This window comes from Paenibacillus hodogayensis, assembly GCF_039536325.1.
GTDB classification, from domain to species: domain Bacteria; phylum Bacillota; class Bacilli; order Paenibacillales; family NBRC-103111; genus Paenibacillus_AB; species Paenibacillus_AB hodogayensis.
This window is the reverse complement of the sequence record NZ_BAAAYO010000010.1, coordinates 1,193,054-1,291,532: the sequence shown is the minus strand read 5'-3', so window position 1 is coordinate 1,291,532 and position 98,479 is coordinate 1,193,054. Positions and strand designations below refer to the sequence as shown.

The 98,479-nt window shown below is 50.4% G+C and carries 91 protein-coding genes, 15 tRNA genes, 5 pseudogenes and 1 other annotated feature (1 of these 112 only partly in view); of the genes and pseudogenes, 89 read left to right on the top strand and 22 right to left on the bottom strand.

Translation table 11 applies throughout. The features are described 5' to 3' along the window. Positions 1-62: 62 nt before the first annotated feature. From ABD796_RS24635 to ABD796_RS24565, 15 genes are all read left to right on the top strand, one after another. Positions 63-150, top strand: a tRNA-Ser gene (locus ABD796_RS24635). 22 nt (positions 151-172) lie between these two features. Continuing rightward, positions 173-247 (top strand) — tRNA-Glu (locus ABD796_RS24630). Between the two features lie 79 nt (positions 248-326). After that, positions 327-402 (top strand) — tRNA-Val (locus ABD796_RS24625). A 17-nt stretch (positions 403-419) separates the two neighbouring features. Then, positions 420-493 (top strand) — tRNA-Met (locus ABD796_RS24620). 60 nt (positions 494-553) lie between these two features. Beyond that, positions 554-630 (top strand) — tRNA-Asp (locus ABD796_RS24615). Between the two features lie 37 nt (positions 631-667). After that, positions 668-740, top strand: a tRNA-Phe gene (locus ABD796_RS24610). A 37-nt stretch (positions 741-777) separates the two neighbouring features. Next, a tRNA-Thr gene (locus tag ABD796_RS24605) sits at positions 778-853 on the top strand. Positions 854-858: 5 nt separating this feature from the next. After that, positions 859-944, top strand: a tRNA-Tyr gene (locus ABD796_RS24600). Positions 945-956: 12 nt separating this feature from the next. After that, positions 957-1,030, top strand: a tRNA-Trp gene (locus ABD796_RS24595). A 26-nt stretch (positions 1,031-1,056) separates the two neighbouring features. After that, a tRNA-His gene (locus ABD796_RS24590) sits at positions 1,057-1,129 on the top strand. 7 nt (positions 1,130-1,136) lie between these two features. Continuing rightward, a tRNA-Gln gene (locus tag ABD796_RS24585) sits at positions 1,137-1,208 on the top strand. A 6-nt stretch (positions 1,209-1,214) separates the two neighbouring features. Next, positions 1,215-1,289 (top strand) — tRNA-Gly (locus ABD796_RS24580). 9 nt (positions 1,290-1,298) lie between these two features. After that, positions 1,299-1,372 (top strand) — tRNA-Cys (locus ABD796_RS24575). Between the two features lie 21 nt (positions 1,373-1,393). Further along, positions 1,394-1,467 (top strand) — tRNA-Arg (locus ABD796_RS24570). A 5-nt stretch (positions 1,468-1,472) separates the two neighbouring features. Next, positions 1,473-1,551: transfer RNA gene (locus ABD796_RS24565), tRNA-Leu, on the top strand. Positions 1,552-1,616: 65 nt separating this feature from the next. Here the strand turns inward: ABD796_RS24565 and ABD796_RS24560 are convergent. Further along, positions 1,617-2,495 (bottom strand): AraC family transcriptional regulator, encoded by an 879-nt coding sequence (locus ABD796_RS24560; RefSeq protein ID WP_344912885.1) that lies wholly within the window; start codon positions 2,493-2,495, stop codon positions 1,617-1,619. Positions 2,496-2,666: 171 nt separating this feature from the next. Between ABD796_RS24560 and ABD796_RS24555 the strand changes: the two genes are divergently transcribed. Then, on the top strand, positions 2,667-3,794 hold the full coding sequence (locus ABD796_RS24555; protein WP_344912883.1) for a Gfo/Idh/MocA family protein: 1,128 nt from the start codon (positions 2,667-2,669) through the stop codon (positions 3,792-3,794). Positions 3,795-3,931: 137 nt separating this feature from the next. Here the strand turns inward: ABD796_RS24555 and ABD796_RS24550 are convergent, their stop codons facing one another. After that, positions 3,932-4,021 carry a YjcZ family sporulation protein gene (locus ABD796_RS24550; RefSeq protein ID WP_344912881.1) on the bottom strand — a complete coding sequence of 30 codons (90 nt, stop codon included), beginning with the start codon at positions 4,019-4,021 and terminating at the stop codon, positions 3,932-3,934. A gap of 154 nt (positions 4,022-4,175) precedes the next feature. On the opposite strand from ABD796_RS24550, the gene ABD796_RS24545 reads away from it, so the two are divergent. Then, positions 4,176-5,372 (top strand): GNAT family N-acetyltransferase, encoded by a 1,197-nt coding sequence (locus tag ABD796_RS24545; protein ID WP_344912880.1) that lies wholly within the window; start codon positions 4,176-4,178, stop codon positions 5,370-5,372. Between the two features lie 107 nt (positions 5,373-5,479). On the opposite strand, the gene ABD796_RS24540 is transcribed toward ABD796_RS24545, so the two are convergent. Continuing rightward, positions 5,480-6,541: a Gfo/Idh/MocA family protein gene (locus ABD796_RS24540; protein WP_344912878.1), complete on the bottom strand. Its 1,062-nt coding sequence runs from the start codon at positions 6,539-6,541 to the stop codon at positions 5,480-5,482. A gap of 552 nt (positions 6,542-7,093) precedes the next feature. Here ABD796_RS24540 and ABD796_RS24535 point away from each other — a divergent pair. From ABD796_RS24535 to ABD796_RS24505, 7 genes are all read left to right on the top strand, one after another. Beyond that, complete coding sequence (locus tag ABD796_RS24535) at positions 7,094-7,399, top strand: LiaF transmembrane domain-containing protein (RefSeq protein ID WP_344912876.1); 306 nt, start codon at positions 7,094-7,096, stop codon at positions 7,397-7,399. Positions 7,400-7,453: 54 nt separating this feature from the next. Further along, positions 7,454-8,131, top strand: a complete 678-nt coding sequence (locus ABD796_RS24530; protein ID WP_344912874.1) for a PspA/IM30 family protein — start codon at positions 7,454-7,456, stop codon at positions 8,129-8,131. Beyond that, a complete protein-coding gene (locus ABD796_RS24525; RefSeq protein ID WP_344912872.1) occupies positions 8,119-8,553 on the top strand; it encodes a PspC domain-containing protein in 435 nt (144 codons plus the stop codon). The genes ABD796_RS24530 and ABD796_RS24525 overlap by 13 nt, the downstream gene beginning before the upstream one ends. 3 nt (positions 8,554-8,556) lie before the next feature. After that, entirely contained in the window at positions 8,557-9,258 is a 702-nt protein-coding gene (locus tag ABD796_RS24520; protein ID WP_344912870.1) for a PspA/IM30 family protein, read from the top strand. 131 nt (positions 9,259-9,389) lie between these two features. Continuing rightward, positions 9,390-10,034 (top strand): cell wall-active antibiotics response protein LiaF, encoded by a 645-nt coding sequence (gene liaF, locus ABD796_RS24515; RefSeq protein ID WP_344912868.1) that lies wholly within the window; start codon positions 9,390-9,392, stop codon positions 10,032-10,034. 59 nt (positions 10,035-10,093) lie between these two features. Next, positions 10,094-11,221, top strand: coding sequence for a HAMP domain-containing sensor histidine kinase (locus tag ABD796_RS24510; protein WP_344912957.1), 1,128 nt, complete (start codon positions 10,094-10,096; stop codon positions 11,219-11,221). Beyond that, complete coding sequence (locus tag ABD796_RS24505; protein WP_344912866.1) at positions 11,187-11,831, top strand: response regulator transcription factor; 645 nt, start codon at positions 11,187-11,189, stop codon at positions 11,829-11,831. The genes ABD796_RS24510 and ABD796_RS24505 overlap by 35 nt, the downstream gene beginning before the upstream one ends. A gap of 77 nt (positions 11,832-11,908) precedes the next feature. Here the strand turns inward: ABD796_RS24505 and ABD796_RS24500 are convergent, their stop codons facing one another. Continuing rightward, positions 11,909-13,243: an extracellular solute-binding protein gene (locus ABD796_RS24500; RefSeq protein ID WP_344912864.1), complete on the bottom strand. Its 1,335-nt coding sequence runs from the start codon at positions 13,241-13,243 to the stop codon at positions 11,909-11,911. 446 nt (positions 13,244-13,689) lie between these two features. On the opposite strand from ABD796_RS24500, the gene ABD796_RS24495 reads away from it, so the two are divergent. The 7 genes from ABD796_RS24495 (at position 13,690) to ABD796_RS24465 (ending at position 20,598) form a co-directional block, all read left to right on the top strand. Continuing rightward, positions 13,690-14,400, top strand: a complete 711-nt coding sequence (locus ABD796_RS24495) for a GntR family transcriptional regulator (protein WP_344912862.1) — start codon at positions 13,690-13,692, stop codon at positions 14,398-14,400. 163 nt (positions 14,401-14,563) lie between these two features. Beyond that, positions 14,564-15,730 carry a M20 family metallopeptidase gene (locus ABD796_RS24490; protein ID WP_344912860.1) on the top strand — a complete coding sequence of 389 codons (1,167 nt, stop codon included), beginning with the start codon at positions 14,564-14,566 and terminating at the stop codon, positions 15,728-15,730. A gap of 56 nt (positions 15,731-15,786) precedes the next feature. Then, complete coding sequence (locus ABD796_RS24485) at positions 15,787-16,524, top strand: MBL fold metallo-hydrolase (protein ID WP_344912858.1); 738 nt, start codon at positions 15,787-15,789, stop codon at positions 16,522-16,524. Between the two features lie 32 nt (positions 16,525-16,556). Next, positions 16,557-17,690, top strand: a complete 1,134-nt coding sequence (locus ABD796_RS24480) for an aminotransferase class V-fold PLP-dependent enzyme (protein ID WP_344912856.1) — start codon at positions 16,557-16,559, stop codon at positions 17,688-17,690. 120 nt (positions 17,691-17,810) lie between these two features. Beyond that, the gene (locus ABD796_RS24475) at positions 17,811-18,641 is read left to right on the top strand and encodes a sugar phosphate isomerase/epimerase family protein (protein ID WP_344912854.1); all 831 of its coding nucleotides are present in this window, start codon (positions 17,811-17,813) and stop codon (positions 18,639-18,641) included. A gap of 79 nt (positions 18,642-18,720) precedes the next feature. Next, positions 18,721-19,743: a zinc-dependent alcohol dehydrogenase gene (locus tag ABD796_RS24470; RefSeq protein WP_344912852.1), complete on the top strand. Its 1,023-nt coding sequence runs from the start codon at positions 18,721-18,723 to the stop codon at positions 19,741-19,743. 420 nt (positions 19,744-20,163) lie between these two features. Next, on the top strand, positions 20,164-20,598 hold the full coding sequence (locus ABD796_RS24465) for a GNAT family N-acetyltransferase (protein WP_344912850.1): 435 nt from the start codon (positions 20,164-20,166) through the stop codon (positions 20,596-20,598). Between the two features lie 101 nt (positions 20,599-20,699). Here ABD796_RS24465 and ABD796_RS24460 read toward each other — a convergent pair whose 3' ends face one another. After that, the gene (locus ABD796_RS24460) at positions 20,700-21,071 is read right to left on the bottom strand and encodes a hypothetical protein (RefSeq protein WP_344912848.1); all 372 of its coding nucleotides are present in this window, start codon (positions 21,069-21,071) and stop codon (positions 20,700-20,702) included. A 140-nt stretch (positions 21,072-21,211) separates the two neighbouring features. Here ABD796_RS24460 and ABD796_RS24455 point away from each other — a divergent pair, with 140 nt between their 5' ends. The 7 genes from ABD796_RS24455 to ABD796_RS24425 all read left to right on the top strand — a co-directional run bounded on the left by ABD796_RS24455 (position 21,212) and on the right by ABD796_RS24425 (position 30,143). Next, positions 21,212-21,970, top strand: a complete 759-nt coding sequence (locus tag ABD796_RS24455; protein WP_344912846.1) for a YwmB family TATA-box binding protein — start codon at positions 21,212-21,214, stop codon at positions 21,968-21,970. 151 nt (positions 21,971-22,121) lie between these two features. After that, on the top strand, positions 22,122-23,681 hold the full coding sequence (gene zwf, locus ABD796_RS24450; protein WP_344912843.1) for a glucose-6-phosphate dehydrogenase: 1,560 nt from the start codon (positions 22,122-22,124) through the stop codon (positions 23,679-23,681). Positions 23,682-23,954: 273 nt separating this feature from the next. Then, positions 23,955-25,010 carry a metallophosphoesterase family protein gene (locus ABD796_RS24445; protein WP_344912841.1) on the top strand — a complete coding sequence of 352 codons (1,056 nt, stop codon included), beginning with the start codon at positions 23,955-23,957 and terminating at the stop codon, positions 25,008-25,010. Positions 25,011-25,053: 43 nt separating this feature from the next. Continuing rightward, complete coding sequence (locus tag ABD796_RS24440; RefSeq protein ID WP_344912839.1) at positions 25,054-26,637, top strand: peptide chain release factor 3; 1,584 nt, start codon at positions 25,054-25,056, stop codon at positions 26,635-26,637. A gap of 586 nt (positions 26,638-27,223) precedes the next feature. Next, positions 27,224-27,991: a class I SAM-dependent methyltransferase gene (locus tag ABD796_RS24435; RefSeq protein ID WP_344912837.1), complete on the top strand. Its 768-nt coding sequence runs from the start codon at positions 27,224-27,226 to the stop codon at positions 27,989-27,991. A gap of 481 nt (positions 27,992-28,472) precedes the next feature. Continuing rightward, a complete protein-coding gene (mle, locus tag ABD796_RS24430) occupies positions 28,473-29,315 on the top strand; it encodes an alpha/beta fold macrolide esterase (protein ID WP_344912835.1) in 843 nt (280 codons plus the stop codon). Positions 29,316-29,546: 231 nt separating this feature from the next. Further along, the gene (locus ABD796_RS24425; RefSeq protein ID WP_344912833.1) at positions 29,547-30,143 is read left to right on the top strand and encodes a hypothetical protein; all 597 of its coding nucleotides are present in this window, start codon (positions 29,547-29,549) and stop codon (positions 30,141-30,143) included. 114 nt (positions 30,144-30,257) lie between these two features. Here ABD796_RS24425 and ABD796_RS35705 read toward each other — a convergent pair. Next, a pseudogene (locus ABD796_RS35705) lies at positions 30,258-30,552 on the bottom strand (DDE-type integrase/transposase/recombinase); the annotation flags it as partial. Positions 30,553-30,600: 48 nt separating this feature from the next. On the opposite strand from ABD796_RS35705, the gene ABD796_RS24420 reads away from it, so the two are divergent. The 3 genes from ABD796_RS24420 (at position 30,601) to ABD796_RS24410 (ending at position 33,480) form a co-directional block, all read left to right on the top strand. Next, positions 30,601-31,245, top strand: a complete 645-nt coding sequence (locus ABD796_RS24420) for a uridine kinase family protein (protein ID WP_344912956.1) — start codon at positions 30,601-30,603, stop codon at positions 31,243-31,245. A 214-nt stretch (positions 31,246-31,459) separates the two neighbouring features. After that, positions 31,460-32,020, top strand: coding sequence for a helix-turn-helix domain-containing protein (locus ABD796_RS24415; protein ID WP_344912831.1), 561 nt, complete (start codon positions 31,460-31,462; stop codon positions 32,018-32,020). A 215-nt stretch (positions 32,021-32,235) separates the two neighbouring features. Continuing rightward, complete coding sequence (locus ABD796_RS24410) at positions 32,236-33,480, top strand: CynX/NimT family MFS transporter (RefSeq protein ID WP_344912829.1); 1,245 nt, start codon at positions 32,236-32,238, stop codon at positions 33,478-33,480. A gap of 188 nt (positions 33,481-33,668) precedes the next feature. On the opposite strand, the gene pdxR (ABD796_RS24405) is transcribed toward ABD796_RS24410, so the two are convergent. Beyond that, on the bottom strand, positions 33,669-35,099 hold the full coding sequence (pdxR, locus tag ABD796_RS24405; RefSeq protein WP_344912827.1) for a MocR-like pyridoxine biosynthesis transcription factor PdxR: 1,431 nt from the start codon (positions 35,097-35,099) through the stop codon (positions 33,669-33,671). 152 nt (positions 35,100-35,251) lie between these two features. On the opposite strand from pdxR (ABD796_RS24405), the gene ABD796_RS24400 reads away from it, so the two are divergent. The 7 genes from ABD796_RS24400 to ABD796_RS24370 all read left to right on the top strand — a co-directional run bounded on the left by ABD796_RS24400 (position 35,252) and on the right by ABD796_RS24370 (position 44,131). Continuing rightward, a complete protein-coding gene (locus ABD796_RS24400) occupies positions 35,252-35,800 on the top strand; it encodes a pyridoxamine 5'-phosphate oxidase family protein (protein ID WP_344912825.1) in 549 nt (182 codons plus the stop codon). A gap of 384 nt (positions 35,801-36,184) precedes the next feature. Next, entirely contained in the window at positions 36,185-37,936 is a 1,752-nt protein-coding gene (locus ABD796_RS24395; RefSeq protein ID WP_344912823.1) for an ABC transporter ATP-binding protein, read from the top strand. Continuing rightward, positions 37,914-39,677, top strand: coding sequence for an ABC transporter ATP-binding protein (locus ABD796_RS24390; protein ID WP_344912821.1), 1,764 nt, complete (start codon positions 37,914-37,916; stop codon positions 39,675-39,677). The genes ABD796_RS24395 and ABD796_RS24390 overlap by 23 nt, the downstream gene beginning before the upstream one ends. Positions 39,678-39,764: 87 nt before the next feature. Continuing rightward, positions 39,765-40,039: a binding site (T-box leader), on the top strand. A gap of 93 nt (positions 40,040-40,132) precedes the next feature. Next, positions 40,133-41,596 carry a lysine--tRNA ligase gene (lysS, locus tag ABD796_RS24385; RefSeq protein WP_344912819.1) on the top strand — a complete coding sequence of 488 codons (1,464 nt, stop codon included), beginning with the start codon at positions 40,133-40,135 and terminating at the stop codon, positions 41,594-41,596. A 209-nt stretch (positions 41,597-41,805) separates the two neighbouring features. Next, entirely contained in the window at positions 41,806-42,003 is a 198-nt protein-coding gene (locus ABD796_RS24380) for a DUF6953 family protein (RefSeq protein ID WP_344912817.1), read from the top strand. Between the two features lie 633 nt (positions 42,004-42,636). After that, on the top strand, positions 42,637-43,185 hold the full coding sequence (locus tag ABD796_RS24375; protein ID WP_344912815.1) for a sigma-70 family RNA polymerase sigma factor: 549 nt from the start codon (positions 42,637-42,639) through the stop codon (positions 43,183-43,185). Next, positions 43,172-44,131 carry a DUF4179 domain-containing protein gene (locus ABD796_RS24370; RefSeq protein WP_344912813.1) on the top strand — a complete coding sequence of 320 codons (960 nt, stop codon included), beginning with the start codon at positions 43,172-43,174 and terminating at the stop codon, positions 44,129-44,131. Before ABD796_RS24375 ends, ABD796_RS24370 begins: the two co-directional genes overlap by 14 nt. A 227-nt stretch (positions 44,132-44,358) precedes the next feature. Here the strand turns inward: ABD796_RS24370 and ABD796_RS24365 are convergent, their stop codons facing one another. Continuing rightward, entirely contained in the window at positions 44,359-45,150 is a 792-nt protein-coding gene (locus ABD796_RS24365) for a phytanoyl-CoA dioxygenase family protein (RefSeq protein WP_344912811.1), read from the bottom strand. Positions 45,151-45,329: 179 nt separating this feature from the next. Here ABD796_RS24365 and ABD796_RS24360 point away from each other — a divergent pair, with 179 nt between their 5' ends. The 5 genes from ABD796_RS24360 (at position 45,330) to ABD796_RS24340 (ending at position 48,756) form a co-directional block, all read left to right on the top strand. Then, the gene (locus ABD796_RS24360) at positions 45,330-46,226 is read left to right on the top strand and encodes an AraC family transcriptional regulator (RefSeq protein WP_344912809.1); all 897 of its coding nucleotides are present in this window, start codon (positions 45,330-45,332) and stop codon (positions 46,224-46,226) included. A gap of 100 nt (positions 46,227-46,326) precedes the next feature. Further along, positions 46,327-46,701 carry a DoxX family protein gene (locus ABD796_RS24355; RefSeq protein ID WP_344912807.1) on the top strand — a complete coding sequence of 125 codons (375 nt, stop codon included), beginning with the start codon at positions 46,327-46,329 and terminating at the stop codon, positions 46,699-46,701. Positions 46,702-46,772: 71 nt separating this feature from the next. Next, positions 46,773-47,198 (top strand): GNAT family N-acetyltransferase, encoded by a 426-nt coding sequence (locus ABD796_RS24350; protein WP_344912806.1) that lies wholly within the window; start codon positions 46,773-46,775, stop codon positions 47,196-47,198. A gap of 23 nt (positions 47,199-47,221) precedes the next feature. Further along, entirely contained in the window at positions 47,222-47,953 is a 732-nt protein-coding gene (locus ABD796_RS24345) for a class I SAM-dependent methyltransferase (protein ID WP_344912804.1), read from the top strand. A gap of 272 nt (positions 47,954-48,225) precedes the next feature. Beyond that, the gene (locus ABD796_RS24340; protein ID WP_344912802.1) at positions 48,226-48,756 is read left to right on the top strand and encodes a dihydrofolate reductase family protein; all 531 of its coding nucleotides are present in this window, start codon (positions 48,226-48,228) and stop codon (positions 48,754-48,756) included. 63 nt (positions 48,757-48,819) lie between these two features. Here the strand turns inward: ABD796_RS24340 and ABD796_RS24335 are convergent. Next, positions 48,820-49,242 (bottom strand): annotated as a pseudogene (locus ABD796_RS24335) (IS110 family transposase); the annotation flags it as partial. Positions 49,243-49,506: 264 nt separating this feature from the next. On the opposite strand from ABD796_RS24335, the gene ABD796_RS24330 reads away from it, so the two are divergent. The 5 genes from ABD796_RS24330 (at position 49,507) to ABD796_RS24315 (ending at position 52,779) form a co-directional block, all read left to right on the top strand. Next, a complete protein-coding gene (locus ABD796_RS24330) occupies positions 49,507-50,700 on the top strand; it encodes a winged helix-turn-helix domain-containing protein (RefSeq protein WP_344912800.1) in 1,194 nt (397 codons plus the stop codon). A gap of 296 nt (positions 50,701-50,996) precedes the next feature. Then, entirely contained in the window at positions 50,997-51,566 is a 570-nt protein-coding gene (locus tag ABD796_RS24325; RefSeq protein WP_344912798.1) for a dihydrofolate reductase family protein, read from the top strand. Between the two features lie 40 nt (positions 51,567-51,606). After that, a complete protein-coding gene (locus ABD796_RS35700; RefSeq protein WP_379117174.1) occupies positions 51,607-51,870 on the top strand; it encodes a class I SAM-dependent methyltransferase in 264 nt (87 codons plus the stop codon). 120 nt (positions 51,871-51,990) lie between these two features. Beyond that, complete coding sequence (locus tag ABD796_RS24320) at positions 51,991-52,200, top strand: hypothetical protein (RefSeq protein WP_344912796.1); 210 nt, start codon at positions 51,991-51,993, stop codon at positions 52,198-52,200. 108 nt (positions 52,201-52,308) lie between these two features. After that, positions 52,309-52,779 carry an HAD family hydrolase gene (locus tag ABD796_RS24315; RefSeq protein ID WP_344912794.1) on the top strand — a complete coding sequence of 157 codons (471 nt, stop codon included), beginning with the start codon at positions 52,309-52,311 and terminating at the stop codon, positions 52,777-52,779. Between the two features lie 115 nt (positions 52,780-52,894). Here ABD796_RS24315 and ABD796_RS35810 read toward each other — a convergent pair whose 3' ends face one another. The 3 genes and pseudogenes from ABD796_RS35810 to ABD796_RS24305 form a co-directional block, all read right to left on the bottom strand. Continuing rightward, complete coding sequence (locus ABD796_RS35810) at positions 52,895-53,140, bottom strand: S-layer homology domain-containing protein (protein WP_446686430.1); 246 nt, start codon at positions 53,138-53,140, stop codon at positions 52,895-52,897. 30 nt (positions 53,141-53,170) lie between these two features. Beyond that, a pseudogene (locus ABD796_RS24310) lies at positions 53,171-57,634 on the bottom strand (RCC1 domain-containing protein); the annotation flags it as partial. Between the two features lie 12 nt (positions 57,635-57,646). Beyond that, positions 57,647-58,783: an RCC1 domain-containing protein gene (locus tag ABD796_RS24305; protein ID WP_344912790.1), complete on the bottom strand. Its 1,137-nt coding sequence runs from the start codon at positions 58,781-58,783 to the stop codon at positions 57,647-57,649. Between the two features lie 303 nt (positions 58,784-59,086). On the opposite strand from ABD796_RS24305, the gene ABD796_RS24300 reads away from it, so the two are divergent. The 6 genes from ABD796_RS24300 (at position 59,087) to ABD796_RS24275 (ending at position 66,051) form a co-directional block, all read left to right on the top strand. After that, positions 59,087-60,535, top strand: coding sequence for a serine hydrolase domain-containing protein (locus ABD796_RS24300; protein WP_344912788.1), 1,449 nt, complete (start codon positions 59,087-59,089; stop codon positions 60,533-60,535). A 443-nt stretch (positions 60,536-60,978) separates the two neighbouring features. Then, the gene (locus ABD796_RS24295) at positions 60,979-61,620 is read left to right on the top strand and encodes a class I SAM-dependent methyltransferase (RefSeq protein WP_344912786.1); all 642 of its coding nucleotides are present in this window, start codon (positions 60,979-60,981) and stop codon (positions 61,618-61,620) included. Positions 61,621-61,866: 246 nt separating this feature from the next. Beyond that, positions 61,867-63,531 carry an RNA polymerase sigma factor gene (locus ABD796_RS24290; protein ID WP_344912784.1) on the top strand — a complete coding sequence of 555 codons (1,665 nt, stop codon included), beginning with the start codon at positions 61,867-61,869 and terminating at the stop codon, positions 63,529-63,531. A 164-nt stretch (positions 63,532-63,695) separates the two neighbouring features. After that, the gene (locus ABD796_RS24285) at positions 63,696-64,625 is read left to right on the top strand and encodes a GNAT family N-acetyltransferase (RefSeq protein WP_344912782.1); all 930 of its coding nucleotides are present in this window, start codon (positions 63,696-63,698) and stop codon (positions 64,623-64,625) included. Between the two features lie 24 nt (positions 64,626-64,649). Beyond that, the gene (locus ABD796_RS24280) at positions 64,650-65,105 is read left to right on the top strand and encodes a GNAT family N-acetyltransferase (protein ID WP_344912780.1); all 456 of its coding nucleotides are present in this window, start codon (positions 64,650-64,652) and stop codon (positions 65,103-65,105) included. Between the two features lie 64 nt (positions 65,106-65,169). Then, a complete protein-coding gene (locus ABD796_RS24275) occupies positions 65,170-66,051 on the top strand; it encodes an aminoglycoside 6-adenylyltransferase (RefSeq protein WP_344912778.1) in 882 nt (293 codons plus the stop codon). A gap of 56 nt (positions 66,052-66,107) precedes the next feature. Here the strand turns inward: ABD796_RS24275 and ABD796_RS24270 are convergent, their stop codons facing one another. Next, positions 66,108-67,034, bottom strand: a complete 927-nt coding sequence (locus ABD796_RS24270; protein WP_344912776.1) for a hypothetical protein — start codon at positions 67,032-67,034, stop codon at positions 66,108-66,110. Between the two features lie 157 nt (positions 67,035-67,191). Then, positions 67,192-67,407, bottom strand: a complete 216-nt coding sequence (sspI, locus tag ABD796_RS24265) for a small acid-soluble spore protein SspI (RefSeq protein WP_344912774.1) — start codon at positions 67,405-67,407, stop codon at positions 67,192-67,194. Positions 67,408-67,552: 145 nt separating this feature from the next. On the opposite strand from sspI, the gene ABD796_RS24260 reads away from it, so the two are divergent. From ABD796_RS24260 to ABD796_RS24235, 6 genes are all read left to right on the top strand, one after another. Then, positions 67,553-68,224 (top strand): potassium channel family protein, encoded by a 672-nt coding sequence (locus tag ABD796_RS24260; protein ID WP_344912772.1) that lies wholly within the window; start codon positions 67,553-67,555, stop codon positions 68,222-68,224. 2 nt (positions 68,225-68,226) lie between these two features. Further along, a complete protein-coding gene (locus ABD796_RS24255) occupies positions 68,227-69,027 on the top strand; it encodes a TrmH family RNA methyltransferase (RefSeq protein ID WP_344912770.1) in 801 nt (266 codons plus the stop codon). 187 nt (positions 69,028-69,214) lie between these two features. Then, positions 69,215-69,868, top strand: a complete 654-nt coding sequence (locus ABD796_RS24250; protein ID WP_344912768.1) for a response regulator transcription factor — start codon at positions 69,215-69,217, stop codon at positions 69,866-69,868. Further along, on the top strand, positions 69,865-71,265 hold the full coding sequence (locus ABD796_RS24245) for a HAMP domain-containing sensor histidine kinase (RefSeq protein ID WP_344912766.1): 1,401 nt from the start codon (positions 69,865-69,867) through the stop codon (positions 71,263-71,265). The genes ABD796_RS24250 and ABD796_RS24245 overlap by 4 nt, the downstream gene beginning before the upstream one ends. A gap of 76 nt (positions 71,266-71,341) precedes the next feature. Beyond that, positions 71,342-72,232 carry a hypothetical protein gene (locus tag ABD796_RS24240; RefSeq protein WP_344912764.1) on the top strand — a complete coding sequence of 297 codons (891 nt, stop codon included), beginning with the start codon at positions 71,342-71,344 and terminating at the stop codon, positions 72,230-72,232. Between the two features lie 390 nt (positions 72,233-72,622). Beyond that, entirely contained in the window at positions 72,623-73,345 is a 723-nt protein-coding gene (locus ABD796_RS24235; protein ID WP_344912762.1) for an alpha/beta fold hydrolase, read from the top strand. A gap of 203 nt (positions 73,346-73,548) precedes the next feature. On the opposite strand, the gene ABD796_RS24230 is transcribed toward ABD796_RS24235, so the two are convergent. Further along, the gene (locus ABD796_RS24230) at positions 73,549-74,421 is read right to left on the bottom strand and encodes an AraC family transcriptional regulator (RefSeq protein ID WP_344912760.1); all 873 of its coding nucleotides are present in this window, start codon (positions 74,419-74,421) and stop codon (positions 73,549-73,551) included. A 173-nt stretch (positions 74,422-74,594) separates the two neighbouring features. Here ABD796_RS24230 and ABD796_RS24225 point away from each other — a divergent pair, with 173 nt between their 5' ends. Further along, the gene (locus ABD796_RS24225) at positions 74,595-75,392 is read left to right on the top strand and encodes a phytanoyl-CoA dioxygenase family protein (RefSeq protein ID WP_344912758.1); all 798 of its coding nucleotides are present in this window, start codon (positions 74,595-74,597) and stop codon (positions 75,390-75,392) included. Between the two features lie 278 nt (positions 75,393-75,670). On the opposite strand, the gene ABD796_RS24220 is transcribed toward ABD796_RS24225, so the two are convergent. Continuing rightward, entirely contained in the window at positions 75,671-75,904 is a 234-nt protein-coding gene (locus ABD796_RS24220) for an MBL fold metallo-hydrolase (RefSeq protein ID WP_344912756.1), read from the bottom strand. A gap of 749 nt (positions 75,905-76,653) precedes the next feature. Here ABD796_RS24220 and ABD796_RS24215 point away from each other — a divergent pair. From ABD796_RS24215 to ABD796_RS24205, 3 genes are all read left to right on the top strand, one after another. Further along, a complete protein-coding gene (locus ABD796_RS24215; RefSeq protein ID WP_344912754.1) occupies positions 76,654-77,049 on the top strand; it encodes a DUF4258 domain-containing protein in 396 nt (131 codons plus the stop codon). A gap of 152 nt (positions 77,050-77,201) precedes the next feature. Next, entirely contained in the window at positions 77,202-77,462 is a 261-nt protein-coding gene (locus tag ABD796_RS24210; protein ID WP_344912752.1) for a YgiT-type zinc finger protein, read from the top strand. Positions 77,463-77,474: 12 nt separating this feature from the next. Next, a complete protein-coding gene (locus tag ABD796_RS24205; protein WP_344912750.1) occupies positions 77,475-77,744 on the top strand; it encodes a helix-turn-helix domain-containing protein in 270 nt (89 codons plus the stop codon). A 247-nt stretch (positions 77,745-77,991) separates the two neighbouring features. On the opposite strand, the pseudogene ABD796_RS24200 reads toward ABD796_RS24205, so the two are convergent. Further along, a pseudogene (locus ABD796_RS24200) lies at positions 77,992-78,370 on the bottom strand (recombinase family protein); the annotation flags it as partial. Positions 78,371-79,095: 725 nt separating this feature from the next. On the opposite strand from ABD796_RS24200, the gene ABD796_RS24195 reads away from it, so the two are divergent. Together ABD796_RS24195 and ABD796_RS24190 are read left to right on the top strand one after the other, a co-directional pair. Further along, on the top strand, positions 79,096-79,641 hold the full coding sequence (locus tag ABD796_RS24195; protein WP_344912748.1) for an RNA polymerase sigma factor: 546 nt from the start codon (positions 79,096-79,098) through the stop codon (positions 79,639-79,641). Then, positions 79,628-80,350 (top strand): hypothetical protein, encoded by a 723-nt coding sequence (locus ABD796_RS24190; RefSeq protein WP_344912746.1) that lies wholly within the window; start codon positions 79,628-79,630, stop codon positions 80,348-80,350. The genes ABD796_RS24195 and ABD796_RS24190 overlap by 14 nt, the downstream gene beginning before the upstream one ends. A 74-nt stretch (positions 80,351-80,424) precedes the next feature. Here ABD796_RS24190 and ABD796_RS24185 read toward each other — a convergent pair whose 3' ends face one another. The 3 genes and pseudogenes from ABD796_RS24185 to ABD796_RS24175 all read right to left on the bottom strand — a co-directional run bounded on the left by ABD796_RS24185 (position 80,425) and on the right by ABD796_RS24175 (position 82,668). Beyond that, positions 80,425-81,249 (bottom strand): hypothetical protein, encoded by an 825-nt coding sequence (locus ABD796_RS24185; protein ID WP_344912744.1) that lies wholly within the window; start codon positions 81,247-81,249, stop codon positions 80,425-80,427. An 884-nt stretch (positions 81,250-82,133) separates the two neighbouring features. Next, positions 82,134-82,409: pseudogene (locus tag ABD796_RS24180) on the bottom strand (RNA-guided endonuclease TnpB family protein); the annotation flags it as partial. Next, positions 82,393-82,668: an MBL fold metallo-hydrolase gene (locus ABD796_RS24175; protein WP_344912954.1), complete on the bottom strand. Its 276-nt coding sequence runs from the start codon at positions 82,666-82,668 to the stop codon at positions 82,393-82,395. The gene ABD796_RS24175 and the pseudogene ABD796_RS24180, both read right to left, overlap by 17 nt. Positions 82,669-83,085: 417 nt before the next feature. On the opposite strand from ABD796_RS24175, the gene ABD796_RS24170 reads away from it, so the two are divergent. From ABD796_RS24170 to ABD796_RS24125, 10 genes are all read left to right on the top strand, one after another. Beyond that, on the top strand, positions 83,086-83,517 hold the full coding sequence (locus ABD796_RS24170) for an RrF2 family transcriptional regulator (protein ID WP_344912741.1): 432 nt from the start codon (positions 83,086-83,088) through the stop codon (positions 83,515-83,517). A gap of 101 nt (positions 83,518-83,618) precedes the next feature. Next, positions 83,619-84,617 (top strand): LLM class flavin-dependent oxidoreductase, encoded by a 999-nt coding sequence (locus tag ABD796_RS24165; RefSeq protein ID WP_344912739.1) that lies wholly within the window; start codon positions 83,619-83,621, stop codon positions 84,615-84,617. 34 nt (positions 84,618-84,651) lie between these two features. After that, positions 84,652-85,854 carry an MFS transporter gene (locus tag ABD796_RS24160; protein ID WP_344912737.1) on the top strand — a complete coding sequence of 401 codons (1,203 nt, stop codon included), beginning with the start codon at positions 84,652-84,654 and terminating at the stop codon, positions 85,852-85,854. Positions 85,855-86,274: 420 nt separating this feature from the next. Further along, positions 86,275-86,703 carry a hypothetical protein gene (locus tag ABD796_RS24155; protein WP_344912735.1) on the top strand — a complete coding sequence of 143 codons (429 nt, stop codon included), beginning with the start codon at positions 86,275-86,277 and terminating at the stop codon, positions 86,701-86,703. A gap of 359 nt (positions 86,704-87,062) precedes the next feature. Then, positions 87,063-87,770, top strand: a complete 708-nt coding sequence (locus tag ABD796_RS24150; protein ID WP_344912733.1) for a GntR family transcriptional regulator — start codon at positions 87,063-87,065, stop codon at positions 87,768-87,770. A 107-nt stretch (positions 87,771-87,877) separates the two neighbouring features. Next, the gene (locus ABD796_RS24145) at positions 87,878-88,993 is read left to right on the top strand and encodes an ABC transporter substrate-binding protein (protein ID WP_344912731.1); all 1,116 of its coding nucleotides are present in this window, start codon (positions 87,878-87,880) and stop codon (positions 88,991-88,993) included. 98 nt (positions 88,994-89,091) lie between these two features. Next, the gene (locus tag ABD796_RS24140; protein ID WP_344912729.1) at positions 89,092-90,735 is read left to right on the top strand and encodes an ABC transporter permease; all 1,644 of its coding nucleotides are present in this window, start codon (positions 89,092-89,094) and stop codon (positions 90,733-90,735) included. Between the two features lie 18 nt (positions 90,736-90,753). Then, a complete protein-coding gene (locus tag ABD796_RS24135) occupies positions 90,754-91,890 on the top strand; it encodes an ABC transporter ATP-binding protein (RefSeq protein ID WP_344912727.1) in 1,137 nt (378 codons plus the stop codon). After that, positions 91,862-92,797 carry a ComEC/Rec2 family competence protein gene (locus ABD796_RS24130; RefSeq protein ID WP_379117076.1) on the top strand — a complete coding sequence of 312 codons (936 nt, stop codon included), beginning with the start codon at positions 91,862-91,864 and terminating at the stop codon, positions 92,795-92,797. Before ABD796_RS24135 ends, ABD796_RS24130 begins: the two co-directional genes overlap by 29 nt. 44 nt (positions 92,798-92,841) lie before the next feature. Then, positions 92,842-93,645, top strand: a complete 804-nt coding sequence (locus ABD796_RS24125; protein WP_344912725.1) for an inositol monophosphatase family protein — start codon at positions 92,842-92,844, stop codon at positions 93,643-93,645. A 161-nt stretch (positions 93,646-93,806) separates the two neighbouring features. On the opposite strand, the gene ABD796_RS24120 is transcribed toward ABD796_RS24125, so the two are convergent. Together ABD796_RS24120 and pdxR (ABD796_RS24115) are read right to left on the bottom strand one after the other, a co-directional pair. Next, entirely contained in the window at positions 93,807-94,007 is a 201-nt protein-coding gene (locus ABD796_RS24120) for a hypothetical protein (RefSeq protein ID WP_344912723.1), read from the bottom strand. Between the two features lie 115 nt (positions 94,008-94,122). Beyond that, positions 94,123-95,553 (bottom strand): MocR-like pyridoxine biosynthesis transcription factor PdxR, encoded by a 1,431-nt coding sequence (gene pdxR, locus ABD796_RS24115; protein ID WP_344912720.1) that lies wholly within the window; start codon positions 95,551-95,553, stop codon positions 94,123-94,125. 145 nt (positions 95,554-95,698) lie between these two features. Here pdxR (ABD796_RS24115) and ABD796_RS24110 point away from each other — a divergent pair, with 145 nt between their 5' ends. From ABD796_RS24110 to ehuC, 3 genes are all read left to right on the top strand, one after another. Continuing rightward, positions 95,699-96,646 carry a carbon-nitrogen hydrolase family protein gene (locus ABD796_RS24110; protein WP_344912718.1) on the top strand — a complete coding sequence of 316 codons (948 nt, stop codon included), beginning with the start codon at positions 95,699-95,701 and terminating at the stop codon, positions 96,644-96,646. 377 nt (positions 96,647-97,023) lie between these two features. After that, the gene (gene ehuB / locus ABD796_RS24105) at positions 97,024-97,929 is read left to right on the top strand and encodes an ectoine/hydroxyectoine ABC transporter substrate-binding protein EhuB (protein ID WP_344912715.1); all 906 of its coding nucleotides are present in this window, start codon (positions 97,024-97,026) and stop codon (positions 97,927-97,929) included. Beyond that, positions 97,926-98,479 carry the 5' portion of an ectoine/hydroxyectoine ABC transporter permease subunit EhuC gene (gene ehuC, locus ABD796_RS24100; RefSeq protein WP_344912712.1) on the top strand. The gene runs 109 nt beyond the window's last position, so only the first 554 of its 663 coding nucleotides appear in the window; the start codon lies at positions 97,926-97,928; its stop codon lies beyond the right edge, outside the window. Before ehuB ends, ehuC begins: the two co-directional genes overlap by 4 nt.

Here is a 98,479-nt window from a genome sequence, read left to right as displayed (position 1 = left end):
GGTAGAGCACTCGGCTGTTAACCGAGTTGTCACAGGTTCGAGTCCTGTTCGGGGAGCCATATGGAGAGATGTCCGAGTGGTCGAAGGAGCACGATTGGAAATCGTGTAGGCGTCAAAAGCGTCTCGAGGGTTCAAATCCCTCTCTCTCCGTACTCCGTTTTTACACTTGCATGGCCCGTTGGTCAAGGGGTTAAGACACCTCCCTTTCACGGAGGTAACAGGGGTTCGAATCCCCTACGGGTCACCATTTTTTTAAAGAAAAAACGGAAAATGGTTGATTTTTGCAAGAAGATTTGTTATATTATAGCTTGTCGCTTTACTATTATGGACGCTTAGCTCAGCCGGGAGAGCATCTGCCTTACAAGCAGAGGGTCGGCGGTTCGATCCCGTCAGCGTCCACCATAATCTTTTTGTAATGACGCGGGGTGGAGCAGCCCGGTAGCTCGTCGGGCTCATAACCCGAAGGCCGCAGGTTCAAATCCTGCCCCCGCAACTTATTTCTTAGGTTAACGAATCGATCTTATCGATTGGGATGCCGAAAGAAAATGAACGCGGAGCTGTGGTGTAGTGGCCTAACATGCCTGCCTGTCACGCAGGAGACCGCGGGTTCGAATCCCGTCAGCTCCGCCATTTATGCAATAATCGTATACGTTTCAAAAGCTTTTGCGGCTTGGTAGCTCAGTCGGTAGAGCAGAGGACTGAAAATCCTCGTGTCGGCGGTTCGATTCCGTCCCAAGCCATCCTAATTGTACAGAAAGCCGGTACAAGCAGGGATATGCCGCTGTAGCTCAACTGGTAGAGCAACTGACTTGTAATCAGTAGGTTGGGGGTTCAAGTCCTCTCGGCGGCACCAGTTATGGAGGATTAGCGAAGTGGCCAAACGCAGCAGACTGTAAATCTGTTCTCTGACGAGTTCGGTGGTTCGAATCCATCATCCTCCACCACTTTTTATTTATAGGGGCATAGTTTAAAGGTAGAACAGCGGTCTCCAAAACCGTTAGTGTGGGTTCAATTCCTGCTGCCCCTGCCAGTCGAATATTAGCAAGTCTCATTATGGCGGTCGTGGCGAAGGGGTTAACGCACCGGTCTGTGGCTCCGGCATTCGTGGGTTCAAGTCCCATCGATCGCCCTTGTAATGGGGATTAGCCAAGCGGTAAGGCAACGGACTTTGACTCCGTCATTCCTAGGTTCGAATCCTAGATCCCCAGTTTTATGCGGACGTGGCTCAGTGGTAGAGCATCGCCTTGCCAAGGCGAGGGTCGCGAGTTCGAATCTCGTCGTCCGCTCCATTTTAGTTTGGCGCCATAGCCAAGTGGTAAGGCAGAGCTCTGCAAAAGCTTTACCCCCAGTTCGAATCTGGGTGGCGCCTCCAATTTTTTTTATAAAACAATATGTGCCCTTAGCTCAGCTGGATAGAGCGTTTGACTACGAATCAAAAGGCCAGGAGTTCGAATCTCTTAGGGCACGGATTAGCCGGTGTGGCGGAATGGCAGACGCGCGCGACTCAAAATCGTGAGGGAAACCGTGGGGGTTCGAGTCCCTTCACCGGCATAAAAGGAACAAGCTATCGAGATATTCTCGGTAGCTTGTTTGTTTATTATGGATTCCCTTGCCGATTATGGTTTGAAGCGACCTCTGACCGATTTGGCGTATTCGGAAGGGGTCATATCCACCAGGCGTTTAAACGCTTTGGAGAAAACATGGACGGAACTGAAGCCGAGCAAAGCGGCGATTTCCGTGAAATTGTAAGTCCCTTCGCGTATATGCAGCTTGGCCCGATCGATTTTGAGCAGAGCGAAGTGCTCCATGACGCTATGGCCCGTATGCTGCTTGAATACGTCCTTCAGCAGCGTCTTGGACACCCCCAGCGTCTCGCTCAGCCGCTCTAGCGTGAAATGACTATCCAGCGAGTCGTTTAGCAGCTCGATCGCTTTGCCGATCAGAGCATCGTATTCTTTCGACTTGGCGGGCAAGGTCAGGCGAGCGGACGGCTCGTTCCAATCTTTGCGGCGCAGCAGATGGATGAGCAGCATTTCCAAATACAGCTTGATCAGCTGCTCTGCCCCGACAGGCTTCTCCTCGCGCCGGGCCAACGGATAACGGAACGGAAAGTGGAAGGCGCTTACCGCTTCCTTCACAATTTTGGCCAGCAAGTCCCGTTCGTCGTCCTGCAGGCGAATCACCGCATTCTCAAAAAGCTTCATGGCTTCCGAGTCGCAGTCGAACGTAAGCACGATCACGTTGGGCGCTTTATCGTTCTGGACGCGGAACTTGTGAAATTCGTTCGGTTTATGAAAAACAAGCGCTCCTTGTCCGATCCGGTAGCATCGGTCGTCGCCCCATACTTCCAGCTCCCCTTTGTCCACGTACAGCATCTCCCAGAAGTCGTGCGTTTCCCCGCGAAATACAAAATGCTTGCCGAATTCGAAATAGTAGATCGTAATGACGTCATGAATGACGATATCCGTTTGGAGCCGCGTTCTTTGATGATCCATCGTGTAATCCCCTGATCAAGCTTGCCTTGTTTTCTTCATCATAGCGCAAGGACGCCCATACGGAAAGAACGAAACGCGCAGAAAAACCAAAAGTCCGGCTTCCGCGACAAAGATTTCCCATTCCGATGTCCTTACAATGAGGGAAGACAGAAATCGGGAGGGGACGTTTCAATGAATCTGGGCGTAATCGGGTATGGTACCCGAATCAAAAGTGTAATCCGAAGTTTACAAAAAGAAGAGCCGGCCTGCAAGGTAACGGCCGTAACCGACATCCGCGACTCTATCGTCGTCGAAGGCCGCAGCGAGGCCGACGAGCCTGTCCGGTTTTATCGGACGCCGGAAGCCATGATGGCGGAGGAGAAGCTCGACGGGATACTGATCGGCACCCGCTGCTCCTTGCATACGGAGATGGCGCTGAAGGTTCTGCCTACGGGGATACCGCTATTTTTGGAAAAGCCGGTAGCTACGACGATGGAGGATGCCCGCCGGCTGAAGACAGGGTTCGAGGCGGGAAAAAGCAAGGTGGTGGTTTCGTTCCCCTTGCGCGTCACCTCGATGGTGCAGCTCGTCAAGGAAATTATCGATTCCGGCAAAATCGGCACGGTCGAGCACGTTCAGGCTTTCAACAACGTGCCTTACGGCGGCGTTTATTTCCACAGCTGGTACCGCGACGAGAAGGAAACCGGCGGATTATTTTTACAGAAGGCTACGCACGATTTTGACTATATTAACCACATTCTTGGCTTGAGACCTACGCAGGTATGCGCCATGACGTCGAAGCAGGTGTTCCGGGGGACGAAACCGGCCGGTCTCGAGTGCGTCGACTGCGAGGAAAACCGCACTTGCGCAGACAGTTCGGTGTATGGTCCGCAAAAAACGTCGGGCTGGGGCAGCTGCTCGTTTGCCGTCGATACCGGCAATGAAGATTCCGGCAGCGCGATCATTCGCTATGAAACGGGCATGCATGCGTCGTATTCGCAAAACTTTTTTGTTCGCCGGTCGGCGGGCAAGCGGGGAGCAACATTTATCGGGTACAAGGGAACGGTGGAGTTCGACTTTATGACGAGGGAGGTCAAAGTGGTTATGCATCATACTCCCCGCGTCGAGACGCACCTCTTCGAATCGGCGGAGGATCATTTTGGCGGAGATCTGGTGCTGGCGAGAAGTTTCATTCAATTGATGAGGGAGGGCGGCGAGTCGGCCAGCTCGCTCGAATCCGGCTTGTCCAGCGCTCTGTTGTGCCTGAAAGCGAAGGAATCGGCTCAGACGGGAACGTTTCAGGACATTTCTTGGGAGTAACGTTGGGGCAACCGGAGAGCCGACAACCCACGAGGCGATCGAAAGGAAACCGCAGTCTCGGGAGCGACCGAGTGCCGAAAGTAAGACCTAGCCGGAGAATCGGGGGATCTCCGGCTTCATCGCCCGGTAATCGCTGCTTAAATCCACGCTAAGCTAATGATCACTAGCAAAATATACAGAACGAGAATTACCCCCGTCGAAGTGAAGGCTCCGCCCACATCACTCATACTCGCAACCTCCTTTTCCGAACTGATGCCTCATCTTATTCGGCAAACGCCCGCTCCGTGTGGACATTAGCCCGGTTGCAGCTTCCGTCTTTGCTAGCCCTGACCGAACTGATACAATACATACATGGACGGTGAAGGGAGGCGGACTAAGGAAATGGAGAACATACGGACGTTGAGGCGGGAAGAACTGGATGAGAGTATTACGCTGTCCTGCTTCGCTTTTCAATACGAGGTATCGCCGGAAGAGCGGGAAGAACGCAAAAAACGGATGAATCCGGACCGCATCTGGGGCTATTTCGTGGACGATAAGATGGCCGCGAAGATGCACATTCACGATATGCGGATGTATGTTCAAGGCAAGCCGCTGCGTATGGGCGGTGTGGCAAGCGTAGCGACGTGGCCCGAGCACCGGCGCGGGGGAATGGTGGCGAAGCTGCTGGAGCGGGGATTGCGGGAGATGAAGGAAGACGGGCAGACGCTCTCTTGCCTGCATCCATTCTCGATCCCCTTTTACCGCAAATACGGCTGGGAGCTGTACACGGATTATAAAACCTACGAGCTGAAGGCGGAGCAGCTTCCGCAGCCAGTCCATACGCAAGGGCGCATTCAGCGGGCTGACCGCGATTGGGCGCTTCTCGACAACGTATACCGGCAATATGCCGGCGGGTACAATGGGACGCTCGTGCGCGACGAGGCGTGGTGGCAGCATACCGTGTTCAAGCAGAAGGGCGGGCAAGCCGCCGTTTATTATGACGATGCGGGGGAGCCGCGAGGCTATATCCTGTACAAAGTGAAAAACAGCGTACTGGATATCGGAGAAATGGCGTTTCTCGACGAATCGGCGCGCAAAGGGCTGTGGAGGTTTATTTCCAATCACGACTCGATGTGCGATACGGTCCGGCTGCAGGCGCCGGCCGACGACGGGCTGCCGTTCCTGCTTCCCGATCCGCGTATCGTACAGCAGACGGTGCCTTACTTTATGGCCCGTATCGTCGACTTTCAGGCGTTCGCCTCCCAGTACGGGTTCGCGGCAAGCGGAAGCGAGGAAGGGCCGCTGTTCGTCCGGATCGAGGATCGGCATGCGCCTTGGAACGATCGGCTGTTCCGGTTGATCGTGGACGAATCGGGCCAAGCGTCCGTGGAGTCGCTTGATGGACAAGCTCAAGCTCGGGAGGAACAATCCGCATCGGTGCTGACATGCGGTATTGGGGCGCTAACAGCGATCATGATGGGTTATAAGCGCCCGGCCTTTTTGCATCAAACCGGCCTGTTGACCGGGTCTGCCGAGACCATCGAGCGATGGGAGAGAACGGTTCCCCGACGATCCTCCTATTTCCCCGATTATTACTGATGCGTCAACGCGTAAGCACTGTAGTTCAATAACGCAAAGAAGACCGCTCCGCCAATTGCGCTTCAACTGGCTGGAACGGTCTTTTATTCAAGTCTGACTATATCTCCTTATGTAAAAGAGATCTCCGAGCGGCGGTCCGACGAGTCGTAAATGGCCTGAATGATTTTGGATGAGACAATGACGGTATCGATATGAGCTGGCGATTTCTCGCCGGTACGTACGCAATTGATAAAGCCGTCGATTTCGTTTTGGAACATGTCGGTCGACTTGTATTTCGGCGTCGTTTCCAGCAAAGCTCCATTTTTGGCGCTGTACAGCACGAATTCTTTGCCGTACTGCAGACGAATGCCAGCTTTGTCGCCAAGGAAATCGATGAACATTTCGTTGACGCCGATGTTTTGCGCCCAGGCGCCGTTCACGGTAATGGTCGGGCCTTCGGTGCGGATCAGTGCGGTGACGGAATCGTCAACGTCGTAAGTTCCGGCATAGTTTGGCGGTCCGGCCCACATGTTCGTATATGCATAGTTTTCCATATCGGTTCCGAGCTTACTGAACGCCTGGCCGGTTACGGTAAGCGGCTGCGGATCGCCGGAGCAGTACATGACGACGTCGAGGAAGTGAACGCCCCAATCGATCAGCGCCCCGCCGCCGGCGATCGACTTCGTCGTAAACGCTCCGCCGAGACCAGGGATCGAACGATGGGAACGGAAGCTGACATAGACTTGATACAACTCGCCAAGCTCGCCGTCCTCGATCATTTTTTTTATGATATTAACGCCCGTATTGAACCGGTTGACGACGCCGATATTGAGCACTTTGCCGGTTTCGTGCTGTACCTTCTGCATTTCCAACGCTTCTTCGTACGTCCGGGCCGCCGGTTTCTCGCAGAGGACGTTTTTGCCTGCGCGCAGGCAGTCGATCGAGATCGAGGCATGGCCGTTGTTCGGCGTGCAGATCGAGACGGCTTCTACCTCGGGATCGTTCAAGATGACGTGATAATCCTCGATAGCCTCTCCACAGCCGTATTCTTGTACGGCTTTTTCGGCTCTTTCCTTAATGATGTCGCAGAAATATTTGATTTCCGCGTCCGGATTTGCCACGTACGCTTTGATGTGCGCGCTATTTGCGATCGTACCGCAGCCGATAATGGCAACTTTCGTTTTGCTCATCGCCTGTCCCTCCCGTAATCGGATCGATTGGTTTGATGCACCATGTTCATTGTAGCGTTTTATGCCGAATAAACAAATAATTTTTTGCTTGAATTGAAAATGGCGGAGAAGTCCAGCTAATTCGGCGAACCAGCGTGAAACAAAGAGGCTATCGCAAGGGAAGGAGAAGACCGACCGGGCGAGGAAGGGCGGTGAAGGAAAGGGTTTCGAAGAAAGCCATAGTTTCCTTTTACTTTTCCGCTGCGGCCGGACTTCTATGCGCTATGGGGACCCGGGTCAGGGACGGAGGGAGGACAAGAAGTTCGGGCTTGTCCAATTCTTCTCGACAAAGGATGCCGCAAAGCCGCGCGAGGCCCGCGATTGGCGTTGTTATGCGGTATTTGCCTCCGTTCGCGGGACGGACCGATGGTACCTTCAGGCGGTCTTCGACACTCGACTTAGGGCCAGTGTCAAAAACCGTCGCGGGTCCGTTTTGACCAGCCCCCATATCGCCTACAATGAGTACATAAGCGAAACACAATCAAACAAACGACGAAAGGCGGTGAATCAAAAATGAAATTGAACAGCAAAAGCGGTCTCGCTATTCTGCTTATCGGTTGCGGCGCTTTGATTCTGCTAGGCAAAATCGGTTTAGGTCTTGGGTTTCTGATGAGCTACTTGTTCCCGCTCGCGCTTCTCGGCCTCGGGTATTACGGAATCCGTAACGGCAGCAAATTTTTCGGATGGGCGATCTTCGCAGTCGGTCTGCTGGCTCTGGTCGGCAAGTTCTCCGGACTGTTCGCGATCATCTTCGCAGTCGGGCTCATTTACTTCGGAGTCACGGTGCTGAAGAAGAAGCAGAACAGCAGCACGTTCTAACCGGCAAACCCGGAATTACACATAGATGTGAGAAGCGAAAAGGAGGATGACACGATGAGCCTGATGAGGCGGATGAGAGACATAACCGTCGCCACGCTGAACGAACGGCTGGAGCAGGCGGAAGATCCGGTCAAATTGATCGATCAGTATTTAGCCGCTCAAAAAGAGCAAATCATGCAGTCCGACAAAGTGTACCGCCAAATGTTGGCTCACGCCCAGTCGCTGCGCCAGCAAGTATTGTCGGCGGAACAATTGAAGGACAAACGGGAACAGCAGGCGATGATCGCGCTGAAGGCCGGCGAAGAGCTGGTCGCCAAGATGGCGCTTCAGGAGAAGCTGATTCAGGAAGAGAAGTACGAGCAGTTCAATGCGCTTTACGAGCAAAGCAAGCTGTCGATTGCAGAGCTGGAAGATCAGCTGGATCAATTGAAACGCGACTTCGACGAGGTGCTGGGCAAGCGGCAATATTACATGGCCCGGCTCGAATCGGTCCGGCTTCAGCAGCGGATGAACGAATCGATGCGCGGCGGCAGCTACGGCGGAATCAGCAGCCGGACGTTCAGCCGGCTGGACGAGCGCATATCCGATATGGAGCTGGAAAGCCGCACGCTTCGCGACGTCCGTCAGCTCGGAAAGGAACTGGCTCATACCGGAAGCGCGATGCAGCAAGCACTGGAGAATGAGCTGACTCAGTTGCGCAGCAAGCTGGAGAAGGAAGGATGGTTGAAATGAAGAAGCTGTACCGGTCCCAGAGGGACAAGAAGCTGTTCGGAATCTGCGGCGGCTTGGCCGAGCTAGTGAATGTGGACGCAACGCTGCTTCGTTTGGTCATCGTCGTGACAACCTTTTTTACCGGCGGCGTTTTGATTCCGATATACATTCTGGCGGCGCTGGTTATTCCCAAGGAACCGCTTGAGAGTCCGCTGACGAACTCGTGGAACCCTTATGCGGCAAACTCTAACAGTTACTCCGCCACACCCGGAAGCTACGGTTTCCAGCAGGCGTCCCAGCCTTATGGAGCCGCTGCACGGCCGAATCCGGCACCGGAGCCGAATATCGATAACATGATGAAAGACATTGAAAGCAAAGCCATGTGGAACGAAATTCAGGAATTGAAAGCCAAATTGTCCAAATACGAGAAGGGAGACGTGTAAACAATGGGAGTATTCAAACGGATCAAAGATATGACGAAGGCATCGGTGCATGAGTTGTTGGATAAGGTGGAGGACCCGGTCGTCATGCTCAATCAGTACATCCGCGATATGGAGGAAGAAATCGCCCAAGCGGAAGTGACGGTTGCCCGGCAAATCGCCAACGAGCGCAAGCTGCAGGAGCGTCTGAACGAATCCTTCCGTCTGAGCGCGGACCGCGAAGCCAAAGCCGCCGAGGCGCTTAAGAAGGGCAATGAAGCGATCGCCCGCCAAGCGTTGGAGGAGAAGCTGTATTACGATCAAAGAATTACGGAATACTCGGAAACCCACACGCAATCGAAAGGTCAAGCCGACCAGCTGTTGTCCCAACTGCATGCCTTGAAAGACGAGTATTACAAAATGCGCAACAAGCGCAACGAGCTGTCCGGACGCGCCGAGCTGGCCAAAGCCAAGAAGCAAATGGCTCAGGTGACGGTGAGCAATTCGATCGACAGCGGCCATGCCTCCCGCGGATTCCAACGGATGGAGGAAAAAATTCTCCAGCTTGAGGTGGAAGCGGAAATCGCCCGCACCCCTTATGTACCGGCAACCGCCCTGCAATCGCTGCAAACGATAGACGCAGCCAAGCAGCAAAAAGTCGACGAGCAAATGCAGCTGTTGAAAGAAAAGCTGTCCGCTCCCCCGGCCGCTCCGGCCGCAGCCGAATAAACGTTTTGTAGCGCAAAACAAATTATGATATTCTAATCAGGGAGCAAGGCCATAGGGCGAAACGTGTTCGCGCTATGGCTTTTCCCTTATGCCGTCGGGCACAGAAGCGAACAAGAAGAGGAGGTGCGGCAATGGGAAATCGCAACCGTAACACGGCCATCATGCTTATCGTGGCGGGTCTATTTATCCTGATTGAACATTACGTCAGCTTCTTCACCATTGCCGCCCTATTGTTCATTGCGCTCGGTATTTATAAAATCCGCTCGTCGCCGGACAAAACCGGGTATGTGATCTTGGTCGTTGGCGTATTTCTGTTATTCAGCGGGCATTTTACGTTTATTTTGTCCGTCGTGCTCATCTCGCTAGGCCTGTTCTACATGAAATCGAAGCAGGCGCACCGCGAACATGCGTCTATGAAGCAAAGCTTGCTGGAAAGCTTCAAACGGGATAAAGAACCGTGGGAGCTGAAAAATATCAGCATGTGGAACGTCGTCGGCGAAGTGTACATGGATTTGTCTCTCGTTATGCTCGAGGAGAAGGAGACGACGGTCGTGCTGCAAGGCGTGCTTGGCGATGTCGACATCGTCGTGCCCGAATTTATCGGCGTCAGCGTTAACGCCTCGGCGCTCATCGGACAAATCAAGGCCGGCAACGAGAAAGAAACCGGGCTTGTCAACAAAGTCGTCTGGCAGTCTCCGAATTACGAATCGAGCGACCAAAAAGTGAAACTAATCATCTCCTATCTCGTAGGGGATATTGATATTAAATTGGTTTAAACACTCAGCTTATGCTTACGAAGACAGCATTCCTGCGGAATGCTCAGCTTATGCTTACGATGCGAGCATTTCTGCGAAATGCTCTGAGGAGGATCGCGCGCGTGAATCGGAAATTGACGAATATGATATGGCGAAGCATGGGCGAATCGATCCTCCTCAGTCTTTTTTTGTTTGGAACGGTTATTTACGTCCTAAACTATTATGGATACATAAGGCCGTTCGCCAACTGGCGGGATGGGATCAGGCTCAGCCTCATTCTGATCGGCATGGTCGTGGCGCTGGGAGGGGCGTTCGGCTACTGGTCGAGCAGCCGAACCACCCGGCGGCTGGAGCTTCTGCAAGATGCGATGCTGCATCTGGAGAAGGGCAATCTGAGCCGGGCCATTCCCGATCTTGGTCAAGACGAGATCGGCCGAATCGGCGGCCAGCTGGAGCGGATCAGCACCCGCTGGGAGGAGCAGGTCTCCTCGCTCCAGCGGCTGTCGACGAACAATGCCGAGCTGGCCGAGAAGGCGAGGCTGTCTGCCGTCGTCGAGGAGCGTCAGCGGCTGGCCCGCGAGCTGCACGATGCGGTGAGCCAGCAGCTGTTCGCCATCTCGATGACGGCTACGGCGGTAGGCCGGACGTTGGAAAAAGATTTCGACAAGGCGAAACGGCAAATTGCGTTGATCGAAGAAATGTCCTCCGTCGCGCAGTCGGAGATGAGGGCGCTGCTGCTTCATTTGCGCCCGGTTCACCTGGAAGGCAAGCGGCTATCGCAAGGGCTGCAGGAGCTGCTGCAGGAGCTGCAGGCGAAGGTGCCGATCGAGATTGCCTGGGATATGGATGAAAGCATCCGGCTGCCGAAAGGGATCGAGGATCATCTGTTCCGCATCGTGCAGGAGGCGCTGTCCAATACGCTGCGCCACTCCAAAGCGACGCTGATGGAGCTGAAGCTCCAGCGGCCGTCAGACAATATTCGGTTGTCCATACGCGATAACGGAGTCGGGTTCGTGCTCGACGAGAATAAGCACGCTTCGTACGGCATCCAATCGATGAAGGAGCGGGTCAATGAAATCGGCGGAGCGATCCAGTTCGTGACCGCTCCCGGCAAAGGCACGCGAATCGAAATTCGCGTGCCGATCTTGACGGAAGAAGGAGGAGATGGGACTGATGGAAGCGGAAATCAAAGTGCTGTTGGTGGATGATCACGAAATGGTGCGCATCGGCCTTGCAGCGGTTCTCGGGACCGAGGACGGCATCGAAGTGGTGGGGGAAGCGAGCAACGGTCAGGACGGCATCCGGCTTGCACAGGAATACCACCCCGATGTGGTGCTGATGGATCTGGTTATGGAAGGCATGGACGGCATTGAAACGACGCGCAGGCTGCTGCAGCAGATGCCGCATATTAAAGTCATTGTGCTGACCAGCTTCCTCGACGACGAGAAGATGTATCCGGTTATCGAAGCGGGAGCCTTCAGCTATTTGCTGAAAACGTCGCGCGCCTCGGAAATCGCTCAGGCGATCCGAGCTGCCGTCAAAGGACAATCTGTCCTCGAGCAGCAGGTTGCCGCCAAAATGATGAACCGATTCCGCCAGCCGAAACCGGTTGCCGCCCCGCACCACGATCTGACCGATCGCGAGATGGAGGTGCTGCAGCTGATCGCCGCCGGCAAGTCCAATCAGGAAGTCGCCGACGCGTTGTTTATCGGCATCAAGACGGTAAAATTTCATGTCACGAACATTTTGGCCAAGCTGGGCGTCGAGGATCGGACGCAGGCGGCCATTTATGCGTTTAAAAACGGTATTGTCGAATAAATCGCATCGCCTCACCCGCAAGTCACGTTACGCTCTCATCCCTGGTGAGGGCTGTTTGCGTTTTTATGTGCGCGGCATTACTCCACAAGAAGTTTTTCGCCTTTCTCTTGAATATGGGAAAGGGATTCATCTACTGATTGTGTACCGTTTAAAGCAGCCTCAATCTCGGGTCTGGCCATAAGCCAAAACGAGTTCGAGAGTTGTAAAGGAACCGCTTGCCCCGTATTTTCTTGAGGTTTTAAGGTCCAGAAAGCTTTAAGGTTGCGATCTCCCCATTTTTTGATCTGATTCGTTCTTGAAGGGAGCAGACTATCTTCCGTTACCGCTAAAATTTTTGCCATCTCCTCGCTGTGGATAAATTTGATAAGCTCCCACGCAGGACGAAGATGGGTTGTATTTGCCGATATCGCGTAAATATTCATGAGGCTGTAGTTGGCCGAATAATCCCTCTGTTGAGGATCTACAGGAGCCGTAACAACGTCCCAATCCAAAACGTCTTCTTTCCACGTTTGCTCAACCAGATTAAGTTCACGTAAAAAAGAACTCCCGCTAAAATACATGGCTGTTTTACCGGCAATAAACGGGAAGCTTTTTAAATAGTCGCCTGGACTCATTGGCTGCGGGTTCCTGGTTCTGGGCGGCAGCAGGATACCGGATTGCTTAGCTTGTACAGTTGCGCTCAACAGATTTTTCCATGAAGGTGTGAGTACAGTTACTCGCTTTTGTTCCGCATCGAACGGGACAAGTCCGTGTGTTTGCAGCATGTTAGTAAAAAGAAAGAAGGGAGAAGCGCTGCTTAAAACTTCCAGTCCGTATATATCGTCGTTGTGCGGAAATCTTTGGGCCAAGGACACTACATCTTGCCAGCTCATGCGATCTGTCGGATAAGGAACCCCGTACTCGTCAAACAGCTTTCTGTTGAAAAACAATGCGTTGTTCGCGAATTGGGGAGTCAGGCCATGAAGTGCCCCTCCTCCGCTCCGGGTTAGAACCTCAATTACGGAAGGGGCCATGTTTTGGATATCAAAACGATCGGAAGCGATGAGCGTATCCAAATTGTAAAGCCGACCTTCCCCGGAATATTTAGCGTACGATTCCGGATTTAGTAGGAGAATATCGGGGTGATGCTCTTCTATAAATTCATCCAATATTTCGTAATATTTTTCGGCGGAGTTAAATACGTTGGCCATTGGTGCCACCTCGACCGTTACGTTCGGGTACTTGACCTGAAACATGCCGCCAAATTTGTTGAGAAAGTCGCTTTCGCTGAAATACATGATTTTCAGCGACGCCTGCTCCTCTTTATTAAATTCCCCGACCGATCGATCCTGGCGATGATTCCAATAGAAGACTATTGCTATGAGTGTAAAGATCAAAACAAATAAAGTTGCATACTTCGTCGTTTTGCCCACGATTCTTAATTCTTCCCCTTTCCGGCTGCATTTTGGCCACTTGAAAAAATGGAGAACTATCCATAAATGGGGTTAAATACATCCATTTATTTACACGACTTTATTTATACGTTATTTATTTCCATTTATCAATAGGAATCCAAGTTTGCCGCAATTTCCGTCCGGCGGCTAATATTTGTTTTTCTGGGCGGAGTGCAAAGTTCAGAGCAGTCATGCAGCTCTGGTTTGTACAGGTGGGGTGGGAGGTTTTTGTTTGCTGGCGGAGCGTGCAGGCCGGGCTCCGGTTCGGGTTCTGCGGCTTGGCCGTTGTGAATGGCGCATCCGAAGCCGTTCTTGGTCCAAAGACACGTATCAAGTTGACATAAACACAAAAAATTATATATTATTGTATATATAATGTTGAAGAAATGATTTTTCACGGAGTATAACGAAGGATGGAGTCGACCATGGACCGACAAGTGCATACACAGCCGCTTATTATTCAGAAGCAGAACATCAGCGAAGAATTGGTAAAGTATATCAAGCAGCAGATTATTTCCGGTGAGCTGAACCCGGGCGACCGCATCGTGGAAACGAAGCTGGCCCGCGAGCTCGGCGTCAGCCAGACGCCGGTGCGTGAAGCGATCCGCCACCTGCACGGGGAAGGCGTTATTACAATCGTGCCGAATAAAGGGCCGATGGTACGGACGCTCGATATGAAGGACGTATTCGAGATTTATTCCGTGCGCTCGATGCTGGAAGGGCTGGCGATCCGTCTCGCGACGCAGCAGGCGACAGACGAGCAGATCGCCGAGCTGGAACAGTTCTATGAGGAGATGAAGAGAAAGCTGCCGGACGACTCGGTGCCGAGTTTGCTGCAGGATTCGTCTCACATCCACCGGACGATTATCGAGATGTCCAATCATTCGCGTCTGACGACGATGTATCAATCGATATCGTTTCAGATTTCGCTCGTCAATCGGCTGCTTGGTGCCAAATCGACGAAACAAAAAGAAATCGACCAGCATTTGGAGCTGATCGAGGCGCTTAAGAAAAGAAATCCGGACGAGGCCGAGCAGACGATGCGCAAACATATTTTCCGTTCGTACCGCGATTTCGTGCAATTGGCCGAGAAGAAAGAGCAGCAGGTCGATTTCGACGAGAAGCAGTGGTTTTGACCATGGCTCCTCATATCCTTATTCTTATTAGATTCGTCCGTGCCGGTAGAGGGAGCATTCCTTTATCGGCTTTTGCCGTTAAATCCACCATTGACGATATACTATATATTATATATAATGTTTAATATCCGAATGTGTAACTGAGGCAAAGGAGACGAGCACGGTGTCCGATCACACGATGACGAAGCATCCGGCATTGAGCATGCTGGAGGATATGATCCGCATCCAGAGCGTGAATCCGCATTTCGACGCCTCCGGTCAAGGCGAAGGGAGCATGGCAGACTATGTGGAGCGCCGTTGCAAGGCCGCAGGACTTGCCGTGACGAGACAGACCGTGTTCCCCGGGCGGGACAATCTGATCATCGAGCTGCGCGTGGGCAAGCCGGACCGGACGCTGCTGTTCGAAGCCCATATGGATACGGTAACGCTCGGCGCGATGCATGATGCGCTGGTGCCCACGTACAAGGACGGCAAGCTGTACGGTCGCGGCGCTTGCGATACGAAGGGATCGCTTGCGGGAATGCTTTATGCCATGGAACAGTGCGCGCAGCGTCCGGAGCTGGCGGGGGGCGATCTTGTACTATGCGCCTCGGTCGACGAAGAACACGCTTACAAAGGGTTGCTTGCTTTTATGGAGCTTGATATGAATATTGCCGGAGCCGTAGTCGGGGAGCCCACGGAGCTTGGCATTACCGTGGCCCACAAGGGCTGCGTGCGGGTGGCGATGACGACGCACGGCAAGGCGGCCCACAGCTCGCTGCCGGCCGAAGGGGACAGCGCTATTATTCAGATGATGAAGGTGATTCGCTTCATTCATGAGCGGCTCGAGCCCGAGCTGGCGTCGCGCGTCCATCCGCTTTGCGGCAGCCCGACGATTGTCGTCGGTACGATCCAGGGCGGTACGCAGATCAACATCGTTCCCGACCGGTGCGTCATCGAGGTGGACCGGCGCATCATCCCCGGCGAGCGACCGGAGACGGTCGAGCGCGAGCTGACGGAGCGGCTGACGCGAGAGCTGGCTGCCGAGGGCGTGAAGCTGACCGTCGATCGACTGCTACTGGATTGGGCGCTCGATACGCCGCACGATGCGGCGATCGTAACCGCTGCGGCGCAGGCGGCCGCGGCCGTTGGTCTAAGCGACCGGCTGCGGGGCGTGACGTACGGCTGCGACGCGAGCAAGCTGCAGGAGTTCAAGAACATCCCGTCCATCGTTTACGGACCGGGTTCGATAGCGCAGGCGCATACGAATGACGAATGGGTGTCGGTGGCCGATGTCGAGCGGGCGGCGGAATTTTATTTGCAGCTGGCGCGCACGTTCGGCCGGTCCTGATCGGTCTGGCGGCGCAGCCTGCCCGCACTTATTCGTACAAGGAGGCTTAGGCTATTATGCGTATATCATCGCGCGTTACGATGGTCGGCAGCGGGCGTCACGGCTTGCAGATGACCCATCTCATCGATTGCAATGTGTATTTGCTGGACGGAGGCTCGGAGTGCGCTCTGATCGACGCGGGAGGCGGAGTGGAGCCGGAGCGGATTGAGGCGCGGATTGCCGCTGCCGGCGTGGAACCGGAACGCATCACGAAACTGCTGCTTACGCACGCCCATGGAGATCATGCGGCCGGTGCGAGGCATTTTCGCGACAGGTACGGGGCGGAGCTGATCGCAGCCGAGGAGGCTGCGCCATGGATCGAGAGCGGCGATATGGAGAAGAACAGTCTGCTGGCGGCGATCCGTGTCGGGATATACCCTGCGGATTATCGGTTCCCTCCTTGTCCGGTCGACCGGGCGGTGAAGGAAGGCGACCGTATCCGGGTAGGGGAGCTGGAGCTGAAGGTGCTGGAAACGCCGGGGCATTCGCTCGGCCATGTCAGCTATTTGTGGGATGGCGAGGACGGCCGGGCGATATTTGCCGGAGACGTGATATTCGCCGGGGGCCGGATCGTGCTGCAATCGACCTGGGATTGCTCCATTCAGGATTACGCCAGGACGACTGCCAAGCTTCACGAGCTGCGTTTGGATGCCTTGTACGCCGGCCATGGCGCGCCTGTCGTGAAGGAAGCGCACCGTCATGTCGAGCGGGCGCACGAGTGTTTCCAGCGGCTCGATCTGCCCCCGAATTTGTAAATGGACGAAACGAAAAAGGTGGCGGTATCCAGATGGAAGCTTTAATTGAACGTTCGGCCTTTATCGGCCTGGAACAGGCTACCTGGTTTTTCGGCGGAGCCGAATCCCCTCCGCTGGCAGGAATGCGGGATGCCGTACTGGCTTATGTCGCGAACCGCTCCAAAGGCCCTGTGGGCCGAAAGCTCAACAGCGAAGTGGAGCAGGCGTGCCGGGACAATCTGGCCGTTATGCTGCAAGGAAGCCAGGAGCAGATCGCTCTGCTTTCAAACGCCTCGGAGGCGATCTCTGCGATCGCTTCGTCTATCGGGCTGAAGCCCGGGGATAACGTGGTCATTCACGACCTGGAGTTCCCCTCCGGCGTACTGCCGTGGCTGGCCCTTAAGTCGGCCGGCGTGGAGGTGCGCGTCGTCGCCAGCCGAGCTTGGCGGGTAAGCGCGGAAGAGCTGCTGGCGATGGTGGACGGGAATACGCGGATGGTCGTAACGAGTCATGTCAGTTATTTGTCGGGAGCGCGGATCGACTGCGCCAAGCTGTATCGCGAGCTGAAGCAGACGAATGCGCTGCTTCTTCTGGATGCGACGCAGTCGCTCGGCGTGGTGCCGGTCCGGATCAACGATGCCGATTTTATTGTAGCGAGCTCTTACAAATGGCTGATGGCCGGACACGGGGGCGGCGTTCTGGCGATTAATCCGGAGCGCGCGTCGCAGCTTATGCCGAGGAGCGCAGGTTGGCGCAGCGTAGAGGATATGTTCAGCGACACTCGCTTCGAGCATTTCCGGTTTCTTCCGGATGCGCGCCGCTTCGAGGGCGGATATCCGGCCTATCCCATGCTGTACGCGATGAAAGCTTCGACGGACCTGCTGCTGTCGGTCGGCATCGAACGAATCGAGCGGCATGTGCTCGAGCTGGGCGCGGAGCTGATCGAGGGGATGAAACGGATCGGCTACAAGCCGATGACTCCAGAGCGGCCGGAGGAGCGGGCGGGCAACATATCGTTCGTATGCGAGGACGGCGAGCGGTATGCCGACGAGCTGTTGAAAAGGGGGACGTACGTATGGGGCGGGGACGGGCGGCTGCGCGCTTCCATCCATCTGTACAACAATTCCGATGACGTCGCCCGCTTGGTCGGACAGTTGGAGGTCATCGCACGGGAGCAAGCCTCCTGAATGCGGAGGATCGATGGAACGAAGGCCATGTTTCGGTCATTCGAATGACGCTAAGCGCCGTTAAAGATGAACGGCAATAACCATTCACTTCATTAAAAGGGAAACGGGGGTTTTCCGATAATGGATATCGGTATCATTACCCGTCTGCATGCCGATGGCAAAAGCTTCGATATCGTCCGGCAATTCGGTCTGCGTACGTGCCAACTGGCTAGCATGGCCCCGACACTGGCTACGGAAGCGAACGCCGAAGCGGTCGTCCGCGAGTCCGAGCGGAGCGGCGTCCGCGTTTGCGCGATGTGGGGCGGATTTCCCGGGCAGGGGGAATGGAACTTCAGGAAGGGGCCGGTAACGCTCGGCTTTGTGCCGGAAGGACTGCGGGCCGAACGCGTGGAGGCGATGAAGCGGTGGGCTGATTTTGCCGTGTGGATCGGCGCTCCCGCCGTTATTACCCATTGCGGATTCATTCCGGAAAATGCAACCGACGCCCAATACGGCCCTGTCGTCGATGCGATTCGCGAGGTGGCCGAATATTGCGGGGAGAAAGGGATCGAGTTCTGGTTCGAAACGGGGCAGGAGACGCCCGTCGTGCTGCTGCGTACGATCGAGCGGGTCGGCACCGGCAACCTGGGCATCAATCTGGACCCGGCCAACCTGATCCTGTACGGCAAAGGCAACCCGGTGGACGCGCTGGACGTCATCGGCCCTTACGTCCGCAACGTGCACGTCAAGGACGGCTTCTATCCGACGAACGGCGACGAGCTGGGCGAGCAGGTTGCGGTCGGCAAAGGCAAGGTCGACTTTCCGAAGCTGTTCGCCGGACTCGAGGCGCAAGGCTTCCGAGGGGAATGGATTATCGAGCGGGAAGGACGCGTCGGGGAAGAGGAAAAGAACCGCGATATTGTCGAGACAATCCACTATTTGCAAAAGCACGTGGCGGGAGCGCGAGTGTAGCCTTTCGCAACTGACTGCTGCCGATTCGTTATGAAGGCTGCAGGCCAAAGCCAAATTGGTAACTAGGGGGCATACAGTCGTGAAGGCACTGGTATGGACCGGCGTGGAGACGATGGAGCTGCGGGAGATGGCGCAGCCCGCATGCAAGCCGGATGAAGCAGTCATCCGTGTCGAAGCGGTTGGCATCTGCGGCTCGGAGATCGAAGGATACTTGGGGCACAACAGCCTGCGTGTGCCGCCGCTTGTCATGGGACACGAGTTTTGCGGCACGATTGAGGAGCTGGGCGAAGCGGGCGGGGGTTCCACGCTGCGGGTCGGGCAGAAGGTGGTCGTCAACCCGCTGACCGCCTGCGGCGATTGCGCGTTGTGCCGGCGCGACTTGCCGCAGCTATGCGCGCGCCGGTCGCTGGTCGGCGTTCATCGCCCGGGCGCCTTCGGCGAACGGGTCGCCGTGCCGCGCTCCGCGGTCGTGCCGGTGCCGGACGGCATCAGCCCGTTGCGGGCGGCGCTGGCCGAACCGCTGGCTTGCTCGCTGCGGGCTACGCGGCGGGCGCTGGAGCGGCATCCGTTCGCAAGCGTGCTTGTGTTCGGAGCCGGCGGCATCGGGCTGCTGTGCGCGATGACGGCCAAGCTGCTCGGAGCTTCCCGCGTGCTGATCGCGGATACGAACGACAAGCGGCTGGAGCTGGTCGCCGCGCTCGGCATCGGAGAGACGGCGAACCCGCGCGGACAGCAGCTCGGCGAACGCGTCCGCGACGTGTTCGGGGAAGCCGGAGTCGACGTCGTCATCGATGCGGCCGGCTATCAGCCGACGCGCGAAGCGGCGATGCGGCTCGTCCGGCCGGGCGGGACGATCATGAATATCGGGCTCGGCATCGACGAGACGCAGCTGCCGATCAACCATTTGATCCGCAGCGAAATCGAAGTGCTCGGTTCGTTCTGTTATTCCCGGCAAGATTTCCACGATGCGGTCCGGCTGCTTGCCGAGGGTCGCATTGTCGAGACGGGCTGGACCGAGGTGCGTCCGCTGGAGGCGGGAGGCGAGGCGTTCGCCGACCTTGTCGCCGGCCGGGTGCACGTCGGCAAAATCTTTTTGCAATAAACGCCAGGCTTGCCGCTGGCTGTCGGGCCGCCCTTGGAGGGCGGCTTTTGACGTTATGGGACGTTCCCGGTACAATAACGGTAAGCAAGGCGGAACTTCCGTCGCATACGTGTGGAGGAACAAGAATGAGCGGTACGCAGTGGGTCGTGCTCGTCGTTTTTATTATAGCAACGGTTATTTTTTCCTGGATCATGAGCAGCAAGTGGAGCAGCAAGTGGAAAAAGTAGGGGAGCGGACCTCGCGGTTTCCGCCATGAACAGCCGCTTTAACGCTTTTTCGGTCTCACCATCCGTCAGCCGCGCACATAAACTGTGCGTGAGTCAGCTTGCCTGCCCTTCAAGGGCGGCACGCTCTTCCCGCCGCAGGCAGCGATGCGGCCAACCAGAGCGACAAGGCGGGCCGGCCGGAAGGATGAGGACTATGATCAGGGCACGGAAGCCCCGCCTGGACGATTCCGCGATTCTCGATATGATTAAACGGGAGCTGTTTGTGTTTACCGTCGCCACGAAGCCGGATATGCGCTGGAACCCCGCGGAGGTGCGCACCCGGCTGAACGGCAACGTCACCTTCGTCGCCGCCTCCGCCAGAACGGTCGGCTTCGCTTCGGTGCGACCCGTCGGTTCCGATATGCTGCTCGATATGCTGGCTGTCGAACGCGGCAGCCAGGGGCTCGGCTGGGGCTCAGCATTGCTGGATACGGCCGAAGCGTATGCCCGCCGCAAAGGGAACCGGACGATGCGGCTGTTCGTCGACGCGGCCAACGGCAAAGCCCGCGCTTTCTACGCCCGCAAAGGGTATGCGGAGGAGCGTTATTATCCGACAATGGCATTCATCTCCATGACCAAGCGGCTATAGCCGCGACAAAAAGCCCCATCCTCGCGGAATGGGGCTTCGGCGCAACCGGGCTGTGCGCCCGGCCGCCGAATACGCTCGTGCGTTTCGTCGGAGCGTTCGCGCTATAGCAGCGGGAACAAGGCGGCGATATTCGCCAGATCGAGCGACACTTTCTCGCCGAACAGAGAAGGGATCGGGGATTGCGGGACGGCTTCCTCGTTCGGGAACGCGGAGAGCCTTGCCGTTCCGGTTTTTTGACCGCTTTTACGCGATTTTCTGTTCCGGGCGGTAGTCGAAGCCCCGTTCTTGCCCTTCGAGCGCCTCGGAATACCGGTCGATTCGGGGTCATCCCCCGTATCATTGAGCACCAGTCTTTCGCTGCGCACTCTGCTAATAATTCCGTAATGCCGGGTGCCGTCGTTCAGAACGGCGCAAACCGGGAAGCCGACAAAACGGCTGCATACTTCTTCAGTAATCGGAACGATTTGTTCCATCTCACCTGCACCTCCGCAATGGGTTTCTTAGAAATAGGCTATTCACCGGAGATTTCTTGCGCATGGTCATACGCCCAAGGGGTGTGCGCCTATTTTTAGCCGAACGACAGATTCCATCAGTGGACTGGGGGTATCGGACCATGAAGCAAGCGAACCGGCTCTGGGGCATACTGCTGCTCGGAGCGATCGTATTAAGCGGCTGGACGGCATACACCGGAGCGAACCGGGCGGCGCAAGGCGCGATAACCGATGCGGAAACGATGCTTCAGGCTGCGGCGAGCATCTATACCGCCCCGTATTCGATCGTGCTCCAGCATTCCGGACCGTTCCGCACGGCCAAGGACGACGCGGCTTTTGCCCGGCTCGGCGAGGACGTCTCGCAGCAGTTTGGGTTGCCGGCCGCCAAGCCGATGCACGATCCGAACGGGCACCGCGTATACAGCGCTTCCGGCCAGCCCGCGGTTGGCGCGGACGGCAAGCTGGAGATCGGCTTGTCCGGATGGGAGGACGGCGCCACGAATCTGATCGTGCGCTGGGACGCGCCAGCCGGCACGGGAAAGGACAAGCTGCTGGCCTGGGCGGGTGATACTGTGGCCCGGCTGGAGCAGCTTGGCGTCAAGGCGCAGTGGATGGTGACGCTGCGAGGCGGCGCGGGCGCTCTGTCGGACGAGGGACTGAAGGCGCTGAAGACGCGCATCGCGGACGTATACAAAGCGCAGCCGGTGGAGTCGTACAGCGACTCCGGCAGCGAGATCGTTTCTTATGCCAGCAAGCTGCTGCATCCCGGGGTGCGCAGCGGCAGCGGCCGGGTGAATTTGCAAGTTGCGCTGCACCGCGATTCGATTTACGGCACGTACAAGCTGACGGTGGCCACCCCTCTTATCGTGTCGGAGCCGTGACGGCACTGACGTTTGTGACCCTCTTGGGCTGGGCTCCGCAAGTTTTCATTCGGCTTCCAAAATCATGGATTGTCTCGTTATGTTATGCTACACTACATACAGGAACGGCAAGGGAAGAAAGGCCGTCAATAGCTAGGAGAGATGATGAACGATGACACATACAGGGGATATCGGCGATTTCGGAGCGGATCGCACGCTCTTTTTCATTTTTGGCGCAACGGGCGATTTGGCCCGCCGGAAACTGTTCCCAGCCTTCTATAGTCTGTACCGGGAAGGCAAGCTGTCCGACAAGTTTGCCGTCATCGGATTGGCTCGCCGTCCGCGCACGAACGAGCAGTTCCGCGAGGACGTCCGGCACTCCATCGAGGAATTCGCCCGCTACCAGGGTGAGGAAGACCGGCAATGGGAAGAGTTCGCCGACCATTTCCACTATATGTCGCTAGATATTAACAAGCTGGAGGCGTTCCAGCAGCTGCGGGGCCTCGCCGACCAATTGGATGAGCAATACGACATCGGCGGAAACCGGTTGTTCTACTTGGCGCTCGCCCCGGAGCTATTCGGCAGCGTCAGCTTCAACCTGCGCGACGGCGGGCTGCTGGAATCCCGCGGCTGGCGCCGGCTCGTGATCGAGAAGCCGTTCGGGTACGATCTCCCTTCGGCGGAGAAGCTGAACGAGCAGATCCGCCAAGTGTTTCAAGAGGAAGAGGTTTACCGGATCGACCACTATCTCGGCAAGGAAATGGTGCAAAACATCGAGGTGGTCCGCTTTGCCAACGCCTTCTTCGAGCCGCTCTGGAACAACAAATACATTGCCAACATTCAGATTACGCTCAGCGAAACGGTCGGCGTCGAGGAACGAGGCGGCTACTACGATCATGCCGGAGCGCTCCGTGATATGGGGCAGAACCATATGCTGCAGATGATTACGATGATGGCGATGGAGCCCCCGAGCCGGATGGAGCCGGAGGACATTCGCGACGAGAAGGTCAAGGTGCTGCGCTCGCTGCGCGTGTTCAAAGAGTACGACGAAGTGCAAGCCAACGTCGTTCGCGCCCAATACGCCGCAGGCGAGATGAAGGGCAAGCCGGCGCCGGCTTACCGCGACGAAGAGGGCGTTCCTGCCGATTCCGTGACGGAAACGTACTTTGCCGCCAAGGTGTTCGTCGATAACTTCCGCTGGGCGGGTGTGCCTTTCTACATCAGAACCGGCAAGCGGCTTCCGGTGAAGACGACCGAGGTCGTCGTGGAATTCAAGAATATGCCGGAAAACGTCTACTTCTCGCAAAAGACGAAGCTGGAGCCGAACCTGCTCGTATTCCGCGTCAATCCGACCGAAGGCATCTATTTGAAAATGAACGCCAAGCAGCCGGGCTCCCAATGGGGTATCGTGCCGATCGCGATGGATTTTTGCCAAAGCTGCGAGGTGGGTATCAATACGCCGGAAGCTTACGAGCGGCTGTTGTACGATGCGGCCCGGGGCGACTCGACGTATTTCACCAGATGGGACGAGGTTGCGCTTGCCTGGAAGTTCGTCGATCGGATCGAATCGGCATGGCGCGATTCCAGCAGCGTGCTGCACGCTTATGCGGCGGGCACTTGGGGACCGGAGGCGGCGCATCAGCTTCTGGCTCGCGACGGGTTCAAGTGGTGGCCAGTGAACGGGCAAAAGGAAGGCGAGGTCGTATGGGCGACGCCGGTGACGACGAAGTAGTCCGGTTCGCGCCGCTCGCGGGCTTCCCGGGCCGACGAAGAACATCTTCCGGTACGGGGAAGTAGCGCATTCGGGCCATAGACGCATATAGTAAAATAGCGGACAGCGGAACCTTCGTACCTCATTTGACCTCGTTTCGGGTGTAGCGGAAGCAGGAGTCGGGCAAATGGAGAACGCGGGTTCCGTTGTTTGCATTCGGGATAGACGCGGATACGACATGTTCCTTATAATAACATCAGCAACAGTTATCCTAGACAATGAGAGTGAGAGCTTATGTCAAGACGCGGATTTATCAAGTGGCTGCTGTCGGCGATCGCCCTGGTGGCGGGAGCGTTTTACGGTTTGTTTCATTTGCTGAACCGGCTGGGCAAGGACGCGCCGCCGATGACGACCGTCATCGCTTCGGAGCCCGAGCACGCCTCGCCGCCGCCTCAGGAGCCGGCGCCTCCCGCCACGGAGCCGCTGCTATCTTTTTTCGTACTGAGCGATCTGCACGTATCCATCTATGACGAGAGCACCCCGCGCAAATTGAAGGGAGCGCTCGATCAGATCGTCCATTTCGAGTCGCCGGTCGATACGCTGCTGCTGGGCGGGGATTTGACCGATTACGGGATGGAAAGCGAGTATAAGGAATTGCAAAAAATTATCGGCAGCTACAAGCTTCCGCCCCTGTACGCGAATATGGGGAACCACGATTATTACAACGTCTGGATCGACAAGAACGGCGGCTTCGCCCGCGAATCGTTCCCGAATGGCAAATCGGACGCGGATTCCCGGGCGCGCTTTATGAAAATGTTCAACTATACGAAGCCTTACAAGGATATTACGGTAAACGGCTACTCGATCATCCTGATGTCGCAGGAAGCCTATTCCCAAGAAATGCCCGAGGTTGGCGAAGGGGCCTGGTATTCCGACGAGCAGCTGGACTGGTTGAAGGGGAAGCTGAAGGAAGCGCCGAAAGGCAAGCCGATCTTCGTCATTATCCACCAGCCGCTTCCGCCGGTCGGGCAGGACGGGGGTTCGCACCGCGTCGTGCGGGCCAAGGAATTCCGCGCCATTCTGGAGCCGTATCCAAACGTCTTCGTGATCTCCGGCCACACGCATCAGGATTTCGACAACGGCACGGAGCACTACAACAAGGAAGCGTTCCACTGGATCGTGAACGCCTCCGTCGGCCGAACGCGGAGCCAAGGCGGCGCCGAGAAGTCGCAGGGGCTTTACGTGCAGGCTTATGCGGACCGGGTCGTGCTGCGCGGCAGGGAGTTCGCCAAGAAGGAATGGCTGGACTCCGCCAATTGGACGATACCGCTTGAACGAACGAAAGTTTGACCATACTTAAAGCAGAACAGCGATTTTGGAAGGGATAGACACGATGAACCAAACGGCAACGATTATGCAGAATGAAGTGGATAAAAGAAGAACGTTCGCGATAATTTCTCACCCGGATGCGGGGAAGACGACATTGACGGAGAAGCTGCTCCTGTTCGGAGGGGCTATCCGTTTGGCCGGTACGGTCAAGGGGCGCAAGGCGAGCCGTCATGCAACCTCGGACTGGATGGAAATCGAGAAGCAGCGCGGTATTTCGGTAACGTCGAGCGTCATGCAGTTCGACTACGCGGGCCATCGGGTCAACATTCTCGATACCCCCGGTCACCAAGATTTCAGCGAAGACACGTACCGGACGTTGACGGCCGCGGACAGCGCCGTCATGCTGATCGACTCGGCCAAAGGGGTCGAGGCGCAGACGAAAAAGCTGTTCCAGGTGTGCAGCAAGCGCGGCATTCCGATCTTCACATTCATGAACAAGATGGACCGCGAAGGGCGCGATCCGTTCGACCTGATGGAAGAGCTGGAGCAGGTGCTCGGCATCCGTTCGTACCCGATGAACTGGCCGATCGGCTCGGGCAAGCAGTTTTGCGGCGTATACGACCGCGTCCGCAAGCAGCTGGAGCTGTTCCAGAACGGCGATCACGACCATATCGAAGTGCGTAAGGTCAGCGGCTACGACGATCCGATCGTGAAGGAAATCGCCGGGGAATTTTTATACGAGCAGCTTCAGGAGCAGCTGCAGCTTCTGGACGTCGCCGGTGACGAATTCGATCTGGAGAAAGTAAGCAAGGGCGAACTGACGCCGGTGTTCTTCGGCAGCGCGATCAACAACTTCGGCGTGCAGACGTTTCTGGAAAACTTCCTGGAGCTGGCACCGCAGCCGCAGCCGCGCAACAGCAGCCAGGGCGAAATCGAGCCGACGTACGAGAAATTTTCCGGCTATGTGTTCAAAATCCAGGCGAATATGAATCCGGCGCACCGCGACCGCATCGCGTTCCTGCGGATATGCTCCGGCAAGTTCGAGCGCGGTATGGCCGTCAAGCATATACGCGCAGGCAAGGAAATCAAGCTGTCCCAACCGCAGCAATTTCTGGCCCAGGAGCGGGATATCGTCGAAGTGGCGTACCCGGGCGATATTATCGGGCTGTTCGACCCAGGCATTTTCCGGATCGGAGACTCCTTGTCGCAGGGATCGGAAATCATCTTCGACGAGCTGCCGACATTTTCCCCGGAATTGTTCAGCAAAGTGACGATCAAAAACGCTTTGAAGCAAAAGCAGTTTCTTAAAGGCATCGACCAGTTGACCGAGGAGGGCACCATTCAGGTGTTCCAGACGACAAGCGGCTTCGACGAGCTGATCCTCGGCGTCGTCGGGCAGCTGCAGTTCGAGGTCATGGAGCACCGGATGCGCGCGGAATACGGCGTAGATATATTGCTGTACCGGCTGCCGTTCCAGTTTGCCCGCTGGGTAATCGACGACAAGCTCGATCCGTCCAAGTTCCGCGTCAACTCGCAGCTGGTGAAGGACAAGAAGGACAACTTCGTGGCTCTGTTCGAGAACGAGTACGCGATGCGCAGCGCCATGGAGAAAATGCCGCAGGCGAAGTTTCTGGAGACGGCGCCGTAAGTCCGACGCTCCTTGTAGGCAGACTGCCACGGCTCTGAAATAAACAATATGTATAGCCCCCGTGTGATCCTTAAGGGAGATCGGGGGCTATTTGGTTAGAAAATAGAAGATTGAACGATTTCCTGTTTTCAGAAAATGCGTGAGTAGGGTATGCCAAAATCTGCATTTGAAGAAGAAAATACGAACGTAAGTTTTTGAAAGTTGATGAAGAATAACTTGTGCTTTACTATGAAGTAGGGTTGTTAGAGAGAATAGGGACTGTACCTGGATACGACAGAAACGAGTTATGGGATGGTATTTCCAATCAAGAGAGTGGCTGCTGTAGAGGCTTAAGTTGAAGGCTACAGGGTACATATGAGCTTATCAAGCGAGCAACTTGTCCGACTCATTAAGCTTATTTAGTGGTTTTCTTCTAGACATATATAACATAAAGCGCTAATCTGAAATTACTAAATATGGAAGCGAGTGATTATGATGATTACCAATAACATTACTGCAAACACCATATATACAGAGGTGCGGAAGGTTTAATTTCTTTTCCTTCCGTGAGTATAAACATTTATAACATGGGAGTGATTAACAGATTATGTCGTTTAACAATGTTAAATCCTATGAAGGCATCGTTGCTGAAACATACGATATGCGATTTTCCGGTGGAACATTTGATGATACTGAGTTTTATAAACAAATGATTACAGAGGTTCCAGGAGCGGCTTTGGAGCTTGGGTGTGGGACTGGAAGATTATTATTACCTTATTTGGATGAGGGTCTTGATGTTGATGGGGTTGATTGCTCAAAGGCCATGTTGGATATATGCAGGGCAAAAGCCGAAATAAATAAGCTTTCACCGGTATTGTATGATCAATACATGCAGCATCTTAATTTACCGAAAAAGTATAAGACAATTTATATTCCAGCAGCTTCATTTATGCTTTTATCAGAAAGAGAAGACGCATTGAAGGCTTTAGAGAGAATTTATGCACATCTTGAACATGGTGGCCAAACCTTAATTCCTCTCTTTATACCTAAAGATCAGCTCTTAAATAATGATGATGAATGGGTACCAGGCCTTATGGGTACGAGAAGCGATGGATCGGAAGTAAAAATAAGCTCGAAATCAAAAGTTAATTTCCTTGAACAAGTTCAAACTAAGACAGAACGTTATGAAATTTTTAAAGATGGCGTTCTAATTGATACCCAGTATAGCACTACCAAATTACGATGGTTCTTTAAGTATGAATTTATCATGATGCTTGAAAAGGTCGGATTCAATGATGTCTCTGTATATGGTGGTTATTACTTACAAGAAGTAAATCAAGATCAAAACTTTATGATTATTAGAGCAAGAAAGTAAGTTTATTGTGGAAACCTTTATGGCGCCACACGAATATATGGGGCATGGCTATGCTACGGGTACGTGAAGAAAATTTTCTAAGTATTGACATGGAAATTTATCATATGTTAACATTGCTTTAATTGATATGGACGGAGGGGTTACGTGTGTTAAACTAATTCTTCGATATTCTTTGCACAATAAATCAAATAGTGGTTTAAGGCTATTTGGTGTGCATAGTAATCGAAGAATGGTTTGCCTTCGCGGTAACCCAGTTTAGTTATATGCGATTGGGGACAGAGGGAACGATAACCTCATGTCGCATAGACTGATTTGAAGAAATGGAATGGACCCATTTGTGATCTATCCAGTGACTGGACTGCGAGTCTATCATAGGGTAATCCTCTTCTTGCGTTCATTCTCCAATTCTTTTTCGATTACTGCTTGCACAGGCCAATAGCCTGTGTTTTTTTATTTTGTATAAAAAATTGGAGGAATTTACATGAATGAGCGATTAATAAAAGTAGATGGAATTGAAATATGTACAGACAGTTTTGGAAAACCAGTTAACCCGGCCATTTTGCTGATTATGGGTGCCCAATCCTCCATGATTTGGTGGGAAGAAGAGTTTTGTCAGCGTTTAGCGGATGCAGGGAGCTTTGTCATTCGTTATGATAACCGCGATGTTGGACGTTCAACAACTTACGAACCCGGTCAACCGGGTTATACTTTCGAAGACATGGCAGATGATGCCATTCGAGTTTTGGATGCTTATAAGATTGAGCAAGCGCATATCGTAGGCATGTCCATGGGCGGTATGTTGACTCAAATGATAGCTCTGCGGCATCCGGAGAGAGTTTTAACCATTACCCTCCTATCAACGTCCAACTTTGCTCCGCATCTCCCTCCGATGGAGGAAAGGATAATGGATTTTTTCTCAAATATGGAGGTAGTAGATTGGACTAATGAACAATCGGTAGCCGAATATGCTATGGATAGATCAAGAATCCTAGCAGGTTCAAAGCATCCTTTTCATGAGATAACAGTTGGCAATTTGGCTAAAAAAGAATTTGCAAGAAGCAACAACCCGGCAAGCATGAGTAATCACGCCTTGCTGACAGGTGGAGAATCCTATCTATCTAGGACGGGGGAAATCAAGGTGCCTGCGCTGATTATACACGGTACTGAAGATCCCATTATCCCTTACGAACACGGAAAAAATCTTGCTAACGAAATTCCGGGTGCGGTTTTACTGACATTGGAAGGTACGGGGCATGAGCTTCATTGTGACGACTGGGGTTTAATAATCGATTCTATTTCAAAGCACAGTTCACTACCAAATTAGTTCAGCTCCCTCAAAAAGATTCCGTTTTCTCATCCAGACTCATGATTCGCAGGAATTCACTCCCCTATAGAGTGTGAGTGGAGGGCGTTTTTCAAACGGAACGGGTCAAAGCCCACTTACGTAACGTCTCCCGGTACTCCGTGCTTCTTACCTTGGGAATGCATGAGCTGGTGAGAAGGCTAGATTGGCTCTATTCTGTTTAAGATTCGTTAAGTACGGTTAAATTTTAACTTGAATAACGCACTATTCATTTATATTTTGGATGAGGAGGGAAATTGTATAGCTATCTATTTTAATATTTCAATGCCTGTTATGGATTTTCTTACGGAGAGCCATAATGCAATGCTGAGTCATGGAGTTAAACTATATGCCGAAATATTTATTAACGCAAAGGGTGAACGTCAATACTTATCTTTTGAAAGTAAAGAAATCGATTTGTTCGCCAGTTATTTTAATGATACTGCATATAACTCTTTTTTCTTCTCCTGCTATCCCGTACAAGATATAACACAAATCAAAAAAAATGGATTTTTTTACGATACGCCAGGCTCCTATTCTATTGAAGTTAAAGGCGGTAGAGAAACCGATAAAAGTCGAGAACTTATACAAATGCGTATGATATCAAAGAATCCTAACAAACAAATCCAATCTTTTTATCGAACATTTCAAAGGGACTTAAAGAAAATTTCAGGATTGCAAAAGCATACCCAAAAAAAATATTTTTACTTCCCAACGGAAAAAATTACAATTCCTGCTAATCCACAATCAAAGAACACAAGAGATAATTGGGAGGACTTTTATCTTTCAAAAATGGAGAGTGTTGAATAACTTCAGATCAGGTTATTACTGGCCAATAGTCGTAAATATTCGTTGCATCTCGAAGATTCATGTTTTAGTAACTCTCTGAGATAGTGAATTGCTGTGATTGTCGATTAACTTTGTGTGTGTCATACGCCATCCGATGATTTTACGGGAGAACAGGTCCATGACGGTCGCCAAATACAGCCAGCCTTCGGCTGTGCTCAGTTAGGTGATGTCCTTCACCCATTTCTCACCGGGCTTGCTTGCGACGAATTCACGGTTTAATACGTTTTCCTGTACAGGCATGCTATTTGGAGTTCGTCGTCGCTTTGTATTTCTTGACGGTTCTGGAGCGCAGGCCGTTCTTTTTCATGATTCGGGTTACCGTTCGCTGCGAGATTTTTGTTCCCTGCTGGGAAAATTTCTGGGTTACTTTAAGAGGCAAGACATTGAACAAAAATCAATAAACCGAATGGGGGTAAATATGGACAGTGTTTTGCATGAGATAGCCAATTCGGTTAGAGGAGAAGATAAAAGATTTATCATTGGGATTTCGGGTCACGGTGCGTCTGGAAAGACAACGTTTGCCCATAATCTATTAAAACTTCTGGGACATGACAATGTAAATTATATCAATACAGATCCTTATATTATCGGTTCTCATCTTAGGAAGTACACTTTAATCAACTATGAATATAAGAATGAACAGCATCAAGAGAAAATGACAGCTTGTTATCCTGCCGCTCATAATGTATTCGCTTTAGAGAGAGACATTCATATGATGAGAGATAGTTTAGATTTTTATACAATAGGCACGAACTATACAAAGAGTGTGTTGGTTTCCTCCGAAAACAAAATAAATATTGTGGAAGGCATGACCGTTACCTTTACAGATCCCAATTTGTACGATCTAAAAGTTTACTTATATACAGATGGGGAAAACGAACTAATGAGAAGAAGTATACGAGATGTTGCCGAAAGAGGAACAGATATTAATTATTTAAGAAAATCTCATGAAGAGCGAAGAATTCAATATGATTTATTTATGCATCCTTATCATCGGAATTTCGATTTAGTTTTAAAAAATTCCAATGAAGACTATATTCTTGAAAAAAATAGTATTAAATAAAATGTGTAGTAAAGTACTTAAACTATCGGACACGATAGCTTAATCCAAAAAAGACCTGTTTATAATTGTAATTGTCTTTGTATCTGGCGCAGCCGGCCTTTGTTCAGTATTTTTCATAGGAGTGTAGTCCACCGTCAAATACTAATTGTATGGAAAAGAATCCAGATACACAATATACTAGCTATAACTGCTTTTTTGTTGAGGTGAATATCAAATGGATGAAATCGATGAATCAAAACAAATTGTATTACAAATCGGCGGTGCTTTGAAAAAGTACAGAAAAGAAAAAAACATGAGCTTAGACAACTTAGCGGAATTAACGGGCGTAAGCAAACTTACTCTGGGGAATATCGAACGTGGCGAGACAAATCCTACTTTGGCGATTATATGGAAAATTTCAAAAGGCATATCTTTACCGCTGTTGGCGTTGTTCAAATCAGAAGACCCTGTTAGTTTGTATCGAGCAGGCGAAGGACTGCGGTTTTCTAATGATCAGAAAAATTGGATCATTGAACCAGTCTTTAAAAGCAACGATATTGAGATGTGTCGGGCTTACTTACAGCCGCATAGCTCGTATCACCCTGAAGGTCATCATGTGAACACAACTGAAATTGCGACCGTAATGACTGGTTCCATTGAAATTCAAGTCAATGGAGAGATTTACACACTGAATCAATACGATACGATCAGTTTTCGTGCAGATTGTCCTCATTCCTATGTCAATCATACGAATAGCGAAACCGTGCTCCATATATCCTTACAGTATGGTTTCTAAAATTCGAAAATTTCACTTATAAAAAACAACTCCGAATTCCATGACGGGAATTCAGAGTTGTTTTTTTAATGAGTTTAAGTATGTTATGAAATGCTTGTTGTTAAAAATAATATATTATAATATACTTTAATTGTTCGCGCGGATGTTGTTGCATAGTTTTTTCCAATCAGCAGGAAAAAATTAGTACGTATGAATTCAGGAAGGAGAAATGAAGAATGCCAAACAAACAAAATAAAAAAGCCGTACCATCCTCTATAGGGCTGATCATTCTCGGCATTATTGTTATTGCAGCTAATTTACGTACTCCCTTAACCTCAGTCGGTCCTTTAGTGAGTCTCATAAGGGATGACGTTCATATTTCAAATACATTAGCAGGTCTGATAACAACGGTACCCTTGCTTGCCTTTGCCTTATTATCGCCTCTAGTACCAAAATTAGGACGAAGGTATGGGGTTGAACGTATCATAATGATCGCCCTAATCTTTCTGACTGTAGGTATTGTAATACGTTCTTTATCTGGCGCAGCTAGTCTGTTTATTGGGACAGCAATTCTTGGATTCGCCATTGCCGTATGTAATGTATTATTGCCAAGTATAATCAAAAGGGATTTCCCCAAGAAAATTGGCTCCATGACAGGTGTTTACTCCATTTCAATGAATTTATGTGGAGCAATCGCATCGGGAATCAGTGTACCGCTAGCCGTGAACGCAGGTCTAAAATGGCAGGGAGCATTGGGAATATGGGGGATTCTAAGCTTTGTAGCGATCCTCTGTTGGTTACCGCAATTAAGAAATCAGACGAAACAAACAGCCACGACGAGTCAACAGATGTCCAGCAACGATGTGAATGTTTGGCGATCCCCGCTTGCCTGGCAAGTAACCATGTTTATGGGTATACAGTCCATGGTTTTCTATGTGTTGATCGCATGGTTGCCTGAGATTTTAAAGCAGCATGGAATTGACTCCGGCCAATCAGGATGGTACCTCTCGATCATGCAGTTAGTTATGCTTCCATTTGCCTTTATTGTCCCCGTTATTGCTGGGCGCATGTCTAGCCAACGTTTGTTAGTGGTCATCACAACCATTTTGCTTTTGACGGGAACGCTCGGACTTCTTTACGGAAGCTCCACTATCATTCTGTTGTGGATCATCTTACTTGGAATAGGTGTAGGTTTCGCCTTTAGTTTGTCCATGATGTTTTTCGGGTTACGTACTGAAAATGCGCATCAAGCAGCAGAACTGTCTGGCATGGCGCAATCGATCGGATATCTTCTTGCCGCAGTCGGTCCTGCCCTTATAGGATATCTGCATGATGCGACAAATAGTTGGAACCTGCCACTTTTCATTCTACTCGGCGCTTCGGTCCTACTCTTTTTAGTCGGTATAGGAGCAGCAAGAAACCGTGTTGTAGGTAGCCGAAATAGTTACGAGCTGCCAAGGAAAGGACGAAAATCTGTTTAACGGTGTACCAATGGTGTCTGGCTAATACACCTCTTCTGTCTGGTAGTGATTGCTCGACACTCTCACTTTACCAAACGAAGCGGTGTTTTTCTATTTTTCAAGCTAGGTATCGAATGGCTTAACAGGCCAACTGCTTCATGGGTTTAAGTCGATTTTTGATCTGCGAAAGTTGAGTTATTAAGATAACCCTATAAGATCAACTCTGAAAGACGATGAATGCCCTGCTCAATCGATGCTTCATCTACTTTTGCAAACCCCAGCACCCAGCCCTTTCGTTTGCTTTCCAAACAGTAGGGTCCAAGAGGATATATACGTATTCCCTTTTGAAGGGCTAATTTTGTCACGTTTTCTTCGTCGTATGATTCTTCAGCTTCAAGTAACATATGCAATCCCGTTTCTACTCCTCTTAGTGTGAAACGCTCCCCTAAACCGCTAGCCATAATAGTTTTTGTCATGGCTTCGTGTCTTCGTCGGTATACATTTCTGACTCTTCTCATATGGCGCATAAAATGCCCATTCTTGATAAAGTGGGTTAGTGTTAGCTGATCCATAATCGGAAGATGACGGTAAGTCAACTCCTGTACCCTGACTAGTTGAGCTATTGCCTCGACAGATCCAACGATAGCCGAAATACGAATGCCTGGAGCTATCATTTTAGAAAAACTCATGAGGTACAAGGTATTATTAGATGCCTGGCTAAACAGTGTCGGAAGCGGTTCACCACGGTATCGAAATTCACTATCATAATCGTCCTCAATAATCCAGAATTGTTCTTGAGCGGCCTTGTGCAGCAATTGTTGCCTACGCGGCTCCGACATGACGACCCCGGACGCGCACTGGTGAGAAGGGGTCGCGAAGATCATTTTGGATTGTGGGTGAATATGCTCAACCACTAGACCATACTCATCAACGGGAACGGGTACCACATTCATACGCCGATATTTCATTGCCATCCAGGCAGCTGGAAAACCGGGATCTTCTACAGAGATGGTGTCCCCATCCACTAAAAGCGATTGCGCGATTAAGTCAATGCTATGCTGAGCTCCTGAAGTCAACAAAATCTGATTGGTTTGGATATGGATCCCTCGTTCAAGTGATAAATAACGCTGAATTTGCTCTCGTAATGGTGTAAAACCGTAGGGATTCCCGTAAGCCCAACTTGATAAATCCATTGCAGCGGATGCGTGGAGCAGCGATTGTCGCCAGTTCTTTTGAAATTGTCCATCCACATAGGGTTCATGAGGACTAAAATCAATATCCACCTCTCGGTGTTCTTTGCCCCTGAACCAGTGATGCAATTGATCGATCGCCGAGTCCAGCAAGGGAAGCGAGGGGGGGATAGGACCATGGGCGACTATTTCCTTCGTAGACTCAGTGACTTGGTTCCAGTTACTGACTCGCGTTCCTCCTCGGCGAGATGTGACCGTATAGCCTCGGCTGAGCAATTCCTCATAGACGATCTGTATTGTGGAGCGAGAGACACCTACCATGTGAGCCAGCTCGCGGGAAGGGATGAGCAATTCTCCTGGCGCCCAGATTCCGCTAGTAATATTATGAATCGCTTGATCAAGCAATTGCTGCCAGATCGGTCTCTTATCATTACGTATGACTTTCATCATCGTGTACACCCCCGAATAGAAGCTCCAACCCTATTAATTATGGATTGCTTGTAACCGTGTTATTTGGATATGTAAGTACACTCCATTCACTGATATACTACCGTAATAACGCTGGTATTTGCAATGTTAGGAGTGAAAGGAGAGATTTTGAAATGGATTCGGTTCGTTATAAGATCAGGGAATGCCGGGATCAAGAGAAAATCGAAAGTTTCCTTCACCAAGCGAGAATTGGGTATCTTGGGTTGGTTGATGGGAACCTGCCCTACGTTGTACCGCTTAATTATGTGTGGACTGAGGGGAAGCTTTATTTTCACGGGGCTGGAGATGGAAGACGTAATCATGTCATGAGTGAAAATCCAGAGGTATGTTTTACGGTATGCGAGGAATACGGAACCATTACGGACCCGGTACCTGCCAAAACGGATACGGCTTATATGAGCGTCATGATATTTGGACGAGCAGAGCCGATCACGGATTTGGATGAAGCCACCCATGTCCTTCAGGAAATGATCAATAAATACGTACCCGGCTACTATAACCGCCCCTTGTCGAAGCAGCATGTTGACAAGTATAGGTCGGCTGTATTCGGCGGTCCGGTTCAAGTTTGCCGGATAATTCCACACCATATGACGGCAAAAGAAAGTCCTATTGAAGCAGAAAAAATGTATAGAACGGTTAAGAATGTCGGACGAGAGATTTAACGACATGATACCGTTACGACTTGCTCTATCTGGAAGAGAAGTTGCTTAAGGAAATGAATTTCACATCATTAAATTGTTGTTCACACGACGGCAGCCGGTCAAATGGCTGCCGTTTTCTCAACTAACGGGGAGTTTTGCTTAATGTACTAACAGAAGGAAGATGAGAATATCTAAGGTTTTTTGAGATAAACAGAGTTATTATTTTCTGAACATCCTGAATTTAGGCATTGTAATGCGAATGTGTAAATCTATGAAAAAAGCAAACATGCGTTTTTGAGGTTTGTAAAATAAGATTTTTTATTTTACGATTGGTACCATTCGAATTATTTGAGCCATTAGCTAATGAAAAAGAGGCGTGAGCGTTAACCATAGAGAGGTGTGTATATGACAACAAGGCAATGGGTCACGAAATTTGTATTCATGCACAAATGGGTATTTTTATGTGGGTTCATCATCACTACATTAGGAACGGTGATCAATTTGATTTATCCGTTCCTCAACGGGAAAATTATCAATATCGCTTTTTATGATAAAGACATGACCGCCTTTTTGAATTTGTGCTTGATCTATGCCGGCATACTCTTTGTCAATCAGTTTGTCGTTATGACGTTAAACAATCTCATTTCGTCACATTTGATGACGGGTTTTGTCTTTGATATACGGCGGGCTCTTTTCAAAAAGATATTACATAAAAAAGGAAGAGACCTCTCCGGAATGTACAGCGGAGATATGATCAGCCGAATGAACAACGACGCCACCGATATTATGAATCTCGTATTTTGGAGCGGCCTTTGGGGATATTCCAACTTTTTGCATATCCTATTCGCTGTCTGCTTCATGTTTTACTACAATATTTTTTTGGGGGCATTTACAGTTGTACTGGTTCCTGTCGTGTTTTTTACATCGAAACATTTCAAGAAAAAGTCGCAAAATATCAACAAGGAGATTTCAAAGGAACAGGGCAAGCTTTCCTCTTATTTGTTTGAAATTATGAAAAATTTGCAGGAGATCAAAATCCTTAATGCATGTAAAAAGGTAACGAGGTTTTATTTAAGAAAAACGACATCCATCAATAAAATGAACGTGGAAAGCGGAAGAATCGATGTGACGGCGGAAAGGGTTAATTCGTTCCTCACTCTTATCGCGCAACTATTCATATTTATGATGTGCGCCTATTTCATCGTAATAGACCAAATGCAACTCGGCGTTTTTGTAGCCGCCGTTAGCTATTTCAACATGGCTGTGTACTACTTCAGTACCATAAACGGCAAAATTATGGATGCCGGGAAGCAGCTTGTCTCCCTACAACGTGTCGTGGATATTCTGAATGAAGATGAAGAAGATTACAAAGAAAGCCATCCTACCAAACAAATAAAGGATGGCACAATTGAATTTAAGAATGTCACATTCGGGTACACCGAAGATAAGCATGTTCTGAACGGATTCAATCTCCGTGTTGCTGCAGGAAGCACGATTGGCGTTGTCGGAAAGAGCGGCGGGGGTAAAACAACAATGGCGAATCTGATCTACCATTTATATAACGTTGATAGCGGCGAGCTTTTGATCGATGGAACGAATGTCAATGAGTATAACCTACATAGCTTGCGAAGCCAGGTGGGCATTGTTCATCAGGAGACCATCCTTTATGACAACACCCTGCGTTACAATCTTTCATTTACAAACAACAAGGATAATGATGCCGTATTAATAGAAGCGATAAAGAAAGCCGCCCTTTATGATGTTTTCCTGACACTCCCGAACGGACTGGACACGCTGCTTGGAACTGACGGGCAAGAATTATCCGGTGGACAGAAGCAGCGTCTGGCTATTGCCAGGATATTAGTCAAGAATCCCAAGATTTTGATCTTTGACGAAGCCACATCGTTCCTCGACAGCCAGAACGAAGCACTTATTCGTAACGTGATGATGGATATGTCGTATGATCGGACGCTTATTATAATCGCCCACCGTTTTTCCACCATCAAAAGCTGTGATAAAATCGCGGTTTTAGCGGAAGGCGTTGTGGCAGGCTTTGATACGCACAACGTACTGATTAAAAGCAATGAAACGTATATAGATTTATTCCGCGAACAGTTTATAGGAGATGAAGCGTATGAACCGGTTGGCTATCTTTAAGGCATTAACTCAGGATATCGATGGCATTAACAAGCCGTTAATTGCGCTTGGCTTTTTCAAGCTGTGGAACTTGATATGTGTGCTTATCCCTTTGTTCTTATACTCGGTTTTGGTGAATCGCGTTTTGGTGAATAAAAATATAAACGAGCTTTCACCTATCATCATCGGTTATCTGGCTGTTTTCCTGTTCGCGACAATCGGGATCACAGTCAGTAAGAGGTTTTCAAACCGGTTAATACTGAAATATGACCTGAGAATCAAGCATAAATTGCTGAAAAAGTATACCAGCCTCGATCATGATGTATACAGCAAATATAGCATTGGCGACGTTAAGAGCCGGATTGAAAGCGATTCTACTGTTGCCGAAAATTTTTTTACGACCCATATACTAGATTTTATTTACGGCGTCGTTTATGCTGTTGCGCTGGCGGTTATTTTGTTATGTTACGACTGGAGGATCGCGCTTCTCAGTTTTATTTTTGTTCCGATATCTTTTTTAACGGTTCATTTTTTGGGAGGAAAATCGAAGAAAGCCAAAGAAGAACTGTGGAAACTACAAACCAAATATGAAACCTTTTTACACTCGAATATTCAAAACTGGAAAGATGTCAAAATCAACAATCTTGAGAACGCACAGCTTGATGAATTAAACGGACACTTTAAGAAGATAAGGCCTATTTGGTTTCGAAGCCAGCTGTATTTGCATCTAGGGATCACCTATTCGTTCTTCACGAAAAACTTCATTACCCAGTTGTTTATCTATTTTATTGGCGGATTATTCGTAATTAATGGTTACTCGCAAGTCGGTGTGCTGCTCGTTTTTATCAGCTTTTACGGGCAGTTTTTCGGCAATATAGAAAACATAAGTAATTCCATAATAAACTTTAAGAATGATTCGGTGAATATCGAAAAAGTGGTCGAGATATTGAATTTAGAAGTAGGGAAGAGACCCTATAAGAAAATGGCCGGAACAGATCTTCATGTTGAAAATCTGAAATTTACATATGAGGGAAACGATTCATTTGCTCTTGACGGTATTTCGTTCTCCGTGAGGAAGGGGGAACATCTGGCAATCGTCGGAAAAAGCGGCAGTGGCAAGTCTACCCTCGCTAAACTGTTGACAGGGAAGATTAAACCGCAAGGCGGTGTTGTACGCATTGGCGGCATCGATATATATACGGTGAACAGCGAGAGTCTGTCAGAAAAAGTGAGTATAGTTGTGCAGGAACCGGTTCTATTCAATATGACGATCAGAGAAAACCTATTGCTGGCCAAGACCGACGCAACCGATGCGGAATTGATGGAGTGCTGCCGCAGAGCGAGTATTTCTGACTTCATTGAAAACTTGCAGAATAAATTAGATACCATAATCGGAGAAAAAGGTGTAAAGCTTTCTGGGGGCCAGAGACAGCGTTTATCTATTGCCCGTGCGCTTTTACAGGACCGGGACATCATCATTTTTGATGAAAGCACAAGCGCTCTTGACAACGAAAATGAAAATGACATCATTACAGAACTCAAGAGCCTTTCATCGGGGAAAACCATGATTTCCATTGCTCACCGTTTATCTACCATTTTGGACTGTGACAAGGTGATGGTTTTAAAAGATGGCGCCATGGTAGCTTTTGGTACCCATGAAAACCTACGTAACAGAAACGAAACCTATGATTTGCTTTTCCAAAATCAGTATACAGCATGTGGAAACGTTGTTGTAAAAAATACGGAGGACTCGCTTCGCTAACGGGTTAGGGCAAGATTGCTCATTATTTAATTAGTTTGACTAATTCGAATTGTTTTGCTAAATTGTTTATAATATTTCGGAATACAATTAAAGGCTATGAAGAGAAAAAGTAATTTTGATTATTATTTACAGAGAGCTCCTGCTTGGTGGAATGGAGTAATAATGATCTTTATGAAAAAAGACTCAGAGCTTCGCACGGATCTAAGGGAAAGTTCTTAGTGATATTGCGACGGGATCTCCCGTTAACGAGATAGGGTATAATCAATTTCAATTTGCAAATTGCCGTACCTGAAGAGATTGATATGGCAACATATCAATAAAACTGAGGTGGTACCACGAAGCGAACAGCTCTCGTCCTCAAGATGAATAATCTTGGGGGTGGGAGTTTTTTTGTTGTATAGAGCTATGAATTCGTCCAGGTAATTCCCGTAAACAAACCATATGGAGTGATTACAATGAGCAATGAACAACAATTTGCCCTTCGCCTTGAAAAATTAGAAAGTCTGAGATCCCAGGGAATCCAGGTATACCCTGAGAGATTTACTACAAATGCAGAACTTCACGAAGCAGCCCTGCTGGAGGATGGAACAACGGGAGTGCGAGTGGCCGGAAGAATCCTGAGCATGAGGAGCTTCAGTAAGCTCATATTTATAACCTTATCGGACATCGAGGGGAGCTTACAACTGCTGCTCAATAAGGAAGAGATGGGAGAAGAGACGTTTAGGCAGTTTGATAAATGGATGGACATTGGAGATTTTATTGGTGTCGAGGGGAACATGTTCACAACGAAGACCAAGGAGAAAACGCTGCGCATTCAGCACTATGTTTTCCTAGGAAAGGCTTTGCGGACTTTACCGGACAAATGGCATGGATTAACTTCCATTGAGACCCGCTATAGACAGCGTTACTTGGACCTCATCATGACCAAGGAAACCCAAACCCGTTTACTGGCAAGAGCTAAACTGGTAAGTGCCATTAGGAGATTTTTTGAAGATCATGATTTCCTGGAAGTAGAGACCCCTGTGCTGCAGCATGCTTCCTCGGGAGCAATTGCCAAGCCGTTCAAGACCTACCATAACTCGCTCGACACGGAACTCAACTTGCGAATTGCACCGGAAACTTATCTGAAACGATTGATTGTTGGAGGATTTACCAAAGTATTCGAATTTGCCAAGTGTTTCCGGAATGAAGGGATCAGTCCCCAGCATCTACAAGAATTTACGATGGTGGAAGGCTACGCGGCCTATTGGAGCTATGAGGACACCATGAAATTCATGCGGGAGATGATTCTGAACATTCTGCAGCGGACTTTTCATACTACTACGATCACCATGAATGGCCAAGTGATTGACTTTTCCTCCGAGTGGGACGTCGTCTCCTTTAGAGATTTAATTCTGAAGGATACCGGGATTGATATCGATCTTTATCCGGATGTGCAGGATTTGTACCAGGAGACCCGAAGGAGAAATATTTCCTTAGAACATGCGGAGGTTGAATCTTTGGGCAGAGGAAATTTCATTGACCTGCTCTATAAGAAGATGTGCCGGGTGAAGCTAATTAAGCCAACTTTTTTAGTCCAGCATCCGATCGATTTATCTCCCCTGGCACGAGCTAATGATCAAAATCCATCGATTACCGACCGCTTCCAGCTAGTGGTGAATGGGGCAGAAATCATTAATGCCTATTCTGAGCTAGTGGATCCGCTGGAGCAGAGAAGAAGGCTAGAGACTCAGGCTCTGCTAAAAAGCAATGGGGATTTGGAAGCAATGGAGATGGATGAAGATTATTTGGCAGCTATGGAGTATGGCATGCCCCCTATTTCTGGCTGGGGGTTTGGAATCGAACGACTTCTAATGGTGTTAACCGATTGTGATTCAATAAAAGATTGCGTGTTGTTTCCGTTAACTAAAAAAATATAGATATTGATTAAGCTCTAACGGGGAACGGTTGAACGATTCAGGGGGCAGGTTGCAGCGGCAACTTGCCACCTTTTGTTATTAAGCTAAAGGGCAGTTACGCTTAGTGAAACAGTGAGAGAATGCCGTTATGGCTTTGGTAGTATTTGTTAATATAATTAAAGATGAAGCAGATCAAGATAGACCACTTTTTCGATGGGTAGGTTGATGAGATGACCATGCAAGCAACAGCCGAGCAGGTGGCCGAATGGATGCTGGAGAAGGTGAGGTTCGCGGGACTTCTGTACCAAGAGGAGGCCGTGAACTACATTCGTACAAATTTCGGAGAGCAGTTTATTTACGTGAATGAGAACGGGAATGCGTCTATTGATAAGAATGTATTGAAACAAACTATGAATCGAAGATCCTAAAATATAGAAGTGTAATTGATATTTCCCCATATTTCTACTCATAATGTAGTAAGAACCCATCTTATTTTTTCTTAAAAACAAAACCCTCCGGTGCCTGTGTCATTTCTAATCGTCAAATTGATATTATGCTGCTGGCCATATCCACCATCAAGATAACCGGAGCCACTCGGACTCTCAGTATCAGTAATATAAGGGAGATCCCCTGTCCGAAGACACCCGGATACGCAGGCGATCCAAGAATTTTGTAGGCGACTCCGTCGGTACTGGCGGCAGGAGCCATAGTGGCAAAATAAAAGGTATTATAGAAAGACGGCCCTTTATCTCGACGAAAACCTGCTTGTGGTTCAGCAGGGTTAGTTGCTCCACTCGAATTATCTTTCCACGCAATATCATAGAATAATTGATATCCGGTATCCCCCCAGGAAATCAATTTATTTCGTCAATATTTAATAACCTCATAATACAATGTATCGTATCGTTACGAAGTATATATTCTTGAAAATTTATGGCTCTCATGGCGAGCTGACAAGGACCGATTCAGAACGACCGACGTCCGGCTGCGCGGTTTTTATTTTTTTGCGAGGGAATGAACCTTTTGAGTTGCTCGAGGCTCTTAGTAATAGAGGTGAAGACATGGATGTAGGTAATGCAGTCAAGAAAGCCAAAAAAGGGGACAAGGAAGCCTTACTTCAATTGATAGTAGCAGAAAAAGAAGCGTATTATCGGCTAGCTTATTCCTACATGAGGAATGAAGCGGATGCGATGGATGTGTTGGAGGAAATGATCGTTAAGCTTTATGAGCGGATCGGCCAATTGAAGAAAGAAGAGTCCTTTCACACCTGGAGCAAGACCATCTTGGTCAATCAATGCAAACGCATGTTGAAAAGAAACAATAGGGTAACCCCACTTGGAGACCAACTGGATTTGAGTAAGGGGCATACCCACTCTACCGGAATATCCGATTACCGCCAAGTGGAAGATCAGATGGATCTGCAAGCGATATTGCACCATTTGAATACTGACCAACGCGAAGCCATTCAACTCAAATATTTTCATGATCTGGATTATGGTTCGATTGCTGCGATGACCCGCGTTTCGACGGGAACGGTCAAATCAAGAATTTATCAAGGGCTTCAGAAACTGAGAGCGTTATACCGGAGGAATGCAGATGAACAATATTGAAGATCGGTTGTTGGAAGAGAAAGTGCGGTTAAATGAACTTTCCGCCCCTGAAGAATTGGAAGCAAGATTAAGAAAGGCGTTAAACACCGCAGTCCCTAGAAAAAAAGCGAGATGGAATGTAAAAAGAAGCTGGGGAATCGCGGCGGCTATCCTTGTAGTTTTGCTGTTCGCGGGCAACCAATACCATGCGTTAGCTTATTACGGCAAGATGTTGCTCGGCTTTGGCGAAGCCGTATACGACACTCTAAACGAACTAGACAAGCAGGGGAAGGGGCAGGCTCTTAACGAGCGGTTCCTACTTGAGGACGGTACTACGCTTACCATCAACGGCCTTATGTCGGACGAAAATCAGTTTATCCTGTACTATACCCTGAGCAACCCGAATGGGCTTCGGAGTTACGACGGTTTTGATCCTATTGGGATTAGTGGTTTTCAAACGGATTCCCATCATATACGAAGTGGAGCAACATCTGGGCCAACCGGAGGGGTTAAAGAGACCAAAGGATACGTGGCTTTCGATCCTGTCAGCCCGCTTGCCAAGAAATTAACGCTTTCGTATGGGTATAAGCTGCCGGAAAGCGATCAACGACGGGAAGGACAAGTTACGTTCCCTTACCGGCCGGATGAAGCGATGTCTACCAAGATCAAACAATCTGTAAAGGTTACCGTTAATGGCCAAACCATAATCATCGGCACGATTACCGCAACTCCGACGATGACTTTGATTGAAGGCACACTTCAAGCGGAAAATGAACAACTGAATGAAGCCGTGCTGAACGGAATGGATCTGATTGCCAATGGAGCTTCAATATCTATATTTGGCAGCTTATGGCAGCCCCAGACCGGAGCTTATTCATACCGATACGATGCCCTACCGGAAAATCTTCAATCTTTAGAGCTCGTCCTCAAGAAAACGGGTGATACGGTGCAGATACCGGTTAAATAAAAATGTCTTCGACTTAGAGCTTGTCCTCAAACCTAATTTTAACCATAACCAAGTAGAGGCTGGTTATAAAAAGGTCGCAAATTATTGCAAAGAAACATTTGCTGCGGTTAGGTGATAAAGACGGATATATGCTTGATTTTTTAGAACTGCAGAAAAGGCAGGGCAGGTGCGGTTCGTTTGTCTGTAATCGGCCCTGCCTTTTGTTGAACGCGTTGGAGGTTGCGGTATTATGCTTTGGCGAGCAGCGGAAACAGCGGTCCGCGAATCGGCTCGCCAACAACCAGACCCTGATCGTTCGTCATCACATGGCTGGCGCCGTTGTATGTCGTACCGTCTTTCATGTAAATAGTGGCCAGTACCCGGCGCGGCTTATCGGTCTGATTGGCGTGAGCATAGTGAAACGTCAATCCGTCGTGAAACGTGCAGCTTCCCGCTTTAAGCGGAACGACGACAGGCCGTTGATTCTCCAGTTCCGTTCCTTTGACATACTCGAAGATGTCGACGGGATTCACCAGGCTTATATTTTTCAGCTTGCCGGCCGTATGCGATTTCGGTATGAACATCATGCAGCCGTTTCGCTCGTCAACGTCGTCAAGGGTTAGCCATATCGAGAGAGCTCCTGTTTCGTTCATCGGCCATTTGACCGTATCCTGATGCCAAGGAGTAGGCTTGGAATCGCCCGGCATTTTCCAGAGCAAATGATCGTGGAACAAACGGATTCCGCTCGCCTCGGTCAAACGCATCGCTATCGACGCAAGCCGCGGGTGGAGCGAATATTTGGCCATTCCGCCGTGGTCTCGCCATACGTTTACTTTTTGGTTCAATACTTTATAGTAAGCGCCCCCATCCTGATCCGTCTTGACGGAATGCCTCGATTCCGAGGCCATCGCTTCATTGGCGCAATCCCGCAGCTCCTCCAGTTCCTCCGCCGTTAGTACGTTGTCGATCTGCACAAAGCCGTTTTCCTTGTAAAATTCCACTTTTTCCTGCGTTACCCACTGCTCCATCTTTTCCCCCAATACCATCTCATCCTTTCAAAAATCAAGTCTGGTTTCCAAATCAAACATACCATGCGGCGAAGCGGGCGACTTGGCGAATTTGCTGCAAAACATGGGGTATTTTCTTCAACATTCCGTGATGCAAGGTGCTACAATAGGAAATAAAATTGTTTGAACGGTTCGCTGCTGGAGGGATCGCGATGATCTACTATACGAAAGAGCATTTTCTGGAAAGTCCGGATTTTCCGTTCCATATTGCGCCTTACAAGTTCCGCTCGAACGCAATTGCGCCGCATAAGCATGAATTTATTGAATGCGTATTCGTTGCCGAGGGCGAGGGCGAGCATATTTACCAGGGGGAAACATATCCGATCGCCAGAGGCGATTTTTTCGTCATCGAGCCGCAGGCGGAACACGGTTACCGGGTAACGGGCAGTGTGCCGATGGTGGTATACAATATACTGTTTCTGCCGGAGCTGCTAGAAACGGAGCTTCGTCAACTGTCGCAGGTCACTCCGTTTATCCGTTTTTTCTATCTGGAGCCGATGATTCGCGTTTCTTCGGAATTTCAGTATCACTTGAAGCTGACGGTGAACGAAGGGCTGGAGACCACGTTTGTGCTCGACAGGATCGTGGGCGAGTATAGAAAAAAAGAACTGGGTTACCGGTTGTGCGTCAAAGCGATGCTGATGGAGTTGTTCATCTCCTTAAGCCGATGGTATGAGAAACGGGTGTCCGAGCCTCTGTCTGCTGTGCGGGACGAAAAATCGGTGATGGCATGGGTGTGCGAGTTCACGAAGCTTCATTATGCGCAGCCGATTATGATGGAGCAAATCTATCAGATGTGCGGCATGAGCGCGGCGGCTTTTACCGCCAAGTTCAAGCAGTATGCGGGGAAAACGTTCATGGAATACCGCAACGAGGTGCGAATCGGCATGGCGTGCGAACTGCTTCGCAATTCCGGCGATAAAATCATCCATATCGCGCAGGAGGTCGGCTTTAACGATTTGAGCCATTTTAATAAAGCGTTCAAGCAATTGACGGGTAAGACACCGGGGCAGTTCCGCTCGACGGCTCTGACCTCCAGGAACAGTTAATAGCCCTTGTTGTCGTCATGCTTGTCATTCTCGTTGCAGGAGCTGCGGGGATAAAGCGCTTGCGTCCAGGCCTGTTGCGCTTAGGGGAGGGCTTGCTGCAATGTTCATGCTGACAGGATCGGTTCACTTCGTTTACCTTCGAACAGAGCTTATCAATATGGTTCCTCCAATGTTGCCCTATCCCGGTTTGATCGTGACGATCACCGGTGTACTGGAATTGGCCGGGGCAGTAGGTTTGTTATGGCGTCCCACTGTTCTTTGGGCAGCCGGCGGGCTATCGCTTCTATTGGTCGTCATGTTTCCTGCCAACCTATACATAGCTATAAATGGCCTTGCGACGAGTCCGGAGGACGCCTTGATTCCCCGAACCCTAATGCAAATCCTGTTCCTAGCCGTGAGTATTGCCATTTGGATCTTTTATCTCCGTCATCGTTCGGTACGGAACTACGGTGAAGATTTGGGGCGATCCAGGTAACGGCACAACCAACAGAACCAACATCCTCATATCGATCTTCCACTCCGAATAATATTCAAAAGAGGTGTGTTATGACTGAAGTTCAGATATGTCCAATGAGGATTGAAGATTATGATAAGATAGCTCAGTTTTGGGCAAAAAATTTTGGCAATGCTGTTTCATTGGAGTTCGATAGCAGAGAGAGAATTAGCGTTTATTTAAAACGTAATCCTGAGCTTAGTACTGTCGCTAAGATGGGTGAAGATATTATAGGAACGGTATTATGTGGTCATGATGGGCGACGCGGCACTCTATATCATGTTGCTGTTTCAGAAGAATACCGACGTAAAGGAATAGCAAATGAAATGGTTCAGCGAAGTCTTTCTTTGCTTAAACAAGAGGGTTTTGGTGACGCTGTATTGTTCGCGCACCTTGAGAATACAAATGCAGTTCAGTATTGGAAAAAGAATGGGTGGGGAGCTTTGTCTAACATCCTTTATCATTACAAGCCATTATAATGAGTTCTTAAGGGAGAGATCAAATGGATAAAACCCGCAAAATCATTGAAGCTTACGATAAACTGGCTAAAGATTACGAAAAAAATGTTGATACCATGAGTGGACATAACGCGTATTACGAACGGCCAGCGATGATGAAAAACATGCCAATGGATATGAATCAACTTGTTGTTCTGGATGCAGGTTGTGCCGCGGGTTGGTATACGGAGCAATTTATTAAACTTGGTGCTCAGGTAACGGCTGTTGATCTAAGTCCCGAAATGGTAGAGGCTTGTAAAAGACGAGTTGGAGATAAAGCACAGGTTTTTACATGTGATTTAGCAGAACCCCTACCATTTGAAAATGAAACTTTTGATCTAATTGTAAGTTCATTGACCCTGCACTATATTGATGACTGGGCGCCCACCTTTCGTGAATTCCATCGTGTAATGAAGCCTGGAGGAAGCCTGATTTTTTCCGTACATCACCCTTTTATGGACTTTAAACATTTTGATAGACCCGATTACTTTTCCCATGAGTTACTGAAGGAAATATGGAATAAAAAAGACTCTGGGCCAGTAGAGGTTACATTCTATAGAAGACCTCTTCAAGAAATTATTAACGTAACAGCTGAACAATTCATAATTGAATGTATCATTGAACCTCAACCTAGTATAGATTTTAAAGACAACCCCAATGCCAGTGATTGGTATAAGCGATGGTTTGATCGCCTTACAACAAATCCGCATTTTCTAATTGTAAAAGCACGGAAATAGTTTTAACGGAGACTATAGCTCGATTGTTAGACGACGGCAGCCGGCCAAAATGTTCGGCTGCCGTCGTTGCGCTAACGGGCAGAATTGTTTAATTTACCATCCTTCTTTAAACTAAAGTTGTATTCGGTCGGGCCAGGACTGTGCACATTAGCAATCCATGAGAAACCGGGCATGCTGTTGGATGATAAAATATAGACATAAAGGAGACTGCATATGGAACGTGTAATCCTGATGATGAATGTGCGAGAAAACCAGGGAGGAGAGTCAGTCGCATGGCAAAGATCGTTTTCGCATTGAACCAGTCTCTGGACGGGTTCGTCGACCACACGGCATTTCAGCCCGACCCCGTGCTATTCCGTCATTTCATCGACGACTTGCGCGGCCTGGCGGGCAGCCTGTACGGGCGCCGCATGTACGAGACCATGCGGTATTGGGACGAAGACCATTTTGAATGGGATGCACCGGAACGGGAATACGCAGCGGCGTGGCAAAGCAAACCGAAGTGGGTGGTGTCGAGGACGTTAAAGTCCGTCGGTCCGAACGCTTCTCTGATCGAGGGCGACCTCGCAGCGGCCATACGTGCGCTGAAGGCTCAGCATGAAGGGGAGATTGAAGTTGCCGGGCCGGAGTTGGCGCACAGTCTAACGGAGCTTGGTCTCATTGATGAGTATCGACTCTATCTCCATCCAGTCGTGCTGGGTCACGGCAAGCCGTTCTTCGCCGGTCCGCGGCCGCCGCTGCGCCTCGTGGCAAGCGATCGAATTGGCGAGCAGGTGATCAGGTTGACTTACGTTCCAGCTTAGTTGTGCGGTTGACCCAACGGCCTAAAGGGCACGTTACTTAAATAGGGATTCTCCGGCTGTAGGGTCGACCCCTCGGTGGATCTGATTGACTGCACGTACAAGCCGCTTAACAACGGTTTCTCGGTTGGCCATTAAGACTCTAAGCTCTTCGTATTCGGCGGAATGGAAACCGACGGGAGAATAGTAGCCGTTCTTCACCATGTCTGCGATAACCAGAGCATCCTTTTTGTCACTTTTAGATCGTGTATTGTGACGGTTTTCTTTGTTCTTCTTGACTAGGTGGGGGTTAACAAGCACGGTTTCAACTTCTTTATGGAAGCCTACCTCATCATTCGAAAATTCTAATGGATGGCCGAGAGCGATGCCGCGGAAATTTACAGCTCTAGCAACGTGAGTCTCCTGAGCAATATCTACACCGACAACCAGGTGATGAACGGTAATGTTTTCAATGAGTTGATTTTGCTTATCTTGTGCCTTAAACTTCATAGTAGAGCGACCTCCTGATGTGGGATTTTAAGGGCTATTGACCCGTTGCGTACTCCCATCGTACAGAGGCGCTCTTTTTTATTCAAACTCCAAATTGTTCGTTCCACAGGAATTTTTTGTTTTTTGTATTTTCCTACGGATAGGGGGAATAGGTGTGTCATTATGGAAAGAAGCAAATAGTAACTTTATTGAGATAAGCAACCTCGCCATCCATCATCATGTGCAAACGGCTCCCGTTTGTTTCGTTAAGGAGCCGATGTGTACATGATCCAATTGACGAACCGCCAGGCACGGCAATTCCTGCTATTGAAGCACGGGCTGTTGGGCGAGTATCATTTTACCGGAAAGCAGGGAGTATTGGATTTTGTGCGACAGGTCGGCTGTATTCAGTACGATCCCATCGATGTTTGCGGAAAAAACGCCGAACTGGTGTTGCAGTCGCGAATCAAAGGATTTACCAAGAACATGCTCGCCGAGTTGCTGTATCAAGATAGAAGCCTTGTCGATTATCCCGACAAGAACTTGGCCATTATCCCTGTCGAGGACTGGCCGTATTTTGAGCGGTACAGGCAGGCCGCCCGACAACATGCCAAGCGCTATCCCGAAATGGAAGGGTTGATAGAGCAAGTACGGGCTCACATCCAAAATCACGGTGCGCTAAGTTCGGATGATCTAAAATTGGATGGAAATTTCGCTTGGCAATCGGCCATTCACTGGAGCAGCGGAAACAATTCATCCCGGTCGGTGCTGGAGCAAATGTACTCGACAGGCGAGTTGATTATACATCACAAAAAAGGAACGCGTAAATATTACGATATCGCCGGGAAGTACATACAGCCAAATCTGCTGAATGCGCCGGAGCCGCTGGAGGGCGAGCTTGAGCATCACAAGTGGCGGGTACTGCGTCGAATCGGCGCTGTTGGCCTTTTATGGAATCGCGTATCCGATGCCTGGCTGAACATATGGGGATTGAAAGCGGAGCAGCGCAACGAGGTTTTCCGCCAGCTGTTGCACGAAGCTCGCATTGTTGCTGTTGCCGTGGAACAAATGAAGGATATACTGTACTGCCGCGTGGAGGACTTGCCGCTCATTGAAGCCGTTCTGCAAAATCCGGCGCCGAAATGGCGCTGCGAGCTGATTGCCCCACTAGATAATTTCATATGGGACAGAAAACTGATCAACGAATTGTTTGGATTCGATTACACCTGGGAGATTTACACACCGGCAAATAAACGGAAATTCGGCTATTATGTGTTGCCTCTAATATACGGAGAAAGTCTCATCGGACGAGCCGAGGTAATCGCGGAGCGAAAAGCCGGGAAGCTCGTTGTTAAAAACATCTGGTATGAGAACGACATAAAACCAACAAAGCAATTGCGAACGGCCTTGAACAATTGTTTTCAAAATTTTGCATTATTCAACGGATGCGAGACAATTTCGATAGAGTCTATGAACTGATATTTCCAGTTCCCCGGTAACATTTGCCGACAAGTTTCCGCGTACGAAACAAGATAAGCCGACGCGTCCGGTAGCGCTGTTGTAAGTGTACATGAGTTTCAAGTGGGGGGTTCAAGCGCGGCGGGCTAAACTAACGGGCAGTTTTGCGCAACATTGTTGTCTTCAAAAAAATTCAAATTTCCTCTTGAACCTTACGCGACGTCAGGATTTATAATGAACGTAACAGTTGGATGAAACGCGGGCCAACGGCCAAAAAAATTGGACAAACTAAATTCGAAATCGGAGGAAGAACTGACATGAGAAAACTCGTATTATTCATGCATGTGTCGCTGGACGGGTATGCGTCGGATTCGAACGGAGGACTCGATTGGATTCCGTACAACGAGGAATTAGAGAAATACGCCGAAGAAGTCGTAGCCGAAGTCGGAGCTCCCGTTTACGGACGCACGACGTATCGCATGATGGAGAGCTACTGGCCCACGATGCTGGACAATCCGAATGCGTCCAGACACGATGTGGAGCATGCCAAATGGCTGCAGGATGTTAAGAAGGTCGTCATTTCCGGCACGATGGATAAAGTGGAATGGAACAATACGATGCTGATCAAGGATAATATCGCAGAGGAAATCAAGGTACTCAAGGAGCAGCCCGGCAAAAATCTCGTTATCTTCGGCAGCCCGGGAGCGGCGAAGACGCTGCTTAAGCTCGGCCTGATCGACGAATTCCTGCTTACAATTTGTCCGGTCGTCCTGGGCGGAGGGAAATCGGTATTCGACGGCGGCGGCGAGAAAATCAGGCTCAAGCTGCTGTCCAGTCGAACGCTCAAGTCGGGCATTATCGCGGCCCGCTACGAGTTGGAGAAATAGTCGTACAAGGTGTTCTACTAACAGAGACGATTGTTGAACGATCCAGGGGGCAGGTTGCCGCGGCAACTGCTCCCTTTTTTTTATTAAGCTAAAGGACAGGATCAACAACTTTTCTGTTGACGGCACCTTTATTAAAGTAACTGGAGTTGATGCTTCTAAAGCTATGCTGAGTAAAGCCAAGGAAAAGGATACGGAGAAATTGATTCAGTTTATTGTCGGGGATGCATACAACCTACCTTTTCTTGATGGTTATTTTGATGCTGTCTTTATGTCACACTTGATACATCATATGGATGCCCGATAACGATGCTTCAGGAATGTTATCGTACAATTGGGACGAATGGGGCGGTACTGATCCTTTATGGAGCGATTGAACAAATTGAGGATGATGTAGTGCATCGATTTTTTCCAAAATGCCTGGAGCTTGATCGGCAGCACACCAAAAAGGGATGATGTCGAATTCTATTTAAAAGAAGCAGGATTTAAAAGGATTGAAACTGCAATCTTAAATTTAATAACAGATGAGGAATTCGAAACGGGTTTAAAAAATCTTCTTGAATATTACAGCATCCATAGTGGTGACCCGTGGCTTTTACAAGATAAATTAAGCATGTGTGTAGGATATAAGGATTAACCGCTATGAAGGGAATTGGAACATTCCAGCCCAAATGGGGAGGATATAGATGTCTGATATTCAAGCAATTGTACTGGACTTGGACGGAACCTAGCTAGGCTAGACTACATGGTTTATTACAACGGTGCTTTAGTTACATGCAAATCTAAGCAAAACGAGCGGCACATTAGTATCCCTATGGAAATTAGCCAGCAGATTAACAAATTTATCGAGCTACGAGTACCTCAATCGATAATCTCGTACGAGGTTAATGATTCATGGTATACGTGTAGACCAGTTCCCGACTCCCAATGTGCTCAATTAGGTATCCGCTCGAATGACCCGAAACCCCAGGTTGTTGACTGGGTGTTAAGCGATATCGGAGTGAAAGCAGAAAATGTAATGGTATTCGGGGATGATTTTAACGATTTAGGACTATTCCAGATGTGCGGATTTCCGGTTGCAATGGAAAACGCGATAATTGAGCTGAAAAATGGTGCAAAGCACGTAACCCAATCCAATGATCAGGATGGTGTTGCTGTTGCACTTGAGAAATTTATAGTGGCCTTACCTGCTGATATGGATTCGTGGGTGCGATAGTTCCCGAGATGCTTAATCTTCTTAGAGCTTGCTCATGGGAGAATTCCTCCTAAAAGGTGCGAAAAGCCAGACATCCCGCAAGGGACTCTGGCTTTGATGTATGGAAATCGGGGATTTAACGATTGCCGGCGATTAGCTTGGCATTTTCGAGCAATTGCCAAACGATCTTGGCCACTTCCGCTCGTGTCATATTGCTGGTCGGTAGTATATGCGAGTAGGAGCCTGTGACAATTCCGTTCTTCACGGCTGCGGCGACTGATGATTCGGCCCAACTGTCTACTTCTGTACGGTCGGAAAAAGCATGCAGCGCAGCTTCGACTTCAGTGGCGCTAATGTTCGTATCCAGCCCCGCAAGCTTCATCGCCCTTGCTATGACCGTGATTGCTTCCTGCCGGGTGATCGTCCTCGACGGACGGAATGTACCGTCTTCATACCCGGTAATGAGCCCATACTCGGACGCTTTAGCCACAGCCCCGTAATACCAGTCGCCGGACTTCACATCCGTAAAGGAAGCTCGGCTTCCATTCGCGGTCAACCCCACCGCCCTGACGATGATCGTCGCGAATTCCGCGCGTGTGATAGGCTCGTCGGGCATATAACGAGATGTATGAGACGTATCCGCCCCGTTGACGACTTTCCGTGCCCCTAGATCGTTCACCGCAGATTCGGCCCAGTGACCTTTTACGTCTGTAAACGAAATAGAGTGTTCAATGAGAGCATAGGTGCTGCTAGTCAAGCTGTGGATGACCGCGAAATGCTTCCCATCGCGTTTTACAACGTATGTCGGGACGTGACGGACAGTTCCGTCAGTTTCTAGTACGACGGCAGTTGTCACTTGGAGCGGGTCGACGCCGTCCGGAATCGGAATTTCACGCCCTACATACGTGTTAAATTTGTCTATGCTCACCTCTCGATCGTTGTACAAGGCGGTCAAGCTGAAATCGACCGGAGGGGCAATGACCGTAAACCGTTCTTTTACCGACGTTTGTTCCAGAAGCTTCAAGGTGGTGGAATTGCTTTTCGCTATGTCGACATGCACAATGATGTCGGACAGCTTCACCTGACTGCCGAACTGCTTCGATATGGAATCGATTTGGATTTCGGTCGCGGGCAGCAGGTAACTTCCGTTTGGCGTTCTCAGTTCGATTAAGGCATTCTTGTCTTGCATAGCTTTCAACATGTCTCCGGATATCGCTAACCGTACTTGGTCCGAGCTTGCACTCACTGGAATAACGATCGTTGATTTATTTTTTGCTTTGGCAAGCTGCTCCTTCAGTAGAGCTTCTTCGAGGCGAACCGTAAGTAAGGTTCTCTCGCCCTCGCGTGATGAAGCGGCAGTGGCGATTCGATCGAATTCTTGTCCATCGATCTGAATGGGTAGCGGTTTCGATTGATTTCCGGGTGAATAATAACCGCTGTAACTATCGGGAGACGAGGCAGCTGCGCGAGTCACCGCAATTTCATATGTTTTTGTTGCTCCGTTATGAGAAGTTACAACGACTTTAATCGTATTGACGCCTACGCTTAACGGCAACGGCGGAGATGCCGTGGAGCCCGTTAGCGCGAACGGACCGCTCACCCGCGTGCCGATGTTGTTGTACACGCTTGTCGTTACGCTTGCGTAAGTGGCGTCGTATACGGACGCCGTCACCGTCACCGACGATACCTGGTTAGCCACATTGGACGTATAGCTGGTTGCGCCGGGAGCAAAAGTCGGACTCAGAACGCCGTTTGACAAGCTTAAAGCGGCCAAATCCGCATTGTTATGCGCGCTCCATTTCGCATATAGCGTCAAATCCCGGGTGATTGCGGTTGTAAAATCATACGCTGAGGTTAATCCCTTGTCGGTGTACCAGCCTGCGAAGCTGTATCCGGGTCTGACCGGATCTTCGGGTTTCGTTGCCGTGCTTCCCTTTGTTACGTTTTGAATACCGACTAGCGAACTGTCATTGCTGTCAAAAGTTACGGTGTAGGTCGGTTCTTCTACCGGCGACGCGTTCCATTTCGCATATAGCGTCAAATCCCGGGTGATTGCGGTTGTGAAATCATACGCCAAAGTTAATCCGCTATCGGAGTACCAGCCTGCGAAGCTGTACCCGGGTCTGACCGGATCTGCGGGTTTCGTTGCCGTGCTTCCCTTTGTGACGGTTTGATTGTCGACAAGCGAATCGTCATTGCTGTCAAAAATTACGGTGTAGGTCGTTTCTTCTACCAGTGACGCGTTCCATTTCGCATATAGCGTCAAATCCCGGGTGATTGCGGTTGTAAAATCATACGCTGAAGTGAATCCGCTGTCGGCATACCAGCCTGCGAAGCTGTATCCGGGTCTGACCGGATCTTCGGGTTTCGTTGCCGTGCTTCCCTTTGTGACGGTTTGAATACCGACTAGCGAACTGCCATTGCTGTCAAAAGTTACGGTGTAGGTCGTTTCTTCTACCGGCGACGCGTTCCATTTCGCATAAAGCGTCAAATCCCGGGTGATTGCGGTTGTGAAATCATGCGCCAAAGTTAATCCGCTATCGGAGTACCAGCCTGCGAAGCTGTACCCGGGTCTGACCGGATCTGCGGGTTTCGTTGCCGTGCTTCCCTTTGTTACGGTTTGATTGCCGACTGGCGAACCGTCATTGCTGTCAAAAGTTACGGTGTAAAATTCCCCCGCCGGCGGTTCGGTAATCGTAAACGGAATGGATTCGGCATAGCTATTGCCGGCATGATCGAATACTTGGAAATCTACTAGATGGACACCGGGTCGATCTACAACGAAGGAGCCGTTAGTGCCGTTCACTCGGATAAGCTCTCCGCGATCTACCCGATACTCCACAAACCTTACGCCTGATGCATCGTCGGACTGGTCCTCCGCATGATCGTCGGAAGCGCTCCATTCCATAGTGACCGGCTGCGAATATACGGCGCCGTAAGTGACACCGCTGACCGAGAGGCTCGGCTTCAGGAAGTCGGTCGGAATTAAGCCGACATGCAAATCCAATACCGGAGGCGGAACCGCTACGACACGGCTTGTGGCAGTTTCAAAACCGGGACGGCTTACAACAACCCGATATTGTCCCGCCGCCGTATCCCATGCATAGCGACCGTCTTCGCCTGTGACTTGAGGATTGGTAACCGGTCTGAAGCTGTCCGGGTAGCTATCCTCGCTCATCTCTACCCATTGTCCCGCTGCGCCCAGGGCCGGATCGAAATATTGCAGAACCACGGTAGCGCCCGGTAGCGGCCAACTATCCGGGCCTCCTTGATTCGCATTGTACACGATGCCGCTAGGATCGATTAAAACGATCCTATACTTAATGGGCTGACCGATCACATTGCCCCCATATTGCGGAATTATTTGAAACTCTAGCGGCGAAGTGACCAACCCGACTTGATTCGGTACGAACGTGTGCGACCAGTTTTCGTCATCGATCGGGCTCATCTGAGTCTCATACTGATGCCCGCCAGCATCCGAGGCAAGCAGCGTCACCTTTATGGCTTTCGGATTATCGAAAAACGCGGTGATCGTAATCGATGATCCCGATGTGATAACGGGGGTGGCATCCGCCAAATCCCCGATCGTTCCAATAATCCCGATGTTGATCGGGATATAAGGGATAAACGTGGAAACTTCAAGATTTCCCAGCCCTTCAACCGGTCCGGGTACATTATTTTCAATGTCGGGGGAGCCAGATTTTCTTCCGAGCTGGTAGTCGTTATTTAAATAGCCCCAGGTCCAGGCGGTTCCGTCTTTTTTGATCGCTATCGCATGATCCGTGCCGGCGCTAAGGGATACGACGGATTTCATAAGAACACGCTGCGCAAGCTTGTACTCAATCTCGTAGGTCCCGTCCCCAAGCTGGCCGAAATAGTTATACCCCCATCCCCGCAGCGTTCCGTTCTTCAATGCCGCATACGATTGAAACGAGCCTGCCGCTATGGCGGTTGCGCCTTCCAACCCGGCGTTGCTGGTTGTCAATACGCGCACCGGAGTGCTGCTGTCATCGGCGTTCAGCCCGCCTTTACCATTACCGAGCTGGCCATGGACATTATCCCCCCACGTCCAAACGGTCTGGTCGCGCTTGAGGGCTACCATATGCCGGGAGGATAGACCGGCCGCAATAGAATCTACATTGTTCAGATTAGGAACCTGTTTCGGCACGGGATTGTTCAAGGGGGTGCCCGTTTCATAACCTAGCTGCTTATCCGTGTTGTTCCCCCAAGTCCATACGGTTCCGTCGGGTTTTAAGGCGGCGCTAAATCCCAATCCTGCAGCGACGGCTTTTACACCAGCCAGATTGCCCGCTCGTCCGGGCCTGTTGCTAACGAAGCTGCCGGGGGTTTCGTATCCGAGTTTGCCGTTTTCGCTGTTTCCCCAAGCCCACACGGTCCCGTCTCGTTTTAAGGCAACGGCATGATTGCTTCCTGCAGCGATAGCAGAGACATCCGATAATGCTGCCACTTGTACGGGAATGGAACTGCGGTAGCCGGTACCGCTTGTACCGTTACCGAGCTCGCCATTGGCGCCATTGCCCCATGTCCACACGGTTCCATCGTTTTTTAACGCGATCGTAAAATCGGACCCTGTTGCGATCGCTTTGACGTAGCACAAATCGGGGACTCGTGCAGGAGCTGCGCTGCCTCCATATTTTCCGTTGCCGAGCTGACCGAACTGATTGCTTCCCCACGTCCATACGGTACCGTTGCTTTTCAAGGCCGCGGAATGTTTGCCGCCTGCCGCAACCATCGGTTTTGTCCGGAACGAAGTCGTGGACGTGCAATCGACGAGCCCTTCAAAAACTTGACCGGGCGTGCCGGAAGGAGCGTATACAGTACCTTGCACCGGCGTTACGCGTCCGAGCTGGTAATAGTTGTTTTCGCCTCAAGTCCATACGGTTCCATCGTCTTTAACGGCAAGGGAATGGCCTCTTCCCGCAGCAGCCGAGACGGTAGTGCCGTTCAGACTGGATGTGGTGGCGAATAAGCGCCAGCCGGCGGTAGTAGTCCCGTCGCCAATCTGCATGCCGGAGTTGGATCCCCACGCCTGCAAAGTCCCGTCACTCAGTAAAGCGATCGTATGTTCATAGCCCGCTTCAACGGAGACGACATCCTTCAGCACTTTACGCGGACTCGAACTGTATAGGACTTGCTCGGGGATCGGTGCCGTTGTTCTCGTTCCGTTGCCAAGCTGGCCGACTCCGTTATAACCCCACCCCCATACCGTTCCATCCTTAAGCAGAGCGATCGAATAGTGGAGTCCGAGTGATACGGATTGGGCTTCGCCAAGGCTCGACACTTGTGCGGGGACGGAATTGTAACCGTTCGTGCCGGTCGTTCGGCCAAGCTGGCTGTAGGCGTTGTCTCCCCACGTCCATACGGCGCCCGTGCTTGAAACGGCGGCGGCATGGTTGAACCCTGCCGCAATGGAGGTTATCCCGGACAAGGAGCTTACTTGCTGAGGAGCTTTGCTGGAGTTGCTTCCAGTCGTATCGTATCCAAGCTGTCCGGACGAATTATACCCCCAAGTCCATACCGTTCCATCCTTTTTGAGCGCTACGGTGTAAGTTGCTCCTGCGGCAATGGCGGCAGCATCGCTCATACCGCTCACTTGCACAGGGATCGAACGGCTGGTGGTCGTCCCGTCGCCGAGCTGACCAAAACTGTTATTTCCCCACGCCCATACCGTTCCATCGCTCTTCAACGCAAAGGCATTTCCCGATCCTACCGAAATCGCCACGACATCGCACAATCCGGTCACTTGCACGGGGGGAGAACTGTCTGCCGTCGAACCGTTGCCGAGCTGCCCGAAATTGTTTTGGCCCCACGCCCATACGGTCCCGTCATTTTTTAAATAAACGGAGTGATTGTCGCCTGCGGAGACCATCGGTTTCGTTGTAAAACTGGGTGTGCAACCCGGTGTTTGAGCAAATGCGAAGGTCGGAAGCGAAGCGAAGACGAATGACAAGAGGAGAACGAGCGAGTGTGCGATTTTGATCCTTTTGCGAATATAGGATCTCACAATTTTACCAATCCTTTCAATGAATAATACATCACAATCTATAAATCTATTGTAATTGACAGGAGCTACGAAACTTGTCAAACCAGGCAGTAGATTCGCGAAGTCGGGTGAGAAGTTTTGTCGAAGAAACGCGAAGCGGGCTAGGGCATGATCGAATAGGCGGGGGAGGGTGAAGGCGGCCCGGATATGTTATATTGGAAACATGAGTTGGGACAATTTGGAGATGAAAGAACCTTATTGCATGAATTAGGAGCTGCTATTTAGGTAGTTATTCTACTTTTTCTATAGGAGGTAAGCGAGCGGTTGGCTCCATTAGTAAGGGAATTCCCAGAGCATCACGGTCTTTCTTCAAAGGCTCTGTCGCGTTTTTTTGATAGAGTCGAGCAAAATAAATTGCAGGTAAACAGCTTTATGCTGCTTCAGGACGGTCAAGTAACCGCGCAGATGTGGCGTGCGCCTTATCGGCCGAATTGCCCGCAATTGTTGTATTCGCTTAGCAAAAGCGTCACCTCCATAGCGGTGGGCATAGCGGCGGACAACGGATATGTACATCTGGACGATCCGGTTAATCATTTTTTCCCTGAACAGTGTCCCGAGCACATATCGGAGAATTTGGAAAAGATGAAAATTCACCATCTGTTATCGATGAATACGGGGCATCACTCCAATATTTACAATGCCGTAACCGGTGAGAAGGATTGGGTCCGATCCTTTTTGTCTTTGGAGGTGGAATGTGAGCCGGGGAGTTATTATTCCTATAATACGCCTGCTACTTATATGCTGTCGGCTATTATTCAGCAAGCGACCGGTCAACAGTTGGTCGATTTCCTGATGCCCCGGTTGTTCGAGCCTTTGGGAATCGATCGCCCGGTATGGGAAACTTGTCCGATGGGCATTGTCGCAGGAGGCATGGGGCTGAGCTTGACCACCGAGGGCGTGGCCAAGTTTGGGCAAATGCTGCTGGACAAGGGCAAGTATGAAGGCAAAACAATTGTTTCCGAAGCTTACATGGCTCTAGCCACCCGGGAACAGAGCGATAATCGTCAAGGAGCAAAACGAATCGATTGGGCGCAAGGCTACGGGTACCAATTTCATTTATGTCGCAAAGGCTGTTTCAGGGGCGACGGTTCAAACGGCCAGCTTTGTTTTGTGGCTCCAGAACAACGTATCGTCATTGCGGCAACTTCGGCTTTTCCCCATATGGATCAACTCCAGACATTCCTTGATTTGATCTACGAGCATATTATCGACGAGTTGGATTCGAGCCAAACGGTTCTACCGCTTACGGCCGATAGTGTCGCATTGCGGCAACTCCTTGCCGATATGGCGTACCCAGTCCCGGTTGCCCGTCCAATTCCCGACAACGCAGCAGATCTCGATGGCCGCTTGTACAGGATTGGGGATAATCCGGAGAAGCTCCACAAGCTCGGTTTCGCCCGCATAGGGGAACGGTTGGAAGTTCGGTTTTGTTATGAGGAGAGTGAGAATCGGGTACTCGAATTTGATTTTCGGTCCCCTGTACATGTACACGATAGTCATGTAAAAGATTTGGCAATACATCGCCAAGAAGCTGTCACATATGCCGCCTGGCACGATAACATGACGTTGAAGTTGACCTTGTTATACATTGAAACCCCGTACTGCGTTAGTTATACGCTACATTTCACTGCCGGAGGCATCAAGCTTCATTTCCATAAAAATGTTTCTATGACGTTTAGGGAGTATCAAGTTACGGGGCATCAAATCAAGTAAAAGGATACACTAACCTGTTCTTGTCTAAAAAAAAATCGATCTGAGAGCTTCTGAGAAGCACTTTAAAAAACTGTCCACAATTAATAGATAGCCTCTTTCGAGCATTAAAGCGGGCCAGCCAGCCGGAAACTGGCCGATCTGAGCGTTTGCTCTCGGGGCTAGTGCTCTTTCGAGCACTAAACCCTTGTCCAAACGGCTTCAGCCGCGGAGATAATGCTCTTTCGAGCATTAAAGCGGGCCAGCCAGCCGGAAACCGTCCGATCTGGGCGTTTGTGCTCGGTACTAGTGCTCTTTCGAGCACTAACCCTTATCCAAACGGCTCCAGCCGCGGAGATAATGCTCTTTCGAGCATTAAAGCGGGCCAGCTAGCCGAAAACTGGCCGATCTGGGCGTTTGTGCTCGGGGCTAGTGCTCTTTCGACTAACATGTGAGGAGGAAATATGATGACGAAACGTTCAAGTGTGCCGGATCAAGAGCATTGGAATGGAGTGTATAACAGGTTAGACCTGGGCAAGCCGGTCTACGACTTATGGCTCGATGCCTATGCACCATTTTTGGACGGAGCGAAGAATGACGCCATTATCGATCTAGGCTGCGGCTACGGTTGTGATACGCTCTACTTGACGGAGCGTGGTTACCGCGTTATAGCTTGCGATTTCTCGGAAGAGGCGCTGCGTCGTATCGCCGAACACATCCCGGAGGCTGAGACGAAGCAGGTTGATATGACTGCAGGCTTGCCCTTTGAGGGCGGAAGTGCCGGAGCGGTCGTGGCCGACTTATCGCTCCATTATTTCGCTTGGCAGGATACCGTTAATATCGTGAACGATATCGCTCGGGTACTGAAGCCGAGAGGCGTTTTACTGGCCCGCTTCAACTCGGTGGGAGACGTTCACTATGGCGCTGGACTTGGGGTTGAGCTGGAGCCGAACTATTATGAGCATGATGGGCGGCGAAAACGGTTTTTCGATGAGGGCGATTTGCTCCGGCTGTTTGCGGATTGGGAAATAAAAGCGCTTAGAGAGACGGACCTGCACCGTTACGGCAAGCCGAAACGTTGTTGGGAATTGGCAGCTGTAAAGGTGTAAACGAACTTGCTACCAGACTAAAGGAAACCAGAGCCCAATAAATAACCAGACTAGGCTGCCGACAGGAACGGCAGCCATTTCGTTTAAGCCGAAGTTATTACAGCTGTGGAGACGGACAGGTTTATCGCAGATTTTGGCAATTGCATTTAGAAAAGCGATTGGATTTAACCGGCTTCCAAAAAAAGTTCCAACCTTTTTCGCAAGGATATGACTTACTAGATAGCAGCGCTGCTTGGGGGGAGAAAGATGGGTACACAGCTTGAAAATGAAATGGGCTCCGTTCTGGTTCCATACACCAAGCCAATCTTTGGATTTGCTTTGAACCGTACCGGCGACCGGCAGGAAGCGGAGGACTTATCACAGGAAATTTTTCTCCAACTTCTCAAATCCATGTCGTCCGGCAGAGACATACAGAATCTGGACGGGTATGTATGGACGGTCGCCCGTTTCACTTGGGTGAATTGGTTGAACCGTCGTAGGAGGACCTCATCTTCCCTTGATCTTAACGGTATGTCGGAGCTCCCTTCTCCCGACACGCCCAACGTCTTGGAGCAGATAATTCAGAGCGATGAATACAAAAGACTGCGCCAAGAGATTGCCTATCTTTCGCAATTACAGCGGAAGATCGTGGTTATGCATTACTACGATGGGAAGAAACAGAGCGACGTCGCAGTCGAGTTGGGCATTCCCGTCGGAACCGTAAAGTGGCATCTCCATGATGCCAGACAAGAACTAAAGAAAGGGATGGTACGGATGCGGAGCAGTAACGAGCTTAGCTTTAATCCGGTACAATTTGTGAGAACGGGTCATTCAGGAACTCCAGGAAAAATGGGGGAAACGTATACCTTCATGAGACGCAGTATCGCACAGAATCTCATGTATGCCATGTACCACAAGCCGAAAACGATTCAAGAGCTTGCCAGAGACCTAGGTACACCGGCAGCGTTCATTGAAGATGAAGTCGAGTATCTGGAGGAGTATGGTTATGTGATTGAGGCAGGAAGCGGAAAATATGCAGCCAATATGATCATTTGGAATTTTACCGACGAACAGCGGTTAAAAGTGAAAAAGCTGTACAGGGAATGCGCAAGCCTCGTAGCCGATCAACATTTCGATGCATTGATGGATATCCGCAGCGGCATAGAACAGTCCGACTTGTACGTCCCGGATAAGGATTACCATTTTTTACTGTGGACCCTTCTTCCCATGAACATAGGAGAGCAGGGGCGCAATGCGAATGCAGTAACGATCGATAGGGAGAAGGCGCTCCCCTTTAGAAAAGACGGGGGACGTTATATCGCCACCGCTCACCTGAATAGTGGGACTTTGTCCACTCCGCATCAGGAGCCTGACTACTATGTTTTCAACGGCGCTATGACCCGAGACACTGCGGACGGCTTGTATTTGTGGCAGTTTAACACGTTTTGGAGCGATCGCGTATCCCAAGGATGGGCAAATCTCACTTCACGTGATGTTCAAAAGTGTCATGCTTACTGGAGCGGCAGTATGGACGAAGAAACTCAGAAGGAGGACTATGCTTTCCTGTTAGAGAGAGGCTACCTTCGCAAAGACGGGAATGAGTATACGTTTAACACGATATGGGTCGACAAACCTGCAACAGCCGAAGCGATACGTCGGTTGATGCCCGACCTGTCCAATGTATATGCACCGGCCATAGCGAGTCTGTATGAGCAAGCTCTCCTTCTTGCGATGCAAAACCAGCCCAAACATTTGGAGCAGCAGATCGCTTACATGACTATGCAGAATACGAACGCCGGTCAACTGGTTCCATACGTTCTGAAGCATCTTCTCGATAACAGAAAGCTTCGCGAACCTGAGCCGCACCAAAGCAAAACGATCACGACTTGGATGGGATTGTGTAAGGAAACAACCGTTCCCGGAAAGAAATAGACCTTCTATTCTGGCTAAAAGATGAAATAACCAAGCCCTTCGGAACTTACCGAGGGGCTTGCTCGTTACCCGGTTGAAGTATCGGGAGTTTAATTTAAACAGAACTACACCAGGAATGGATCATGTTTATTTGATAAAATCCATTTGTAGGAAGATCGGGGTAAGTGGGGAGATGGTCAAGTTTGTTATTAAGTTCACAATATGTATTAGATGATGAGGTCGAGATAGTAAGTGCAGATTCAAGAGAATTTGCAATCCATTACACAACGTATCGAGAAAATATTTTCTTCAGACAAAGCTGGGAAAGACGAGTGTCTATTTTCGGAGATGCCACCTCTTGTTATTGGATATCGCTAAATCATCGACGAATTGGCGGGGTTTGCTTGGAGCCCAATTCATTATCTTCCTTTTTCTTAATACCCCCTTTTATTGATGTGTTTCGGGTAATGTTACCCTTGAAAAAGTTTCTAATCAGCTGTTCTAGACCAAACCAACCAATACAAGCGTATGGGATATTGCCCTATCAAACAGAGCATTTTTTACGTCTGGGCTTTTTGCCATCCGAATCAAGACGAGTAATGATAAGGCCAACTGAATCATTCGAACAGCAGGAGTGGGGAGATGAACTAGATTGTGTCGCCCCCAGCGCAAAACGAGTAGACGAGGTTGCTAAGATGTTACTCGAATCTTACTCGGGCACCGACAGCATCGGGTATCCAGCAGAAAATACAATACAACAACAAATATCGGCACTTGAGTACTACTTCAAAAATAACGACATAGAGATTTTGAAGTCGGCATCCAGCCTTATTTATAATAAGTCGAATAACGAATTAATTGCAGTCTGTTTTATTTCGTTATGGGAAGACCTTCCACTAGTATCCAATATCGCAGTAATTCCCAAGTACCGTAGCAAACAAATCGCTACAAGATTACTGAAGAAAGCACTAACGGTTTTAAAAGATGAATATGAAGTTCTTCGGCTTTTTGTGACTATAGGAAATCCAGCTGAATCTTTATATTACCGGCTAGGTTTTTATCCTGGACTAGAGCAAACTACATTTTATCTGCCACATGAAACGCGTAGGTATTAAATTACCGGGAAGAAGGGGGCTCTCATGTTAGTCATTCAATCCATCAAAGAATGTCCGCAGCGTCAAACCGAGCTTGCTGACTATGTTAAAGAGCAGTGGCCTAACGTAAAAAAAGTTGTGCTGCCCGCCATTGACGAAAGTGTATTAGCCGACGGCGGACTGCCGTTTACATTTCTACTGTTGAAATCCGGTACTATCATTGGATTTTATCAATTAATTGAACAGGAATTTGTAACTCGAAAAGATTTATCGCCCTGGATAGCCCCGTTGTTCATTGACAAGGGCGAGCGAGGTCAAGCTTTGGGTGCGTTATTATTGGAGCATGGCCGAAAAATGGCGGGGCAGTTAGGGTATAACAAGGTTTATTTGGCGACTGACCATATTCTGTATTATGAGAAGTATGGATTCAGGGAAATAGGTTTGGATACCTTCGAGTGGGGACGCCCTACGAAAATCTACGAACATGACACCATAAAGTAATGTTCATCGCTTGATGGAGCTAACGGAGATTAAGAACTGGACTATGGTTTCGAGGTGAATAACAATGAGAAGCGAACAAGAAATGATGGACTTGATACGGGGAGTCGCCCAAAAAGACGACCGCATTCGAGCAGTATACATGAACGGTTCAAGAACCAATCCCAATGCCCCCAAAGATCTGTTTCAGGATTATGATATTGTTTACGTTGTGACGGAAACAGCCTCCTTTCTACGCGATGAGAACTGGATCAATAGGTTTGGAAAACTGTTAATGATCCAAGAGCCTGACAAGAATGACCGGCTTATCGGGATAGATATGGATTTTGACAGGTCGTACGGATATTTAATGCTCTTTACGGATGGAAACCGCATCGACCTTCACATCGAAACCAAGGAGTCGATGATCGACGGGTATGTCAGCGACAAGCTTACTGTGCCTTTATTGGATAAGGACAGTTGTCTTCCCGGCATTCCTGCTCCTTCAGACATCGACTACCATGTGAAAAAGCCGACAGAACCCCTTTACATCAGTTGCTGCAGCGACTTTTGGTGGTGTCTGCAAAACGTTGCAAAGGGAATCTGGCGGGACGAACTGCCGTATGCAAAGCTAATGTACGAGAAGACCACCAGAGCTTCGTTGGATGAGATGGTTTCATGGTGGATCGGAACAAAAAATGAATTTCAAGTTTCAACAGGCAAGATGGGAAAGAATTTCAAAAAGTATCTTCCGGAGTTATACTGGCAGATGTATAAAGAAACTTACTCGGACAGCGATTTTGAGAACATGTGGAATTCTATATTTGTCGCATGCGAATTATATCGATCTCTAGCTAAAGACGTAGCCGAATATTTTTTGTTTACTTACCCGACGGATGACGATGCTAACATGACGGAATACCTCAAGCATGTAAGAGGGTTACCTGCGGATGCAAAGCAAATTTACTAGAAGCTTAAAGTGCCTAGTATAATGAAACATTAACCAGGTTAAAAAACATGGCCCAACTATAGCAATTGTTCCACCGATACTTGGTACAACAAGCTCCCTTCACTGAACAATACGCGATTTTCCCGAAAATCTTGTGTCTGCGGTGCAAGCGGCTTGGCTTGTTTATTCTGAAAATGGATGTTGTGCCCTTTCGTCAGTTTTCCCGGTTTTTCATTTTTTTTGAGCACGTAGGTTCCGCTTTTCCCGTACCCGCCATCGAACAAAAAGTGATAACCATCCGTACAAAACCCGGAAGAGCCGGAAATCTCGGGATTGATAAAGGTGACCTCAGCCTGCACGGGACCGCCCGAGATGCGACCCAGCAAGAAGTCCGTATAATAATAAAACCAGACCTCCTCTTCGTGAACTACGTTCAACGCATAACAATCGGCAATATCCGCCATGCGATCTTCGTATCGTTTGTTGCCATGCTCATCCCAGGCCAGAAGGCCATGGGCGCCAACCGGTTGATCCCAGCCGTTATTGCCGAACACGCCTTCGTCGAAATAACTGGTCCAGATGGTCCCCTTCTCCGTCACCTGAACGCTTTGAATCCCGTCTCCCAGCAGGAACTCTCGAATGGTACGCCCTTTATAATCACATACTTTGGCGTTCAAATCGTACTTGTCCGGACCATAATAAGAGCAGCGCGCTCCGACCAGCAGCAATTGATTGCGAAGCGGTTGGACATAATGGTAGTTGAATTGCTGGCCCTCGATCACCGTTTCATCGACATCGTTACCTTCTACAACGAGTATTTTGTAGGTATAGGCTTGCTTGAGAGCGGACGGAACGAACATTCCTCTTTCCCGTTCCGGGATGCGGTTGATGAGCAGGACATACACGTACCCATCCCCGCCGAATTGAGCGGATACGATCTCAAACCCTTCCATATGCTTTGAAATATCGGCAAAAGGCTGCAGTGCCACCGTTTTATGATACATGCCAATCCCTCCAGAAGGTTAGTTGTAAACCATCCTTACTTGTTAGGTGTATTTTATCGGAAAAGAATGTTCCCTAACATGGCGGAAGTATGGCGAGTCGCAGCACGGCAAAAAACCGTTCGTCGGCAAGACGAACGGGCGATGGCCGCCAGGTTCATTAGTCAGCGGCTTCGTTCAGATGGTTTTTCAACGTCAAGGCCATGGTTTTGCGCTCGCCCTCGCCGCTGTTCTCCCAGATGATTTCGAACAGGACGCCTAGCCCGGGCAGCGCTTTGTCGTCGCCGCCGATCGAATCCTCGATGACTCCGACCAGTTCCTCTTCGGACTTGTCGTGAACCCGTTTAATGATCGCTTGCCGTAAGCTTAAAATCATGTTGGAACCTCCGGTTTCGTCGTGTTCTCACGTTAATATGCTCCGAAACGGCCGCCTTCATGTACGGGAGAAGCGGAACCGCCGTATGGCGGGACGGTTGCCGTGTGGTATAATAAACGGCAACAGGCTGGAGAGGAGCATGGTCATGAAAGCGAAGCAATACGCCGTTATCGGCATGGGCCGGTTCGGATCGAGCGTTGCCAAATCGCTGTACGGTCTCGGTTACGAGGTGCTGGCGATCGATTCGAGCGAGCAGAGAATGCAGGAAGTATCCGGCACGGTAACGCATGCCGTGCAAGCCGATTCGACCGACGAGGAAGCGCTCCGTGCGCTCGGCATCCGTAACTTTGACGTCGTCGTCGTGGCGATCGGACAAGATATTCAATCGAGTATCCTCACTACGCTCATTCTCAAAGACCTTGGCGTTCCGCTGTTGGTCGTTAAGGCACAAACCGAGCTGCACGGCAAGGTGCTGAAAAAAATCGGCGCCGACAAAGTAATATTCCCGGAACGAGACATGGGTTTACGTGTCGCGCACCATTTAATATCCCCTAATATTTTGGATTTTATCGAGCTTTCCGACGATTACAGTATCGTGGAGCTAAAAGCCTCGTCGACGATGATCGGCCGGACGCTGCGCGAGCTGGACGTTCGGGCCCGGTACGGATGCAACGTGATGGCGTTAAAGACGGGCGATAAGATGAACATTTCGCCCAATGCGGACGATACGATCAAGCATGACGATATTCTTGTCGTCGTCGGTCAGAACGACCAACTGCGGCAGCTGGAGCGGGCGTTCGGGGAAGGGGGCAAATAAACATGCGTCGCCCGGAAAAAATCGAATCGCTGCACAATCCGCGGGTGAAGCAGTGGGCTCAACTGTTGGACAAGAAGGGCAGAGACAAGCAGGGGCTTTATCTTGTGGAGGGCATTCATCTCGTTCATGAGGCGCTGAAGTTTAGGGCCGGCGTGGAGACGCTCTTATTCTCCGCCGAACGCGGCATACCGGACGAGATCGCAGGGCTGCTTGAGAGAGAAACGGACCTGGAGTGCGTAGCGGTGAGCGAACCTGTGCTGCAAAAATGCTCCGATGCGCAAACGCCGCAGCCGGTTATTGCGGTTGTTCGCAAGACGCAGGCAGCGACCAATTCTCTGCTTGAACGCGAGCGTGCCCTCGTTGTCGTCGTCGACGGGGTGCAGGACCCCGGCAACCTCGGGACGATCATCCGGTCCGCGGACGCGGTCGGAGCGACGGGCGTCGTGCTCGGCCTCGGGACCGTCGACCTGTACAACCCGAAGACGGTCCGTTCGACAATGGGCTCGATGTTCCACCTTCCGATCGTTGAGGCTGCGCTGCCTCCGCTGCTGGCGGAAGCGAAGCGCAAGGGGATCCGGCTATTCAATACGAGCTTGCAGGCGACGCGAACTTGCTACGAGACGGATTGGACAGAAGCGTCGTGGATCGTCCTCGGCAATGAAGGCAAAGGCGTATCGCCGGAAGTGGCCGCGCAGATCGATGAGCACATCATCATCCCGATGAAGGGGCCGTCCGAATCGCTCAATGTCGCCATGGCCGCTACGGTGCTGCTGTTCGAAGCTATGCGGCAGCGGGGAGTTTAATAGGAGGCAAAAGCAATTCACGACTATAGGTACACCATTTCGAATATCCGCCAATCCTACAGAGCCGTCAGGGGTGTCCCTTGACGGTTTTTCTTTCAACCGATGGACTGTGCCGGCACCGATCCGCTTTTACAACTCTATAACAATACCGTAATAATATGAGTATATACAAAGGAGGTGAGTCCTTATGGCAGCCATATTGATAGTTGAGGATGAAATCTCGATCAATGAGTTGGTGAAAAGGAGTTTGCAGCTTGTCGGGCATCACTGCACTTCTGTTTATGACGGAATAGCGGCCATATCTGAAATTCAAGCCCAAACCTATGATCTTATCATTTTAGATATTATGCTGCCCGAGCTGGACGGGTTTGAAGTGTTTAAACGAGCGCAGGAGATTCCCACGATATTCTTATCGGCGCGCAGCAGCTTATCCGACCGGATTAACGGCTTTTCGATGGGGGCTGACGATTATTTGACCAAGCCCTTTGAAATGCTGGAGCTGCTCGCTCGCGTGGAAGCTGTATTGCGGCGAACCCAAAAACAGAAAAGCGGCTTTGAAGCGGAAGCGGTGCGGATCGATTTTGACAGCCGTCAAGTCTTTTATAAGGGACAGCTCGTGGAATGCACCCCAAAAGAGTACGAATTGTTGGAGGTGCTGATCAACAACCGCAATATCGCCTTGTCCAGAGAAAGACTTCTGGAGCTCGTATGGGGCTATGATTACGAGGGCGATACCCGCACGATCGATGTACATATCCAAAAGCTGCGAAAAAAATTAGGCTGGGAACATGTGATCAAAACGGTCTACAAGCTGGGTTACCGCTTGGAGATCAGTCTATGAAATACCGCACTTTTTTAACCACCCTTACGTTGTTCCTACTCTCCTTCAATTTCGGCATATTTATCATTTCCGTCACCACTTTCAAAGATACGGTGAACCGCGCAGAGGAAAAAAGCTTGGGCGAGCATTATTTCATAACATCTGCGCTCATAAGAGATTTGCACGCGGTGGAAATTCGCGGAACGGATATTGATGGCTCTTTGAGTTCCCTGCTCCAGCCCTACCGGTTTTTGTCCGGAGATAGGAAGGTTAAACTGGCGCTTTACAAGGGCAATCAGCTTGTTTACTCGAATCGGCTGGAGCTCTCCCTGCAGAGCCGTTTTGTGGAACCGCCGGAGGACGGAAGCCGTCTGGTTGCAAGGCAGAGTGCAGATGGCCGTACGTTTGTCATGGTTTCGGGAAAGCTTCCATCGCCTTATCATGCATACACGATGGTCTATCTTTATGATATGACGGATTCCATCGCCGCGTGGAAACAGATGAAGAACATGCTGTTTATGGCGGGTACTATTCTTTCCGGACTGCTTGCTTTCGTTCTTCTTTTGCTGCTTAATCGAATATTCAAGCCGTTGCGGCAAATTTCCCAAACCTCCCGTTATATTGCAGCCGGCGCATACGAGACCAGGCTTCCGGTATCCGGCCATGACGAGCTTTCCGAAATGGCTCGCAGCTTTAATCATATGGCGGGAGAAATCCAGCATCAAATGACGGAGCTGATCAACGCCGCCGAAAAGAAGCAGCAGTTTATCGACAATTTTGCCCACGAGCTCCGGACGCCCTTGACCGCCATATACGGATACGCGGAATATATGCAAAAGGCCGCTTTGACCGAGGACGACCGGTTGTCCGCAATCGGCTACGTGATGTCGGAAAGCCGGCGTTTGCAGACTATGTCCAATCAATTGCTCGAGCTGGCCAACCTGAAAAACGATCAGATCGTCCGAGAAGAGCTGGACGTATCCGCCCTCTTTAAGTCTGTGGAACAGACTCTGCATAACAAGATGACGGAAAAAGAAATTCAGCTGGAGTTTTTTGCGGAGACGGATGTGATTTGGGGAGACGCTTACTTGCTGGAGAGTCTGTTTGTCAATTTGATCGACAATGCGATCAAGGCGTGCGGCAAAGGCGGGCATATCCTCGTACGCGCGGCGATGGAAGCGGGGAAGATGACGGTATGCATTCGGGATAACGGGAGAGGCATGACCTCCGAAGTGCTCGGGCTTATTACGGAACCTTTCTACCGGGCGGAGAAATCGCGCAACCGCAAGGACGGCGGGGCCGGATTAGGACTTGCCATCTGTAAACAAATCGTCGTGCATCATGGCGCGGAGATGGAATTTAGGAGCAGCCCCGGCGAAGGAACGACAGTACAAATCGTTTTTACAACTTCACCATAACTCGATGATGGTTCTATAACCCGGCCGTTTTATACTGCATGTGTAATCCAAACCATACGGTGGAGGAGAGATTCAGTTGAAAGAGAACCGATCGGAAAGACACGGCTTCAAAAAGACCCTACTGGCGGCCGCAGCGATCATAGGGACCGGCACGTTGCTGTTTCAGGGATTCACGCAAGCGGCGACGGCGGCGGAATTCAAGAAAACCAATTCGATTCCTACAAGCTATGCGGCTTATACTGCCGATTCATCCCAGTCGCCGCAAAACAGCTTGCCGGAAGGCTACCAAAAAGCGAATTATACGCTCAGAGGCATTGATCTGGAGTATTACCGCAACCAGACGCCAACCGGCAAAGATATGACCAAAGAGGAAGCGGCGGAAATCGGCGCGAAAGCGCTTTGGGACGTATTTGACCTGAGCTTGGAGGGGCAGGTGGTCGAAATCGGCTACCAACAGCCGACCGAAAGTCTTCCCCGCTCGAGATGGTACGCCGATGTGCTGGTCAACGGCGAGCGCATTTATTGCTTCTCCGTGGACTCCGTAACGGGAGAATTGTTTAACATATCCCGCAGTCGAACGTTGGATGTGAAGGTTTCCGTAGCTTTTGATGCGGCACTGGATAGAAACCCGCAGGAGTATGTGGAGCTGGCAAAGAAGCTGGCGGAGAAACATAACGTCGTTCACGGCGCAGTCAAGTCGGTTGCATACAACGGTCAAGGATACAGCAATAACGACCCGACTCTTTCCGTTGATATTTCGGGTGAAAATGGGGAAATGGCGTTGATGAGTCTCTCCCGATATGACAAGGAGTTACTCGGTATCGTCTATAGTACGGAATATAAGCCTACGATCGAATTCAACGAGAAGATGATGAAGCGGATGCATGAAAAGGTTAAAGAAATGGAGAAGTCGTCGCCCCCTGCCAGCAAAAACGAAGCCCCCTATCTGAAGCCTTTGTATTTTTAGAAGGCATTTACTTACTTCGTTGAAGTGAAATCGTTCATCGCTCAAGCCGCCACGTTTGTTGGCGGTTTTTTTTGCGCGATCGTACGTCGGCTTTTTACTTTGACCAGGTCTGATCGCCCGATCCGTTCTTGAACAAGTCTTTTCAACTTACACGAAGCTGTTTGGGAATGTGTTCTCCTTCAACGCGTATTTATCCATAACCTTCTTGCCAATGAAGGTTTTTTACGTTGTAGAAGGAAAATAGGAAACACATCTTCCCGGCTGGCCCGCAAGCGCGCCCCGATCCGGCTTGACTCCAGATTGCGGCAACTGGTATGGTGACATCAAAAGACACCGTGAAGCTCCGGAAGAAATCAAAATCGCGATCGGGAGACAGGGAGGTAAAGAGGAATGACCTACGTGAAGACCGACTTATTCGATATTCCATGCCTGAGAATGAAGCCGACAGGCACATCCAAAGGAACGGTTTTGCTTTACCACGGCTGGAGCTCCAGCATCGAAAGCTACGAGTTTTTTGCCTCCACGATCACGCACTGGGGCTACGAGGCGGTCGTTCCGGAGCTCCCGCATCACGGGGAGCGGGGGAAGTTGAACTACGGCGAGCCCGGGCAGCTTCAGCAATATTTTTGGCCTACGGTGCTGCAGGGCTTGGAGGAAGCGAAAGCGATCGCCTTCCATTTGGCCGGGCAGGATGCCAGGCTGGCGGTGATCGGGCATTCGATGGGGGGCTTTATCGCAGGCGGCGTATCCGCCAAAGTTCCCGCCATTCGGTCCGCCGTCGTCATCAACGGTTCGTGCGCGTGGGTGAAGTTCGAGGAGCTGTACCGGAGCAGGCTCGGGCTCCCGGCAAGCGACGAGGCCCAAACGGCGCTGGGAGAGCACGACCCGATTACAGCTTGGTCTGCAGGCAACGATACGGCGCTGCTGTTGCTCCACGGCACGGAGGACACGACCGTTCCGATCGACAGCCAGAGCTATTTTGCAAGCGCGGCGCCCAAGGAGCGATTCCGCGCCCTGGAATTTGTCCAATACTCGGGGGTCAATCACCAGATTACGTTAAGTATGCTGCAAAGGACGAAGGGTTGGCTGGATGACTACTTAGCCGGTCGTTAATCTTTTTTTGCCGCCAATCAACAAGCGCTCCGAAGTATGGTCTCCGTCTTAAAGGCCATCGTCTTTGTCATTAGAATGGGGAGCATTCGTGCAAAGCAGCTTGGGTCAAATAAACCGTATTCCATATCTACAAAGCGCCTTCACGCAGTTCTAATACGATTAAGGCCATTAATCGTTGGGATGAGAAGAGCTGTTTCGGGAGGTCAGGGCCGTCGAGCGGAACTGCCCCGGTGTCTTACCGGTATTTGCTTGAACGCTTTATTAAAATGGCTCAAATCGTTAAAGCCGACCTCCTGCGCGATATGGATAATTTTATCGCCGGAATTGCGAAGCAGCTCGCACGCCATGCCGATTCGCACCTCGTTGCGGTATTCCAAGAACGTTTTCCCGGCATATTGCTTGAACTTGGCGGTAAAAGCCGCCGCGCTCATGCCGCACATCTGATAGATTTGCTCCATCATAATCGGCTGCGCATAATGAAGCTTCGTGAACTCGCACACCCATGCCATCACCGATTTTTCGTCGCGCACAGCAGACAGAGGCTCGGACACCCGTTTCTCGTACCATCGGCTTAAGGAGATGAACAACTCCATCAGCATCGCTTTTACGCACAACCGGTAACCCAGTTCTTTTTTTCTATACTCGCCCACGATCCTGTCGAGCACAAACGTGGTCTCCAGCCCTTCGTTCACCGTCAGCTTCAAGTGATACTGAAATTCTGAAGAAACGCGAATCATCGGCTCCAGATAGAAAAAACGGATAAACGGAGTGACCTGCGACAGTTGGCGAAGCTCCGTTTCGAGCAGTTCCGGCAGAAACAGTATATTGTATACCACCATCGGCACACTACCGGTTACCCGGTAACCGTGTTCCGCCTGCGGCTCGATGACAAAAAAATCGCCTTTTGCGATCGGATATGTTTCACCCCGATAAATATGCTCGCCCTCGGCTACGAATACGCATTCAATGAATTCATGCTTATGCGGCCCAATTGCGTTCGAGCGGAACTTGTAAGGGGCAATATGGAACGGAAAATCCGGACTTTCCAGGAAATGCTCTTTCGTATAGTAGATCATCGCGATCCCTCCGGCAGCGAACCGTTCAAACAATTTTATTCCTATTGTAGCACCTTGCATCGCGGAATGCTGAAGAAAATACCCCATGCTTTGCAGCAAATTCGCCAAGTCCGCCCGCTTCGCCGCATGGTATATTTCATTTGGAAGCCAGACTTGACCTAGGAAAGGATGCGATGGTAGTGGGGGAAATGATGGAGCAGTGGGTAACGAAGGAAAAAGTGGAGTTTTACAAGGAAAACGGCTTTGTCCAGATCGACAACGTACTGACGGCGGAGGAATTGGAGGAGCTGCGGGATTACGCCAATGAAGCGATGGCCTCGGATTCGAGGCATTCCGTCAGGACGGATCAGGACGGGGGCGCTTACTATAAAGTATTGAACCAAAAAGTAAACGTATGGCGGGACCACGGCGGTATGGCCAAATATTCGCTCCACCCGCGGCTTGCGTCGATCGCGATGCATTTGACCGAGGCGAGCGGAATCCGTTTGTTCCACGATCATTTGCTTTGGAAAATGCCCGGCGATTCCAAGCCTACTCCTTGGCATCAGGATACGGTCAAATGGCCGATGAACGAAACAGGAGCGCTCTCGATATGGCTAACCCTTGACGACGTTGACGAGCGGAACGGCTGCATGATGTTCATACCGAAATCGCATACGGCCGGCAAGCTGAAAAATATAAGCCTGGTGAATCCCGTCGACATCTTCGAGTATGTCAAAGGAACGGAACTGGAGAATCAAAGGCCTGTCGTCGTGCCGCTCAAAGCGGGCAGCTGCACGTTTCACGACGGATTGACGTTCCACTATGCTCACGCCAATCAGACCGATAAGCCGCGCCGGGTACTGGCCACTATTTATATGAAGGACGGCACGACATACAACGGCGCCAGCCATGTGATGACGAACGAGCAAGGTCTGGTTGTCGGCGAGCCGATTCGCGGGCCGCTGTTTCCGCTGCTCGCCAAAGCATAATATCGCAACAGCGCGTTCAACAAAAGGCAGGGCCAATTACGGACAAACGATCCCCAATTGCTCTGCCTTTTCTGCTGCGACGTGGCTCGTACGCTTGAGCAGGCACATCGCTTCATAAGCGTTATAAGCTTCCCTGGCGATCCTTCTCCGCGCGCCAGGCGTAAACAGATGAGCGAACGGATTTGCTTCTGCAATCCCGAAATCTCAAGCCATCGCATCAACAGCGGTAATTTTAAGAGCGTCATGCTTGCGGGGCTTCAGCTGATGTAAAGCTTCGGTTACTCGGCCGTGAGGGACAGTTCGGTCAAACGTTCGTTGCAAGGCCCTTCATAGAGGCCTCCGTGGTAACAGATGATCTTCTCGATCTCGAAATGAGTCAGGTTCCGGATGGATTGGCGGGCCAGCTCGGGATTCCAGCACAACGCCGGAATCGGACCATGCAGTTCGCCGTCCCGGACGATCAAGGCATCCGCGGAATTCTCGCTGGCAGCAGTCCCGTGTATATCAGTCATCCCGAATTTTTTTTCGCTCCCTCTGCGGGAGCGTGGATTGAAACGATTGGATAGATGGTCTAACCCCTACCTACCGGTCGCTCCCAGCATGATTGAAACAGGAACACCAGCCAACGCATGAATTGACACGTCGCTCCCTGAACGGGAGCGCGGATTGAGGCTTGGTCTTTGACCGCGTGGCAACCATCCACGTTTTGTTGTATATCGCCAAAAGAACCATTTAAAAAAATTCCTTCGCTGAGGACAAAGAGTCCCACTAACTCGAGAAGCCTCCTGTTTGTGCCGGAGGAGTCGTCACTTAACATAAGCGGCAAATACTCGCCGAAAAGTGAAAACAGATCCGTTCTCAATGGCTTTTCTCAATTCAATCAGCTAAAGCTCAAGTCCCTTTCATAGCGTATACACTGAAAGATTATCCATGATTTAATCTCTGAATTCCCGGATGTTTCATATCTACTTTGACATGGACTATATATTGGTGCCGGTCTTTTTACAGCATACATACGGTTCTAAATTCCGCTCTCCTTGAAGGCTATAGCGACTTCCGTCTTGGCCGTAGTTTCGACAACCACTTGATGGTCATACTAATATTTATCTTAAAGTCACTAAAACTTGACCTATTGGTCTTATCGTGATACACTTTATTCCACGGCAGGTTGTGCTACATGATATGTACAGCATAGACAGTACGAGAAAGCACCTCATTGCGAATACGACAGCACTTGTCGGGAGGGAGGTGTGAAGTAAACATGTCAGACGAAATTCCGCTACTCGAACGAATGAAAGCTTCCATGACAGACGAAGCAATTTCCTTATTTAAACACAGGCAGCAGACAAAGGGGGCTAGAACAGTAACGATTTCTTACCATGCTCAACAAGAAATGGCTGCAGACAATATTACAGCCAAATTGCTAATTGACTGTATGGCGGCAAACCCTGAGCTCATTGAGTTTCATTGGGAGTACCCCCATAAAAAAAGTAAAGGCGTTTTTCTTTGTGAGCCTGGGCAGTTTCAACCATTTCATGTGGTTTGTAATGTAGAAGATGACGCCGTCTTTGTAGTTACTGCTTATGTAGTTACACCGGATAAGTATAGGGACGATAACAAGACAAGGCAACCGAGAAGCAACAAAAAGCACTTATAAAACTCTGACTTTGAAATCAAAGGTAATACATATTCCTTGGGGTTCCTTACGGGAATGGGGAGCCTCAAGGGATGATACCAAAATATCATATATAGTAGTAGGACAGTTGCTGAAGTTAAACACATTATTGAGTATATGGAGGAGTTGACTATATGAAATGTCCCATTTGCAAATCCACACTTGTGGAGAAGTCTGCAAATGCCCGGAGAATCGTTAAAGGACATAAATTTACTTTTAAAAACATTCCCGCCCTTGTTTGTGAAAATGAGCTTTGTGGCCAAATCATTTTTGATTCACTAATTATTGAGGAGTTGGATGAAGCTGTAGCCACGCTTGAACCAGAGGATTTACTTAAAGGAATCATTACGTACGAAGAAATTAAGAAAAGATTAGCCCTATTGCAAATGAATTAATTGGAGATAACTATGGATAAAATGGAGGAGCTGTACAAAGTAGTAAATTTCATTAGGGACTATCGAAAGAAATTAAATATCACACAAGAACAAATTGCAACTAAGTTAGATATGAGTCCATCTTTTATTAACAAAATAGAAAATGGCGTTAAAATACCTTCACTTACTCTTTCTTTTTTGATCCTAGAAGCAATGAAAGATATATATATGGATGAAACAGGACTTTATGTAGACTTACACTTTGAAGATTTATTTTTATTGGAACATCTCAATTCAAAGTAGGTCGAGTACATAGTTGAAACTGAAGAATAACTACGACTTACAATTGTAAGCTAATATTAGGAGATTTAATTATGGAATAATGTGTATTATTTTTTTCTGTGAATTGATTTGATTAGAGCTAGCTTTGAATCATTGATTTAGAGCTAGCTCTACTATATGCACAAATTTCGGAATGCAACGATTTTTCTGTATGAGCGTAGGCGGGAACAGAGCTTAGGATTGACTTGCTTCTAAAAATGTGGATTACTGCTACATAAGCCAGCATGCTTAAAAATTGATCCTCGAGCAATTTGCCCAAGTCACCCATCGTTTTAAATTTTCTAGAGTCAAATAATGTTTCGTTATCGAGACAGACAATATCTGCATTCAACTCCCGCGTAATGTGCTTCCATTCACTAATGATGCCATCGTAATCGCGACCCAATCGATCCAGCGCATCGAGATAAACCAAATCCCCTTCACGTATCATCATGCGCATTGCCTGGTAACGAGGCCGGTTGAAGTCTTTCCCGCCTTTGTTTATCCACAAAAATAAATCGTTCTTCCACACCAAGCTCCCGAAACTTAATAAGCTGCCGTTCTGGATTTTGATCTTTAGCCGACACACGACCATACGCCAGTTTCATGCTATCGCAAGCCCCCAATAGTGTTTCAAAATCCTGTTTAAATATGGAGTTTTAGTAAAGTTATTATAAAATTTACTGTTTATAATGCCGAACAAGCATCTATTTTGGGGTAGTACCAGCGTAGCTGACACCACCCGAGACCGGTCGACTCACCGTCTTAGAACCATGAGAGATATTAGTTAAAGCCTCGCTGATTACAATATAATCAGCGAGGCTTTTATAGTGTATTCAAGCTTCAGCGCAGGAGCTTGGTGGAGTGCCTGCCTGATCAGGAAACCACTTTACAGAAGGGACATTCTGTAAAGTGGTTTGGCAGTATGGTATGCTTCCTGACACAGTAGTAACCAGAAACGCACCCAATTGGAACCGACACAGACGTATCTACAGCAGCTCTTAATGGAGGCACGGAGCATACTTGTTTCAAACCTCTGGTGCCGTCTCCAGCGGATGTCTCCGACGACGGCGGCTGAATTCTCCACCTTCGCGTCACAGGTACTTCGGCTCCTTGTTGAGCATCAGGATCCGTCGTGCCGGCATCCATGACGAAGCGATCGGTCGACGAGCGCAGCAGATACCGTTCTAATACCTGAACTACAGTTCAATATTAACGTCACCGCGTGAAAGTAATCGACTACGTCAGATGGGTCGCCAGACATCTCTAAACGAACCCGTCTTTTTGGGAACCTTTTTTGTTTTGCTTAGTCTATTTATTTAGAGGTGAAAAAATGAATGAGGATTATTTGAATCATGTCACTAAGATCGATCACTCCATAATTAGCGATATTACGAAAAAATATTGGAACGATGTATGGAACTATGCTTTTCTAATTACCAAGGACTATGATCAATCAAGTGATATTGCTCAGGATGTTTTTGTAAAAGCTTTTAAATCGATCAACACTTATAGAGGTGAAGGATCCGTAAAAACATGGCTTTTAGTTATCACTCGTAACACAGCATATTCCTACCTAAAATCTGCTTTTTTCCGAAAAGTAACCCTATTCGACGTCATGCACTCAAACGCAAGTGCGGCATCCGCCGAGAAAGTGTTCTTTGACATGAACTTCATAAATGAAGTTTGGGCGGCCGTTATGGATCTTCCGAGACATTACAGAGAAGTTATTGTGCTAGATGCGCAATATGAAATGTCGATTGAAGAAATATCAAAATTCTTGAATCTTTCGAAGGGTACAGTTAAGTCGCGAATTCACCGTGCACGGAAAATACTGACAAAAAAGATAAAAGAGGAGGATGGGTATGCCAGAAATTAAACCCCACTGGTATAACGATTTAAAAAATGGACCTTTAGTTAGCGCTTCTAAAGCAACACAGCAGATAATAAACGATATTGAAATGAGAGTAAACATTACCAGCACTAGAAGAAGTATTAAAATGAAGTTCATTTGGATTCCAGTTGCCTTCTGCCTAGTATTTGTTCTAATTAAAGTAATAGGATTAGGTATTGAAGGTAATTTATGGACTGCAGTTACTGGGAGGGTTTCAACCACATATTCACCTGCAGATGACGAAAAAGTGTTTAACGACGCAGGGAATTTAATCACTATGGACAAGAAATGGCTCATGCCAAGATACACGTTTGATGCCTATTTAGCGTTTTCCAAAAACAAGGCAGATGAGATGCTCATTGGAATGGAGCCCCTAGATATATTTCGAATTTACGGGTATGCCTCAGAAAAGGGTGATTACGAAACATTGTATGCATTATTTATACAAGGTTACGGGACCCCCTCCCGCGAAGAATTTTTTTCGGGTGTAGCAAAAGATCCAGGGATGCAGGAACGATCGAAGAAGCAATGGGAGACATGGAAGAAAAGCTATCGACTACAGGAAGAAGTGAACGGAACCCAAGTTACAATTCGAATGGTTTCTCCAGATCCATCAAAGATGAATGGTAGTAATTTTCGGGTGATTAAGAACGAAAAAGGCATTTGGAAAGTTGCTTGGCCTGCAATCCAATAAAGAAAGAAACAGCTCTCCACAAGCAGGAAGCGTTTGCTTGTGGAGAACTGTTTAGGGACTTTTGTCGAAAGCTCTTACCAAACTACATTATATTTTCCCGGCTGATCAGGATAATTAAAATTATAGACATTGATATTGTGGTAACCATCAACTTCAAAATTATAGGAGTCCTCGACAAATCCATCCAAGGTTGTGGAAGATTCAAGACCAGTAAGTGCATCTTTACATATTGCAATAACCCAATTAGTAGAATTGTTTGGTCCTGTGTTAGGTCCAGGCATAGATGTTACCCCAAGAACGCCAGGCGAGTAAATATCAACCGACTGAGTGCCGAAATCATACGTTCTCCAATCACGTAATGAAATCTCACCAGATTTCTGCGGATCTTTTCGGATGTAAAAATTATCGTTTTCACTGACAACGGTTTTGAAAAAAGCTGAATCAGATAATGCTACATAACCTGAGTCAGTAATCTTTTTAAGTTCTTCTTTTGGAAAAATCCCTACAGTTGATCGATCTAACTTCCATTGACCATCAACAAGTACAACATCATAAGGAATCACCGGAAGTTCCTTGCCGTCCGGGGAACTCAGTTCTGCAATATATACTTCATACTTTGAAGCTTGTATTTTTTTAATGTTGACAATGTCATAGTTTGTTTTCGTACCTTCTAAACTTTTTGCTTTTGCCTGGTAAGCCGCTCGATCGGAATCAGCAATAGATTCTAAAAATAGTAGGCTATCCTTACTCTCTATGCTTTTATAATAGTTATTAACCGTCTGCTCTACTAAAGCTCTTTCAGACTGTGCGGACGCATTCGCGGTATTCGTTATTCCGGTGAATACAAAACAGCAAGACATAACAGTAGCAACAATCGAACCCAACATCTTACTTCTCATATCATTTCTCCTCATTTCCTATAATTTTAATGTGAATCAAGAATATTGATTACTCCATACTAAATTCTAAATTCACCACCTTTTTTATTTTTTACCTCAAATACATAATAAAACCAATTAATTCCTCTATCAGAATAACATTTATTACGGAATACTAGAATAGTTCTATATTATCAAAATACCATGCAAGTTATTTCCATAATTCGACTTTATTATAAGTAATAGTTAAGACGAATCACGTATTGGATTAGGCGATATTTTTGCTTTTAGCTGCTTCAGAACCTGTCATCTGTACGAACACGAACCGATCAATTATGAAAGGGGATTCTGATATTCGGTTGTTCCTTATTTAAAGGACATTCAACTGATTCCTACAACACAATCTGCCCGGAAAGTAGAAGAGCTATAAAAAATCCGCCAGCAGAATGCTGGCGGACAACTAAAACAATTTACAGTAGGGTACCGCTCACCAGACCTTGGTTCAACGGGATATCCATAGCGCTTTGCGATTACACTCCAGTCCATAGCTTTTCTACCGGATGTGCCGCACAGCTTGGGACACATCCCGTATATCCCCATCTTGCCGTCTTTCGTCCATTCTTTTTTCGTGTAAGAAACCAGGTTAAAGCTTCTTTCCCAAAGAATAATGGGAATTTGAGTTTTATACCCTCTATTGAACAGAATACGACTACCCTCATAAAAATTTTGCTGCTTCTTATTTCTCTTCAAATACATTTGGTAATGAGCAAGATCGTTTGAACCTCCGCACCCTTGAAAGGGTGGGATTCTTAGCTCGTTATCGGACGCATGCCGTTTCCGCTTTGCCCAACTGCTAAGTTAACGGCTAGTTCAATAGCCCATCCTAGTTCAGAGCATATAGCTAACTAGGCTGGCAGACTGTCACCATCTACCACAGGTTGACGCATGATGTTTATTGCTCCAACTCTGTCTCTATGTGCGTTAAATCCACATGAACATTGATATGCTCTATCCTTTGCTTTGTTCCGCTGACCACAAGCAGGACACGTTTGCGAAGTATATGCAGGATTAACTTCCTGTACTTCAATTCCTGCCAATACTGCTTTATAACTGATGAACGATTGCAACTGGTAGAATGACCAACTATGCAGATTCTTAGCGTTTTTACGACTTGTTCTCGCCCTGGATGTAGGGCTGCTCGACCGGCGAGGCCACAACTTTCACTTTGCCGGGACTGGCGGCGACCAACGCGGGCAAATTGCCGATATGGTCCAGATCCTGATGCGTAATGACGATATGGGTAAGCCGATCCAGCAGGAATCCGGCTTGTCCGATCGCTTCGGCGAGGAGCGGAAGCTGTCCCGGATAACCGGTATCGATCAGCGCGATATACCGGTCGTCGCAGACGAGCGTGGGGTGAATCGTTTCGGTGCGACCCATCATCTCAGCGGACAGGGTGAGCATCCGGATAGTTGGATTAGTAGTCATAGCGAACCCTCCTAGGGCTTTGGTTAAGATACTTAACCATCGTAGCAGAGGAGGAAGATATTATAAATTGTAAAATAATATATTATACCACAAAAATAATTAAATGTCAATATATCGTTCGTGAATCTATTGTGTCTATTTCTTTTGACAAACGTCTATTTCGCAGCTTGTTTCACTCCATTAAGATTCAAGGGCAAGCGTCGGTCGTTGGTTGACGACATGAAAGAAGCAAGGCCGTTCATGTTCCGGTAGGCTGTCCGTTAAGATTCGCTCGAGGCGCCGGTTGGGCTTTTCGCATGAAAAAAGATTGACTTCGTTAACTGTATACAATATTATTACAGTATTCTTACGGAAAGGTGGAGACTGCCAATGAACAGCGATATGACCGTCGCGATCCATAGCCTTGTATTTCTGGCTTATTTGCCCGAGCATATGGCAAGCAGCGAATCGATTGCCAGCAGCGTCTCCACCAATCCGACCCGCGTACGGAAAATTATGAGCTGCTTGCGCGCGCACGGGTTTGTGAGAACGAAGGAAGGCATCGGCGGCGGCTACATCCTGAACTGCGATCCGCGGCAGGTGACGCTGGCCGACATTTACCGGGCTTTCCTGTGCGGCATGACGTTGAAGCCGCATTGGAATTCCGGCGATCCCGAGGATTCGTGTCTCGTCTCTTCCAATATGCCGAGCGTGATGGACGATATTTTTCAGGAAGCGGAGACGCAATACCAGAAATGTCTGGAACAGATGACGATCCAGAACGTTCTGGAGCGGGTCCAGGATTGCAAGCACACGTCATGATGCTTCATGATGCGGCTTGCCGACGGTAGCCCGCGTTTTTAACGGCATTAATGTATCTAAAGCTGATACAGTTCAAAATCATACAGGCGGTGAAAAAAACAATGGTCCAATTTTCGGTTCTCGATGTTTCTCCCATTATCGCAGGCGGCACGGTCGCGGATTCGCTTCGCAATACGCTTGATCTGGCGCGCCATGCAGAACGATGGGGCTATACCCGCTTTTGGCTGGCCGAGCATCATAATTCGCCAAGCATTGCCAGCTCTGCTACCTCCGTCGTTATCGCTCACGTCGCTGCGGGCACCTCGACCATCCGGGTCGGCTCCGGGGGCATTATGCTTCCGAATCACGCCTCGCTCGTGATCGCCGAGCAGTTCGGCACGCTCGAATCGCTGTATCCGGGCCGGATCGATCTCGGCTTGGGAAGAGCGCCGGGCACCGATCATTTGGCGGCTTCCGCGCTCCGGGGCAAGAGCGGGCGCGACGGCCACGATTTCCCTGATCAATTGGCCGAGCTGCGGGCGTACTTCTCCGGCCGGATGCCGGTACGAGCGATTCCCGGCGAAGGACTCGACATTCCGATCTGGCTGCTGGGCTCGAGCGACTTCAGCGCGCGGCTGGCCGCCGAGCTGGGGCTGCCGTTCTCCTTCGCGGGCCACTTCTCGCCGTTGGCGCTGATGCCCGCACTGGAGCTCTATCATCGCAACTTCCAGCCCTCCAAAGTTCTGGCGGAGCCTTACGCTATGGTGGCGGTCAACGTGATCGCCGCGGACACGGACGAGGAGGCCGAACGGCTCGCCACGAGCGGACAGCAGCTGTTCCTGAGCTTCATCCGCAACACCCCCGGTCCGCTCCCGGCGCCGGTGAAAAGCATGGAAGGGCTATGGACCGAGCGCGAGAAGGTCGCGCTGCAGCAAAATCTCGGCTCCGCTATCGTCGGTTCGCCCGACACGGTCAAGCAGAAGCTGGAGAAGCTGATCAAGGATACGCGGGCCAACGAAATTATGGCGGTCGCTCACATTTATGAGCATAAAGCCCGTCTTCGGTCTTACGAAATTTTGGCAGATTTGTACCAACTGAACGGCTCTAACGGCAAGGCGTAAAGAGAACATATATTTTCGGACAGGTGAGTGATGTATGGAGAGGAAAGCAAGCGGGCAGAAACAGATGTTTTTGCTCATGATCAACATGTTTATCGCCATGCTCGGGATTGGGCTTATTATTCCCGTGCTCCCTGAATTTCTTAAGGAATTCGGCGCGGGAGGCAAGACGGCGGGGTATCTCGTCGCGGCTTTCGGGCTGACGCAATTTATTTTTTCGCCGATTGCCGGCGAGCTGTCCGACAAATACGGCCGTAAAATCATGATCGTATCCGGATTGCTGTTGTTTACGATCTCTAATCTGATCTTCGCCATGGCCGAGCAAATATCCCTGCTGTATGTTTCCCGGCTCATCGGGGGCATTAGCGCCGCGGCGATGATCCCGGCGATGCTCGCTTATGTTGCCGATATTACGACCGAAGAGAAGCGGGGCAAAGGGCTTGGTTTGCTGGGCGCCTCCATGTCGCTCGGCTTCGCCATCGGCCCGGGCATCGGCGGCTTTCTCGCCGAGCTTGGCTTGCGGGCGCCGTTCTACGTATCCGCGATGGTCGGCGTGCTGGCGACGGTCGGCTCTCTGCTGTTCGTGCCGGAATCGCTGTCCAAGGAAGCGCAGCAGACGTCGCGTCAGGCGACGGTAAAACGGGAAAACATTTTCCGCCAATTCGGCAAATCGTTCCGCGCCTCTTATTTTGTATGGCTGATCCTGATCTTCTCGCTGACGTTCGGGCTCGCCAATTTCGAGGCGATCTTCCCGCTGTTCGTCGACCAGAAGCATCATTACACTCCGATGAATATTTCGATTATTATTACGGTCGGGGCTTTAGGCGGTACGTTGATCCAGGGCATATTCATCGGCAGGCTGATCAACCGGTTCGGGGAACGGGCGCTGATCAACTGGACGTTCCTGCTGTCCGCGGTTTCGATGGTGTTGCTGCTGCTTTCCGGCAACTTCATCTACGTGCTGATCGTTACGGTGCTGTTCTTCGCGCTGACCTCGATTATGAGGCCGGCGATCAATACGCTATTGTCCAAATCGGCGGGAGACGAGCAAGGCTTCGTGGCCGGGATGAACAACGCCTATATGAGCCTCGGCAATATTTTTGGCCCGGCGGTGGCGGGTACGCTGTTCGACGTGCACATTAATGCGCCGTATTTGCTCGGGGCAGTCATTCTGCTGTTCAGTCTGTACTTGTCGATGTCCCGGGGACGGGTGCCGAAAAAGATCGCCTTGGCGGATTGAGGGTTGAGAAAGTTTGTTTGGCAAAGCGGGACCTTAGCTGAATAAGCGATAATCGGGTCGGAACGTTATCTGGCAGTGTAACAGCTGCGGAACGTTCCGGCTTTTTCGTTTGAGCAAATGTAGCGCTTTATCCAAGCTGTGATATACCGATGCTGTCCGCTGATTCCTCATTTACATGGTGGTATTGAAAATGGCTTGGCTGAGGGGTTAATGGTAACTAGTTAAATATAGTAAATTTGGTTCTTTTAACTTACAAAATAAGTAATTATAATTAATTGCTGCCTTATTTTTACTACGTTCCTTGCACTGCGAGTTGCGGTACAGATTAGGCAACGTCCAAATGAATGGTTCTCCTCTTTACGGATTAATTGGAATCATCCTGAAATGTATCTCTAAACTGACCATACGAGGGTATATGAAATGATTAAAAACCGCTTTTGGTTTTTTGTAGTAATCGTGTGTTTATTTGTTTCTATTGCGGCCAATTGGTATCAATATGAAAAGAACGTGTCGGATCAACAAAAAGTGGATCATGCATTTGCAAGTGAACTCGGGAGGGTAGCTTCGGCATTAGACGCTAAAACGGAAGACAATCGAGTAGTCTATTTGCTGATCGTAGAGCATCTTTCAAAAGCATCTGCACTTTCGTCTCATAATTCTGACAACAAGCTAGCGTCATCCATTTCGAGTCATCTATCCGAAATGATAAATGCTTTTAGAAATAGTAGCCAAAATCCGAATGGTATTCGTGATCAAGATGAGCTCAAGAAACTGTTCGTTCAGCTTTCGGAAGAACCCATAAATATGGAAATATACTCCAAAATATTTGATATACTTTATAAACAATAACTCAATTACAAATAACCGTAAATCGAAAGCGGCAGTAATTCAACGGATGAATAAAAACCGGTTCGGAGGTTTTCCTCTGCAGCCGGTTTTTTGCGTAGCAACGCTACCGTTTCGTTTAGCATATATTCCGTTGCTTTAGTTGTTTAATTTATGGCATAAATCAGACTAGCAACTCCAATAATGGGCAGTTACATTGCCTTCTTTATTTTGTTTGGAATTGCCGATCATTTCGGAGCCATGACACTACGTTAACAATTTGGAAGTATACTCATGTTGTCAGACAGCAATGTGCGGGACTCCGCACGCAGCGGCGTTGTGAATGCTCACCATCCAATAACGAAAGGAAATAAACGACAAGCATGGAGAAGAAACTGCTCTATCTTAAAGTGAAGGAACAGATTGAACAAAGCATCAGCAGCGGAGAATTGAGACCGGGCGACCGCCTTCCTTCCGAGCCGGAGCTTGCCCGAAAGTTTGAGGTCAGCCGTCCGACTTTGCGGGAGGCGCTGAAGATGCTGCAGCGAGAGAAAGTGCTGATCAGCAGAAACGGAGTCGGAACGTACGTCAGCAGCCAGACGGATTTTATACTGAACCCGCTCAACAAGCTGCAAAGTCTCGGACAAATGATCAAGAACGGAGGCTATGTGGTTAGCGAAACGGACGTAAGGCAATATACGCGGGAGCCGGAGGACGATTGGAAGGCGCTGCTGAACATCGAAGAGCCGGTAGTCGTGCTGGAACGCTCCAGAACGGCGGACAGCCGCAAGGTCGCATTTTATTACAACATCTTTCCGCAAAGCTTGGCTGCGGACCATTTCAGCGACGGCTTCTCCGGAGCCATCTTCGATTATTTGCGAAGCCGGATGGGCATCTCGATTTCGTACGCCATTACCGAAATCAGCGCGTTGAACCGCGACAATGAGATGGACCGGAAAGCCGAAGACGTGCTGGGCAGCCAGATCGTGCTGTTAAAGCAGCTTCATTACGACGATGCGGATAAGCCGGTCTTTTATTCGTTCGACTACTTGAAGACGGACGTCATCAAGCTGTATATGAAACGCGACTAGCAGCACCTTTAATAAATTCTTCATGCCCATTTGACGTTCGCCTAATAATCCGGAGCTATCCTTGAAGATGTCAGACAGCTAGACGAAGATATTTAAGGAGGCCCATTATGCAACGGAGTTGGAGCAGCAAATGGATGGTTGCATCATCAGTCGTTTTACTTGCCGCCTTTTCGATCTTGACGGGATGCGGCAGCAGCGGCAGCGGCGGGAAAGCTCCGGCTTCAGCCGAACCGGCCGGAGCAACGCAGTCACCCGCGGCAAAGCCGGAAACGCCGGCCGCATCGAAGAAGCTGGTCGTATACGCGGCCATGAACGAAGATGACATCATCCAGATCCAGAAGAAGTTCAAGGAAGACACCGGGATCGACATCGAGTATTTGCGTCTTAGCGGTCCGGGAGAAGCGAGCACCCGCATTCAGGCGGAGAAGGCTTCCCCCAAAGCCGACATCATGATCGGCGGGTCTTCCGAGTTCTATGATCCTCTCGGACAGCAGGGGCTGCTTGAGAAATACACTTCGCCGAATGCGAAGGAAATCGACAGCCAGTTCAATGACCCGAACGGTTACTGGCAGGGCTGGTACATGGGCGTGCTCGGTATCGTGCTGAACACGGATCGCTTCAAGAAGGAGCTGGAGCCGAAGGGTGTGAAGGAGCCCAAAACGTGGGACGATCTGCTCGATCCGAACTACAAAGGGCAGTTCATTACTTCCAACCCGGCGACGGCGGGAGGAGCTTACATTTTCGCAGCGGACCAATTGTTCCGCCTCGGCGAAGAGAAAGGCTGGGACTACTTGAAGAAGCTTCACGGCAATGTGCATCACTACACGCAGGGTGCCGTGGACGGCATTAATCTGACGGCAACGGGAGAGTTCGTAGCCGGCATGTCCTGGGCTCACGATATTGTGAAATCGGCCAAGCAGGGCTATCCGATCAAGGTTATCGTTCCGGAGCAAACAGCTTTTGAAATCGGCGGCTCCGCTGTCGTCAAGGGCGGACCAAACGCCGACAATGCCAAAAAGTTTATCGACTGGCTGCTCACGAAGCCGGTAGGGGAAATGAACACGAAGCTGTCAAACCGCTATTCCGTGCGCAAGGACGTGGAGCCGCCGGCTGGCATGATCAAAATCGAGGACGTCAAGCTGGTCAACTACGACAGAGTCAAGGCTTCCGAGATGAAGGCAGAAGTTGTGAAAAAGTTTACGGATATGATTGGCGCTAAATAGCCGCCGCCGAGCAATAGTACTTTGCAACCGTTAGGCGGGAGGGAATGAAGCTTCTCTCCCGCACCATGTTTAGTTTATTTGGAAAGGCGGAAATGTTCTTGATTTCTTCTCTTAGCGAAGCATGGGAGGATCTGAAGCGGATCAAGAATGAGCCGGCGCTTGCAGTCGTTCTGGCTGCTGCTGCGATCGTTACGCTTTATTTCGTCATTTGGCCGGTCCTGAAGGTGGTCAGTCTTCCCCGGCTCTCCGATTATTGGACATTGTTCACCAACTCCAGGTGGACCGATGCGTTCCTTCACAGCATGTTTATGACGGCGATTTCGACCTTGTCCTGCACGGCGATCGCCTTTGCCTTTGCGTATGCCTTGACCAGATTGAACGTCCCGCTGAAGGGACTGTTCCGATTCGTGACCATACTGCCGATCGTTTCGCCGCCGTTCATCGTAGCCTTGTCTTACATTTTGTTATTTGGCCGGCAAGGGATCGTAACGAAGCAAATTCTTCATTTAAATACGGACATTTACGGCTGGCACGGGTTATGGCTTGTGCAGACGATTACGTTTTTTCCATATGCGTTCACCGTTCTGTACGGCGTGATGAGGACGGGCTCCGTCAGCCTGGAATATGCCGCTTACAATTTGGGGGCAAGCCGCTGGCAGGTGTTCAAGGATATCGTCCTTCCGCTCAGCAAGCCGGGCCTTGCAGGCGGTGCCCTGATCGCGGCGATGAACGTTCTGGCCGACTTCGGCAATCCGATTATTATTGCCGGCAATTATACGCTGCTTCCGACCGAAGCCTACATGCAGATGTCGGGTCTGTATAATTTGCCGATGGCAGCGGCGCTGTCTACCGCGCTGCTCGTTCCCGCCCTATGCCTGTTTATGCTCAACCGGTATTGGGTCGGACGGCGATCCTACGTGACGGTTACAGGCAAAGAAACTTCTTTGCCGCATTATCCCGTGCCTCTCTATGTGAAGTGGGGGCTGTTCTCCTTCTGTTTGCTGGTGTCTCTCTTTGTCTTGACGGTGTACGGCGTGTTGTTCTATGGAGCTTTCACCAAGGTATGGGGCTACGATTGGTCGTTTACCTTGAAAAATATGTACTACGTGTTCGACAAGCGGCGGGAGATGATCAACAGCATTAATTATGCGGTCGCTTCGGCGTTGGCGGCTTCGTTGTTGTCTTTGCCGCTCGCTTATGCGGTGCAAAGGAAACGGATCGGGGTGAACCGGATTCTCGATTTCATCGCTCTACTGCCAGGGGCGGTGCCCGGCGTATTCCTCGGTCTTGGCTTCGCTATGGCGTTTAACGAACCGCCGCTGGCGTTTACGGGAACGTCCGCCATTATGATTGTGGCCTTGATGTTCTGGAATTTGCCGGTCTGCTACAGCTCCAATCTTGCCGGACTTCAGCAGATCGGAACTTCGCTGGAGGAGGCCTCGTACAATTTGGGCGCAGGCAGCTTCGGCACGTTCAGGCATATTTTGCTGCCGCTGTTGAGGGGGCCGTTTCTGTCCGGGATGGTCATGTCGTTCCTGCGCTCCGTCACTTGCTTAAGCGTCATCATTTTCCTCTATTCCGCAAAGACGTCGGTCGGGACGATCTCCATTCTGGGCCTCGTTCAGAACGGCGCCTGGGGAAGCGCGTCCGCGCTCACCGGAGCGTTGATTATTATAGCCTTCGCCATCTTGGGGGCCGCTTTTCTGACGCTGAAAAGGCGGGGACATTCCATGGAGTTATAAGCTGGAGGGAGCGGCAGCATGAGTATACATTCGGAAGAATGCATCATTCGGATCGATCAGGTGAGCAAATCGTTTGGTGCGTTTCAAGCGGTGCGCCAAGTATCGCTCGATATTGAGAAGGGCAGCTTCACGACGCTGCTCGGCCCGAGCGGCTGCGGCAAAACGACGCTGATGAGGCTGATTGCGGGATTTTACGAGCCGGATGCGGGGCAAATTTTCATCGAAGGAAGCCGGGTTAACGGAAAGCCCGCCTTCAAAAGAAATACGCCGCTTGTGTTTCAGGAATATGCGCTGTTTCCTCATATGACGGTGTTCGATAATATCGCCTACGGGCTTAAGCTAAGGAAGACGGAGCGGACCGTCATTCGGCGAAAGGTAGAAGAGATGCTGGACATGTTCGGACTCCGCGGCATGGAAAGCCGACTCCCGAAGGAGCTGAGCGGCGGCCAGCAGCAGCGGGTAGCTTTCGCCAGGGCGCTGGTGATCGGCCAAAACATTTTGCTGATGGACGAGCCGCTCAGCAACCTCGACGCCAAGATGAGAGTTGAAGTGAGAAGCGAGCTTCGCGAGCTCCAGCAGCGCACCGGGGTGACCGCAATCTTCGTCACGCACGATCAGGACGAGGCGTTGTCCTTGTCGGACCGGATTGCGGTGTTCCAGCAGGGCCTTGTACGTCAGATCGGCACGCCATGGGACATTTACTTCAAGCCGAACAGCCGGTTTGTGGCGGACTTCGTGGGTACGGCAAACTTTCTCCACGGTACGGTTGCCGGCTTGGAGGAAGGGGATATCATCGTGCGCTGCCATAAACAGCTATTCCGGGTTGCCGGCAACGGAGGCTCGTTCCGAACGGGAGACCAGGTAACGCTGGTCATCAGGCCGGAATGTATAGCGGTGTCGCAGCCGTCTAGCGATGTCGGCATCTCCTTCAACGCCTGGAGCGGGGACATTGTCCGCAGCAGCTTTCTCGGGCACATGATTCGCTACGGCGTAAGCGCCGACTCTTTCGAATGGACCGTCGACGATTCCAGTCCGAGTCTGCGGGGGTATTTGCAGGGGAAGGTCGGCATGAGCGTCGATAAACGAAGCATTCATATTTTGCCCGCCGAGGCGAAGGAGGCGCAGGATGAGCAAGGCGACCGTGCAATTTCTTAATGTAGGCTGGGGGGATGCCCATCTCATTCATCATCCTTCCGGCCAGCTAACCTTAATCGACGGCGGGGACGGTTCCGTCGATTCCGAACAAGACCATCCGCTGCTTTGGATGATTCGCAACGGGAAGCTGAAGCTGGATTGGATGATTTTGACCCATATCCATGAGGATCATTTGAACGGGCTGCTCGATATTGCGAAGGCGCTTCGGGTAGACAAGGCGATTCTCCCATACGAGCCGTTGGAGCTTCCTCCACAGGAGCTGGCCGAAACGCTCGGGACTCCGCAAGCGAGGGGAGTCTACGGCATGCTGTTCTCTTATATGGAGCTGATTCGCGTGCTGGAGGAGCAGGGGACGGAGATTAAGTGGCGCAGCCGCTTGAATAGCGAGGACAGTTCTGTCGTTTGGTCGGAAGCCGGAGTCACGCTGCGTCATCTGTACCCGTGGGAAGGAGACCCTCTTCCGGCATGGGAAGTGTTGGCGAAGGCGGTCGGGGATCATTCGGCCGAGGGGATGGTTGCGCTGGAAAGCTTCTTCGACCTGTCCAATCATGACAGCTCCGTATATCGCTTAACGGAGGAGAGCCTGGAGGAGGGCGGAGTTCTTTTCGGCGGCGATCAGCTTGAGCCGGGGTGGGAGCGTCTGGCGAAGCGGACGAATTTGCAATGCCAAATATGGAAAGTCGCTCATCACGGAATGAGCGACGGCTTGAACGTCCGACTGCTGGAACTGATCAAACCGAAGCTAGGCGTCATTCCGGTCAGCGAAGAGCGCGGACAGCCTTTCCGGCCGTATTGGGAGGAGCTGCGCGCTTCGGCCGGCTTCGCTTATTGGTTGACCGGCAATGTGCCGCCGGGAGAAAGCAGGCTCCTTGCAGACGGTCCGATTCGCGTGGAAGTTGGCTCTTGATCGTATGGATATCTGAAATAGCACTTGATGGAGGCGTCAAACCGATGGAGGAATTGCTAGTACAATCCGCTGCCCTGTACGCTCGGGAAGCGGGCGAGTTGGTTGCGGGCCTCATGAACAAGCCTTATGGCATCCAGCAAAAGGTGAATCGTTCCGATCTCGTGACGGAGGCGGACGTCAGTAGCGAAAAGCTGCTGAGAGGACGGATCGGACGCGATTATCCCGACCATTGGATATTGTCGGAGGAGAGCGACGGCGCAAACGACCCTTTTGGCGTATGTGAAGAGCCGCCCGCAGGCTACGGATGGATCATCGATCCGATCGACGGGACGATCAATTTCATACACGGCACATCGCACTTCGCCATTTCAATCGGCATTGTGAAGGATGGCGTGCCGGTGGCCGGTGTCGTCTACAACCCTTTAACGGATGAGATGTTTACCGCTCGCCTGAACGGAGGCGCGTACGTCAACGGCGAACGCATTCAGGTCGGGAGCGAAGCCGCGCTTGGCGACGCATTGCTTGCAACCGGCTTCCAAGCGTCGGAATGGAGACCGGGCTCCGGAGTCGTCGAGCAGATCGGACGGGTAGTCGGGACGTCCCGCAGCATGCGGATCATGGGAGCGGCGAGCTTGGACCTTTGCATGGTCGCTTCGGGGAAACTGACCGGATTTTGGCACGGCGGACTTTATCCGTGGGATGCCGCGGCCGGCATCGTCATTTTGAGCGAAGCGGGCGGAGTCGTAACGACGGATGAGGGACGCCCTTACCGTCTATCCGACACTACGCTGGTAGCGAGCAACCGATTGATTCACGACGGTTTGCTTGGCATCGTTGCAAGCGTATAAACCACCCGCCATACTCAGTTAGTTTGCTTGAAAATAGAGCACGGGTCTGGTCTAATGCTTGGCGATTTCTTCTTGGACCAGACATCCAATAAATGAATAAAGCCGGCCCGGAGAATTTCCTCCTGCGGCCGGTTTTTGGCGTAACGAACCTATGGGTCCGTTTAATTCATCGCATAAATTAAAATCGCAATCCCGATGATGGCGGCGATCACGTATATAAGCGTCAGTCGAGTCATATTTCCGCCCGTTTTTTTCTCATACTCCGGATTGCCTTCCTTATTCTGCTTCGAATTGCCGATCAGGATGGTGGCAACCCCGGAAATGGCGGCAAACAGAATGATGATCGTGACGTATACAGCCATATTATCCCCTCTTTTACTTGGTGAGATACGTTAAGCCTAGCAAGAAAAGCGGTACGTGTAACCATCCAGTTGGCTGGCGTTTGAACCAGCCAATCGGCCTGCTGCGGACCAGCCGCTATAAGGAGCGGACCGCTTCCGCCAGCAGCCGCACGCCCGGCTCGATCTGCTCGGCCGCCGGTCTCGCGTAGCTGAGCCGGATCCATCCGCGCTCCGAGCCGAATACGGTGCCGGGCACGTAGATGACGCCGCGCTTGACCGCTTCCTCCAGCAGTTTGTCCGGATCGATGCCGGGGTCTAGCTTGCACCACAGGTTGAGTCCGCCATCCGGCAGCCGGAAAGAGACGAGGCCGGGCAGATGCTCGCGCAGGGCCGAGGCGAGCCGGTGCATTTTATGAAAAAGGGCGGTCTGCAGCCGTTCGAGATGGCTATGCAAGTATCCGGACCGGACGAACTCGGCGGCCGTCCATTGCGGGATGACGCTCAATCCGAAGTCCATCTGCTGCCTGGCGTCGGCCAACCGGCTGATGACCGAGCCGGGGGCGGCGAGCCAGCCGATCCGGAAGCCGGAGGCGGCGATTTTGGACAAGGAGCCGATATACAGCACCTGACCGTTCGTATCGAGCGACTTTAGCGGCCGGGGAGGCGTTCCATCGAAAGCGGTCAGACTGAACGGATCGTCCTCGACGATCGGGATGCCCCATTGGGCTGCGACCTGCAGCAGGCGCAATTGCCGCTCGGCCTGCAACACCGTCCCCGTTGGATTCTGAAAGCCGGGGTTGACGAATATCATTCTCAGCCGGTGCTCGCGGTGCAAAGCCTCGATATTGTCCGGATCGACGCCGCGCTCGGGATCGACGGGCAGGCGAAATACGCGCAGTCCGGCCGAACGGAACATGGGCAGTGAATAGCAATAGGACGGGTCCTCAACAGCGATGGCGTCACCGGGGCTCAGCAAACACTGGGCGATCAGGTAAAGCGACTGCTGGGAGCCGGACGTGATCAGGATCGACGACTCTGTGACGTTTACGTTCAACTTGTCCTTCAGCAAACCGACGAGCGCCTGCCTGAGCGGCGAATAGCCTTGCGGATCGTCGTAGCCCAGCTCCGGGGTGAAGGGCGTATCGCGCAGCAATTGCTGCACGGCCTGACGCGGGAACAGATCGGGACTTAGCTCCCCGCTGGCAAAATCGATGAGCGGAGCATCCTTCCTCAGCTCGGAGCGAATGCGGCGCATCGTCGGCAGATTGGGCATAAACGTGCCGCTTTCCAGATAGTTTCTCCAATTCGGTGCATTTTCTCTCGGCCCGAGCCGGAAGTTGCTGACCCGGGTACCGCTTCCTGTGGCGCTTTCGATGATGCCGGCAGACCGCAGCTCCGCGTAGGCTTGCATAACGGTGCTCCGATTGACGCCCGCCTGCTCGGCCAGCTTCCGTTCGGAAGGCAGCGCCGAGCCGGGGGGAAATTCGCCGCAGGCGATACGGCGTTCGATTTCGTCGGCAATTTGCTGGAACAGCGCGACCGAACTGCTCCGATCCGGTTTCCACATGTACCTCACCCGCTCAATCTTACTCGATTGGATAAGTATACCACGGCGGGTGGCTGGTGCAAATTCATGCCGAATGGACGGTTACGAGGGCGGGTTCCTTCTTTATGATGGAGACAAATCGGATAACGGCAAGGAGGAAGCGGCAATGGGCAAAGGACAGGTGCGCGTAGCTGTCGTGCAGGCGGCGCCGGTATTGTTCGACAAGGCATCCGCGCTCGAACTGATCGGGAAGTGGGCGCGGCAGGCGGCGGAGGAAGGGGCCCGTATGGCGGTGTTCCCGGAGGTGTTCATAGGAGGCTATCCTCGCGGGCTTTATTTCGGGGCGCCAGTGGGGAGCCGAAGCGCGGCGGGACGACAGGACTGGGAGAAGTATTGGCACAGCGCGATTGAAATTCCGGGCGGCGATACGGAGGCGATCGGGCGCATTGCCAAACAAACCGGGCTGTATCTCGTAATCGGGACGGTCGAGCGGGACAGCGAATTTAGCGGCTCTACGCTGTACAATTCGATCGTCTACTTCGGACCGGACGGTTCGCTGCTCGGCAAGCACCGCAAGCTGGTGCCGACCGGAGCGGAGCGGCTGCTTTGGGGCCAGGGGGACGGAAGTACGCTGACGGTGATCGACACGCCGTTCGGGCGTATCGGCGGACTGATTTGCTGGGAAAACTATATGCCGCTCGCCCGTACGGCGATGTACGCCAAAGGGATCGACATCCTCGTGACGCCGACGGCCGATGCGCGGGATACGTGGCAAGCGACGCTGCGGCATATTGCTTGCGAGGGCCGGTGCTTCGTCGTCTCCAGCAATCAATACGCGACGAAGGCGGCCTATCCGTCGGAGCTGGCTTGCTACGCGGATATCGCCGAAGCGGACGAGGTGCTGTCCCGCGGCGGAAGCGCCATAGTCGGTCCGCTGGGCGATTATGTCGTCCCTCCGCTATACGATCGGGAAGGGCTGCTGGTGGCCGAGCTCGATATGTCCGAGGTGACGCGCAGCCGCTTCGATTTCGACGCGGTCGGCCATTATTCGCGACCGGACGTCTTTCAACTGCTGGTGCATGAAGGAAAGCGGGCCCCGGTCGTCGCCGACTGACGCGATTTTCCTTCGGGTGGGATAAGCCTGCGGCCCGGTGAGGTTGTCGGATGCGGGATAAAACGAAGTCTGGCAGAACGAATGATTCCATGTGCCATGCGGTCTTTAACCGGATTAAATAGTAGATGTCCCTGCGGGAAACCCCCGCAGGTTTTTCGTTTTTCCTCCAAGCTGCGAATCGGCCGAATGGGAGGGAATGGGAGTATTTGTATGGATGTGGGGGGATTTTACCATATTCGTTCCGTAATCTCGTCTGAAGGAAGGAGAGCGGGCCTCAAGGCCGCTCACTGGGCGTGAGCCGGGGTGAGCGAAGCGGAGCGATCGTGTTACCCTTGTATGGGGCCCCGAAATCGGTACGGATACGGAGGAGTTATCGGATGAAAAAAGGGTTAGGTCTGCTGCTGACGCTACTGCTCGGCAGCATTGCGGCGGCGGGATGCGCCGGCGGTTCCACACCGGACGATACCGGCGCTGTCGGAACCAAGCAGGCGTCCGGTGCCGCGTCCACGCTCGAACAGGCCCGGAAAAACGGGTTTGTGACAGTAGGCTTCGCCAATGAAACCCCATACGCCTACGCTACGCCCGACGGCAAGCTAACCGGCGAGGCAGTCGAGGTAGCCAGAGTCATTCTGAGCAGGCTGGGCATTAAGGAAATGAACGGCGTGCTGACCGAGTTCAGCGCCCTCATTCCCGGCTTGAACGCCAAGAGGTTCGACATTATTACAGCAGGGATGTTTATTACGCCGGAGCGCAGCAAGGAAGTGCTATTTGCGAATCCGGAATACAGCATCGGGCAGGCGGTTGCCGTGCAGAAGGGCAATCCGGCCGGCCTAGCGAGCTATGCGGACATAGCCGCCAACAAAGACACCAAGGTCGCCGTCATGGTCGGCGCCATAGAAGAACAATATTTGCTGAAATCGGGCGTAGCCAAGGAGCAGATCGTCACGGTGCCCGATCAGCCGTCCGTCATCTCGGCGCTGCAAGCCGGCCGCGTACAGGCAGCGACCATGACCGGCCCGGCGCTGCAAGCGATGCTCGATTCGGCGAAGGACGACAAGCTGGAGCGGGTGCTTGAATTCGAACAGCCGACGATTGACGGCAAAAGCGTACGCGGTTACGGCGCCGCCGCATTCCGCCCGGAGGATGCCGAGTTCGTCCAAGCGTATAACGAAGAGCTCGAGAAGCTGAAGACGTCGGGCGAGCTGCTGGAGCTGTTGAAGCCGTTCGGGTTTACTGAAGCCGAGCTTCCCGGAACGGCGGCTGCCTCGGAGCTGGCGCAATGACGTCGGCTATAGCCGAATTGCTTCCGGCGCTGCGGACGGGAACGCTAATTACGCTGAAGCTGACCGTGCTGGCCACGGCCGCGGCGCTGCTTATGTCCGTGCTTGCCGCTCTGCTGAGACGTTCCCGCTGGAAGGCGGTACGCGTTCTGGCGGCTGCTTACGTCGAGACGTTTCGCGGCACTTCGCTTCTGGTGCAGCTGTTCTGGCTCTATTACGCCTTCCCGCTGCTGCTCGACATTCGCCTGCCGGTCCTGACGGTTGCGGTGCTGGCGTTGGGTCTGAACTACGGCGCCTACGGCTCTGAGGTCGTCCGCAGCGCTCTGGAGGCGGTGCCTAAGGGGCAGACGGAGGCGGCGATTGCCTTGAATATGTCGCCGTTCCAACGGCTCCGGCGCATAATCGGGCCGCAGGCGCTGGCCATCGCCCTGCCGTCGCTCGGCAATTTGCAGATCGAGCTGCTGAAGGGCACGTCCCTCGTCTCCTTGATCACGCTTGGTGAGCTGACGTACCAGGGCATGCTGCTGCGAACGTACGATATGTCCCGGACGAC

What these genes read in the sequence shown, in the direction of transcription:
- ABD796_RS24560 (WP_344912885.1), bottom strand. Translation starts at nt 2,495, where the DNA reads ATGGATCATCAAAGAACGCGGCTCCAAACGGATATCGTCATTCATGAC.
- ABD796_RS24555 (WP_344912883.1), top strand. Translation starts at nt 2,667, where the DNA reads ATGAATCTGGGCGTAATCGGGTATGGTACCCGAATCAAAAGTGTAATC.
- ABD796_RS24550 (WP_344912881.1), bottom strand. Translation starts at nt 4,021, where the DNA reads ATGAGTGATGTGGGCGGAGCCTTCACTTCGACGGGGGTAATTCTCGTT.
- ABD796_RS24545 (WP_344912880.1), top strand. Translation starts at nt 4,176, where the DNA reads ATGGAGAACATACGGACGTTGAGGCGGGAAGAACTGGATGAGAGTATT.
- ABD796_RS24540 (WP_344912878.1), bottom strand. Translation starts at nt 6,541, where the DNA reads ATGAGCAAAACGAAAGTTGCCATTATCGGCTGCGGTACGATCGCAAAT.
- ABD796_RS24535 (WP_344912876.1), top strand. Translation starts at nt 7,094, where the DNA reads ATGAAATTGAACAGCAAAAGCGGTCTCGCTATTCTGCTTATCGGTTGC.
- ABD796_RS24530 (WP_344912874.1), top strand. Translation starts at nt 7,454, where the DNA reads ATGAGCCTGATGAGGCGGATGAGAGACATAACCGTCGCCACGCTGAAC.
- ABD796_RS24525 (WP_344912872.1), top strand. Translation starts at nt 8,119, where the DNA reads ATGGTTGAAATGAAGAAGCTGTACCGGTCCCAGAGGGACAAGAAGCTG.
- ABD796_RS24520 (WP_344912870.1), top strand. Translation starts at nt 8,557, where the DNA reads ATGGGAGTATTCAAACGGATCAAAGATATGACGAAGGCATCGGTGCAT.
- liaF (WP_344912868.1), top strand. Translation starts at nt 9,390, where the DNA reads ATGGGAAATCGCAACCGTAACACGGCCATCATGCTTATCGTGGCGGGT.
- ABD796_RS24510 (WP_344912957.1), top strand. Translation starts at nt 10,094, where the DNA reads ATGCGAGCATTTCTGCGAAATGCTCTGAGGAGGATCGCGCGCGTGAAT.
- ABD796_RS24505 (WP_344912866.1), top strand. Translation starts at nt 11,187, where the DNA reads ATGGAAGCGGAAATCAAAGTGCTGTTGGTGGATGATCACGAAATGGTG.
- ABD796_RS24495 (WP_344912862.1), top strand. Translation starts at nt 13,690, where the DNA reads ATGGACCGACAAGTGCATACACAGCCGCTTATTATTCAGAAGCAGAAC.
- ABD796_RS24485 (WP_344912858.1), top strand. Translation starts at nt 15,787, where the DNA reads ATGCGTATATCATCGCGCGTTACGATGGTCGGCAGCGGGCGTCACGGC.
- ABD796_RS24480 (WP_344912856.1), top strand. Translation starts at nt 16,557, where the DNA reads ATGGAAGCTTTAATTGAACGTTCGGCCTTTATCGGCCTGGAACAGGCT.
- ABD796_RS24475 (WP_344912854.1), top strand. Translation starts at nt 17,811, where the DNA reads ATGGATATCGGTATCATTACCCGTCTGCATGCCGATGGCAAAAGCTTC.
- ABD796_RS24465 (WP_344912850.1), top strand. Translation starts at nt 20,164, where the DNA reads ATGATCAGGGCACGGAAGCCCCGCCTGGACGATTCCGCGATTCTCGAT.
- ABD796_RS24460 (WP_344912848.1), bottom strand. Translation starts at nt 21,071, where the DNA reads ATGGAACAAATCGTTCCGATTACTGAAGAAGTATGCAGCCGTTTTGTC.
- ABD796_RS24455 (WP_344912846.1), top strand. Translation starts at nt 21,212, where the DNA reads ATGAAGCAAGCGAACCGGCTCTGGGGCATACTGCTGCTCGGAGCGATC.
- zwf (WP_344912843.1), top strand. Translation starts at nt 22,122, where the DNA reads ATGACACATACAGGGGATATCGGCGATTTCGGAGCGGATCGCACGCTC.
- ABD796_RS24445 (WP_344912841.1), top strand. Translation starts at nt 23,955, where the DNA reads ATGTCAAGACGCGGATTTATCAAGTGGCTGCTGTCGGCGATCGCCCTG.
- ABD796_RS24440 (WP_344912839.1), top strand. Translation starts at nt 25,054, where the DNA reads ATGAACCAAACGGCAACGATTATGCAGAATGAAGTGGATAAAAGAAGA.
- ABD796_RS24435 (WP_344912837.1), top strand. Translation starts at nt 27,224, where the DNA reads ATGTCGTTTAACAATGTTAAATCCTATGAAGGCATCGTTGCTGAAACA.
- mle (WP_344912835.1), top strand. Translation starts at nt 28,473, where the DNA reads ATGAATGAGCGATTAATAAAAGTAGATGGAATTGAAATATGTACAGAC.
- ABD796_RS24420 (WP_344912956.1), top strand. Translation starts at nt 30,601, where the DNA reads ATGGACAGTGTTTTGCATGAGATAGCCAATTCGGTTAGAGGAGAAGAT.
- ABD796_RS24415 (WP_344912831.1), top strand. Translation starts at nt 31,460, where the DNA reads ATGGATGAAATCGATGAATCAAAACAAATTGTATTACAAATCGGCGGT.
- ABD796_RS24410 (WP_344912829.1), top strand. Translation starts at nt 32,236, where the DNA reads ATGCCAAACAAACAAAATAAAAAAGCCGTACCATCCTCTATAGGGCTG.
- pdxR (WP_344912827.1), bottom strand. Translation starts at nt 35,099, where the DNA reads ATGATGAAAGTCATACGTAATGATAAGAGACCGATCTGGCAGCAATTG.
- ABD796_RS24400 (WP_344912825.1), top strand. Translation starts at nt 35,252, where the DNA reads ATGGATTCGGTTCGTTATAAGATCAGGGAATGCCGGGATCAAGAGAAA.
- ABD796_RS24395 (WP_344912823.1), top strand. Translation starts at nt 36,185, where the DNA reads ATGACAACAAGGCAATGGGTCACGAAATTTGTATTCATGCACAAATGG.
- ABD796_RS24390 (WP_344912821.1), top strand. Translation starts at nt 37,914, where the DNA reads ATGAACCGGTTGGCTATCTTTAAGGCATTAACTCAGGATATCGATGGC.
- lysS (WP_344912819.1), top strand. Translation starts at nt 40,133, where the DNA reads ATGAGCAATGAACAACAATTTGCCCTTCGCCTTGAAAAATTAGAAAGT.
- ABD796_RS24380 (WP_344912817.1), top strand. Translation starts at nt 41,806, where the DNA reads ATGACCATGCAAGCAACAGCCGAGCAGGTGGCCGAATGGATGCTGGAG.
- ABD796_RS24375 (WP_344912815.1), top strand. Translation starts at nt 42,637, where the DNA reads ATGGATGTAGGTAATGCAGTCAAGAAAGCCAAAAAAGGGGACAAGGAA.
- ABD796_RS24370 (WP_344912813.1), top strand. Translation starts at nt 43,172, where the DNA reads ATGAACAATATTGAAGATCGGTTGTTGGAAGAGAAAGTGCGGTTAAAT.
- ABD796_RS24360 (WP_344912809.1), top strand. Translation starts at nt 45,330, where the DNA reads ATGATCTACTATACGAAAGAGCATTTTCTGGAAAGTCCGGATTTTCCG.
- ABD796_RS24355 (WP_344912807.1), top strand. Translation starts at nt 46,327, where the DNA reads ATGTTCATGCTGACAGGATCGGTTCACTTCGTTTACCTTCGAACAGAG.
- ABD796_RS24350 (WP_344912806.1), top strand. Translation starts at nt 46,773, where the DNA reads ATGACTGAAGTTCAGATATGTCCAATGAGGATTGAAGATTATGATAAG.
- ABD796_RS24345 (WP_344912804.1), top strand. Translation starts at nt 47,222, where the DNA reads ATGGATAAAACCCGCAAAATCATTGAAGCTTACGATAAACTGGCTAAA.
- ABD796_RS24340 (WP_344912802.1), top strand. Translation starts at nt 48,226, where the DNA reads ATGGCAAAGATCGTTTTCGCATTGAACCAGTCTCTGGACGGGTTCGTC.
- ABD796_RS24330 (WP_344912800.1), top strand. Translation starts at nt 49,507, where the DNA reads ATGATCCAATTGACGAACCGCCAGGCACGGCAATTCCTGCTATTGAAG.
- ABD796_RS24325 (WP_344912798.1), top strand. Translation starts at nt 50,997, where the DNA reads ATGAGAAAACTCGTATTATTCATGCATGTGTCGCTGGACGGGTATGCG.
- ABD796_RS24315 (WP_344912794.1), top strand. Translation starts at nt 52,309, where the DNA reads ATGGTTTATTACAACGGTGCTTTAGTTACATGCAAATCTAAGCAAAAC.
- ABD796_RS35810 (WP_446686430.1), bottom strand. Translation starts at nt 53,140, where the DNA reads ATGAAGCTTGCGGGGCTGGATACGAACATTAGCGCCACTGAAGTCGAA.
- ABD796_RS24295 (WP_344912786.1), top strand. Translation starts at nt 60,979, where the DNA reads ATGACGAAACGTTCAAGTGTGCCGGATCAAGAGCATTGGAATGGAGTG.
- ABD796_RS24290 (WP_344912784.1), top strand. Translation starts at nt 61,867, where the DNA reads ATGGGTACACAGCTTGAAAATGAAATGGGCTCCGTTCTGGTTCCATAC.
- ABD796_RS24280 (WP_344912780.1), top strand. Translation starts at nt 64,650, where the DNA reads ATGTTAGTCATTCAATCCATCAAAGAATGTCCGCAGCGTCAAACCGAG.
- ABD796_RS24275 (WP_344912778.1), top strand. Translation starts at nt 65,170, where the DNA reads ATGAGAAGCGAACAAGAAATGATGGACTTGATACGGGGAGTCGCCCAA.
- ABD796_RS24270 (WP_344912776.1), bottom strand. Translation starts at nt 67,034, where the DNA reads ATGTATCATAAAACGGTGGCACTGCAGCCTTTTGCCGATATTTCAAAG.
- sspI (WP_344912774.1), bottom strand. Translation starts at nt 67,407, where the DNA reads ATGATTTTAAGCTTACGGCAAGCGATCATTAAACGGGTTCACGACAAG.
- ABD796_RS24260 (WP_344912772.1), top strand. Translation starts at nt 67,553, where the DNA reads ATGAAAGCGAAGCAATACGCCGTTATCGGCATGGGCCGGTTCGGATCG.
- ABD796_RS24255 (WP_344912770.1), top strand. Translation starts at nt 68,227, where the DNA reads ATGCGTCGCCCGGAAAAAATCGAATCGCTGCACAATCCGCGGGTGAAG.
- ABD796_RS24250 (WP_344912768.1), top strand. Translation starts at nt 69,215, where the DNA reads ATGGCAGCCATATTGATAGTTGAGGATGAAATCTCGATCAATGAGTTG.
- ABD796_RS24245 (WP_344912766.1), top strand. Translation starts at nt 69,865, where the DNA reads ATGAAATACCGCACTTTTTTAACCACCCTTACGTTGTTCCTACTCTCC.
- ABD796_RS24235 (WP_344912762.1), top strand. Translation starts at nt 72,623, where the DNA reads ATGACCTACGTGAAGACCGACTTATTCGATATTCCATGCCTGAGAATG.
- ABD796_RS24230 (WP_344912760.1), bottom strand. Translation starts at nt 74,421, where the DNA reads ATGATCTACTATACGAAAGAGCATTTCCTGGAAAGTCCGGATTTTCCG.
- ABD796_RS24225 (WP_344912758.1), top strand. Translation starts at nt 74,595, where the DNA reads ATGGTAGTGGGGGAAATGATGGAGCAGTGGGTAACGAAGGAAAAAGTG.
- ABD796_RS24220 (WP_344912756.1), bottom strand. Translation starts at nt 75,904, where the DNA reads ATGACTGATATACACGGGACTGCTGCCAGCGAGAATTCCGCGGATGCC.
- ABD796_RS24215 (WP_344912754.1), top strand. Translation starts at nt 76,654, where the DNA reads ATGTCAGACGAAATTCCGCTACTCGAACGAATGAAAGCTTCCATGACA.
- ABD796_RS24210 (WP_344912752.1), top strand. Translation starts at nt 77,202, where the DNA reads ATGAAATGTCCCATTTGCAAATCCACACTTGTGGAGAAGTCTGCAAAT.
- ABD796_RS24205 (WP_344912750.1), top strand. Translation starts at nt 77,475, where the DNA reads ATGGATAAAATGGAGGAGCTGTACAAAGTAGTAAATTTCATTAGGGAC.
- ABD796_RS24195 (WP_344912748.1), top strand. Translation starts at nt 79,096, where the DNA reads ATGAATGAGGATTATTTGAATCATGTCACTAAGATCGATCACTCCATA.
- ABD796_RS24190 (WP_344912746.1), top strand. Translation starts at nt 79,628, where the DNA reads ATGCCAGAAATTAAACCCCACTGGTATAACGATTTAAAAAATGGACCT.
- ABD796_RS24185 (WP_344912744.1), bottom strand. Translation starts at nt 81,249, where the DNA reads ATGAGAAGTAAGATGTTGGGTTCGATTGTTGCTACTGTTATGTCTTGC.
- ABD796_RS24175 (WP_344912954.1), bottom strand. Translation starts at nt 82,668, where the DNA reads ATGGGTCGCACCGAAACGATTCACCCCACGCTCGTCTGCGACGACCGG.
- ABD796_RS24170 (WP_344912741.1), top strand. Translation starts at nt 83,086, where the DNA reads ATGAACAGCGATATGACCGTCGCGATCCATAGCCTTGTATTTCTGGCT.
- ABD796_RS24165 (WP_344912739.1), top strand. Translation starts at nt 83,619, where the DNA reads ATGGTCCAATTTTCGGTTCTCGATGTTTCTCCCATTATCGCAGGCGGC.
- ABD796_RS24160 (WP_344912737.1), top strand. Translation starts at nt 84,652, where the DNA reads ATGGAGAGGAAAGCAAGCGGGCAGAAACAGATGTTTTTGCTCATGATC.
- ABD796_RS24155 (WP_344912735.1), top strand. Translation starts at nt 86,275, where the DNA reads ATGATTAAAAACCGCTTTTGGTTTTTTGTAGTAATCGTGTGTTTATTT.
- ABD796_RS24150 (WP_344912733.1), top strand. Translation starts at nt 87,063, where the DNA reads ATGGAGAAGAAACTGCTCTATCTTAAAGTGAAGGAACAGATTGAACAA.
- ABD796_RS24145 (WP_344912731.1), top strand. Translation starts at nt 87,878, where the DNA reads ATGCAACGGAGTTGGAGCAGCAAATGGATGGTTGCATCATCAGTCGTT.
- ABD796_RS24135 (WP_344912727.1), top strand. Translation starts at nt 90,754, where the DNA reads ATGAGTATACATTCGGAAGAATGCATCATTCGGATCGATCAGGTGAGC.
- ABD796_RS24130 (WP_379117076.1), top strand. Translation starts at nt 91,862, where the DNA reads ATGAGCAAGGCGACCGTGCAATTTCTTAATGTAGGCTGGGGGGATGCC.
- ABD796_RS24125 (WP_344912725.1), top strand. Translation starts at nt 92,842, where the DNA reads ATGGAGGAATTGCTAGTACAATCCGCTGCCCTGTACGCTCGGGAAGCG.
- ABD796_RS24120 (WP_344912723.1), bottom strand. Translation starts at nt 94,007, where the DNA reads ATGGCTGTATACGTCACGATCATCATTCTGTTTGCCGCCATTTCCGGG.
- pdxR (WP_344912720.1), bottom strand. Translation starts at nt 95,553, where the DNA reads ATGTGGAAACCGGATCGGAGCAGTTCGGTCGCGCTGTTCCAGCAAATT.
- ABD796_RS24110 (WP_344912718.1), top strand. Translation starts at nt 95,699, where the DNA reads ATGGGCAAAGGACAGGTGCGCGTAGCTGTCGTGCAGGCGGCGCCGGTA.
- ehuB (WP_344912715.1), top strand. Translation starts at nt 97,024, where the DNA reads ATGAAAAAAGGGTTAGGTCTGCTGCTGACGCTACTGCTCGGCAGCATT.